Source organism: Paenibacillus sp. PastF-3, assembly GCF_029893135.1.
Classification (GTDB): domain Bacteria; phylum Bacillota; class Bacilli; order Paenibacillales; family Paenibacillaceae; genus Paenibacillus_AQ; species Paenibacillus_AQ nitricinens.
On sequence record NZ_JARXWM010000016.1, the window covers coordinates 1 to 115343 of the forward strand.

Genomic DNA, 115343 nt, shown 5'->3' on the forward strand with positions numbered 1-115343 from the left:
CCAGCGTTCGTCCTGAGCCAGGATCAAACTCTCCAATTAGTATTGAAAAGAGCGATATGCTCATTTTGAAACATCTGACGAGAAAATTAATTCTCACGATGAAATTTCAAAAGCGTAAAATACGCTGTGAAACTCATCAGTTTTGGATTTCACTTTCGTGATTTCCTACTCACTCGTTGTTCAGTTTTCAAAGATCAAGTTCTCGTTGGCGCCTTTTAATGTCTCAGCAGCAACTCTTATAATATATCATGTTGTTCTCAGTAATGCAAGCTTTATTTTTCGAAAGCCGTTTATATCACTCTCTCAAACATTGCCTGTACGCTTTCCAACAACGCTTAACTATAATAACCTATCTATTCATAGAAAAGCAACCCCTAATAGAAAAATAAACAACTAGCTTAATAATTAAGCTGGTTGTTTATTTAATAGAGTTATGATTCTAGCGATGCAAATTAATAGTATTTTGCTGCAGTATACTTACTTGAAGCCTTAATAAAATCTGCATTCTTCTTACTCTTCGCTGCCGATGCATCTACCGTAGTATCAATAGTAACCCATTTCCCATCCATCAGTACTTCATTCCATGCATGATATTGGGTAACGTAGCTAGTATTCCCCATCACCAACTTAGCAGGCACATCTACACTACGCAGCATTGCGGCAAAAAGAGAAGCATAGTCATAGCAGATTCCTTTTTTAGTATTCAAAGTGTTGTTAATGTTCGGAATATAATCTGTTGTTACGTTATTAGCAAGAGAATAATCGTATTGTACATTAGCAACTACATAGTTATAGATTGCCTTAACTTTTTCTTCATCTGTTGTTTTGCCTTTTGTAAGCTCTTTTGCCTTAAGGATCGCTTTATCAGAAGAACTCCATTTCACATTCTGTACGGAGCCCAAATATACGGAATTCGAGTCACTCATGGTTACATCTACTACTTCGGAATATAACGATTTGTATTTATTTCCTGTTGTGTTCTCAAGAACAGAAACCTTATAAGTACCATTACCTTGTTGTAAAGGGAAGTCCTCAGCTTGTCCAGAAGCATATAAGTTATATGTATAGCTGCTGTTGTCTTTAGTGATCATGAGTTTGATTCTTTTATCTTTCGGAATATCATAGTTAATCCCAATAACACCTTGAGCCACTTTTGATGTAATCAACCAGCTCGCATCTACACTTGCGGCTTGAGCTGTGCTTACCGGAACCGCAGTAATTAGTACGAACAGCGCCATCATCATAAAATAAACCTTTTTCACGGATAAAACCCCTTTCGGTAGCTGGCTGCCATCCTTTCGGGAAGGCCCTTTAGCTTTGCGTCCCTACCTTTCGATAGGTTTGCCGTTATCGTATAAGCTCTATCTGTTCTAATTTCACTAGACAAATTAACAGAATCAGTCCTAGTAGAAATATGAATCTAAGATTCTTATATATTTTATAAAAACAAAAAAAGCCTCTTCATTCGGTAACTGGCTGCCATCCTTTCGGGAAGGCCCTTTAGCTTTGCGTCCCTACCTTTCGATAGGTTTGCCGTTTATCGTGTTTAGCTTTTATAGTCTTATACTACCATATTTATCCTCGTAAACAAGAACAAAATTGCTAGATTTACTATTATTTTATAGTTATTTCTCTGTATTTGAGTTCTCTTGTTATTTCTCGTCAACGATTAGGAAAGCTTGGCATGAACAATCAAACGATGTGTAGGATCTACTAGTGGGTCACACGTAATTAGGGTAAGAATTTTATCTTTGTTATTCCCGTCTAGAACAGACACATCACTAGGAAGTACAACAGAAATATCATAAACCTCGTAATTATAAGTCTGATCGCTAGTTTTTACCGAAATCGTATCCCCAATCACAACCTCATTCAATCGGTTAAACAATCTGCCCGTAGTTCTAGCTCTATGCGCAGCTATTGCAGCGTTCCCTATTTCTCCTAATGGAGTTGTTTCTTTCATATGGGCCGCAGCATGCTTCATATTCGCTTTAGTAGCCCCTTCTAATACAGGCAGCTTCAGATCGATCTTATCGATCTCAATTAATGCGATGACTTTGCCACCCACTTCAATTTCCGGTTCCGGCTTTTCTGTTTCTTGCGGCTGTGCTTGTGCATCTAGAACGGATTCCTCCGCTAGTAGCTGAGTGACCTCGGCATATCTGCTCTTCAGATCAGGTGGTGGAGTGCTTTCAGTGGTGCTGAGTTCAGCTGATTCTAATAGCTTATCCTGCTGCCAGTCGTTATACCATTCGTTAGCTTTTGGATAGAGCATGATAAGGATCCCAGCCAGTATGAGCACGTACGAGAATTTACGCATGATTGTCACCTCCGTGTATTGATTCTCTTGATTTTAGAATACCCATTTACGACTTCCGAAGAAATTAATGATCACCGTAACAAAGGTTACTAATACCTTGGAGATCAACACTTGAATGCCTAACTTGTCAGTCAACAGATGCATTAATAGCAGCGATATCCCTAAGACCACCAGATTCAGCATGATAAACTTCAACAACTGTACCTTATCAAAACCTTCTTTTTTGCCACGATCGCGATCCCGAAAGGTTACTTTTTTATTCAAAATAAAGCTATTCGCTGTCCCTGCACTATAAGAAATCACCTGTGCCAATGCATATACCATCCCAAGTGAGTTCAGTAATGTGAAGATTACGAAATCAATGAGGGTATTTACCAGACCTATAGCATTAAATTTGAGAAACTGTATGAAAGCAGTCCGCAAGTTCTTATCTGACATCATTGTAATCCTTCCGGCGATCCACTTCTTCTTCGTTACGATATCCTATGGTCTCACTGACAATATACAATGGTCTATCCTTAGACTCGTCATAAATCCGTCCAATATACTCACCGATTACACCTAGCAGCATCAGAACGATACCGTTAAAGAGCAAATTGACGCCTACAATGGAAGCCCAACCCGGAACCGTCCATGAGGTGAAAAAGATTCTTTGAAACAATACGAAGAATAAATAGAGAAAGCTGGAGAAGGAAAGAAAGAATCCGACATACGTAGCAATCTTAAGTGGCTTATGCGAAAAAGAAGTGATCCCATCCAGCGCAAAGCGAATCATTTTCTTAAGAGGATACTTAGTTTCTCCTGCAAATCGTTCTTCCCGCTCATATTCCACCATCGTCTGCTTGAAGCCGACCCAGCTCACTAAACCTCTGACATACCGATTTTTTTCCTTGAGACCCCGCAAGACATCACATACCTTACGATCAATAAGACGGAAATCACCTGTGTCCGTAGGAATGTCTACACTTGTCATGCTGCTGAGCAACCGATAAAAGATCTTAGCCGTTACTTTTTTGAACATCGTTTCTCCACGGCGCTTCAGCCGCTTCGCGTACACAACGTCATAGCCCTCTTTCCACTTCTCGATCATTTGCAAAATGACCTCCGGTGGATCTTGAAGGTCAGCGTCAATAACAACAACCGCTTGACCTTCGGCATAGTCCATGCCAGCTGTAATCGCTACCTGATGTCCGAAATTACGCGAGAAGTCAATTAGCTTGACGCATTCATCCCGATCACTGATCTCCCGAATCATCTGGGCCGAACGATCACGACTTCCGTCATTAACGAAGACTAGCTCATAAGTATCGCCGCATTCGTCCATTACTTTTTTCAAACGTTCATAAGTAACGCTAATTACTTGCTCCTCATTGAACATGGGTACAATTACACTATATCTGGCTTTCACCTTTATTCCTCCTAAAAGCTTTATGGAGCGTTACAACTTTCTATTCCTCATAATAACGCTGTAAGCATAAACTTATTGTTATAGATATTTTGAAAAAATCTTAGAAAACCCAAGATGGGAACCAACGCAGCATATCCTTCACATAATCTCCGCTTACCTGCATCCCTGATAGGACTGGGTAGAAGGCGACAAAGAGCAGCAAAGCAACAGCCACATAGATATAACTAACATAACGAGCCTCAGGATACTTACTATCTAACAACTTCATTATATATACAATACCAAGAATCATAAAAGGCACCATAGCAAAATAATGGTAGATAAAGGTTTCCCTTGGGACAAGCATCCACGGAACATATTGTGAGAAAAATGCGATCCAGATCATATAAAGGTTCTTATCCTTGCGTTTCAGTGTAATCCACAGCGTTGCCAGCATTGCGAATATACCCGTCCACCAGATAAGCGGATTCCCCATAGTCACTATACTGCTGACCTGACCTTGCGGCAATCCTTCACTGCCACTGAAGAACCAGACGGGTCTCTTCATAAACGGCCATTGCCACCAGGAGGACGCAAAAGGATGTGTAGCTACAAGCTGACTGTGATAGTTGTACATGTTCTTTTGAGAATCAATCAAGCCTTTTATAGTAAAGCCCTCTGCGGAAGCAGATAAACCCGGAACAAAAGATAAACTATAAATAATGACCGGTATGATTACGAAGAATGCAATACAGCTAGCTAGTGTAATAATGGTATTCTTCCAGAATGAATTTACGGCTTCGCGACAAGTGCCTAGCAGTTCCTTGTCTTTGATCTTCCCTTCCGCGAGCAACCGTCCCGATGCTTGGTATTCTCTGTAGCGCTCGAAGAGCGAAATCGCTAGCATAATGGCCAGCCCAGCTCCTCCGTACAGTACAATCCATTTGGAGGCTACACCAATTCCGAAAAATAGACCGGACCAGAATAACGGAATTAGCGTTTTTCTTAAGGGCTGCCTGAAGAAATTCATAGTGTAATATCGCTGCATGAAATAAAACATTAACATGATGAAGAATACTCCGTATACATCGATCGTAGAGATTCTTGTTTGTGTGAAATGCATAAAATCCAGTGCGAACAATCCAGCTGCAAGTGCTGCATATTTGCTCTTTTTAAAGAGACGTAGTGCCATTACATAAATGAGAGGCAGCATGGCAATCCCGAACAATGTTCCGATAATACGCCAGCCGAAAGGATTGACTCCGAACAGTTCCATCCCTACTGCGATCAATAGCTTGCCTAGTGGTGGATGAGTGTTCTCATAAGGCACAATCCCATGTGTATATTCATAAGCTGTCCGTGCATGGTAGATCTCGTCAAAATAAGTGCTATTCATAAAGTTAGAATATTCTGGGATGAGTGACTGCTCGTCAAAAAGATTGGCAGGTTCTCCTCTTTTTACGGCTGCATTAGCATCCGGTGTAACACCGGCTATAGGAAGAGGTACTCTTTCGCCTCCCTGCTCATAGAAGGCCATTTCATTTAAAGTGAACCCTGGAGATGTGACTGTAAACTTCACGTATCTTGCTGCAACATTCAAAGGTTGGCTTTTCCAGATGAAGACATTCCCAACATCCTCGCTCACATCCAGCGAATTGCTCCAAACATCAGGAGATTCACTGAACTCAAGCTTAAACTTACCGGTACCTACACCACCGAATATATTCACTCGTTCCAATTGTTTAGTCTGTCCTAGATCTACATAGAAGCTTTCACCGCTGGCAGCTGGCTCCCACAAGGTCTCTGGAGATTTAGTAGAACCTAAATTATATAAAGCAATTGCCGCGTAAACGGCAGTAATGGCAAGAATACATATCCAATCTATACGCTTAAACTTCATCGCTTAAGTCTCCCTCCCTTCTGGTGCGGTCTTATTTGCTCGACGACTTTAAGGTCTTCCTCATATTTTTCTTCAGGTGTTGGTGGTGCTGGAAGAGGTTTTACTCCTCCACGAACATACACGTCGTAACCGATGTAGAGCATGTATAGCAATAATGACAGGTTAGTGATAGAAGTGACCAAAACGATTCCATCTGCACCTGGATTTACACCTGCATTCAGATGGGTCAACGTATAAGCTACATTGATATACTGCGTTAAGCTGAATCCAAGGAATAAGGATAAAAACCTACGATCCCGACTCGCTATATAAGTGAACATGCATAAAATAATAGCAGGGAACATATAGCGCTCATGCATTTTGGTTCCTAGCACAAAGACCACTACAATGAGCACCATACCGATAAAGTAGGATTTGGATAAATCCAAGCGATCTTTTTTGAAGGAATAAAACGCTGCTACGGCTACTGCCACTAAAATAAATATGAAGCCCCATACACGATAAGTAATGCCCAACCAGGTTAAGTCAAGGGATGACCACATGGGGTCAGTCAGTGCATACAAATTAAATGCATTCACAGAAGAATAGGGATAGGAAGATAAGGTACTCTTATACAGATTAATAATCCCAACTAAACCACCGTTATTCCAGAAAAATGGTGCAGCAAGCAATCCGAATATACCTAATCCATACAAAGCTCCTAATCCAAGCTGCTTCCAAGCACGGTGATGATAAAAAGCAAACATCAATACCGGCGTAAATATTAACGCTTGTGGTTTGATTAATGTTGCTAATGCAAACAATATCGCGGATTGAACAAACTTTTTGTTCGCAGCGCCATGAATACTGAGCAACAGGAAAATCAAAAAGAACGAATCCGCTTGTCCCCACGCTGCTGAGTTAACGAGCACCGCCGGATTAAACAGAAACAACAGCATTAAGCCAAAAGCTATCCCTGTACCCAGTTTTTTGCGAGATATTTGATATATGATGTAACCCAGCACTAAATCAGAAATAATCGCCGGTAGTTTAAATAGTAAATTCTCTCCACCCGAATCATGGACAAAGCCAAATACGCCGCGAATAAGACTAAGCAGGTACAAAATGTACAAATAACCTGGTGGATAATCGGCAAAATACCCTTCCTCATAAAACTTGCCTGGACCTAAATCAACCATACGCTGTCCCCAAGCTATAAAGGTATTCATGTCATTCTGATAGCCTTGTGCCGTCAGACCCATCCAAACCCTTAGGATAAAAGCAACTCCGATGGCAATACTTAACCATTTGGAATAGACATTCTCTGGTTGCTTCATTAGCTTCTCACTGCGGAATGCTTTTGTATAAAGCACTGCAAAAAACACACTGAACAGTGCTGAGATCAACAGCATCTTAGTTGGAGATACTTTATGTGGGGTATCCGCTTTTTTGCCACCCGCATCCTGATTAACTGCTGCACTATCCAGTGAGATGACATTAGCCCCTTCGGGAGCTGCATCTAATTGTTCTACAGACAAATCATCAAAATAAGCCTTACCTTGAATCAAGCTAGAATAGCCTCCCAAAGCTGCACCTATGCCGAATTCTTTCTGCTTAGGTCCTGTCTGACCTATGTATTCAAGATACTGCCACTCTCCTGCTGTATCCGTTACGCTGGGATAACCCCCACCTACTCCAACGGCAAGGATATTGGCGCCCATTCCCTCGCCTGCGGTACTTACAACTTTGATCCATCCAGAAATTTTATAATAACTGTCCGGCGTTGCCTTAATCGTCTGCACCCATTTCACATGATTGGGCTCGATATTCTCAATGACTGCCGCTTTACTACCGGAGTGGACCTCGTCCGATTGGATTGAAAGTATGCCAGAGTTGTCTCCAGAAATCCACATATCCTTAGTCCAGTTAGAAGGAGCATCCTCTCCCCCCTCCTCAAATCCAGGGTTCTGCAATAGATTTCCATCTGCATAAATGCTTGTTACAGGAAGCAAAAACAATAACAGCATCAATACAGTCACTACGGCCGTACGTGTACTCTTGATCATCGTTCCAACCTCACCTCGTCTATGTTAATCCAGCCTTTACCGCCTTTAATAAAAATTTCAGTTTGCTCATTCTGACCGATAGATACCATTGGAAGTATAAGCTCTTGATAGATCTCACTAACAGGTATTTCCGCCTCTGCCCGCACTCCCCCATTAACTCGGACGCCAACTTTTCCTTCTTCTCCTCCGGCACTAACCATTATAGCAAGCTTATATTCTCCGGGTTCTGCTATTCTGATAGATTGTGTAATCGTTTTGTCAAATCCCGGATCAAGATAGGCTAAATAACTTCCATTATAGGGATTATTGGTCGCTACACCCGTACCGGATGAGAAGCTCCAACCTGATATCCCCTCTTCAAATCCCCCATTTGTAAATTCCGAGACTTCCTCTATTACCCCAGTCTTAGCGGTCAGAACAGTATAGTTGGCAAAGCGTTTAACTGAATAATTATCGCTTTCAGCAGGAATGGGATCACCATTCCAAAAGATATATGTCGCTGCCTCTCCCGGAGCTATGCTTGAATTTCCAAATTTATATCTTCCAAAGGAAGATACCTGCTGAAATGCACCTCCAGGATTAGAATAATTAACCGTTGCTAAGAAATCATGGGGATTGATCTGCTCATAAAAAAGGACATAAATATAGGGCATGTTAACTTTGTCTGTTACGTAAATGTCCCCGTCACTCTCTTCAGAAGCATATTGAATAGCCTCACCGAAAGATTCAAAGAAAGCTGGTCCAATCTCTTTAGGATAATCACGGAAATAAACTGTCGTGAATAGAACAAAAAATAAGCTAAAGGCTACAGCCGACAGAATTCCTAATACTTTTACTTTCTTGCTTAACCACATAAACCCTGCAACAATCAGCAAAATGATAGGATAGAAAATCACATTCATCCGATTAATATTCACGTTCGTAACAAAGGTCATCAATACCGAAACAAACAACCATAGTAAAACAACGACCCATCCCGTTCTCTCACGACCACGGCTTCGTAATGTTGTGAACATCAATACAAGTCCTATAAGAACAAAAGGTAACGCAATAGGATACGCGTATCCATAAGGTGAAATTGAATTCCAAGGTAAACCATCCGATCCGCTAATCAATATCTTCATAAATTCCCGGAAATTGCTTGATATTGTATGTAAGAGTTGACCTCCAAATATCGATGTTACTTGTTCCACACGCGGCGTCGTCAATCTCGGAATGGAGAACAAGGGAGTCGAAATCCCTTCTAACGACAATCGATTAATCATAATAAATAGGAAGATTGGGAGCGCCATTAATATAAACAGAACACCGTTCCATAGAATAGTCCGAAGCTTTAGTGCTCTTGTATAGAATAGAAGAATTCCAGTACCTAAAGCAAATATCGGGACAAAAAAATAGGAGGTTCCATAAGCATAAAGTGAAAGGGCAAGCATGATTGTAAAGCCATAAGACCATTTTGGAGTTCGAAATGATTTAAGTAACATATAAACGGAGAGCAGAATCAGAGTGGGAAGTAAATTGGATTCCAGTGCCCATCTAGACATCATAATATGCCAAGGATTAATTGCGATAAAAAACATGGCCGCAATACCAGCAGTTCTGGAAGTAAATAGCTCTTTGGAAAGAAGATAGAATACGAGCATACCCAGTAGACCCATGATTAAGCTAACAGCACGTACAGACATTGGAGTGAGTCCGAACAATAATATGAAAGGTAAAGATAAGTAAGCATAAAGTGCATTCTGTCCGCTTCCCCAAGCAATGAGATGAATAGGTAAATGAATACCATTGCGGTCTATTCCATAATGAAGAATAGCGTAAGCATCATAACCTATAGATGCCTCATCCTGATTCAAGCCACCTGGAATAGAACCAAAGTAAAGAATACGAACTACAGCCCCTAACAAAAACAATAAGAGAGGCCAAGGATTGTTCTTAAAATAAGAATACCAATTGCTAAATCTTGTGGACAACATTCATCACCTCTTCAACAATATAATCTAAATATTGGATGATGGAAAGGCAGAACCTACAACAAGTTGAACAGAAGAATACATAATCGAAAATAAAAAAACGGCCCCTTCAGTAATGAAGGAGCCCGAGATGAATTTTAGAAATACTATATATATATTAGCCTTCGCTACCAAGGAATACATAACGGAGAACGATCAGAATCGCAAGTACCCACATCATCCAGTGAATATCGTATTTCTTCTTACCCGCAAGGTTAGCTACAGAAGCAAGAATTACATAAGTTACGATACCGAAGGAAATACCGTTAGCGATATTATAAGTGAACGGCATGATAACAAGCGTAAGGAATGCTGGAATCGCAACAACCATATCTTGAAAATCAATTTGACGAATTGATTGTGCCATCAGCACACCTACGACGATCAATGCTGCGGCTGTAGCAGATCCAGGAATAAGAGCAACCACCGGAGCAAGGAACAATGCAAGCAAGAAACATACGCCAGTTGTTACAGCCGTAAGACCTGTACGTCCACCTTCAGCAACACCTGCCGCGCTTTCTACAAAAGCAGTAGTAGTCGAAGTACCCAGTGCCGCACCACCTGCTACAGCAACTGCATCGACAAACATTGCATTACCTACACGTCTATTACCTTCTTCAGGGTTATCCATAATACCTGCACGTTGAGCTGTACCTACAAGTGTACCAAATGTATCAAACAGCTCTACAAATGTGAAGGTTGCAATCGCCGAAACAATACCTGTGTGCAGGATACCATCCCAGTCAAATTGGAAGAAGTTCAATTGTGTGAAGTCAGGAACCCAAGGCGTTGCCGGACTGGACAATGCGCTGAAATCAACTACGCCCATCAACATACCAGCGACAGTTGTTCCCAAGATACCGAATAAAATTGCACCTTTAACGTTCAATACCATCAGGATAGAGATTAGAAGAAGTCCGATAATTACCAATTGTACATTGGAATTCTCTAGGCTACCCATGTGAATGATAGTTTCAAAGGAAAGGACATCTGTGAAAGTGTTAGCAGGAATGTCTTTACCAGCTTCAACACCAATCGTCATGAGTCCACTGTTCTTAAGACCAAGGATCGTAATGAACATCCCGATACCCACTGTAATCGCATGTTTCAAGCTGTCAGGAATTGCAGTTAGTAAGATCTGTCGCACTCGAGTTACAGTCAGCAAGATAAAGATCAAACCGGAAATAAATACGGCTGTCAGACCCATTTGCCAAGTGAATGGATGCTCTGATGTGGCGGAAGATAGAATTACGGAAGCAAAATATGCGTTAAGTCCCATACCAGGTGCCAATGCCACTGGAAAGTTTATGAACACGCCCATTGCGATGGTGAAAATACCTGCTGCCAGCGCAGTCGCTAGAAATACAGAATACCAGCCCATATCAATACGGCCAAATGCTGTTAAAGTACTCGGATTAACCGACAAGATGTAAGCCATTGCCATGAACGTGGTCAAACCCGCCATGATTTCTGTACGAACTGTGGTGCCGTTCTCTTTCAACTTGAAAAACCGATTCAAATTGTTCTCCCCCTAAGGTATGTTGTGTCTGACAGCAACAAAAAGCCGGTATCTGATAGACACCGGCTCGAAAAAAAGAGTAGTACCCGTGACCATAGCCCTAAATCCAGGACCATGTGGGGTTGCTCTGCTCTTCTTAATCGTAGCCAGGTCATTACGGTGACCTCGTAGAAACTTCCAGGCCAATTCCCGGAAATATACGAAAGAATTATGTTGTTGTGCTCTATCATTTTAGGTGGATACCACATAAGTTGTCAATGATAAAAAGCGAACATTTTCGACTTTATTTTTTCCATTGTTCGTAAATCACACATTTCCAAGCTTTTATCTACTGTAAAACCAGCTCTAGTTATGTAGCTTATTAACTATCCAATCACTATTTGCATGGGTATATTTCCCTATAATTCTAGTTATTGATTCTTGGAGTACATATAACTATGCCAAGAATTAGCTAAATGTCCTATTGCTAAACAAACTACTGCAATACTCAAAAAAATAGATTCCCCCCAAATCGCTGCCAATCCGAATGCACATACTGGGAGAACTGCCATCGGGATCGGAATAAAAACTAAAGGGTCCCATAATAATTTAAATTGCTGCCCCTTAACTATATATCGAACCCATAGACCATAATAAACAACGATAAACAAGACGATGAAGGCAGCTATCACACCGAATTTCACATGTTGAAAGTTATCCTTTGAAATTGCAAGAATGCCGATACAACCCAATTGCCCTACTCTCTCCAAAATTGTAAAGACCGGTCCTGCATCTCGAACACCAGCAGGTGCATTCTCAGGTGGAAACTTAATCATTAGCAAACTAGGTGCAAGGATAATTAAGGCCATTAGTGTGCCGAGAAGAGAAAATCCCATGTCAATTTCCCCCTACGATAGATTTTTTCCATTTTATCACTTTCATATTGAGCAGCTATATAGCGTCTATCACATTTTTTCCATAAGAATCTATCGCAAAAAAATCCTATGGGATCAAATTAGCAATGACCTCTAGAGGGTGGTGATGAATTCTGCTGCATACGGGAATCTTGACTTTTTTATCATGATTATTTTCTTATCCTGAGACCAGACCTGCTGATCTCCAGAAAAGAAGCAAAGAATAAGGATAAAGCAGATAAGTTTCCTATATTTTTCACTATCCTTCTTTTATTATAATGGGGCTATCTGATGTAAGGAGGATTTCCATGATGACAGCAAAAAATTTCGTATGTTCCTCAGCAGAACCCATTGTACAGACTAAAGCCGGAAAAATGAGAGGCTTTCAGGTCAACGGCACTTATACCTTTCACGGGATAAAGTACGCAGATGCCAAACGCTTCCAGATGCCTACAGAAGTAGCGCCTTGGGAGGGAATTAAGGATGCACTCGCTTACGGTTATGTGTCTCCCATGTTAACCCAGGATCAGCCCGTCATGGAAGTGCTGGTTCCTCACCGTTACTGGCCTATGGATGAGCATTGTCAGTATCTGAACATCTGGACCCAGAGCCTTGAACCGCAGGCCAAAAAACCTGTTATGGTATGGCTACACGGGGGCGGGTTCGCTGCTGGCTCTTCTATTGAGCAGGTAGCTTATGAAGGAGACAAGCTTAGCGAGTTCGGCGATGTGGTCGTAGTAACCTTAAATCACCGATTGAATATTCTGGGATACATGAACCTGTCTGCTTTTGGAGATAAATACGTCAATTCCGCTAATGCCGGAAATGCCGATATGGTAGCAGCTTTAAAATGGGTTCAGGAAAACATTACAGCTTTCGGCGGCGACCCGGACAATGTAACCATCTACGGACAGTCTGGTGGCGGTATGAAGGTATGGACACTAATGAATACTCCCGCAGCAGACGGTCTGTTCCATAAGGGCGTTATCCAGAGCGGATTAATTGATGGGTTTTTGGACACCCGGAAGACCGATAGCACTGCCATAGTAAAGGCACTGTTAGCAGAGCTTAATATGGGCGTGGCCGAAGTGGAAAAATTGGAAGCGGTTCCTTATCATCAGTTAGCTGCAGCTTATAATAAAGTTGCACCAGCGCTCGCAATGCAAGGGGAATACATTGGCGGCAATCCTATGCCTAATGAATTTTATGTAGGCGATCCTAGAGAGGTGGGCTTCACCGAACATGCGAAGACCATTCCGGTATTGATTGGTAGCGTATTTGGTGAGTTTGCTTTTGGTCCCGGTGTCCCTAACAAGCAGGACGCGACTGAGGAAGCCACCATGGAGATGCTGACTCAAAAGTATGGCAGTCATACGGAAAATCTTGTCGCACAATTTAGGGAATCGTATCCGGATAAATACTTGTCTGACCTGCTATTCTTAGATACCTTCTTCCGTATTCCAACCAAGGACTTTATTGAGAAGAAATCCGTACACGAGGAAGCGCCTACCTACTCCTACTTGTTTGCTTATGAATTTCCTTTTGAGGGCGGCAAGATAGCATGGCACTGCGCTGAGATCCCTTTCGTATTCCATAATACGAAACGTGTTCCTGTGTGCCTCATTCCGGGAGTTTCCGATCGGATGGAGGAACGTATCTGTGGTGCCTGGGTAAGCTTTGCACGCTATGGCAATCCTAACATCCCTTCCCTCCCCCAGTGGCCGGCATGTAAACCGGGAGATGAGGTAACCATGATTTTTGACCGCAACTGTGCAGTAAAGCATAATTTTGACCATGCGTTGATGGATACTTTATTGAAAACGAACCCGAAGCTGCCTTTCCTCCCAAGCAATGAGGACGAAGAGGAAGGATTTATTTTGCATTAATCAATCCCCCATCGAAAAACTCTTTGATTCGGGTCAAAAGAACTCCCTTCTGTCTGCTAAATATCGCAGATAAAAGGGAGTTTTTCTAATCCATTATTATTATTGGTTAGCCTTTAGACATATTTAACTTTAAATTTGAGAACTGCTGTGGGATATAAAATTTATTATACATTAACGGATAATCTGGCTCCGTTGTGTCGTACAGGGTTTCTAGTAGTAAAAAGCACTCGTTCTGCCCCATTAATTTACCTTTCCGATCAGCTAAGTTAACGGTATGCGTATATTTAATTTCAATATTCCCATGGTTAGCATCTACGTAGGCCTTGTTCTCTAGAAAATCCAGCATTCTCTCTTTATTATCAAGATCCAAAGATAACCTCTCTACTGCTTGCATGGACATAAAAGTAAAAGCGTAAGCATGTAGCTCTCCTCCTGCTCTATACAAACGTTCTAAAGCTACAACTGCAGATGAATCTCTTCTTAATACTTGTTTGGTATGTTCCGTTTGCGGGTCCAGCCGATAATGTAAATCTACTTGGTCAAATATGCTTATATGACATTTATGCATGGGGTTGCTCAGTTTCTCTAATTGAATATCCTCTTGTTTATAAGAAGACTCAAGTACAAAGTTTCCCTTACCGCGTACATTTCTAACTAATCCATCATCTTGCAAAAGAACTAAAGCCTGCCGTAAAGTAGCGCGACTAACCCCGAGTTTTTTGGCTAAATCCGGTTCTGAAGGAAGCTGACTACCTACGAGGTATTCTCCTTTGTTAATCTGAAGAAGAAGCTCATCATATACATTGATATAAAGCGGCCGTTTCAATTTATCTAGTTTATGTGTGTTCATTCATCTGATGTCCTTTTCTCCCCATTATGACACATCGTTTTTCAAGCGACAAGGAATGTCATTCTCTGCTTCAATCACAACGTAAAAACCTCCAAACAGAAACTTTGGAGGTTTTTACGTGATATCAATTATTTAAGAAATGGCAAGAAAGACTCACCGTTGTCTGGCATATCAACATCAAAGTTATCTGCTATAGTCGCACCGATATCAGCAAAGGTATCATGCTCAGGTAATGCGCTATTGTCCTTTAATTGCTTGGAATACACTAGGACAGGAATAAACTCACGAGTATGGTCTGTACCAGGGAAGGTCGGGTCATTTCCATGGTCAGCCGTAATGATTAACAAATCATCTTCTCGGATGGAATCGAATACCTCATCTAATCGTTTATCGAATGCCTCTAATGCTCTTCCGTAGCCTTCCGGATCACGACGATGACCGTATAAAGCATCGAAATCAACTAAATTCAAAAAGCTCATTCCAGTGAAGTCTTTCTTAATTACATCAAGCAGTTTATCCATACCATCCATATTGTCTTTTGTACGAATGGATTCTGTAACGCCTTCACCATCGAAAATATCATTGATTTTACCAATGGCGATGACATCATAACCTCCGTCTTGCAAGCTATTCATAACGGTTTTATGAAATGGCTTTAAGGCATAGTCATGACGATTAGAGGTTCTCGTAAATTTCCCAGGTTCGCCTAGATAAGGTCTAGCGATGATACGACCAATTAAATAGGCAGGGTCTTTAGTAATTTCCCGAACCTTTTCGCAAATATCATATAACTCTTCTAAAGGAATGATTTCTTCATGAGCTGCAATTTGGAGAACCGGGTCAGCAGAAGTATAGACGATCAGATCCCCTGTTTTCATTTGATGTTCGCCATATTCATCAAGAATAGCCGTTCCACTTGCAGGCTTATTCGCTACTACTTTTCGGCCAGCAATGTCCTCAATCTGTTTAATTAATTCGTCCGGAAATCCATTTGGATATACATTAAAGGGTTGATCAATATTTAAACCCATGATTTCCCAATGACCTGTCATTGTATCTTTCCCGACTGATTTTTCCTGTAGTTTAGTATAATAAGCAAGTGGTTTCTCAGCTTTCGGAACTCCCAAAATTTCTTCAATATTAGATAGACCTAATTTGGCTAGGTTCGGCAGATTTAATCCGTTCATATGTTCTGCAATATGTAGTAGGGTATGGGAACCCACATCGTTAAATTGATCCGCATCTTTTCCTTCTCCAATGCCTACTGAATCCATGACGATCAAATGTACACGTTTAAATTTCTTCATTTTTACGCTCATCCTTTATCTAGTAGTATGACCCTCTGATTTCCGACCTAACAAAACCCCAAATAAAATCATTGCTAAAGCTGAAGTGAAGGAGGTCATTTATGCTAATTCTAATGCGATCTCCATCATTTTAGTAAATGCAGTTTGGCGTTCCTCCGGAGTGGTCTTTGCTCCTGTAATAAGATGATCACTCACTGTTAGAATACACAGCGCATTTACACGTGCTTGGATAGCGTTCCAATAGAGGGCTACAGATTCCATTTCAACGGCCAAAATCCCTACATCTTGCCACTTTTTATTAGCTGCCTGATCCGCGTTATAAAATATTTCACTAGATAAAATATTACCGATATGAACCTTTTGTCCTTGATTATCCGCTATTTTCTTCGCTTTCTCCAATAGCTCATAGGAAGCCGTCAACGGATATTGTCCAGGTAAATTAAATTGATGACCGTAATTGGAGTCCGTTGCAGCTCCCATACCGAAAATCACATCGTATAATTCAATGTTTTCTTGCATGGCTCCACAGGTACCAATTCTGATTAAATTCTTAACTCCAAATACATTGATTAATTCCCAAGAATAAATCCCCATGCTCGCTGGACCCATTCCCGTACCCATTACAGAGACTTTCTTGCCTTTATACGTCCCGGTATATCCTAACATGCCTCTTACCTCGTTAAAGCACTGGTAATCTTCTAAAAAGGTTTCCGCTATAAATTTTGCTCTTAAAGGGTCTCCAGGCAACAGAATCGATTCAGCGATCTCTACTCCGTTTGGTTTAATATGAGGTGTTTCTTTGGTAGTAGTCATCATTTTGATTGGCTCCTTTAGTAGAAAATGTATTTATTTATCTTGTCTATTTTTTAGACAAGTACAATTTATCATAACTTTTCGACGGTTGCAAGCCCTTTCAATTAAACGTATTCATGAAGGATTTGTGAAAAACGAACGGTGTCTCCATAACAATTATTAACTTGGAAAATAAAAAAACTCCCTTTATTTGCTAATCTCGCAAATAAAAGAGAGTTTTTTTTGAAATCTATTGTTGCTCCGATCCTATTCCCACTCAATCGTTGCAGGTGGTTTCGAAGTTACATCGTATACGATACGGTTTACGTTCTCTACTTCGTTGACGATACGTACAGAGATTTTCTCAAGCACATCCCACGGAATACGTGCCCAGTCCGCAGTCATACCATCGATGGAAGTTACTGCACGAATGCCCACAGTGTAAGAATACGTACGAGCATCACCCATAACCCCCACACTCTTCATGTTCGGCAATGCAGTGAAGTACTGCCAAATTTCACGGTCTAAACCTGCTTTGGCAATTTCCTCACGTAAAATGAAATCAGAGTCACGCACAATAGTAAGCTTCTCCTCTGTCACTTCACCTAGTACACGGATAGCAAGTCCCGGACCTGGGAAAGGCTGACGCCAAACAATAGCACGCGGCATTCCTAGCTCTTCACCCAATTTACGAACCTCATCCTTGAATAAGGTATTCAATGGCTCGATCAAGCTGAATTTCATATCTTCCGGCAAACCGCCTACATTGTGATGGGATTTAATGGTTTGAGCTGTAGCCGTTCCGCTCTCAACGATATCCGTATATAACGTACCTTGTGCCAGGAATGCGAAATCTCCGAGCTTGGCCGATTCTTCGTCAAAGCAGTAAATGAACTCATTACCAATGATTTTACGCTTTTGTTCTGGATCTTCAACGCCTGCAAGCTTGCTCATGAAGCGCTCGCGTGCATCGATTTTCACAACATGAATATCGAATTTACCGACGAAGGTCTCCATAACACTTTCCGCTTCACCTTTGCGCAGAAGGCCATGATCAATAAACATACAAGTCAATTGGTCACCGATTGCACGGTGAATAAGCATTGCAACTACGGATGAATCTACGCCACCGCTAAGTGCGCAGAGTACTTTTTTATCTCCGACTTGGTTACGGATATCTTGAATGGCTTCATCGATAAATGATTCCATTGTCCATTTTCCGTCGCAACCACAAACTTCGTACAAGAAGTTCGAGATCATCTCATTACCATGTACAGAGTGACGCACTTCTGGGTGGAATTGAACGGCGAACAATTTGCGCTCGTCATTGCTCATTGCCGCGATTGGCGCACTTTCAGTTCCTGCATCCAGCTTGAAGCCTGTTGGAAGTTCAACTACATGGTCTCCGTGGCTCATCCATACCGTCTGACGGCTCTCTAGCCCAGCAACTAATGCAGTACCTTCTTCAAAATCAATATCGGCTTTACCATATTCACGTTTAGCGGAGCGTTCCACTTTACCGTCAAGTTGGTGAGCCATTAGCTGCATACCATAGCAAATACCGAAGATAGGTACTCCTAAATCATAGATCGCTGGATCTACATGTGGAGCATCTTCAGCATATACACTGCTAGGGCCACCAGAGAAGACAATCCCTTTAGGTGCAAGTGCTTTGATCTTGTCTACTGGCGTATTGTACGGCAAAAGTTCGCTGTATACTCCCAGGTCCCGAATTCTGCGCGCGATAAGTTGGTTGTATTGTCCCCCAAAATCGAGAACGACGATAATTTCATTTGGCTTATTCATTACGAGCCTCCCTTGATTATTGGATTCATTATACTCATGGTTAATTCTCATCGTCAAGGAAAGGGGAACACACTTCTCATAATTGGAGAGCGCTGAACTTTATGAAGCACAATCCTTTCCATGGAAGGAATTGTATTGCAGTAACAGCTGTTCTGACCGATTAAGTTAGCCGGAAGGTGATGATCAGGCATTCACGTATAAACGCGGACGCATCATGAGTAGTAAGCTCGCTGATCTCTGCAGGTGATGCTGGCGCCGCAGACATTGCAGGGATTGCAGGGATCGCAGATATCATAGACCTTGCTGACATTTTAGAAGTTGCTGACATTGTAGGCATTTCGTTCGCGGGATCGGCCGCGACGAAGGCTGGAGCCGCGGGCGCGTACGCCAGGGTCTCCCACTGGCGTACGAACTGCCGGACGGCTTCGCTTAGTCCGGCATCGTAAATCTGCAGGGAGTCCACATACTCCCTGCCAGTGACACCGGGCGGCGGCGGTCCATACCGCTCCGCCAGCCCGTGCCAAGCTAGAGAGGCAGCTCGCAGCTGCCTCTCGCGGCTCATGCTGCTAGTGCTGCGCGCGGCCAGCAGCAGAGCCAGGCTACGCCGCCAGCGCCAAGCGGCGGCGGGAAGCAGCGCCGCGGCAGCGAGCGGCGCGGCGGAGGTCCCGCCCGCCAGCGGCAGGGCGGGCAGGCCCGCACTTCGCGCAGCTTGCGGCGCGAGTGAGGCTGCCGCAGGCAGCGCCGGCGCGGCGAAGCCTGCGGCAAGAGCGGGGCCAGGCGTTGGGTCGAATGGGACCCAACCGGCGCCGGCGAAATAGACCTCCACCCAAGCATGGGCATCGCCCTGGGTGACTAAATACTTCGCCGGCATAGCATCGTCCTGCAAGGTCCCCGGCCCAAAGCCTTGGACATAGCGAGCTGGAATCCCCGCACTGCGCAGCAGAATGGTCATAGCTGTTGCAAAATGTACACAGTAGCCCTGCTTTGTCTCAAATAAAAAGTGATCCACAAAATCAGATCCGGCTGGCGGAACCGTTGTGTTCAACGTATAGGAATACCCACTCTGTAAGTAATCCTTAATGGACGTTACAGCGTCATAGCGATTACCAGAAGCTGTAAGCTTCTCCGCCAGATCTCTCACTCGAGCAGGTAACAAATCTGGCAATTGCAAATACTTGCCCTTAATTTCCTGTGGATCGTCACTATTTATACCACGAAGTATCACAGGGTCACTCTCAGGAAGTAAAGACTTCACTGTATACTCTGTAATTCGTGCAGATCCTATCGAATCCGGCAGACGAAAACTCTCCCTGTCCATATTAGCCAGAACATATCCCAGTCTACTGCCGTTCGATAGACCCACCGACTCAACATCAATTATTATTCCCGCATTGAATAAAGGAATTCCCCCAGAGGAAGGCGCAACAAATTGAATCTGCTGCTGAAGTACTCGTTTGCTCTTATCATCGCTTAGCGCCGAGGGAGGATTCTTTGCAAGGCCAGACAGATTAAGCGGCATAAACTCTTCGCCCCCCCTAATCCATCGGCGGCCATCATAGTAAGCAATACTCTCACCTCGCCAGTATGTACGCTCGCTAGTAATAGCGGTAAAGACAGGTTCAGTATTGCGGGATAACGGGGCACCGAGTTCACCGTCATTCGAACTATACCCTGTTGTTCCTGAAGCACTAGACGCCTTATCTTCTGGCAAATGCCCTGAAGCCCAAGTCTGCAAATTCTGAAATGCCGATTGCAGCGTAAGCTCGCTCGTTGGTCTTGCCCCCAATAGCTGCCCACCGAACCAAGCTGTTACCATCACGACAATGGCTGCCGCCAAAGTCAGCCCTCCCCAACGCGCATAAGGCAGTGTGGTAACTCCCTCACGTTCTCGAAGACGCAGGAGGCCACTCATCGCATGCATCCAAAAGATAAGACCCATTGATATCACAATATCCATTGTGGTATTGACTTCGAAGCCCATATCCAAGACCAGCAAGTAAATGATTGTAACTGCTGTGAATAGCACTGTACTCCCCCGGAAGAGTGCAAGCTGCTGTACTGAGGATACCAATAGCCCCCAACCAACAATCAATATCAAAAGCCTGCTGATCTCGCTTAACTGAGAGACATGTCCAGAGAGAAGCAGAATGAGATCATTCGGAATTTCGTCCGCATAAATCCTTAGCCACCCTATACCTTCGCCTCCACTGCATAAGTAAAACCACGCTGAAACAGTAATAAGAAATTGAATACTTAGCAGTAGCCACCCCGGAATCTGAAATATCCCCCATAACAGCAACACTGCCGCCAATACCATTAGAACTTGTAGCATCTTGGAGGTATCTTCTAATAAAGCAGACCTATATAAAGGGAGTAACCATTCAATAAATAGCCCCATAATGGCCAAAGAGAACAGCAAACGATAGTACAGAGGCACTTTTCTCTGCTTACCGGCATGTCTGTTCTCTATTTGCCCCAAATTGAACTGAAAGCCATTCATAGCCAGCTCTGTATCACCCGATTTTCCCTTACCGTAGTGTTGGTTTTCCGGATGATTCATGGAACTCTACCTCCCTGAATCTGAATGCTGGCAATGCATCATCCAGACAAAACATTCGTGCTCCAAGACGAGCTAAACTATCTCCGACAGTTCCCCTTACAGGCTGGCGAGCCTCCCCTGGCTTCGGTGCTGATTGGTCCCAAGCATAATAAAGCTCCACCTTCACACCTTGCATCAAGAACTTGGCAATCACCTTGGCAGATTCCTCTTCTAGTCGTCCCGTAATAATGGCTACTGTCATCCCCGGAATCCAGCCTCGGGAAGCATCATCAAGCAGCAGCGACAGGTTTCTAGTGCCGTCCAGGGAAATTTCAGTTAGAATATCCAGTACTCTCCCTGGGATTTTGCCCAGACCTTCATGTCTAGCCATCCCTTCTGGCCAACCGCCGCTAAACAACTGAACATAAGCACCTGAACGCTCAGCGGAGAGCATCAGCCCCATCGCTGTCGACACCGCTTTCTCAAATGCCGGAGGTGAATCGTCACGGCTTCCACGAGGTTTAAGCGCATCTGTAGGAACCTCGTAGCTGGGCGGGTCATTAGCCAATACGATACAGGTCATTCTTGCCTTTTCCCGCTCTGGAACTTTGCTCTGCAGCGCTCCCGTTCTTGCACTATTCTTCCAATGAATTCGGCTAAGTGGATCACCTGGCTCATAATCCCTGGATTCCAAAGCCTCATCACTGATGCTTCTTCCCCGTCGGGAATACAAGGTGTCACCCGTCATAAAACCGCTATCGGGTACAGCTCCCCCAAAATATAAAGGCGCTGGCAGCACCTTGAAACTCTGGCCTATATCCGGTTCAGATCTTCCCGTGAACCAACCCGGAAAATCTCCCCAAGTTACTCTACAGCCCAGCAGATGATGATTGCCGCGAGATAAATTTTCAATCGTGTATGTGTATGAAAAAGAACGTTTGAATCCAGGAAATAGCAGCTTCTGATGATGGCTATCACCCCAATAATCGGCAATGGCCATCCAAGGGAGAGGCAACCGAGAAGAGAAGCTCAGCTGTACCTTCACATGAAGTGTATTTCCAGCCATAGGTCTCGCTGGAGTAATCGTGCGAACTAGCTTAATCTTCCGTGGACACGAGAGCTGAAGCATAAGTCCACCGAGCATAATAACTCCAACAACGATCAGGAGAAACAGCAAAGACGGGCCTCCTCGCCAAACATATAAAGCACCTATAATTCCGGCCACAGTTAGCATCCTCAACCATTCCATCAGAGCACTTCGGCTACGCGGATAAGAGAAGCTTTTGACACTTCCGGCATCTTTCTTCAGTTGATCAATTAGTGTTGAAGAGGACAATGGGACACCCATCCTTTGGTCATAGACTTGTTCCCAGCTCAGGAACTTATTACTATCTATTCTTCCCATGAAAAAGGGTGCCCAGACATTTGTTTTTTCTTTTTACTAGACAGCCTCAACTCTTCCTTCAGAATGTTTTTACTCGGCGTTCTACTTCAGTAACGCTTATATTAGTCGGAGGATGGCCTGTTGTCTCCAGCAGTTCTCGTAGCGATACCCAGATCGATCCACCAATCATTTCTACCCTCGCATCGATTGTCTTTTGGCCGTTATCAGGATGGTTTAGAATCAATTGTTTGTTCATTACATCGGCAATAACCGCTTTCCCGTTCCAATCTATTTCTCCGCTTCGGCTATTCACATCCCAGCTAACTTGCCCTCCAAGCCGTTCAATTACAGCACGAAGTGGAACCATATACTGTCCATTTCGCACGGAATATTCCCCGGGATTCAGCTTCGTCTCCAGCTTTCCGACCTCAAGAACCAATGGCTTTCCAGGTGCAAAGAGCTCTGCATTCGGTGTGATATTTGAGGCGACCCAAGCTTCTGAGGGCTTTTTCCGCCCCAAACTAGCAGCTTTGGAAGAGACTCTAAATTGTACCGGTTCTACCGTTTCATCCAATAGGCCAAAGTCGTATCCAGCCGCCTTATAGCGTGCAATAATGTCCGGCAGCGCTTTGACGCTCTCTTGATGACCGCCCCCGTCATGTAACAGCAAAATAACCTGGGAAGACTTCATATCCATTGTGGATTCCTTCAAAATTTCTGAAGCTGGGACGCCTTTCCGTTTAGAATCGCCGCTATCCACCGTCCAATCCATCACCTTATAACCTGCTTGCTTCAATAAATTGAAGTAGGTATTATCAAAATGATCATAGGTTCCGCCTGGGGCGCGGATAAGCTGTGGACGAACCCCTGTAATCCCCTGAACAATCTCTTCAGTCTGTTTAATTTGATTCCAAAATTTCGTGAATCCACTATATAAATCATGGTAATTATGATTATAGGTATGATTGCCAATGGCATGGCCCTGTTCCCATATGGAATCGATGAGCTCAGGATGGCTTTTCGCTTGATTACCAAGGACAAAAAAGGTTGCCTTCACACCTTCCTGATGTAAAATTTCAAGTACATTGAAGGTGTTATCGCTAGGTCCGTCGTCAAATGTAATATAGACTGTTTTTTTAGATTTTTTGGCTGCTGTGATTACAGAACTCGTTGCCGAAACCTTGGATATTTTATCTACCCCATTAGCTTGAGGGAGTTGAGTCACAGTAAGGGCCGCACTTGAAGAGGAGTGCACTTCCGGAGATGCAGAAGCGAGGGGTTCTACTGCAGATGGCAAATCTTGCATCGCCGCTGCGGTAAGCTTATTCTTAACAGATACAGACTCCGCGCTAGCGGGCTGCAAGGATCGGAGCTCCCATGAATTCAAGTTTTTCCCTATACTCCATCCGAGCATAACGATGAATATCACAACCATAACGAGCAATCCGCTTATCAACTTTCGGCGGCTGTGTGCGCTTTTATTACCCTTCATCTTCTCTACCTCCAGCATTCTATTGGCTTAAAAGCCATTTGGTAGATTGTATGAAGACAAGCTGTAAAATAGAATAAGGCAACTGCCTCTTGGAGAGTGACAATCTTATGGAAATGCTGAGTTTTATACAAGAATTATTCACCAAATATGGATATAGCGTATTATTCTTTGGATTACTTCTCGAGTTCGTTGCCCTACCCTTTCCCGGTGAGACCACTATGGCGTTTGCCGGTTTCCTTTCCTACACCGGGAGACTTGATTTCTTTACGCTAATTGTAGTTGCTTTTGCAGGCACCACAGCTGGGATGACCCTCACCTATTTTGTCGGATTAAAAGCCGGTATGCCCTTTATCCAGCGATATGGCAAATGGTTTCTATTCTCACCTACTAAGCTAGAAAAAACACAGAAATGGTTTGAGAAATACGGAAGCTTTCTAATTTTTATCGGTTATTTCATTCCAGGGGTACGGCACTTCACTGGTTATTTTGCTGGTATAATCGCGCTTCCCTTCCGTAAATTCGCCCTATATGCTTATAGTGGAGCCGTATTCTGGGTAGTACTGTTTCTTAGCATCGGAAAGGTGTTTGGTCCACAGTGGATGGGCATCTTCCATTTGTTTGAGTCATATGCGCTTTGGATTATTTCTGGTGGTGCAGGAATAGCAGCTCTTGTGATCATTTACCGCTACCGCAAAAGCATCCACGCCCGTCTTTTCCCTCGCAAAGCTGCCACACAGATTCAGGCGCAGATTAAGAAACCTTCCAAGGGGCGGTGATTTACCGCTCTTTTTAAGCGCGCTGAGTCTCCTTCTTCTTGCTGCGTACAAACGTATACCCTGCCAGCAATATAGCAATCCCAGAAAACCCTGCTCCCTCTGCAAAACCCAGTGTACGAGGATCCACCCATTCTAATAACCAGCCCGCGAGCAGCATAGATAATCCTAGCAGCGTATTTCCCACTGCTGACAGCAGTCCAAAAATAACAGGTTGCATAGTGGACGGCGTCTCTCGCATAACCAGTGTATCCAGACAGGCATTCCCCGTCCCTCCGGCAAAAGATAACAGAATATATAGCAGAAAAGCGATCACAAAATGATTGCTAATACTGATGCTCATCAGCAGTAATCCTTCAATCATGAGCCCAACAATCGCAACAATCAGCAGCCCTTTTGTTACATATCGCCCAGCAAAAAAACTGAGACTAAGCCCGATTCCGAGCGCTGCGTAAAAAGCCCCTACTCCTATATCTCCCGCTTGAAACTCCTGTACTGCATACACACTAATCAGCACATTATCCAGACCATTCAGCATCGGAACAAGCAGCTCATACCCAAAAATAACCTGTAACGTGATACTCCCGCTGATTATAATCCACAGCGCATGCATTTTATTTGTCTTTTGCTGACGGTCCACTTTAGTTTTGATTTTTTCAGGAGAGTCTATCTTTCTCTTATCTTCATTCACCCTATTAGTATTTTGTGGAAGATCAATACCGTAGATTAAGCGCGCTGCGACCAGAAAGGATATTGCATTCATTACGAAGGCTGCCTTTGGGCCGAACCACATCGAAACGATCCCCCCACTCAATGCACCCAATATAAGTACACAGCCACTCATAAGCTGCTCTAGTCCATTAACCGTCAACAAAGAGTTTTTGGTCACCAACAAAGGAATGGAGGATTTACGAACAGGACTGTAGATCGCTTCCCCCGCCGCCAGTAAAAAACTCGCCATATATAACAGCCATAGCTTATCTTCTCCATCTACCCACAAAAAGGTTAGCGCAACCGGAACCCTAAGTACATCCGTAGCGATCATAATGTATTTACGAGGGAATTTGCTGCCAAGTACACCTCCAAGCGGTGCCAGAAACAAATAAGGAAGCAGCCGTACACCTAGCGATATCCCCACAGCCATCCCTGACCCCGTTAATTGCAGCACCAATGCCAGCACGGCAACACTAGTAAAACGATCACCGATGCCATTGATTAGCCCGGCTGTGAACAGACGTGAATATCCCTTTTGAGCTTTAAAAATTGCAATAGCTGTTTGGTGACCCATTATCGTAAACCTCGCTTCATCTATTTATATAAATATCTAATTAGATATTAATCGAATTAATACATTATGACAATGCTTTATCTTCAAGAATTTGCTAAGATGTAGTACATCATTACATAACGAAATTATCCGAAAAGGAGGGCTCCACCTTTTGAAAATTGATCGATTGCTCTCTATCGTCATTCTACTAATGAACCGGCGCCTCATTCAGGCGAAGGAGCTCGCCGACATGTTCGAAGTGTCCGTGCGCACCATTTATCGTGATATTGAAAGCATTAATGGGGCGGGAATTCCTATCGTCACCTATCAGGGATCGGGTGGTGGTATCGGACTTATGGAAGGCTACCGGTTAGACCGCAATGTATTGACCGACCGCGAGCTGGCTGATATTTTCTCCGCTCTGCAAAGCGTCTCCTCTTATGGCGGAACTGAACACACTCTGCTCATGGAGAAGATCAGTAGCGTAATCCCGCCCTCACAGACCGCAGCTTTCCGAAGCAAAACGACCCAGCTTATCATCGATTTCTCTCCTTGGGGGCTTCAGCCTATCCTAGAAGAGAAGATCGCAACTTTAAAAGAGGCGCTGGAAGAAAACAGAACTGTGGCCTTTGATTATGTCAATGCCGAGGGACAATCCAGTCAGCGTTCTGTCGAGCCCTATACTTTAGTCTTAAAAGGACAAGCATGGTACTTGTATGGTTACTGTCTGCAACGCCAGGATTTCAGATTATTCAAGCTGCATCGTATGAAAGGACTCATTAAAGAAAAGCGGGAATTCATAAGAGAAGATAGGGACATGCATGAGCTGCCTTGGAGCACTGATTATCAGCGGGTGACTTCAGCCTCAGTAGTGTCTCCAATCCTTCTGCACTTCTCAGCTGAAGGGAGACATCTTGCGGAAGATCGCTTTGACTCCACTGAGCTTCAGCCGGACGGACATGGTGGGTATAACGTGTGCATCCATTATCCCGAGGACGGATGGCTCTATGGTTTCTTGCTCAGCTTCGGAACGGCTTTAGAAGTGCTAGAGCCGGAACATATTCGTCAGAAGCTTGGTGAGTTGGCTCTTGGGGTTGCCAAAAAATATGCAACCTCGCTTTAAACCTGACGGTATGTCGTCAGATTCATAGTTCTATAATGTACTTAAAGCGATTGCTCATAAGCTTCGCGTACTTTTAAAAGGAGTGCTGTATATGGAACAAGAGCATGTAAGACAAGTTCAAGATGAGCCGAAATTTTGTCAAAGCTGTGGGATGCCTATGCCTACGGAAGATTTACTTGGAACGAACAAGGAAGGCCAAAAAATCGAGGATTATTGTGTATATTGCTACGAAGATGGAGCATTTAAACAGCCTGACATTACGCTGCAAGAAATGTCTGACATTTGTACAGGCTACTTGGTTCAAGAAGGAATGGACGAGGATGTCGCCCGCAAATTACTCGCCGAACAGCTGCCTCATCTGAAACGGTGGAGAGGTGTAGCCAGCTCTCCTTCAACGAACTAATAATCAGCACAAAAAAGCGGACCAGGTGAATTCTTGGTCCGCTTTTTATAGGCAGTTCGCCTATATGTTACCTTATTAAGCTCAGGTCAAACTATAGGAGCCTTCAAGTAGGGTCTGCTGCAGCGGTTTAACGGATTGTTCTAAATCAGATACCTTATTTCCTTCCAGACTGCTGGCAATGGACATCATCAGTTTGATCCGATTCGCTTGGTTAACTACACTAACTCCAGCATCATAATCAATGGCGACGATATTTGCGCCGGGATATAACTCCTTAAGACCCTTAATCATCCCACGCCCGGTAATATGATTGGGCAAGCAGGCGAACGGCTGAATACAAGTAATATTATTCACACCGTTATCCAGCAGATCCATCATTTCTGCAGTCAGGAACCATCCCTCACCCATCTGATTTCCTACGGATACCAGTCGGCTGGCTTTCTCAGCAAGACCATAAATATTTTCCCGTCCTTTAGCCAGTCCGGCATCCTCAAGAGCTACCTTTATCGGCTTACGATAAATCTCCAGATAGGAGATCAACATTGGATTAATATATCCTAGTCGTTTACTTTTGCCGAATTGCTCGGCTTTGTAAATCGGATTATACACGCAGTAAAAGATGAAGTCTAAGAAGTCTGGCATTACCGCTTCTCCGCCCTCCGCCTCAATCATCTCGATGATGCGGTTGTTGGCGTCCGGGTGAAATTTAATCAGGATCTCTCCAACAATGCCTACTCTAGGTTTAGTAACACCTGTAACGGGCAGCTTACAGAAATCGGCGACAATTTCACGAATCAGACGTTTGTATTCTCGGAACGAGAAGTTGACTAGACTGACCTTACAGCGCTCCATCCCCTTACGGAATAAACGTTCAGCACTCCCTTGAACGACCTCATACGGTCTAAAATGATTTAGTAACCGCATCATAAGATCACCATAGCAAGCCGCAGCGATCAGCCGGTTTGCCAGCTTAAGACTGATTCGGAAGCCTGGCTGGTTCTCCATTCCAGAAGCATTCAGTGAAATCACAGGAATCTGTTCGAGGTCTGAATCCTTTAAGGCTTTGCGGAGCAAAGAAATATAATTCGTCGCCCGGCAGCCACCGCCCGTCTGTGACATGATTACAGCGGTACGATTCGGATCATAGTCCCCACTCTTCAGTGCCGACAGAATCTGCCCTATCGTTACAATAGCGGGATAACATGCATCATTGTTAACGTATCTAAGGCCCTCTTCCGTCTCTTCGGGTCCAGTGGTTTCAAGGATCTTGAGACGGTATCCCGCATCGCGGAAGACCTGCTCAAACAATTCAAAATGAATGGGCGACATCTGCGGCGCAAGGATCGTGTACGTTTCTTTCATTTCCTTCGTGAAAGCTACATTAGCCTGTATTTTAGGCGGCTTCTGTGGCAGCACCTTTCCCTTTTCCCGTTCGCGCATCGCTGCCATCAGTGAACGCAGCCGAATACGCGCAGCGCCAAGGTTGCTAATCTCATCGATTTTGATCAGCGTATATACTTTGTTATGCCTTTCCATAATGTCTTGCACGGCATCACATGTAATCGCATCAATCCCACAACCGAAGGATGTCAATTGAACAAGCTCCAGGTCGGTTCGTACTGCGGCAAGGCGGGCTGCGCGGTACATTCGGGCATGATAGGTCCACTGATTAACTACCGCCACATCCCCTTCACTTCGGTCCAGATGGCAGACAGAATCTTCTGTTAGCACGGCGAGGCCCATACCGGTAATCATATCTGCTATGCCATGATTAATTTCAGGATCTGCATGGTAAGGGTGACCACAGAGAAGTATTCCCTTGTTCCCAGTGCTGGCAAGATACGCAAGCGTCTCTTCACCTTTGGTTCGCACATCACTTTTGGCACGATCAGCTTCTGCAAGTCCTGCCTGCACAGCCAACGTTATCTCTTCTCTCGGAATCCCCGTAAATGTCTTCACGAGTCCCTTGGTTAACGCAGATCTATCGTCGAAGGTCAGAAACGGGCTGACCAGCGTGATTCCATTTTCCCTAAGCCCATCCATATTGTTGCGAATGACCTCAGGATAAGAGGCGACCACCGGACAATTGAAATGATTATCCGCTGCTTCATCTTCCTTCTTCTCATACACCACCGCAGGATAAAAAATAAAATCGACGCCTTTACCAATCAAGCTCTGCACATGTCCGTGCGCCATCTTTGCTGGATAGCAGATCGATTCTGAAGGAATCGTATCCATCCCGCTTTCGTAGAGCTTCTTGCTTGATTTAGGAGAGAGAATCACCCGGTAGCCCAATTTAGTGAAAAAAGTGTACCAGAACGGGTAATTCTCGAACATATTCATCGTACGTGGAATACCAACGGTGCCCCGTGCTGCACCTGCCTCTGGTAATGCTTCATAATCAAAGAAACGTTCGTACTTATACTGCATCAAATTTGGCAATACGTTCTTCTCTTTCCTGCCTCCTGCACCACGCTCGCAGCGGTTGCCTGTAACGTAGAAGCTCTTGTCCGGGAACCGACTGATCGTTAACGCACAGTTATTTCCACAGCGGCCACAGCGACCTGAAGATACCTCGTACTTAAAGCCTGCTATTTCCTCCGGTCCAAGCAGCGTGCTTTTTCCGTCAGCCCCTGCTTGCTCACGGGCAATCAGTGCACAACCGTACGCTCCCATAACGCCAGCAATATCCGGTCTGACTACCGTTCTCCCCGTTAGGCGCTCAAAAGCCCGCAATACAGCTTCGTTATAGAAGGTGCCGCCCTGAACAATAATATTTCGCCCTAAATCCTCAGGGTTGCGAATTTTAATTACTTTTTGCAGGGCATTCTTAATCACAGAATACGCAAGACCTGCCGAAAGATCGGCCAGCGACGCACCTTCCTTCTGAACCTGCTTCACTTTAGAATTCATGAATACCGTACAGCGGGAACCCAAGTTAACCGGTTTGACCGCTTCCAGAGCTGATTTGGCAAACTCCTCAATACCTAATCCAAGCGCAGAAGCAAAGCTCTCCAGAAAAGAGCCACAGCCTGCCGAACAGGCTTCATTGAGCATTAGACTGTCGATAGCACCGCCGCGGATCTTGATACATTTCATGTCCTGTCCGCCGATATCCAAAATAAAATCTACCTCCGGCATGAACTTAGATGCGGCCTTGTAATGAGCAACCGTCTCCACTTCACCGCCGTCCGTCCATAAAGCGGCTTTGATTAATCCCTCTCCATAACCTGTTACATAAGAACCTGCAATATAACAGCCTTCCGGTAGAACCCGATACATTTCCTTCAGTGCCTCACTGACAGAATACAAGGGATTCCCCTTGTTGCTGCCATAAAAGGTATGTAGAATTTCGTCAGCAGAGCCGGTCAATACGAGTTTGGTTGTTGTCGAACCCGCATCGATCCCCAGATAGCAAGGGCCACGATACACAGCCAGGTCTGATCTGGCAGCAGAAGCTTTACCATGGCGATTCCGGAACTCAGCAAGCTCATTAGGGTTCTCAAACAGCGGTGGTAATTCAGCATCTGCTGCCCGATCTGCTGAAAAATCCACGGCTGCTATTCGCGCGAGCCAACCTGAGAGAGGCAAGATCGTCGGATTTACTTCGGATAGAGCAGATCCAATCGCTACGAAATACTGTGACCGCTCGGGGAAAAGAATATCTGACTCCGCAAGTTCAAGCGTCTCCGCAAAACGCTGACGCAGAGCTGGCAGGAAGGTTAATGGGCCACCAAGGAAAGCCACCCGTCCACGAATTGGACGTCCGCAAGCGAGACCGCTGATCGTCTGATTAACAATACTCTGAAAGATTGAAGCCGCCACATCCTCCCGGCGAGCCCCCTCGTTTAGTAGCGGCTGCACATCGCTTTTGGCGAATACACCGCAGCGTGAAGCGATAGGATAGATTCGCTCATGCTTCTCTGCCAATGCATTTAATCCCCCTGGGTCGGTCTGTAGCAGCGAAGCCATCTGATCGATGAATGCTCCCGTTCCGCCCGCGCAAGCCGTATTCATACGCTGTTCAATGCCGCCCCGGAGATAGATGATCTTGGCGTCCTCACCACCCAGTTCAATCGCCGTATCACATTCTGGAATCAGCTCGCCAATCGCCTTCGTACAGGCGATCACCTCCTGAACAAACGGTACGCCTCCCAGTTTGGATAAAGATAAGCCTGAGGAACCGCTTACAGTAAGGACTGCTCCTCTCTCTGGAAATCTGACTTGTACGTCAGCTAGTAGAGAGAGGGCAGCTTTTTTTATATCGCTATAATGTCTTACATAGTCCTGATAAACAATAGTGTTACGCTCTATGACAACCAATTTCGCAGTCGTTGATCCGATATCAAGGCCAATACGCAGCATGATCACTACACCACCTCGTCTTGCTCCAAATTTGAAGCAATTATGAGGAAACTATATCATGACAACACCTAATGAAAGCTGTTAAAAATGTAACAGACTTTTACAAAAAGTTATTAACAAACTTTATGATTTGGAAATCCCTGCTATGGTGGATGCTACATGACCTTTCACTCGTACTTTCCGCCATTCTTGAAGTAAGATCCCCTGCTCATCAATCAAAAAAGTAGAACGTACAATGCCCATGAATTCTCTACCATAAAGCTTCTTAAGCTGCCATACTCCAAACATTTCACTAACCTTATGATCTTCATCAGACAACAGTGGAAATGGCAGACTATTCTTCTCCGTAAATCGGATATGCGACGCCAAGGGATCTGGGCTGATGCCTAGAACAACCGCACCAAGCGTAGAAATTTGATCATAGGCGTCACGGAATTCGCAGGCCTCCTGCGTACAGGCTGGTGTCATATTTTTAGGATAAAAGTATACAATGACCTTTCGGCCCAAGTAATCACTTAAACTAACCTCTTGTCCAGTAGAGGACGGAAGGGTGAAATTCGGTACTTTTTGTCCAATAGCTACTACGTTCAAGTTATATCCACTCCTTCTTGATATTGGAGGATCGAGCATGAATTGCGCGTATCCCCAAAAGAAATTATAATGTAGAGAATGTGAATGCGAAAGGAAGAACGAGAAATGCCACCTAGAAAGAAAAGGCACGCAAAGACTGGTAAGTCAAAAAAGAAACCTCTGCTTTGGACACTGGCCATTATACTCTTACTTATTATCGGTGGAGCCATTTATTACTTTACTTCCATTGTCAATGAGCTTGGCAGCATGTCGAACACCGAGGATTCACCATTTAAAAATGCCGAGACTGTTGATGTTGACACGCCAGAACCTCCAAAGTGGGAAGGTACAGAGCCTGTTAATATACTACTAATGGGCGTGGATGCCCGCGGTGTCAAGAAGGGGGAAATTCCTCGTTCCGATACAATGCTCGTCGCCTCACTTGATCCCGTGAAGAAGAAAATCACCGTATTCTCAATTCTTAGAGATACTTACGTTCCGATTCCAGATCACGGAGAAAAACGTATTAATTCAGCTATTATTTATGGGCCTAACACGGCGATGCAGACTGTAAGCGACCTGCTCGGCATCCCGATTCAATATTATGTCTACACGGACTTCCAAGGATTCATCAAGCTAGTAGATGCCGTTGGTGGTGTAGATTATGAAGTCGAGAAAGACATGGTGTACAAGACCATTGCAGATGGTCCCGAATATGACATTGATCTTAAAAAAGGATATCAGCATCTCGACGGTAATAAAGCTCTGCAATATGTACGTTTTCGGCATGACGCTACCTCCGACTTCACTCGGACCGAGCGCCAGCGTGCATTTCTCAAGGTTGTGGCTGACAAACTGATCCAGACCACATCCATAATCAAGCTGCCGAGTATCCTGTCTCAAGTTACGCCTTATATCGAAACCAATCTGTCAGTAAATGATATGTGGAAGCTGGCAACCGTCGGGTACGACAGTACTATGGGCGGTAGTGAGCAAATTCCGCCGATGGATCTGCTCAAAGAGGAAACTACAAGTGACGGATCACAGGTTATCGGCATTCGCAGTGAAAATAAGTTAAGGGAATTTGTGCAGGATACCTTAAATGGTCCTGAGCCAACGCCTACACCATCACCTTCATCAGAAACTACTTCAAATAGTAGTACTAGCGGAACTCAATAAAGATCTGACAAGCAACGTTCACAAGTAGACACTACAGGCAATGGTATAATACGGGCGGACAGCGGAAACACCGTTGTTCGCCCGTTGCCATGAGCACCAACAATCGAAAGGATGATCACATTATGAATCGTTCCACATCTGAGCAACTTTATCACGAAGCCCTTCAACATATTGTTGGAGGTGTAAATAGCCCTTCCCGTTCTTTCAAAGCCGTTGGGGGCGGAGCACCTGTATTTATGAAACGTGCCAGTGGATCTCACTTCTGGGATGTAGATGGCAATGAATATATCGATTATCTCCAAGCGTATGGACCGATCATTACCGGCCATGCTCACCCGCATATAACGAAGGCAATTACTACAGCAGCAGAAAATGGTGTTCTTTACGGAACTCCAACTGAGCTCGAAATCAAACTTGCGAAAATGCTAAAAGAAGCCATTCCTTCGATGGATAAGGTGCGGTTCGTCAATTCCGGTACCGAAGCGGTTATGACTACCATTCGTGTAGCTCGTGCTTATACAAAGCGCAGCAAAATCGTAAAATTTGCTGGCTGTTACCATGGTCATTCTGATCTGGTGCTTGTAGCAGCAGGGTCCGGGCCTTCTACGCTTGGTATTCCAGATAGTGCCGGCGTTCCTAGCAGTATTGCACAGGAAGTAATCACTGTTCCTTTTAATGATCTGGAAAGCCTGCAAGAGGCACTGGAGAAATGGGGCGAAGATGTCGCCGCTGTAATGGTTGAACCGATCGTCGGTAATTTCGGTATGGTGATGCCGAAGCCGGGATTCCTCGAAGGGCTCTGCAAGCTGGCTCATGCTAACGGCTCCCTCGTTATCTATGACGAAGTCATTACGGCCTTCCGCTTCCACTATGGTTCCACACAGACATATGCAGGACTGGATAACCATGAAGACATTACCCCTGACCTTACAGCACTCGGCAAAATCATCGGCGGCGGCCTACCGATCGGCGCATACGGCGGACGTAAGCATGTGATGGAACAAGTAGCCCCACTAGGACCGGCATACCAAGCGGGAACAATGGCGGGAAATCCTGCTTCCATTTCCGCAGGGATTGCCTGTCTGGAAGTGCTGAGCACAGAAGGCGTATACGATGAGATGGAACGTCTTGCGATTCGCCTCGTCGATGGACTCCAGGAATCTGCTGACCGTCATGGCATTCCACTGACGATTAACCGCATCCGTGGTTCATTCTCTACTCATTTCTGTAAGCATCCAGTTACGAATTACGATGAGGCACAGGATACAGATGGCGAATTGTTCGGTAGCTTCTTCCGTCACATGTTGAACCGAGGGATTAACCTCGCCCCTTCGAAATATGAAGCTTGGTTCCTAACGACAGCACATACAGATGCGGATATCGACGCTACGCTGATTGCAGCAGAAGAATCATTCCACACTATGGCGGCTGAGAAATAAAAAGTTATTTACAGCCACTAAACATACTAAAACCTACCACCAAGCTTCTGGTGGTAGGTTTTTTTGCATAGGCACTATTCGAAGTCAATTTGCTTGTCCAATATAATCTCTGTCATGGCAGGTCCAAACATTCTATCTTCGCCAGGGATTAAGGAAAATTGAACCGTATCCAGATCCGCTGGCAGCGGTGGCGAGACCAAGAACTGCATTTGTGTATGAGCGCCCCCTCCGTGACCTCCATGCGGCTGGATTTCATAGGAAACCTCACTCATAATTTCCAATGTTAGAGCGGCTCTAAGATGAACATGCTCCACCGTCTCTTTTAAATACTTGATTTCCACAGTAACGATGCTGAGGTTTTCATACTGCATAGCATGTGTAAGTGTATACTCGCAATCTTCGAGAACTGTCCGCTTCACAATTGGAAGAACGCCGAGCAGTAAACCGGGCTCTTCCCAATATTTCCGTCTGGGCACAGCCTCATTCAGACTGTGTATATACTGTACAATCTGAGCAGTGTCCATCTCGAATCTAGTTGACCACTCCTCAAGGAGCTCACTTTCGGGGGAGAACCGTTTTTTGCCTGTTATAGCTTTACGTTCCTGAATCAGAGTCAAAATCTGCTCATCAATCTTCTTAACCTCATCATTATATTCGTTGACCACGCCTCTTATTGGCATTCTACCCCACCCCATTTCATAACCTCCTTCTGATAATAAAATTAATTTCTACCCATTATCTACATGGTACCTCCTTTGGATTAATTTGTAAAATATTTGAAATCATTCAATCTTGCAGATAGAAAAAAAGCATGTGCCCCTCAGCTTAATGCTGCAAGACCACACGCTTTATGATTCGGAGATTTCCTTTTACTCGTACAAGTTACGGATTTCCACTCCCTGAGGAAGCTTGAATGGATTTTCCTTGTTGATTCGGTCGTAGAACATGATCCCATCGAGATGATCAATCTCATGCTGGATGATGATGGCTTGGTAGCCCTTAAATTTAAGGACCACTTCCTTACCTTCAAGATCATATCCCTTTACCTTCACAGATTCATAACGAGGTACAAATCCATGCACCGGCCGATCAACCGACAGACATCCCTCGCTCTCCGGTAAGTATACCATGGTTAGTGAGTGACTGATGATTTTAGGATTAACCCAAGCATGCTCTACAATCCGCCCTCTTTCATCCGTAGAGTACATTACAAACATACGCTTCAACAGTCCGATTTGATTCGCTGACAGACCTACGCCCGAACGTAAATTGTATTCTTCGGAGATCTCCGGATCCTGGCTGTTCTTCAGAAACTGAAGCATACATTGCAGAGTCTCACGATCCTCCTTCTGTAAAGGAAGCTCCACCGGCTGTGCCACGGTACGAAGCACGGGATGACCTTCCCGTACAATATCATCCATTGTGATGATATATTCAGCACTAAATTTTGAACTAGACAATATTCCATCCACCTTTGCCTTACGGGCTTAATTTAAAGTACTTATGGTATAGTATGCAGATTTATGGATTTATGAAAGCCGTTCGCAGTTTGCTACTATAATTAACATCAAATCCAAGTCCGGTCGCCAATGCGGCAAGGGGAAGATAAGTTTTATCTTCTTTGCCTACCTTTTGCAGAAAAGCAGGGGTATCAATGGCTACATTCTGTCCATTCACCTTAATAAATTTGCTGCCGATCGTGATTACAACAGTCCGTCCACCGTATTCAATAGTCGCACTGGAGGTCTTATTATCCCACTTTCCATTAGCGCCTACGGCATTTAGAATATCTTTAAGCGCCAAGAAGTTCTGACCATTCTTAAGGATGGGCTTATTCGGCGTATTTAACTCTACACCCTTTACAACAATCGACATCGGTACAGTATCTGCAGCCATCGCCATTACAGTGGGAATGCGGTATTCCCCCCATTGTAATTCAGCAAATACTTTTGCAATGGTCTCGTATCCGAGCTGCGTAGGGTGAAAATCCGCTTGTCCGGCCCCGATAATATGCGTGAGTGATCCCTCTGAGCCGGCAAACTTTGCCGCTACATGAGCTACTACTACATTTGCTCCTTCTTGATTCATACTTGCAGCCACACGATCTGCCGAATCCGTAAATTTCGCTGCTGCGGTCATCAATTTAGTGTACATCGCACCAAGAGCGATCTTAGGAGCAGGCTGATATTGATCAGCCAGTATAATTGTTGCTTGTGGATTTATCGCACGAATATTCTCAAGACTTGCCTTCACATTCGTATTGTAATCCGCCAGCTTCTGCTCCAGCTGAGATTCGAAATCTGTATCTGTCAGCTCCTTAACCTGTAAGAAAAGACGGCTTACATCATTCCCCCCAATTGTAATCGTAATCAGATCGGCTTCCTTCAGCTCTGATGCGATCTGTGGGGTTAATTTTACGAATTGGTCTATCCGCGGATCTGGAAGACCTGACTGAATACCTTCAGCCGTAATCACTGAGCCATCCTTGATTGCCCCTGTGTAATTACGTAATCCAGCAGTAGTCAGTCCTAAAATACCATAATTGGTAAGCTCGCTCCTGCCATGATACCAACCCTGCTCCAGTAGTCGCTCCGCATAGCCGTAAGGCTTGGTATTCACATCCGTCATTCCCGGCTCATATCCGGCAGTAATCGAATCGCCAAGAGCTACGATGCGAAAGACATCCTGACTTGCATCTTGTGTTGCAGACGTGTCAGCTGCATTTGCCGATCCGGCACCTACGCCAATCAGCACAGATAACAAAAGCATACTGCTTATGCTGGCTGCTAAAATTCTTCTCCACTTGCTTAGCATCGTATCCCTCCCGAAATGTTCTAATTCTCATTCTACCATCCCTGATAGCAACGCAAAAGAGCGGCCACCCATATTCGGGAAACCGCTCTGAAAATCACAATTATTATCACAGCTAGCAACGAATGTCTTATTCTTTATTGGAATCCTCTTGTGAATTCAAATTTTTCCCGGCACGTTCCAGATATTTATCATAACGCTCGTCTAGTTCACGTCCAATCTTACGGTACCGCAGCGTCTCCTCCACAATAGGATCCATTGTGGTCTGGATACGAATCTCATACTTCGGAGAGATCTCACGGATTTCTTTAGCTATACGGTCACCCTGTTCCATCTCACCATCAACCAGCATTTCGCTTAGCTTACGTTCAAGATCATCCTTCTCGCTCATGATGCATCGTCCTCCCTAAAGCTTATATCCTGTTGCTTCAGCATTCTTCAGTGACGAAACCAAATATTCGTGAATATGACCATTACTTGCAACTATATGACGAGTGCCAATATCATATGGACGCCCAAGCGTATCCGTAATTCTGCCCCCTGATTCCAGTACTAGAAGTACTCCTGCTGCACAATCCCAGGGGCTTAAGCCTACTTCCCAGTATCCATCTACCCGACCTGCTGCCACATAAGCCAAGTGTAGAGCAGCTGAACCTCCTGCGCGAATACCACGAATCTGCGGAAGAATGCTCTGTAGTCCTGCCATATTGACAGGCTGCGCAAATTCACGGTCCGGCGGAAAGCCCATAGCAATCAAGCTATCTCCAAAAACGTTCTCTGTAGATACTGAGGTAGGAACACCATGCATGTAGGCTCCCTTACCTTTTTCAGCAACGAACATTTCATCACGAATCGGATCGTAAATTACACCAACCGATAATTCTCCACGAATCACCAAAGCAATGGACACACAATAAAACGGAAATCCGTGTACAAAATTAGTCGTACCATCTACAGGATCTACAATCCACAGATATTCATGCTCACGAGCTTCTTCCAATGCAGCCGTCGCTGCTGCTGCTCCCGGGGATACGCCTTCCTCACCAAGGATCGCATGATCTGGATAATGTGTCAGAATCAATCGGCGGATCATCTGTTCAACGCCTTTATCTACTTCCGTAACCAGATCCTGAGCCGATGTTTTCGTACTAAGTTCATTCACCAGACCCTGTCTGCTCTTTATCCACTCTCCTGCTTTGGCAGCAGCATTAATGGCTACCGCCGTATGTCCCTTGCTCGTTACTACATAGGGTTCACGTTCGGTCTTACCCTCTGGTTTTATAGGACTCATATCTTCACTCCGCTTCCTTGAACATAATCGCCATTGGCATGAAATTTTTAGCAATCCTATTCACAATACCGTTCAATACGCCAAAACGTTCTCAAAGTTCCGCCATAGGGATACCCATTTCTATGATCCCTTGAATGTTAATCTAATCGTAATAAAGTTTCATTCAACGTACCCTATTTCAAGTTACATATCAAGTCATGATAGGGCCCGTATTCGGGACCTATCGCCTTATTTTCATTGTTTAAGGTTCAATATTCACACTTGCCCCATTTAATACGGAAATTCCGTTACCGGCATCAGCCAGTTCCTTCATTGCTTCCATCAATCCAAATAACGCACCATCTTTTAGTTTTGCCTCAATCATAACATCGACAGCAGGGGTATCTGCAGCTATTCGCTTTAAAAAAGCTACCAATGGTGCAGGCTCCACACCATCTGCATGGCTGCGTGGATCAGACGGACTGCGCGGACTAGATACATGAATCTTAGGCGGCAAAAGCTCTCCCGATGGAACATCCTTCTGCGCAAGCTCGCTCCGCCATGTCTGCTGAATGTCAGGCCACAGCTCCCAAGGGAGCTCTCCTTCATTATTCACCCATTGATGGTGAATATCCAGCACCATCGGCAGACCTACATTCTGGCAGACTGCCAGTGTCTCCGGGGCTGTGAAGGTCTTATCATCATTCTCCAGCGTAATTCGCGCCTGCAGCGCTGCTGGTAGCTCGCGGAAATGCTCCTCGAACCGCTTGGCTGCCACCGGCTTGTCCCCGTAGGCTCCGCCGATATGAATATTGTTCTTCGCCATGGCAGGAAGACCCATGGCATTCAGCATGTCCGTATGGTGCTGCAAATCCCGGATGGAACTTACTAGCACATCAGGACGGGGTGTACTAAGCACTGTAAAGTGATCTGGATGAAAAGACACCCGCATCCCATGCTTTTTCACATATTGCCCCACTTCCGCGAATTCCTCAGCGAGCGCAGCAAACGGATTCCAATCCTGTAAATCAGGATGCGTCGCTAGAGGAATCAGCTTAGAAGTGAGACGATACACGAAGATGTCCGAACCCACATTATGCTTCATTAGTCGCAGTGTATTATGCAGATTCATCCGAGCCAGGTTCTCCAGACGACGAAGTGCCGCTTCACGGTCATCCAGCTTCTTGAAGGAGGCCATCGTCATGGTTTTGGATGGAGAGCAGTCTTTAATAACGGTGGACATCGCTACATATCCAAATCGGACTATCATCCCTGCGATCCAAAAAACATTTCATCTGCTAGTGCAGTCTGTACTTTGGATTCTTCTTCATTCAGTTTACGCACGAGTTCCATTTCGACCGCTGTAACCTCATGCCCCTGAAAATTAATCTCTGCAATCGAAGCAGAGATTTTGACAATCGCTACAGCTACATTCTCAGGCGTGTAGGCAATCACCTTCTGACCTGTCGGATATACGCGGAAGCCCTGCTTCACCATTTTGGTACGCCCGTACTCCAGCAGCTCGTACAGCTCTTGTTCATTTTTGAACTTACAGACGGAATTGAATTCAGTTTGAAAACCCATATTTTTTCGCCCCTTTCTAGTCGGTATAAACCCGCTGGTAGCTTCAATTACTCATTGTCATACTTAAGACCTTGTTTGAAATTATAGCGCTCTAAAGCTAACTCAATCATACGGTCTAGCAGAGCTCTATAGGACACACCTGTCTCACGCCACAATAATGGATACATGCTGTAAGGCGTGAAGCCGGGCATCGTATTCACTTCGTTTATTAAAATTTTTCCATCCGATCTCCGCAGGAAGAAGTCCGCCCGGGTAATCCCGCTACCCTCAATCGCTCGAAAAGCGGTTATCGCGGACTCCCGCAAATGATCGGCAACTTCAGAATCTACTGGCGCAGGAATCATCATTTGCGATTTGCCGTCCGTATATTTAGCTGCGTAGTCATAATATTCTCCAGAAGAAACGATTTCACCCGGAACAGAGGCCTCTGGCTCATCATTTCCGAGCACACCGACCTCTACCTCACGAGCATCCACGAATTCCTCAATAATGACTTTGGTGTCATAACGGAAGGCGAAGTCTATAGCTTTTACAAGACTTTCCTTATCAGAAGCCTTAGAAATACCTACACTTGAGCCCAGATTAGCAGGCTTTACGAATACTGGATATCCCAGTTTATCCTCTACACCCACAATCAACTCATGACTTTTTCTTTTCCAAGCGCTGATGTTAAAATAACAATATTCACACTGATCCAGACCTGCATCAGCGAATAGCTTCTTCATAACAACCTTATCCATCCCTGCCGAAGAGGCAAGAACACCAGCCCCAATGTAAGGAATATTCGCCATTTCGAACAACCCTTGAATTGTACCGTCCTCGCCATACGTGCCGTGCAATAGTGGGAACATGACGTCCACCGCTTTATCCGCACCGGATAGTCCACTAAATACTACATTCAGAGCTGTGCCCATATCTTCCGTTGCATCTGAAAGCTTAAGCTGCTCTACCTTACTGTAAGGTGCCGATAACGTCTCTCCGACTTTCCACAAGCCCTGTTTTGAAATATAAAAAGGGATAATCTCATATTTATCGTAATCAAATGAGTTCATCACGGCAAAAGCCGTCTGTAGTGATACCTCATGTTCTCCGGATTTGCCCCCGTACGCCAGCCCTACGGTTAGTTTTGCGTTCCCCATACCTTTATAACCTCTTTCTGTCTTATAAATAGTCGTTAATATGAAAAAAACGGTATTTCGTTTGATCCGTCCATGCGTAGGAATCACGATAGTCCCAGAAACGATGACGACTGCTAACGGTACGTGCATTCACAAGCGGCATGCCACCAGCATCAAAGGCTGTGACGATCGTGCTGTGCTGATATTGCCCGTTACCATCCCAGTCATATTGAATGATATCGCCCAGCATTAATTGCTCCGGCCGCTCCATAACTTCCGCACGCAAGCCACTGCTCCGGCTAACGCTCAAATAGCGCTGCAGACTGTCTGATACAGCCCAGCTATAACTCCACCATTCTTGTTTTCCTTGGTAGCCTTTGTACCACCAGCCCGTTTCTCTTTTACCAGTATAGTTGATAGGCGCGCCCCCTGCAAAGAGGCATTGAGAGACATAATTCGTACAATCCACCTCAAATGTTTCGAACTCCGGATTCCCGTCTTTCCACCAACGATCGGCATAAGCCACCGCTTCTTCACGATTGTAGCGAACCTCTCTTGAGCCCGAGATCTCACCAAGAATATTCCGGTTTAGAAGGGGCTGTGATGGCAGCGGAGCAGGTAAAGCTTCCCCCCATTTGGACAACCTGCCTGATAACTCCACCTCAGCTCTATGAACTATATTCCTTTCAGGAATGGTTCGTTCTATAGCAGCGATTTCCCAGCCCCCTCCGTCCCGCACAAAGGTCAACCGCTCCAGCTCAACCCTATCCTCGCGGTGGTTAACGCCTCCTTTTTCATAATAGAGTGCACTATGCAGCGTAACCTCTGCTACCACCTCAGTCGGAGTCTGCCGGACGGTCCGTAATGTCTTTACACCTGTTTCCCCACGCAGCGGAGTGATCCCACGAGCGGTATACCATTCAGCGATACGGCGTGAACGCTCCCCTTGCTCCACCAGAAAACGCGGATCTTTAACGGATACGGAAACTGTTTGCGATGAGGACTTAGGTTCCACCCTGGCCTTATTCACTTGATCTACATATACATATAGACTCTGCTTCCACTGTTGTTCCATTATACTCGCACCCCTTCATTCCCTTTTAACTACTGCTCTATGTATATGAAAGGAAACAGGCCGCTATACAGATCGCTTCAATTTACATGGTAGGGCATATGCTTTGCTTATAGCTTACGTTTTAGAGGTAACTCTAAATGGTTTCTGAGATGCGATATTCGGGCTTTATATATAGGAAAAAAAACTTTACTCCCCTCTTTGTAACCGTTATAATTAAATAACATGCAATGTGAAATTGAGTTTCAATAGATGAAACAAGGAGGCGCATATATGCCAAGCAAGGATCATTTCTCGTTGGCCCGCACCCTGGAATCAGGTGGCAAATCTTATCGCTATTATGATCTTAACTCCCTTGAGGAACAAGGATTGGGCTCTATCTCTTCCCTTCCTTTCTCGATCAAAGTATTACTTGAGGCGGCTGTTCGTCAATTTGATGGACGGGCGATTACAGAAGAACATGTGAAACAATTGGCTGATTGGTCAGGCGACATTGATCGCAATAAAGAAATTCCGTTTATCCCTGCTCGTATCGTACTTCAGGACTTTACCGGTGTTCCGGTAGTCGTAGATCTGGCTGCTATGCGTGATACTGTAAAGAAAGCCGGCGGAGATCCTAAACAGATCAACCCGCTCGTTCCCGTTGACCTTGTCATTGACCACTCTGTTATGGTTGATGCTTTCGGTACGGCAGACGCTTTGGAATATAATATGAACGTGGAGTTTGAGCGTAACGAGGAACGTTACCGTTTCCTTCGCTGGGCACAGACCGCTTTCAATAACTTCCGCGCAGTTCCTCCAGCTACCGGTATCGTGCATCAGGTGAACTTGGAGTATTTGGCTTCCGTAGCCACTACTAAAACTATCGATGGTGAAACTGTCGTTTATCCAGATTCCCTTGTTGGAACGGACTCCCACACTACTATGATCAATGGACTTGGTGTTGTAGGCTGGGGTGTAGGTGGTATTGAGGCTGAAGCAGGTATGCTCGGACAACCGCTCTATTTTGTTACACCAGATGTAGTGGGCTTCAAGCTTACAGGCAGCCTTATCGAAGGGGCTACAGCAACAGACTTGGCACTGACAGTTACTGAAATGTTGCGTAAAAAAGGCGTAGTCGGCAAATTCGTCGAATTCTACGGTCCTGGTCTTGCTAACATCAGTCTTGCTGACCGGGCAACGGTTGCTAACATGGCGCCGGAATACGGAGCAACGATCGGTTTCTTCCCTGTAGATGAAGAGACACTTGCTTATCTTCGCAGCACAGGTCGTCCAGATGATCTGGTCGAGCTCGTTGAATCTTATTACAAAGCACAAGGCATGTTCCGTACTTCGAATACGCCAGACCCTCAGTTCAGCGATTTCATTGAACTTGACCTAGCTTCTGTCGTCCCAAGCTTAGCTGGACCAAAACGTCCGCAAGACCGGATCGAGCTTACGCATATGAAAGAGAATTTCGAAGGAATTATCCGTACACCTGTAGACAAAGGCGGTTACGGTCTCAGCGATGAGAAAATCGCCCAAGTTGTAGAAATAGAACATAAAAATGGCACCAAAAGCAAGCTAAGCACAGGCGCGGTCGTGATCGCAGCGATTACAAGCTGTACGAATACTTCCAACCCTAGCGTTATGCTTGGTGCAGGTCTTTTGGCGAAAAAAGCTGTGGAACGTGGTCTGACCAAACCAGCATACGTGAAGAGCAGCTTGACTCCAGGATCATTGGTAGTTACTGAGTATTTGGAAAAAGCAGACCTGCTGAAGCCACTTGAAGCACTGGGCTTCTACTTGGCGGGATATGGCTGTGCTACTTGTATCGGTAACTCCGGTCCATTGCCTGAAGAGGTTAGCCAAGCCATCACTGATAACGATATGACTGTAGCTGCTGTAATCTCCGGTAACCGTAACTTTGAAGGCCGCGTACACGCTCAGGTCAAAGCCAACTACTTGGCTTCACCGCCGCTCGTAGTTGCTTACGCACTGGCTGGCACTGTAAATATCGATTTACAGACTGAACCGCTCGGATTTGATCCACAAGGTGAACCAGTATTCCTGAAGGATATTTGGCCAACTACTGCTGAAATTCGTGAAGCCATTGGTCTCTCCCTTAGTCCGGAGATGTTCCGTCGTAAATATGAGAATGTATTCACTGCTAATGAACGTTGGAATTCTATCCCTGTTCCACAAGGCGAGCTGTATGAGTGGGACGATAACTCCACGTATATTCAGAATCCGCCATTCTTTGAGCATCTGGCAGACGGTCTGGGAGACATCAAGGATATCAAGGATGCACGTGTTCTGGCGTTGCTTGCTGATTCCGTAACAACCGACCATATCTCACCTGCAGGTAATATCTCTACCTCTGGTCCTGCCGGCGAATATTTACGCGATCATGGTGTAGAACGTGCAGACTTCAACTCCTACGGCTCACGCCGCGGAAATCATGAAGTCATGATGCGTGGTACATTCGCTAATATCCGGATTCGTAACGCAGTAGCTCCAGGTACAGAAGGCGGAGTTACAACCTTCCTGCCAAGTGACGAAGTCATGTCCATCTATGACGCTTCCATGCTGTATCAGGACGCTGGACAGAATCTCATCGTTATCGCCGGTAAAGAATACGGCACAGGAAGCTCACGTGACTGGGCTGCCAAGGGCACACTTCTGTTAGGTGTTAAAGCTGTTATTGCTGAGAGCTTTGAGCGGATTCACCGCAGCAATCTGGTTGGTATGGGTGTGCTTCCACTGCAATTCCAGGAAGGCCACGGCTGGAGCAGCTTGGGACTGACCGGACGCGAGACCTTCAACATTACCGGTCTCGATAACGAGGTGACGCCAAGCCAAGATCTAACTGTTACCGCTACCCGTGAAGACGGTACTCAATTTGACTTCCCTGTTACTGCACGACTCGACAGCACGGTTGATATTGATTATTATCGCAATGGTGGTATTCTACAAACTGTACTTCGTCAAATGCTGGCAGATGCCACAGATTCTTCGGCTGTATCGGTAGAATAGGTTTAATAAGGAATGTCTCGCGGCCATGAGTGGCTGTGAGGCAGTTCCTTGTCGCTGGAGCGCCCCAGTAGCCGATTGTTGGCTGCTGGGGCTTCTTTGTTTGCTTGGACCCTCGGCCTGAGTCTAGGGGTTTAGGGGTTGATTAGTGTCTTCTGAGTCCGGATGGCTCGGGAGATATCAGAAGAACAACCTAGATTACTGGTAAACGAGAACGGGTTACGGCGTTTTTGCTCTAGTGTTCCAGCTCTGGTATTACGACGTTACGCGCTTCCGAGCATCTCAGCATAGTAAGCAGTGGATTGCCAAAGGCAACACTGAGCTCGGTTAGTCGTCAGGTACCCATTATTCGACAAAATCAAGCCCCCCTTACTCAAAAAACAAACAGCGATCCTCCAATAACGGAGAGATCGCTGTTCTGCTTCTTAACGGTCTGTCTCATTCAGCGAAAAACACACTTTATGAGACCACCCTGTTTTTCCTATGGAATCATCATACCCATTTCACTTGCTGCTTCCTTCAAGATGGCGGCATACTCCACTAACGTATCCCTAGACAAGCGGCTGACCGGCCCTGACAGCGATAATGCTGCAATCACATTTCCACTACGGCCTGTGACAGGTACAGCCACAGCGGCCGCACCAGACTCACGTTCTTCGAAACTAGTAGCATACCCTAACCGGATGATCTCATTAAGCTGATCTTTGTATACACTCTTCTCAACGTAATCCGGCCACTCCGAACTCTCCAGCAGCGCTCTCAACACCTCAGGCGGTGCATACGCCGCTAACACCTTACTCGACGCACCTACGGATAATGGCAGCCTCGCACCGATCTGTGCGACTCTACGAATCGCCTGCTGGCTCTGTACCGCCTGAATACGTACGCGTTCAATACCATCCCGTAAGTAAAGACTTACCGTCTCTCCGAGTCGATCTCTCAGCCGTTCCATAGATGGCAGCAATACCGCTGCCGACTCGTCAAAAGCAGGCAGATGCGTAGACAACTCCCAGATGCGTATACCCAGCCTATATTTTTCTGTCGCCGGATTGCGAATAAGAAAGCCCTTTTCCTCGAGTGTTGCCAGCAATCTGTGGACTGTACTCTTATGTAAGTCAATCTTTGATGCGATCTCTGTTAACCCTAAATCACTGTCCTGCGTAAAACAAAGTAATATGTCGAGCGCACGTTCTACCGCGCGTACCGTTAGCTTTCGGTCCTCCACAGTAATCCCCCCTCGTGTTTCATCAAATGAAACGCGGTTACATTATAATTAACTCTATCTTAGTGCAAAACTCTACGGAAAGTCCAGTATATTCACTGAGCCGAAAAAGACTGGTCCGCACTTTACAGTTACATTACAAAACGGTCCAATTCATTGACTTTGTAAGTGCTTCAACTTACGATAAACATATTAAATATACTAATGCTTTAGTATCATTTTCGACAAATTATCCTAGGCACTAGTACTCACATCATACTTAGGAGGGGACCTTATGGATCTGACAACCAGCCGAGCAGGCACGTCAGTCTCCCGTCGTCCTAAACTACCTAAACAGGGCAGTTCATCACGACTATCGCTGCGGATGATCCGTGTTAAGCATATTATCGTTGCATTGCTATTATCTATATTCTTCTTTTTAGCATTTTGTTTTGTCTCGCTTCATGGCTACATCGCTTGGGTGCTGTCCAATCCAACCGTTGCGCCACTGTATTCCAATCCTATGATGGCCAAAGGCCTCGCCTACGAGGATGTAACCTTCCCAGCTAAGGATGGCAGTCGCATGATGAACGGCTGGTATATTCCAGCCAAGGATGCCACTAAGACTATCGTGTTCAGTCATGGCTATGGTGCCAACCGCGAAGAGTCTTGGGTACCTATGTACGATCTCGCGCACTATGCACACAGTCTGAATTTCAATGTCGTAATGTTTGATTACGGATTTGCTGCCCAAGGTAATAAGGATATTGCAACCGGCGGCAAAAAAGAATCCCAGCAGCTTCTAGGCGCCATTGATTTCGCAAAGGAACGCGGGGCGAAAGAGCTAGTTGTTTGGGGCTTCTCCATGGGTGCTGGCACAGCACTGCAGGCAGGATTAGTATCTGAGGACATCGACGCGATGATTCTGGACAGCACCTTTTTGTTAGAACCAGACACGCTGTATCATAATATCAAGCAGAATATCGATCTGCCGCGCCAACCTTCCCTGGCGATCATGGAAATGCTGTTCCCGGTACTGAACGGTACGGGACTAGATCAAATTCCTTATGCCAAGGTTAAGTCCAAAGATTATCCTTTCCCTATCCTATTCATGCATGGAACCAAAGACGATAAAGCCCCTTATCCTATTGCCGAAGAACTAGCAGCAAATCAGAACAATCCGTTCTCTGATTCCTGGATCATCGAGGGTAGTCATCATGAGCTGTTGTTCCGCGAGCATCCCCGTGAGTATTTGCGGCGGGTCTCCGCTTTCTTAGGGAATGTCCATTTGGCCAAAAATAATAATGGCGATCAGCCAGCGATGGCAAGTAATTAACTAAGTGCTAATAACCATACGAACAGCCTCTTCCAGGGACAGAAAGAAATATATCCTAGGAAGAGGCTGTTTTAATCCCCAGGAAAAAAAGAAGCCCAAGAGTCACTCTAAGTTTATGTTCTTCATAACCTTCCAAGACCGTTCATATAATGGACTGATAAAGACATATCACGGGAGGTTTTCTTGGCATGCTATATGTATACGGGCCGATGCTGCCAGTACGTATTCTGGAAGAAATCGTATTTTGGAAAACACAAGAGAAAGAGCATACTGAGGTCATCAAAGCGATCGTACCTAAATTAGAGGATCCTTATGTGAAACTCCTCGATGAATGGGCCGTTGTTTTTGGTGCAACAGAGCAGGCGGCACAGCAGCTATTGAATGCTGCCCTTTCCGCTTCTCCTCCACCACAGGCAGAACTCACTGCGGAAACGGAAAAACTGCTACATATCTCCTGCAATCAATCCCAAGAGTTCGTCCGGCAGCTCTTTGCCATCATGGAGAGTAGCGCAGCGGTCAAAGCCGTCCCCCTTGCAACCACTGTGATTCTGCATATTATTCGCGAATCAGAATACTTCCTAGCCGTACTGCAGACACTCAGCTCGCCCGGGAAGCTTTCACAAGTCATGCGCGATTACACAGAGGATTATGTCGTAAACATCGATACAGACGATACCATGCGGAATGGTGGATTCTCTACTTTTACTGACACTGTTCCTGATATCCGCGATAAAAACGACGCGGTACCCATTGGCGGCCATACGCTACCTCCCTTGCCTTACGCCTATAATGCACTAGAACCTTATATTGACGAAAAGACGATGAGAATTCATCACGATAAGCATCATCAAAGTTATGTAGATGGATTAAACAAGGCTGAAGTTAAATTAGCAGATTCCCGTAAGAACGGTGACTTCGATCTCGTTAAACATTGGGAGAGAGAATTAGCCTTTAATGGCGCAGGCCACTATCTTCACACGATCTTTTGGAACGTGATGTCTCCGCAAGGCGGGGGGCGCCCAACAGGTGCTTTATTAGAAGCTATAGAACAAAGCTTTGGAAGCTATGACAGCTTCAAGAAACAGTTCACCGAAGCTGCGAATAAAGTAGAAGGTGGCGGATGGGCCATTCTCGTCTGGAGCCCACGTAGCCATAGACTAGAAATTCTCACTGCAGAAAAACATCAAAATTTATCGCAATGGGACGTTGTTCCGCTCTTGGCCTTGGATGTATGGGAACATGCCTACTATCTGAAACATCAGAATAATCGTGCGGATTATATTAACGATTGGTGGAAGGTCGTCAACTGGCCATATGTGTCAGAGCGTTATGCCGCTGCCAGTAAACTGGCATGGAAGCCTTACTGATCACTTTCCACTTCGTAGAAGACATCACTTCTATTCGCTTATATTGACCCAAAAGGACCCATCGTTCACAAAAAGTGAATGATGGGTCCTTCTAATTTCGAGGCATAGACACCTCTATATACTATTCTTTAATCAAGCTCAGAAACTCCGCACGAGCGGCGGCATCCTCCCGGAAGACTCCTCTAGTAGACATGGTTACCGTCTTACTGCCTGGCTTCTTCACTCCACGTGCGCACATACAAAGATGTTCACCTTCCACAACAACCATAACGCCGTGAGGGCTTAGTACCTCCGTCATAATATCCGCAATTTGCGTCGTAATGCGCTCTTGAACCTGCAAACGCCGACTCACTGCTTCAACTAGGCGGGCTAATTTGCTGAGTCCAGCAATCCGTCCGCTCGGAATGTATCCAATATGCACTTTACCGAAGAATGGAGCCATGTGATGCTCACATTGGCTGTAATAGACGATATCCTTCACGATCACTAGTTCTTCATGAGACTCATCAAAAGTAACACCGAGCGCCTCGCGGGGATCTATCGAATAACCGCCGAATATCTCCTCGTACATCCGCGTAACACGTGCTGGTGTTTCGAGCAGTCCCTCGCGGCCGGTATCTTCACCGATTAATTCTAATATTTTCTCAACGTGATACTCGATTTGCTCACGGTTCTCTGATACTTTACCGTTCACGTATTCATTGATGTTCCCCATGATGTCTCCCCCTTCCGTACCCGTATAATTTCTATCCGGACCCGGTTACTTACTTCTACGTTTATTCCCTTTAGCTGCTCCTGGGCGCGCACCTGGCTGTCCCTGAGTTTTCATCATTTGCTGGGCACGCTGCATTTGCTTCCCATTCAGGTTATAACCCATTTGCTTTGCAACCTTTTGCAGCATCTCAGGATCATTCTGCATAGTTGTCATTTGTCTGCGCAGATAATAAACACCGATGAAAAAACCACCGATAAGACCTACGACCAATGTAATAATAGGTAATGCGATATTCATCTAAAGCCCACCCCTACACTCTATTGTCTGCAACGCCCTATGGCGCGCGAATCTATCATAGCATTTCGAGAACTGGACAGCAATTGGGAATATGCAACCTGTCTATGATCTTTTTCCTTCATTAACATCATTGACCTCCCTTGCCTGCTTCGCAGTAAGGAGTACATCCTGTGCCCGACTCAGCATTTGCCTTACCGTGTCATGCTCCTCGCGCTCTAGAGCCGATTCAACAGCAGCTAGAGCCTCCTCACCACCGATGCGTCCCAGCGCCCAAGCAGCCGTGCCTCGCATCTCAGGCCGCGGCTCTTTCAGAACAATTTCTGTTAGCTTAGGCACAGCCTCTACTTCCTTGAAATTACCGAGAGCGATGATCGCATTGCGTTGCATCGGTTTTTTGCCTCTCCAGGCAGCAGAGCTATTTCCGAATTTCTCTTTGAATTCACGATTGCTAAGATCCAGGATCGGCATTAACAATGGCTTCACGATCTCAGGATCAGGCAGCATCTGAGGGCGATGATTCCAGTTCTTCCCTCGATTCTTGGGACATACAATCTGGCAGGTATCACAGCCGTATAGACGATTGCCAATCTTGGTCATGTATTCGTCACTCAGAAATCCTTTGGTCTGCGTCAAAAAAGAAATGCAAGCCTGCGCGTTAAGCTGGCCCGGCCCCACCAGTGCCCCTGTTGGGCATGCATCTATACATTTGGTACAGTCTCCACACCCTTCCTCGACTGGGACAGGTCCATCCGGGGCAAAAGGAATGTTCGTAACCATTTCCCCCAGATAAATCCAAGATCCCCATTTGGGTGAGATGATAGAACAATTTTTCCCGCTGAAGCCTATTCCCGCTCTTTCCGCGACCGCTCTATCTACCAGTACACCGGTATCCACCATACTTTCAAGCACAGCCTCCGGCACACGCTCATGAATAAACTCTTCTAACTTACTTAAGGCCTCTCTCAGCACATGATGATAATCCCTGCCCCATGACGCTCGGGCAAGAATCCCTCTACGTGCACCAGGCTCAGATTTAGGAGGGTTCTCCATCTTGGAAGGGTACGCGACTGCAATCGAAATAATGGATAGCGGCTTGTCCCCGGAAGATAGTGCGGGAATTGTTCTTTTATCCAAATCCGGTTCCTCGAAACCCGATTCATAACCTTTGTCCCGATGATCTTGCAGAATATTTTTTAAATATAAAAAAGGTTCCGCTGTTGTAAACCCGATATCATCAATACCGAGTGACGTCGCAGCCTCCTTAATCTCCGCTTTAAGCTGTGCCCATTTGGAAGTTGGCGGAGCATAAGTTGACTGAAATGTATTGTTCATTTCCGCCTTCTCCTTTTCATATCGTTAATAATCTTCCTTATAATCCTTTCAGTTTAGACAACGGCCACCAGATATAATCCGCTCTGCCTACAATCATGTCCTGAGGGATCGAGCCGAAATAACGGCTATCTTTGCTTGCTGAAGCATGACGGTTATCTCCCATGACAAAATAATTTCCGCTCTCCACCGTTAACGCAGCGAAATCCGGGTCTTCAATCTCGGTATCTATATACGGCTCATTCACTATTTTCCCATTCACATATAACTGGTGATCCTTCACTTCTATAATATCTCCAGGTATGCCAATGACACGTTTCACTAAAAAATCCTTTCGACTAGGCCCCGTACTAGGATCATGAAGAATGACGACATCCCCGTGTTTTGGGTTTACAAACATCAATGAAAGCTTATTAATAAAGAGCCTCTCACCTTCCACAAGCGTTGGCTGCATAGACTGACCTTTGACCGTTGAAATATTGAACACAAAAATATTAAGAACCGACATTACCGCAAAGACAACTACCGCTGTAAGCAACCATTCCTTCAGTTCCGCGGCCAAACGACCTCCAAAGCCTTTCTTTGATCTGGAGGATCTATGTCTTTGCTTCCGATTACGCATGAACTCTACTTGGGACTCCTGACTCAATATGTCACCTCTTATTCTCAATTATTGATGTCTATACTTGCAGATATTATAACAATAAAAAAGCATATCTCCCAGCCATTAGTAATGGACTTCTGGAAAATACGCTTGAGTATGAATGAAACAGACTATATCATCAACTATAGTTCTTTATTTAGTAAATGTTTCCGCTTACGCATCTGAGTGACCGAAATTACCCAACAATGCTCAGCTTCCGGACAGATTTGAAAATTTGATTCTCGCTATATCCCATAGCTTCATACAATGGCAAGGCAAAAGAATTATGCTCATCGACAGCTACGTAGATACCACTAACCTTACGAGCTTGAAACCTGGATTCCATAGCCGATACCAGACTTCTACCGACTCCTCTGTGGCGATAATCAGGATGTACAGCAATCCGGAAATAACAACCGTGGTTTTTCTCAATCGTACCAATCAGTGCTCCAACAATTTCTTCTTCATCTTCCGCAACTACAATGAGATCTGAATCCCATGAAAGCTGCCTGGAGAAAGGCTCGATAGTGTTCTCGAAACATTCTTCCGATAATGCTGTTTGCAGCAAATCAGTCACAGGGCTAACGTCGCTTAATTGAAAGGAACGAACGTGCATTCTTTAAAATCTCCCTTGTCTATGGCTTATGAATTTAACAAAAAGAAGGGGTTCCCTTAACATTGAGAAAATAAAAAAAAGCATCAAATACCGAGGAATACCTGCTTTTAAATCTATTAAAGCACACTTTTCTCGTGATATCATCATTTTTCTTTTGAAAGCGCTTAATATCAAGCGTTTACATTTTGACTAGGATTCATTGTTTCATTATAAGGGTAATTATATTGATATATGTCTATAGGGTGAAGGCTCTTTCTTTTAACATTCTAAATACAATTGATATTCCTGTTTACATTCCAATTATACTTTATAAACATTTATGTTTGTTTAGTGTTGCATTATTGATCCAGATACTGTTTAATTAAAGTATCCTATTGGGAGATACCCTATAGTACATATCAACAATAAAGAATTTTGACGATAAACCGCCGAAGTTCTTTATCTATACAAATTCTAATATACTCAGGAGGGATTTTTCCATGGCATTTCAATTACCAGCACTTCCTTATGCAAACAACGCACTCGAACCACACATCGACGCTTTGACGATGGAAATTCACCATGATAGACACCATAACACATATGTGACTAATCTGAACGCAGCTTTGGAAAAGGCACCTGAATTGCAAAGCAAAAGCATCGAAGAACTTCTTACAGACCTGAACGCTGTACCAGAAGCTATCCGCACTGCTGTTCGTAACAATGGTGGCGGACACGCTAACCATACCTTGTTCTGGGAAGTTATCGGACCAAACGGCGGCGGCGCACCAACTGGCGCACTTGCAGCAGCTATCGACAGCGAGCTGGGCGGATTCGAAAAATTCAAAGAAGATTTTGCAGCAGCAGCAACTACTCGTTTCGGCAGTGGCTGGGCTTGGCTAGTTGTTAAAGATGGCAAACTGGCAGTAACAAGCACACCTAACCAAGACAACCCAATCAGCGAAGGCGCTACTCCGATCCTCGGACTGGATGTATGGGAGCACGCTTACTACCTGAACTACCAAAACAAACGCCCTGATTACATCAAAGCGTTCTGGAACGTAGTAAACTGGGAAGAAGTTGGCAAACGTTACGAAAGCGCGAAATAAGGAATTAAATTACGGATAAAGTCATAGCCTTCAAGGCTGTGGATTTACCGTTTAACTAAGTATAAACAAAGAAGGTATCTCCGAGCTGTTATGGCTCAGGGATACCTTCTTTGTGTTTGGGTCGTTTATTTGGGTGGGGTGTGTAGAGAGTTTGTTTGAGACTAATTTCGTTTAGAAGCAGATTTGTTAAAAACAAGGTTCGTTAGTAACAGGGTTTGTTAGAAACAAATAGGGTAGATCTTTATCCTCGGACATCACTTTTTTACTCCGCTTGAATGCAGATCAATGAGTGTGGAACGAGACTGCCCTTTATCGTACCGCTGTTGAAAAGACGCCTAAATGAGGCATTCTGCTTCTAATTAGGGAATAACTCCCTCAAATTCTGCTCATAAACACTTAAATACGAGTAATTAGGGAAATCCTCCCTCTAAATCATCCATATTGGAGCATAATTCAGGTATTCACCCAAATTAAAGGGAGTTTTTCCCTAAAAAGATCAAATACAGATCCCCGTGGTCAGTTTATAGGGAGGAATTCCCTTTAAACTGACCACAGGGATGAGGTAAGTGATCATGTTTAGATGCGTACGCCACTCTCTTTTCACGCACAACATATATATACAACACATTTAACTGTATCGATGCATTTAACACATCAAACTGCATCAACTCACACAGCACAATCGACGCATTCATCACATCTTAAATATCTACACATTCAACTCGCTCAGCACATTCGACGCATTTAACACATCTAAAACATCTACATATTCATCTCGCTCAGCACAATCGACGCATTTAACACATTTCCTACTCCAGAGACTTTGGATGCATTTCTTACTTCATCCACTTCAGCGTAATTTACTTACTTCAGACACTTCTCATATATCTGCTGTTTCTCTTACAACTCATTCTTTTGCCACATCGGATAATCTCTACTTCCCCGACTTCGCCAGCTCTTCCTGCTCGTCGAAATAAAGGTTCAGCAGCTTCAAGAAGACATTAGGAAACGCATAATTAGCCATGTCCTCACGGCTGATCCAGCGAACAGCTCCGCCATCCTCTGGACTAGCATTGCCATCCTCAAATTTCTCGATGGGCACTTTACTGTCCATCTCTGGGAACAGGCCTGCTTCCGCGGTGTAGGCTGCCCGTCCTTCTGCCGCTATTGGCAGCGGAAGAGCGTCCTCCTCCCTGCAGCGATACACCTGCAGGGTCCACACGATATGGCTGAAGATATGCTCAGCAGCCATCCAGTGCTCCTCAGGCCGGGCGGAGATCCCGGCCTGCCGCAGTGACCGGCGCAGCCGGTCCCGCGCCGCGGCCTCCGGCAGCCGCGCGCTCTTAGCGCCGCCTTCGGCTGGCGGCGCCTGCCAGTGCGGCAGCTCCCACATACGGGCTAACAGCCCGCTTTGTGGCCGCTGCCGGATGAGCACTTGGCCCGCGTGGGCACCGCGGCCCTCGATCAAGGCTGCCAGCCGCTCCTCTGGGCGCGGCGGCTTGGCCTTGGTCTTGACGGGCAGCGAAGTCTCGCAGCCCGCCAGGCGCGCAGCGCAATGCTCCATCACCGGGCAGGTTAAGCAGCTCGGTGATTTCGGGGTGCATACGAGCGCCCCGAGCTCCATAAGCGCCTGATTAAAGGAGGCAGCTTCCCCCTCTGGGATCAGCTCAGCCGCCAGGCGCTCCATTTTCACGCGGGTGGGTCCCTTAGCGATATCATCCTCGATGAGGAAGTATCGGGACAACACCCGCATTACATTACCATCTACCGCTGGCTCCGGCCGATTAAACGCAATACTGAGAATAGCCCCTGCTGTGTAAGGACCCACTCCCTTTAAGCTGAACACCGCCTCACGATCATTCGGCACCTGTCCCCCATAAAGCTCCTTTACCTGCTTGGCTGCATGCTGTATATTACGTGCGCGGGAATAATACCCTAAACCTTCCCAACACTTAAGCACGTCTTCTTCAGGGGCATCAGCGAGTGACTCCACCGTCGGAAAACGTTCAATAAAACGATTAAAATAAGGGATTACCGTGTCTACCCTTGTCTGCTGCAGCATAATTTCAGAAATCCAAATATAATAAGGATTGCGATGCCTGCGCCAAGGCAAATCCCGCTTCTGCCCTTGATACCACTCCAGCAAATGATAACTGAAATATTGCTTGGCCTCCCGCAGCTCCTGATCTTGTTTATCTTGTCCTTCTTTTAAATCCACCTGTTTTTGTCGTTCATCTCGCTCTAACAAATCTTGTCCTTCTCGTGCTTCTTCTCGTTCCTGCAAAACCTGTCGTTCTTGTTGTTTCATTGTAACTCTCCTTGCCCTTCTATAATCACGGTTCAATTCATGAACCTAGCTCCTCCACCACCGCAAAAGCTGAAGCCAAATCACGGCCATGTGTTATCGTAAGATGAATGATATACTTCTGTCTTTCAGGTAGATCTAGTCTGCTCCAGGCTTCGCATGATAAGGTTACTTCCGGCTTACCTTTATGGTCAGGTAATATCTCAATATCCTGAAAACCAACCACATTACCAATGCCACAGCCTAAAGCCTTCACAACGGCTTCCTTGGCAGCAAAACGCCCGGCTACGAACTCAGCCAACCTTCCACCTCGTTGCTCAGCAAGCTGGTACTCTTGCTCCGTTAGGATGCGCTGGTTAAATTTTTTCCCCTGTCCCCTAAGCATTACCTCAGAGATTCGCTCAATTTCTAACACATCATGTCCGATTCCGTAAATCAAAATTTCACGCTCCTTATGGACGTGTATCCTATACTACTTCAATAATGGTATGATCATTATACAGGTCTTTCATTTCAATTTTTAATTATAGTCCTATAAGATTCTTTCTGCTATCTTAAAAGAAAATGCTTTGGAAGTCTATCCAGATGCCTTCGTGATCGACTTGCTGATTTACTTCATTTATATATAGAGAGAGGGGATTACCCTATGCAGCATCGTAATTTCGAAATACCCGCTGGTGAAGACGCTGTTCTCCGCTGCTCACACTTTCCTGCCCAAGAAGCACCTAAGAGCCTTATCGTTATTGCACACGGCTACAAGGGCTTCAAAGATTGGGGGATGTTTCCTTACATAGCCACTACTCTCAGCCAAGATCATGAAGTGATCACCTTCAACTTCTCACATGCCGGAATCGGAGAGGATCTGCTGCATTTTACCGAGCTTGAGAAATTCGCCCGCAACACCTTTCGTCGCGAGCTGAAGGATATGGAAATACTGTTGTCCTACCTTAGCCAGCACCCGAAATTTGGCAGCTTGCCCTTATTCCTTCTCGGGCATAGTCTTGGAGGGGGAATTTGTCTGGTCTACACGCTTGACCATCCCAATGAAGTTAGCGGGGTCATTTCCTGGAACGGGGTTACGAAGCTCGATTTGTTGACGGAAGAACAAAAGCAGGAGATGAAGCAAACAGGACGAACCCACGTCCTTAATGCACGCACGGGCCAACAAATGCCGCTGGATGCTGTTATTTTAGAAGATATGGAGAACCAACAAGAACGTTATAACATCCTTGAACGCATGAAGACAGCGTCCTTCCCAGTTGTTCTTATTCAAGGCAGTCTGGATGGAGTGCACCTCCGGCAAGGATCTGAGCAGCTCACTGAACTCCGACCCGATATTAACTGGGTTCATATTCCTGAGGGTAATCATACCTTCGGTACTGTGCATCCTTTTGCCGGCACTACCCCACAATTGGAGCTTGCGATTGCTTCGACCACTGATTTTATCGATCAAACGCTGGCTAACTAAAATTCTTGTAGCTTATCCATCTCATAAAATATCCCCACAAAGTGAGGCTTTGCTTTGATGAATACTCAGATACTTTTTTTGGGACCCCAAATATATACTTTCTGATATGATAAAAACCGCCACGAGAGCTGCTACAACGCAGATCCGTGGCGGTTTCTACTGCTACCTATTCTAAATTCCAGGAATGACATTGCGCTTATGCGCCGTTCTCCGGTAATAATTCTCGAGTTTCTCAGCTACCTCAGGCTTAACCTGCTTGCCTTCCAAATAATCACTATTATCGTCATAAGTAATGCCCAGCTCGGTTTCATCCGTCTGACCCGGCCATAAGCCTGCCGTAGGTGCTTTAGTAACAATATCCGCAGGCACACCAATATGAGCAGCTAATTGACGAACCTGACGTTTATTAAGTGTGGATAGAGGTGTAATATCTACAGCGCCATCCCCCCACTTGGTGTAGAAACCCGTAATGGCTTCTGAAGCATGATCCGTTCCTACTACAATCAGATTGTTCTCAAAAGAGAGCGCATATTGCATAACCATACGTGTTCTCGCTTTAACATTACCCTTGCCTTGATGGGTCATATGACGATGTTGCCCCAAGGACTTCAGGCTATGCTCTACTTCAAGCGCAATCTCATTTACAGCTTCCTCAATGTTTGTCTCCACGGTATGGGTCAGATTAAAGGCTTTAGCGACATCATAACTGTGCTGGATATCCTCTTGAACACCATATGGCTGGTAGACGCCAAGCGTAATATACTCTGTGCCTTCTTGAGCCGACAGCTCGTCTGTAGCCAGCTTACATAGACCCGCAGCTACCGCGCTGTCCACCCCGCCGCTAATGGCGATCAATAATCCTTTGGCCCCTGCCTTCAGCACGTACGACTTTAAGAAATCAACCCGTTTGCGTACCTCATCTTCTACATCAATCGTTGGCTTCACACCAAGATCAGCAATAATTTCTTCCTGTAAACTCACAAACCACACCCCGTTCCATCAGAAATGGTTCCATATCCATCAAAATATCCATACCAAGTGAAGCTCTGTGCTTCTAAGTATATTCTATCCCATTATCGCTCTTATATTTTGAAAAATCCCGCAACAGCCGAATTACCGACTATTGCGAGATTATATGGAATAACTTTTTTACTTGCAAAAACGATCAAAAACTTCTTTCAACTCAGCAGCAATTTCAGCAGCTGAACGATTCTCAACACTATGGCGTTCAATAAAATGAACGAGCTCTCCATCCTTCATCAATGCGATGGAAGGGGAAGATGGCGGATAAGGAGCAAAATATTCACGCGCTTTAGCAGTAGCTTCTTTCTCTTGACCCGCAAACACTGTGAACAAGTGATCCGGAGCGATCTCATTTTGCAATGCCTGAGCTACACCAGGACGGCATTGTCCAGCAGCACAACCACAGACCGAATTCACGACTACAAGCGCCGTACCTTTTGCGGTAGGAAGAGTGGCTTCCACCTCTTCTGGAGTCATAAGCTCCTGAAACCCAATGCTTGTAAGGTCATCACGCATAGGCTGAATCGAATCTCTCATATATTGATTAAAAGACATGGACATTTCTCTGCACTCTCCTTCACTAATTACTGTTTTGTCAGATAACATTACAGCAGTACTTACTAACTTTATTATACATTCATACTCTGTGAAAGCAAGAGATGCTGCAGTAACCTGATTCAATCCGCAAGCATGGCTTCGCTATATTCTTCCTTTGCTAAAGGGAAGGAGATGGTAAATACTGTACCCTCCCCTTCTACAGAATCTACAGTTATTTTGCCGTTATGCCGTTCCACAATACTGAGACACAAGGATAACCCTAGACCCGTTCCCTCCCTTTTTGTTGTGAAAAAAGGGGAAAACAACTTCTCTCGTTGACTTTCCGACATACCTATTCCTCTATCCCTTACAATCAGCTCCACCTGATCCTGATTACTGTGTGTTTCCAGTGTCAGAATCCCCTTGGATCCCATAGCCTCCATACCGTTGCGGCCTAAATTAAGGATAAGCTGCTTTATTTCCCGAACGTTTAACTCCAATTCATGGATGGATGCGTTCAGCTTTAACTCAACACTTTGACCACGAAGATTAGCATCCGCCCATAGCAGCGGACTGACTTCTTCTATAACTCGGTGTAAAAGCACCTTCTCCTTATCGGATATCCGGCTCTGCGCCAGCGATAGGAAATCGTTAATAATGCTATTCGCCCGATCCAGTTCCTCGAGCACGATCTGATAATAAGAATCCAAATCATCCGAACTCTTTTCTCTCATCAGCTGCAAGAATCCACGAACTACCGCCATAGGATTACGAATCTCATGGGTAATTCCGGCAGCCATCTGCCCTACTAAGCTCAAACGTTCCACATGGTCAAGCTCAGAACGGAGTTTCACTTCATCCGTAATATCCTGTGCAATGAGTACCACTCCACTCGTTAATCCTGAGTTCTTATGCATTAGTGGTGCTGAATAAATTTGATAGATCCGCGTTCCATGAATCATTCGCTCATGAGAACGCCGTTTATGCTGAATGTTATCCCGTACCCGCATATATGCATCAGCATCCGCTGAACCATTAAAAAACTCCCTAACCGGCTTGCCAATAATATCTTCCCTTCTCAAATTGGGATAATGAATTCGTGCCATTCCCAACATACAATCATTAAGGTCGGTCACAACTCCGTGATCATCCAGAGACATAATACTGAGAGGTACTACATTTGTAATCTGCTGCAGCTTCTCAGACTCCCACTGGAAATTATCACTTATACTTTCCATATGTACTTTAGCCCGCCAACTACTCCAGACCATTTCAACAAAATAAACAAAAATACCACCTAGCGCGATCGTGAAAAAAAGATACACAGTAATCAAAAACGACTCGCCAGAATGGGCTTCATATATATTTTCCCCACCTATAATAGGTACAAGTGCAATGAACAACATGTTCGGACAAAGAACCATCCATAACATTCCTATCTTCTCTACCACTGTGCCTTTCTTAAAAGGCTTAGCCAGCCCAAATAGCAACGGATATAATAATATTCCTGAATTTAATATCATATTACTTATTCCGGTTGGCTCTGCAATGATTATATTGCAGACAAGCAAACAGATGGACAACAGAATCCCTGAACGTACAGTTCCATATAAAATACCGATATAAGCAGGGATCATTCCTAAATTCAAATAAGCAATACCGAATAAAGTCGTCGAAAGAAGTGAGCATAGAATAAGGCTTAACGTACACGCCAAAACCAAAAAAGTTTGATTATCCGGGAAACTACCCTTTTTTCGAGCCACAAGCCCCCGGTCCACCCACCACTGAATCAGAAAAAGAAAGGAGCATGCTGCCGATATTTGCAATAATATATCCTTAATTGCGCCAATAATTACAATCACACCCCAAAATGGACAAATTGCCCTACATGTCTAGATTAAAGCACAGGATCACTCTTCTGACAACGAATTATCACTAAGTGGATGGACAAGACTGGTTACATGAGAGTCAGAATGGTATGATTCCGTTAGGAAAACACGAAGTAACACCCGTGTCTTAACATGTAAAGGAGTAAAATTTCATGAGCAACTTCGATGTGATCGTCATAGGTGGCGGCCCTTCGGGATTAATGGCAAGTGTAGCCGCAGCAGAACACGGGGCATCCGTGCTACTGATCGATAAGGGAGCTAAGCTAGGGCGAAAGCTCGGGATATCTGGTGGCGGACGCTGCAATGTAACGAACGTCAAGGAGAGAGATGAGTTAATCTCCTATATCCCGGGAAACGGGCGGTTTTTGTATAGCGCCTTCGACCATTTTAATAATCAAGATATCATTGCCTTTTTTGAAGGCTTAGGTATTGCATTAAAAGAAGAAGACAACGGACGGATGTTTCCCGTCTCCGATAAAGCCTCCAGCGTTGTCTCCGCCTTAATCAACAAAGTACGGAGTCTAGGTGTGCAGATTATGACAGATAGTCCTGTCTCACATGTAATATATGAAGAAGGGGCTGTTAAGGGTGTTCAGCTGGGCTCCGGCAAAACGATTTCCAGTGCTGCCGTAATCATCGCCACCGGAGGAAAGTCCGTTCCTCAGACTGGCTCTACAGGAGATGGGTACCCATGGGCTGAAGCCGCAGGCCACACCATTACTGAGCTATTTCCGACAGAGGTACCGATTATTTCACGGGAAGAGTGGATTAAATCCGGTGAGCTGCAAGGATTGTCGCTACGCGATGTGGCACTAACTGTCTGGAATCAAAAAGGAAAGAAGGTCATTTCTCATCGCGGAGATATGATATTCACCCATTTTGGATTATCCGGGCCAATTGCACTGCGCTGCAGCCAATTTCTGAGACAGGTCCAGCGTAAATCAGGGACTGACACTGTTGAGATGTCCATCGATCTCTTCCCTGATCTGAACTTGCAAGAAGTGGAATCATTGCTGCAAGACAAGCTGGACCAGGAGCCGAAGAAAGCGATCCGCAATTCACTAAAGGGGCTGCTGCCAGAACGTCTCATTCCCCTCTTGTTAGCTAAAGCTGACCTGGATGGAGATATTACGGGGCATCATGTATCCAAGAATGGATTGCTTGCGCTAGCAGGCATCTTGAAAAGGATGCCCGTTAATGTTCATGGTACCCGTTCCCTATCCGAAGCCTTTGTTACAGGCGGCGGCGTAAATCTGAAAGAGATCGATCCCAAAAGAATGGAATCGAAGCTTATGCAAGGGTTATTCTTCTGTGGAGAGGTACTCGATATCCATGGCTACACTGGTGGCTACAATATAACAGCCGCATTCTCTACTGGGTATACAGCAGGCAAACATGCTGCTGACCTTCGCCTTAGCTAATGCGGTGCAACTAAAAACAGCGTGAATTGAGAAGCTTCTCAATTCACGCTGTTTTTAGTTCTATCTATCAATCTTTGCCCAGCCGGAACGTACCAAATATTCTGCTGATAAAGAGTCCAACCATGTATCCAACCGGAATGAACAAGATGAGCCCCCACCATCCATATAAAGAGAGACAGATCAGTGCGGAGGAAATCATGGTAAAGGGAAGCAATAAGATAGGGACCGCATGCATACCTGCTTCAGCTTTTTGTTCTTTCGTAAACGGAAGGATCCCAATGTAATCATCACCAACAAACAACGACCAGAAAGAGAACAGCCAAAACGTCATAAGCGATGTTAAGACTACAAATCCCAGCCATTTGAACCCCGATGGAATGATAAGGATCGCTACAGCGGACACGGCTGTAAAAGCAAAGTAAAGCTTCAAATGGGCCGGATTCCGCACTAGTGCCTTAATCGCTGCCGCAGAGAACCGGCTCTCGGCAGTCTTTGATTTAAGCAAAGGCTGTGACTTCCGGAAAATCCACGGCTTATGGCGAGTCGGACGAGGTTTATCCAGAACATTGCGAAGCAGTATGGCTGCTATCTTCATTCGCTGCTTGTAGTCTTCGCGCACGTCGTTCATAAATGTCCCACGCATCACTAAGCGACAACGGAAGGCGATTATTGCAACGACTGTAAATACAACCGCACTGAGACAAATGAAGAGCGGATGATCACTCCAAAGGCTAGCTACTCTGAAATAGATAGCGTTCGGGACGGAGATCGCCAGAAACAGCCACAACCAGCGCCGCCAACCATGCTTTTGTACTTTTACAAGATGTCCAAGTAACTTAACACACCAGCTGCACGCCAAGGTCAGAGCGAACAGCGCCCACACCTCCGATGACGTCATCTCAAATCCCCGAATCAGAAAAGGCAATAACAGTGCAAAAGCCACAACGAACTTCAGCGATGTTACAATCAGGCTGTAAAGTAATCCTCGAAATACGATCGTATTTATCCAGCGCTGCCTTTGTCTAAGAAATAATAGATCGCCTTCCTGCAACAATAGCACCAAGCCCCCATTGCAGATCAGAAGTACTAATAATGAAAGAATGAGCATAAACGGCAAATTTTCGCTCCAAGCCGGTAGCCCCTCATTCCAGAATCCATAATACAACCGCCCGCCCAGAAAACCTCCGGGAATAAGAATATATAAGAGCACGGTCCAATCAGCCGCCGTACGGATAATAGCGGATTGCTCACGCCAATGAGAGAATAGCCGCCGTCTGAATAATTGTTTGGCATTAGAAAAAGCAAATGCCCGCTTGCCCTGCTTACTCATGTCAGTTCGTCGAAGCAATCAAACAACGACGCCTCCGGCAGCCCAGCATAATCGCGTATATCTTCGAGTGTTCCCGAGGCGGCAACCTTTCCCCCGGAGATCAGTACGAAATCATCGCATATTTTCTCTGCAGTATCCAGTACATGTGTGGACATTAATACACCAGCTCCACGCTTCCGCTCCGCTTCCAGCAGCCGCAGGAAATCTTTCGTAGCCCGAGGATCTAAACCAATAAACGGCTCGTCCACAATATACACATCCGGCTGTACCAAAAAGCCAAGCATTAGCATCATTTTTTGTTTCATGCCCTTAGAGAATCCAGCTGGAAGATCATTGCGCACATGGCCCATACCAAACTGCTTCAACAGTCTTTCTGCAGTTTCTTCGAACTGTTCGTACTTCAGTCCATAGGCAGCGGCCGCTAAATCCAAGTGCTCCCACAATGTCAAATCCTCATAAAACACAGGTTGCTCCGGTACATAAGCGTAAGATTTATTAACTCCACTAAAAGACACCTTAGCCTTGGTATTCTTCAACAAACCAAGCAGGGTCTTAATGGTTGTACTTTTCCCAGCACCATTAGGTCCGATCAATCCGAGCAGTTGCCCTCGCTTCACTTGAAAAGAAATATCGAATATGCAAGGATCTCCCGCTTCATAGCCAGCTTCATCGATCTCAACATCGAGCACAATGTCGTCGTAGCTATCGGTATCCATCATTGTATCTACCTTCTCCATACTCTCCATCTCCTAAAACTTCTAATAGGTACTATTATAAATTGCATTCTCTATTACGTATATGAATGATATTCAAATGATCAACAGAGGCAATCGCAACTTATCTAATCGTACTATATATTTTCCCTGAAAATAATCAAGCTGCTTTTTTCACAATAATAACTTAAGCCCTGTGCAATAGCGAATAAAAGAAACCTCCCATCAAAGGGAGGTCTGTCCTACAAATTCCATGTTATTCGTCGCAGCTATTCCTTCCTGCTTCTTGATCGCCGCCTCATCCCTGCGTTCGATTTTACCACGCAGCATTAACAACCCTAGTCCTAACAATCCTGTAAGCAAACCAGATAGAATAAAGGCAGATACCGGCCCCGATGCTGTCACTAAGGCTCCACCGGCTACAGGTCCTAGAATAACAGCTGCGCTTGTAAGACTGCCAATGGTTCCAAATACACGACCTGTGTATTCCGCAGGTGTCCGTTGCTGGAGCATTGAATTGAAGGGGATAAACGCTAGTCCTGCACCCACACCAGCAAACATGAAGGACCCAAACAAAGCAATGTTCATCCAGATTCCCGCTTGGCCATGAGCAGTTACGATTCCTGCACCCGAGAAGACAACGCCCATGATAACAGCCCCTAATCCCATAAAAATAAGCGGATGCTTACCACTGCCTAATCGGCTTACAAGCAGCGCAGATAGCAAGGTTCCAAAGCCACTGGCTGCTACACACCACCCCAGCAGATCTCCGTTCACACCTGGAATCTCCCGGAATAACGTTACAATCTGAGAGTCTCCGATCTGTAGCATTAGCAGCACCAGTACCAACATAACAATGCCACACAGCACTACAGGCATTCCTGCAATCACTTGCAGACCTGCCGACATTTCTTGGCGGAAGGATTTACGTACCTCCGTATCCCCCCCGCTTGTTTCCGTATCTTTCTTCTTAATTGCAGCTGTACGCGGTAATCCAAGCAAAATGATCGCCGATAAAACGAATGTAGCAGAATCGATCATATAACAAACAGATATGCCGAAGGCTGCAACTAGCAATCCACCAAGCGCTGGACCCACAATTTTAGTTATCTGCTCTATAGATGAGCTAAGCGCCATTGCTTTATCCATCTGAGCCACAAGCACAAGTTCCTTAATCTTTCCGCTTTTGGCCGGAGAGAACAGCACATCCATACATCCCTTAGCCAGCAGCAGCACATAAACCTGCCACAGCGAGCCTGCAAATACCAAGCAAATAACCACCGCTGCACGGGCTATATCTGAACCAATCATTAGTGCCTTGCGGTTGAAACGGTCACTTAAATAGCCGGCAAACGGACCTCCTAACAGCAGAGGCACAGCCATACATAAAGATAGGGCCGTAATCTCCCATGGCGTAGCATTCCATTTGAATCCTACCATCGTCAATAGTGCCAATATATGCAACCAGTCTCCTATGTTCGATACAAGCTGTGCAGCGATAAGCAACATAAATGGCTTATTCGCGGTTAACTTACTTTCTTTTAAAGCATGAATATGATGTTCCTCCATCCTTCCTTCACTCCCCATTACTATTTCTCGATAAAATAATAGTAAAATATTGGAGAATGAGATTCATCCGTCTCGGGGCGTAAATGGCACTTGAACCGTGGAATGAAATTAATATCCTTTCAGAGACTGAGGTGAAAAACATTCAATTTCAACATATTCAAAAAATTGTTTGATTTTTAATAATTAAAAGTTGCTCATTGTGACAAATCACATGTTCTTCATCCGATCTTTCACGTATTCTATTGTTATCTCAAAGTTCGTTGCACAGGTAAACCGTGCACTAATAGATATGATTACAGAACGTGCGACGAGTTCACATGATTAACGATAAAGGGTGGAGAAGCATGATACAATCTTATGAACGTGATACACAATTAACACTACATTTGTACCGGGTATTTGCCAAATCCTTTAAAAGCATTAATGAGCATGCTGTTACTGGTAGCAAAATTGAAGGTTTTAATCCTACTGCCTTTGCCGTCATGGAAGTGTTGTACTATAAGGGACCACAGCCCATTCAACAAATTGGCGCCAAACTGCTGCTACAAAGCGGCAACGTGACTTACGTAATCGACAAGCTTGAAGAACGCGGCTATTTGCAGCGCAAGCCTTGTCCAAGTGATCGTCGTGTGATTTTCGCGGAGTTGACCGCGGAAGGCGAACGTCTCATGAATGAGATGTATCCGAAATACTCAGAGCGTCTTCATCTTGCTTTCAGCGGACTAAATGATGAAGAGAAGGAACAAATGATCACTCTGCTCAAGAAGATGGGCCTGCAAGCTGAGAAGCTTTCCCCTCTTCCCCGTAAGTAGAGCTAGAGGCTAGGCTGCTTTTTACTTCATATGTGTTAGACAAGCTGTTATCGCACGAAGAAGCCCGACCGGTAAATACCCGGTCGGGCTTCTTTATATGATTTAGAGAATGAGTTATGCCTTTTTCAAAGAAGATGTAGCATCCTCTACCGAAGGTACACCCTTGCGTAAACCCCAAGATATAATTAGTGATAAGACAGCGAATACTGCCATCACGATGAATAGTGAATGAAGTCCTCCTTCAAGTGCACCACGCAAACTGTTGGATACTTCACCAGACAGGTTAGTTCCTGTATGCGAGCCGAGCAGCTTATTAATATCTTCACCTGTTACGTTTGAATCCGGTTGTTTTCGCAACAGTTGATCAATATTCAAGTTAAGCCAAGAACCAAATATAGCTACCCCAATGGTCTGACCCAGTGAACGGGTAAATGCATTAAGCGCTGTGGACGCACCACGTTGATCGTACGCAACCGAAGATTGAGCGATAATCGTGAAGACCGTAGAAGAGTATCCGAAGCCCACTCCACAGACCAGCATTAAGCCTAAGAGTATTAGCTGCGAAGATTCTCCAGTCAAGAAAACCAGTCCAATTGCTCCGGCAGCAATCATCATCAACCCAAGCATTGCCGTCCGGCGAGAACCCGCGCGCAGAATCATCCGTCCACCTGCTATTGACCCAAGCATCCAACCTACAGACATTGGTGCAAGCAGTAAACCTGAGATTGCAGCGCTTTTTCCAGATACGCCTTGCACCCATAAGGGGATATACGTAGAAAGTCCAATAATTAAGGTACTTACCAGCAGGTTAGCACCCGTTGATACAGCGATGTTACGGTTTGAGAATAAGTTCAGTGGAAGCATAGGCTCTGGTGCACGGCGCTCCACAAACAGAAATAGAATTAACAGGATAACCGCTGCACCTAGTGTTGCCAGTAGTAATGGAGAAGTCCATGCCAGATTCTGTCCTCCAGTGGACAGTCCAAAGAGTAAAGCCCCCATGCCTGCTGCGAACAGAAGAACGCCTGCCACATCGATCTGTGTCTTCCGACGCACCTTCTCTTCCTTCAGGTAGCGCGCAATAAATACCATTGCCAACACACCAAATGGAAGATTGAATACAAATACCCAGCGCCAGCTTAAGTAATCTACCACATAGCCACCAAGCAGTGGCCCTACCAAAGAGGAAATCCCCCATACAGAGCTTAGCAGCCCTTGTGTCTTTGCTCTTTCTTCAATGCTGTAAATATCACCGATAATAGTAAAGGTCATTGGAATAAGTGCACCCGCACCGATCCCCTGTATCGCGCGAAACAGGATCAGCTGTTCCATACTTTGAGATATGCCGCATAATAATGAGCCTAGTAAAAAAACAGCCGCTCCCCCCATGAATACAGGTTTGCGTCCGAACAGATCACTGATTTTTCCAAAAATAGGTGTAGTAATAGCCATTGCCAGTAAATATGAAGTAAATATCCAGCTCAGCCACTGCATTCCCTGAAAGTCGCCTACAATCGCCGGCCCGGCTGGTCCTGTTACAGTCCCCTCAATGGCCGCCAGAAACGTGGCCAGCAGTACCCCTGTTAATATTAGTTTGCGTTCTAAATCCCCTGTTGACTTCAATGTTCCAAACCCTCTCTTTATGTATTAAGTGGATTGCCACTCCTCGCGCAGTAAAGCATAGAGAGCAGTATCCTGAAAGCCGGAAGCGATCTGCCTGTATTGACGCAGTAAGCCTTCCTTCTGAAATCCAAGCGTATGAACCAGCCTCTCCGCACGGATATTATCTGGATGACAGAACGCTTCAATCCGATTCAAGCCCATAATATTGAAACCAAAATCGAGTACAAGACCAAGTGCTTCTTTCATATATCCAAGCCCCCAAAAGGCAGGCGACAGATCACAGCCTATTTCACCACGGTAAGCCCCCTGAAGCTGCCAATGGTTATACCCACAGCTACCTATGACTTCCTCCCCAGGTCCAATAATACTCCAACGTAAGCTCTCCTCTTCCTGAGCCATCTGTGATAGAAGGTCTATAAGCTGCTTCGTCTCTTCTATAGAGGATAATGCCGGTGCACCCAGCCAGAGAGTAACTTCCGGATCAGACCAAACCTGAAATAACGCTGACGCATGCTCTGTAGTCATAGCACATAATTTTAATCTTCTACCGGTCAGTGTAGGTGTCACTCCATTGCATAGATACAATTCTCCGCTCCCCCTTCAACCTATCAATTATACATCATTCAAAAGTATTTCCTTAAGCTAAAAATTCTAATTTCTTTAACATTTTATATGTGAAAAACGTCTGGATCAGGTGGCACACTCACCACTTGATCCAGACGCTTTTGAATTACCATACCTAATTAACGATTCTATTCTCTCCATTCGCGACTTCACTACACAATACCTGAAGTTTGGCTCGAATATCCTTGAACTCTTCAATACCCGTGCCAGTAATACTGTACCCTTCACTATGTGCAGTCAGAAAGTTGTCCAGCGTCAGCTTTTCCAATTCCTGTTTCACTTCGCGTTCTCCTACACGATACCCCATGTCTTCCAGTCCGAGCAGCATCTCCGAGATCGTCACATCTTTATCATGTGCACAATAAAGCATGTGAATTCCTATGAACAAGTTCTGTACATCAGCGCGCATATTCCACTCCTTCTGGCTACAAAGCCTTCAGTATTTACTTTGCATTACCCTATGACAGTTCATTGGAAACATCAGCCTAAGGGTTCAGCGCTACTGAGGGATCATAGACCCACCAAAATATTACAAAATAATGTTGTGTCTTGACGTACCCCGCATAGCTGTACTATGTTGTTAGTTACAGTTCTGGTTTCATATTGACTTTAAAGTAAGGAAGGTGATGCTTCATGTTTCAAGCTATGCCCTATGATGGAACGCGCAGCGAGCAGTTTGAAGCGGTTCTAAGTCAACTCGAAGCATTGATGAAGGACGAACCCAGTGCAATAGCCAATCTAGCTAATGCTTCGGCACTGCTTAAACACGCCCTGCCAGATACAAATTGGGCCGGTTTTTATTTATTTGACGGTAAGGAGCTAGTACTCGGACCTTTTCAAGGCCTCCCTGCATGCATTCGAATCCCACTCTCTCGCGGGGTGTGCGGAACGGCAGCCGCAGAGCGACGCACACTTGTAGTAGGAGATGTGCATGCATTCCCAGGTCATATTGCCTGTGATGCAGCTTCTAACAGCGAGATTGTTATTCCTCTACTAAAGGATGACCGCCTGCTTGGCGTGCTTGATATCGACAGTCCGCTTAAGGATCGCTTTGATGATGAGGAACGCCGGTTTCTGGAGCGGTTCGCAGCTTTAGTATCGGAAGCTATCTAACAATCTCTTCTTTTTATATCCCATCAGAAAAAGGCTGGCTTATTTGTAGGGGTTACCTACTTATAAGACAGCCTTTCGTTGATCCTACAGTCGAACTGGACTAATGTTCCAAATCTCAGCTGCATAGCGACTAATTGTGTTATCGCTGGAGAATTTACCGGAATGACCAATATTAATAATGGACTTCTTCAGCCATTCCTGCCGATTGCGGTATGCCCGATCAATTTCGACGTGCGTCTCAACGTAACTGGCGAAATCCTTCAGGACAAAAAACTCATCGTTATTATCCAGAAGAGAGTGGAAGATACTCTCAAACTCCGTAGCGTGACAACATATAGGTCCTGGTTTGATTAACTGATCCAGCACTTCTTTCACACGACTATCCCCGTTGTAAATATCACGCGCATGATAACCGCCATGCTGGTAGTAATCCATGACCTGCTCCGCGCGAAGTCCGAACAGGAACATATTGTTGTCTCCCACCATTTCATGCATTTCCACATTTGCGCCATCCATCGTCCCTACCGTCAATGCACCGTTCATCATAAACTTCATATTCCCGGTACCGGATGCTTCTTTGCTGGCTGTAGAAATCTGCTCACTGATGTCCGCTGCAGGAATGATCTTTTCTGCTAGAGATACCGAATAATTTTCAAGGAAAAAGATACGAATCTTCCCTTTAACATCCGGATCTTTATTGACTACCTCCGCAACTGTATTAATCAGTTTGATAATCCGCTTCGCCAGATGATAACTTGGCGCTGCCTTTGCTCCGAATATAAACGTGCGTGGAACCATATCCATCGAAGGATTATCTTTGATTTGATTGTACAAATGCAGAATATGCAAAATATTAAGCAACTGGCGCTTGTAAGCATGCAGACGCTTCACCTGTACATCAAAGATAGAGTCAGGATCGACATGTACGGAATGCTTGCTGTAGATGTACTCTGCAAGACGAAGCTTATTCTGGCGCTTTATATTGGCTACTTGTTCCTGGAAGGAACCATCCTCACAATATTTAATCAAGCCAATCATTTCTTGAGGATGGCTGACCCAACGGGTCCCTATCGATTGATTGATCAAATTAGCCAGATCTGGATTGGCATGCAGTAACCATCGCCGATGGGTAATTCCGTTCGTCTTATTATTGAAACGGTGTGGATACATTTCATTAAAAAGCCGCATCTCGCGCTTCATTAATATTTCTGTATGCAACGCCGCTACTCCATTGACACTATGGCTCGCTACAATCGCCAGATGAGCCATCCGAACCTGATCATCATGAATAATCGCCATCTGCGCAATTCGATCCTGATCCCCCGGATAACGACTCATAAGCTCGCCACAGAAGCGCGCATTGATCTCTTCAATGATAAGAAAAATACGTGGCAGTAGCTCCCTAACCATTTGAATAGGCCATTTCTCAAGCGCTTCGCTCAGAATAGTGTGATTGGTATAAGAGACCATACGCGTCGTGATACTCCATGCCTCATCCCATCCTAAACCATGTACATCCATCAAAATCCTCATCAATTCAGGAATCACCAACGTTGGATGTGTATCATTAATATGAAGAGCAACCTTGTCTGGCAGCGATTCTATAGGAATCCCAAGCTTAGCATAGGTACGCAAAATACTTTGCAGCCCCGCACTACAGAGGAAATACTGCTGCTTCAGGCGAAGCAGCTTGCCTTCGTATTGAGAGTCATCTGGGTACAGAAACTCCGAAATGGATTCTACAGAACGCTTATACTCCAGAAACTTATGATAATCCGTCCCGCCAAAAGAACCAAAGGTTCTAGAGGGATGGGTAATGGATTCTGCACTCCAGTTACGCAATGTATTCACATGCCGGCGATCTGCACCAATGATAGGGACATCATAAGGCACTGCACGAACAGCCTCATATTGCGTATGCTCGAATACGAGCCGTCCGTTCTCTTCGCGGGTCTCAATAGTCCCCCAGAACCTAACTTCAACCTGCTTGTCTTCGCGGCGCACTTCCCAAACATTATCATTCTGCAGCCAGTAATCAGGAAGTTCCACTTGATACCCATCAACGATCTTCTGCTCGAACAGGCCATATTTATACCGTATACCACAGCCATGTCCCGCATATTGCAGGGAAGCGAGTGAGTCCAGGAAGCAGGCAGCCAAACGACCGAGACCTCCATTCCCTAACCCAGCGTCCGACTCCTCCTCCTCTATATCCTGCAAGCAAAAGCCAAGGTCCGCTAAACCTTCACGTACTACTTCCAGTACACCCATATTCAGCAGATTGTTCCCTAAAAGCCTACCGATCAAGAACTCCATTGAAAAATAATAAACCTGCTTATCTTTATCGAGCTTATATTTCTGGTTCGTTTCCGCCCAATTTTTTCCGGCGTTCTCACGAATCATGTTGCCCAGTATTTTATAGACATCGGCATTCGAGGCTTCCTCAAGCGGTTTACCTAATTTACCAATGAGGGTCTCACGGAATACCTGTTTGAAAGATTCTTTATCGTTAAACAACAGTAGGTCCTCCTGACAAATGCTTTTATTAGAAGTGCAGCAGACTGTGCCATCAGATCAGACAGGTTAATACTGCTTTGTGCATCTAATCCAGTCGTTAGATCTTGCTGCTCTTGGCGATGACGAATGGACGTTTGCTATCTCCAACAAGAATTCGATTCTTACTCAAATGTACGTCTTTATCCATAATTACATTCTCAATGACCGCATTTTCTTCGATGACGCACTTTTGCATAATTACTGAGTTGATGATCTTCGCTCCCTTACGCACCTGGACCCCACGAAAGATCACGCTATTCTCTACCGTTCCAGCTATAATGCAGCCATTCGCCACCAACGAATTACTGACATTAGCACTTTCCAAGTACCTTGTTGGAGCCTCATATTTAATCTTCGTCTGTACCGGGCTTTCTTTGAACAAACTGAAGTAATTCTCCTGCTGGAGCAGTTCCAAACTGTTCTTATAATAACTCTCTAATGAATTAATTACGGCATGATAGCCATGATATTCGTATGCGGCGATATTAAATTTATGTCGGTTCTTCTGAATCACATCACGGAAAAAATAACTCTCTCCATGCGCAATGCAATGCTCCACCTGCTCCAAGAACAGTTTTTTCTCCATAATGAAGATATCCAGATATAAATTAGGATGGTCTTTCTCATGATGGATATTAGTTACCTTATTCTCTTCGTCTACTTCAATACGCTGGCATAGATCATGTTCTGGCTGCAGTTCTTCAATCTTTTTATACACTACTGTAACGTCGGCACCCTTCTCCAGATGGTAACTGTACAAATCCTGAAGATCAATTGTATTGATATGCTGGCTGCCGGAAAACACGATATATTTAGCAGATCCCCGTTTAAAAAGATCCAGATTGTTATGATAATGCTGTAAGTCCCCGAGAGAAGTATCCGTAGGATCGTTCCAGTCTGGAGGCAAAATGAATAATCCTCCATGCTTGCGGTTCATATCCCAAGATTTTCCGTCACCCAAATGGTCCATTAGAGAACGGTATTTACGGCGGACGAACAGGCCAACGCTCTCCAGGTCTGCACGCATCATATTAGAAAGCACGAAATCAATCAACCGATAACGACTGGCAAAAGGTACGGCTGCACCACAGCGGAAATAAGTGAGTTCATTTAGTTTGTCAAGTTCATGATCCAGATTAATTACACCCATGAGTTGCTTCATCGGAATCCACCGTCCTCTTATAATTTATAAGAAAGTATAAGTTTCACGATATACTTTATCCTTATAAATCTCGCATAAACGCTTACCGTCCCTAGAAGGACGCCAAAGGCGTTTTAGCTTGATTATATGGTTTTGGCTACAGCTGATTTACGTTTTTTGCTTTTGTTGTCGATCAGCAGAATTTCATTCTCATTCTCCCGTTCGATGCCTATTTCCATATAATCGTCGATTACCGTATTCTCACTAATAATCGCTTTATGAATACGTACATTTTTGCCAATCTTGACCTTAGGCATAATCACGGAGTCCGTAATTACACTTCCCTCACCCACTTCTACACCATAAAAGAGAACCGAGTGATTCACTTCTCCATGCACAATGCAGCCCTCATTAATAATGCAGCCTGACACTTTCGCCCCAGGGGCGACATATTGGGCAGGTTGATTCGGATTACGTGTAAAAATGCGCCAGCTGGGATCATTTAGATTAAGTGGCGGGGTATCGCTCAGCAAATCCATATTCGCTTCCCATAAGCTAGTTACTGTACCTACATCTCTCCAGTATCCTTCAAAAGGGTAAGCAAATAAGGAGTTTCCGTCCTCCAGCATTAAAGGAATGATATCCTTGCCGAAATCGTGGGAGGATCCTACATTCTCTCCATCCTCCAGTAGATGCTTGCGGAGAACCTCCCATTTGAAGATATACACCCCCATAGAAGCTAATGTACTTTTTGGCTGAGCGGGCTTTTCCTCAAATTCGTAAATTTTTAGATCTTCCTCGGTATTCAAAATTCCAAATCGGCTTGCTTCCTCCAGCGGAACGTCAATGACAGAAATTGTGCAATCAGCGTTTCTTTCCTTGTGGTATTGAAGCATAGCGTGATAATCCATTTTATAAATGTGATCTCCGGATAGAATAAGAACATGCTCTGGATCAAACTGATCCACAAACTTAAGATTCCGATAAATCGCATCTGCTGTTCCCCGGTACCAACTGCTTCCATTCTCACGTTCATGCGGTGGCAGCACGAATACCCCGCCGTTCTTACGGTTCAAATCCCAATCGCTGCCTACTCCGATGTAAGAATGCAGTATGAGTGGCTCATATTGAGTCAGCACACCCACTGTATCAATACCTGAATTGGAGCAGTTACTTAAAGGGAAATCGATGATCCGATAGGTCCCTCCAAAATAAACAGCGGGCTTGGCAAGCGATTTGGTTAAACCTTTCAATCTTTTGCCTTGGCCTCCAGCCAATAGCATGGCTACCATTTCCTTTTTCTTCATGGAAAAGCCTCCCTTGACTTATGGGTAATATGAAGTTCAGCAAGCACAGGTTGAATGAACAGAAGTTCCAAAAAGAAGTGAATGAACAAGAAATACACTTGAAAGAAATGAGCCTTGATAGGAAGATGGACAAAGATGAGAAAAACGTGGAAGGAAATATAACACGGTCGAATAATCTTCCCTAAAATGGGTAACTTTCACCAAAATCAGGAGATTATCCTTATTGTAAAGTGTTCTATATCCGCCGTCAAAACCCTTTATCACATTTTCGAAAATCCGGATTTTTTAACCTTGTTTGTTATTAAACACATTAATATTACTTATAACTAAATTAACCCCTTTGAAACATCATGAAATAAGAAAAGACTCCTTTACACGTAAAGCAAAGGGACGGATCTTCAGCAAACTTTCAACCGGATATGTCATAATGTAGCTATCTATCACTGATTTGGAGGTACCTATGATGAAAGCAGCTCAAGGCGTTCGACTACTGCTAGTAGATGATGAGCCTCATATACTACAATTTCTGGAGCTGGGTCTCCTTAACGAAGGATTTGAAGTCAGAACCGCACCCGATGGGATCACAGCCATCTCGGTAGCTGCTGAGTTCAAGCCACATGTAGCCATCCTAGATGTCATGATGCCTGGCATGGATGGATTCGAGTTATGTCATTACCTTCGCTCAGAAGAGACGGAACTAGCCGTTATTATGCTAACTGCAAAGGATGAAGTGGACGATCGAGTCAAGGGTCTCACTATTGGCGCTGACGATTATATGGTCAAGCCCTTCAGCTTCGACGAATTGCTTGCCCGAATTCAAGCGCGGCTACGCAATCAGTTTCCAGGTCTGCTCGGCGAGGTGCGCTGCGGTCCATTCCGAATTGATAGCCGTAGAAAAGAAATTCGCCTCAAGGAAGAAGTCCTTGAACTCTCCCCCACGGAATACGAGTTATTACAGTATCTCGTTATTAATCACGGCCTTGTACTAAGTAAACCCATGATTCTTGATAAAGTGTGGGGCTATGACTTTGGTGGTGAGGAAAATATCGTTGAGGTCTATATCCGTTCACTTCGCGAGAAGCTCGGAGATAAGGAGCACCGTATTATCCGTACCCTGCGGGGAGCAGGCTACCGGGTAGATCTATGAGTAAGCGCATCTTTAAATGGTTTCGTAAGCTGCCTGCACCACGTTCTCTGCGCAAGCAGTTGCTAGCCATTTCGCTGCTCATTCTATCAGGATTGCTGCTGCTAATCGGAGTATTACAATATATACTCATGCGGGATTTCATATATAGCAATAGAGCAGAGTCTATGGAAGCGCAAATACGTTCTGTTCCCCGTGAAATGTTTTTCAACTTTTTCAATTCCTATGACGAGGACACCACAACTCCAAATGAGGGAAACACCGAGTTTAATGGCAATTTGCCGGGGGAAAGAAACGGCGAGAATAAAATTCCAAATGGTCAAAGAACCGGTGAAAATAGGCGTCCACTCCTGCTGGATGCCCATACAACACTCGCTATTTATAGCGCGGAAGGCACCTTCCGAGACTTACAGCAAATGACTTTATCTGATTCAGCCGCGCCTAGATTAACGAATGAGCAATACAATAATCTGCTCACTCATATCACGGATAGAGCAACAGGAAACTATAAGCTCGTAGAGGCCGATGACGGCACTGAACATCTGGCTATATTCGTGAATCTCTATAGACCTGGAAATACTCGATTGCTACTCCAAATGAGTGTGAATACCGGACCTCTTACGGATGTAATCTTACAGCAATTGATGATCTACGCAGGCTTGTCAGTGATTGCTTTATTGGCTGGCTTCTTCCTATACTTGCCTGCCCTTCGAAAGACGCTGGTCCCTCTGTCAAATATGGGAGAGTCCGCCGAGATCATTGATGCCGGTAATCTGGATATCCGATTTCCAATGAACCAAGGCCAGACTGAGATCGACAAGCTGGCTCATTCATTCAATGGTATGCTCGAGCGTCTCGAAATATCCTTTCATAATGAACGGGAAGCCAAGGAACAAATGCGCCGCTTTGCTGCTGATGCTTCTCATGAGCTGCGAACGCCACTGACCTCAATCCACGGTTTTCTGGAGGTCTTACTACGAGGTGCTGCGGATAACAAAGAACAGTTATACAATTCATTGCGAAGCATGCATGGCGAATCGAAACGGATCAACAAGCTGGTGGAGGATTTACTGCTGCTCGCTCGGATGGACGGCGCCCCCCAACTGAAGATGACGGATCTACTGCTCGGTGAGGTCATTTCCGAAATGAAGCCACATCTGCTCTTATTAGCGGATCAGCGCAAGGTTACTTTTGATATTTCGTATGGCATCCATGGTAAATATGAGCCCAATAAAATCAAACAGGTGATTCTGAATCTGTTCCACAATGCAGTTCAGCATACGGATGCAGAATCTGGCACCATTCATCTCTCTTCACATGCTAGAGAAAATGAGGCCATTCTAACGGTGCAAGACAACGGCTGCGGGATTTCTCCAGAACATATCCCACATATCTTCGATCGCTTCTACCGCAGCGATTCCTCTCGCACACGAAAATATGGTGGATCTGGACTCGGCCTTTCTATTACCAAGTCTATCGTGGAGGCACATCACGGCAAGATTAGTGTAAGCAGCACCCTCGGTGAGGGAACAACGTTCAGGGTTACCCTTCCTTGCGAGGAAGGATTAGCCAAGAGAGAGTAACAACCGTTATAATAGATGATAGACTTAAGCCCATGATGCTTACGAAGTAGTTTTGCTATGTTGTCCATTCTAAGGAGCATCGCTCCACAAAACTTAAGCCTATGCTTTCGAAGCGAGTTTTGCTCCACAAAACTTTTAGGAGGTCAAAAAAATGTACGAAATCGCCGTAATTGGAGCCGGTCCTGCCGGTGCAAGCGCAGCCCTGTTCGCCGCCAAGGCGGGCAAAAAAACGCTGCTGATCGACAATGATAAAGGCATGACCCGTAGAGGATGGTTTGAAAATTTTTATGGAATTTCCGAAGTAGGCGGTCCTGATCTCGTAGAAACCGGACATAAGCAAGCCGTCAAATTTGGCGCTGAGCTGGTAGCAGAACAAGCGATTAACCTCACTTCCAGCGGCAATGGATTCGTCATTGAAACTGAAGACGGAATCATTTATGAAGCCAAACATGTTATTCTAGCAACAGGTGCCCTTACCGATCTAGCCGCCAAAGCAGGTGTGGAAACTAAGGATGGTACAGAACCAAGAATCAAAACAGTAGTCGCTGTTAATCCAGAAGGCAAAACAAATATTGAAGGCATTTGGGCTGCAGGTACCGTTGCCGGAGTAAGTGTACATGCCATTATTACGGCAGGCGATGGCGCGAAGGTAGCCATTAATGTGATTAGCGAGCTAAATGGCGCGCGTTATGTTGATCATGATGTGCTAAAGGCTTAATCAATGACTGAAAATATAGATCCGGAGACGATTCTTAGGAATCTGTCCTCCGGATTTTTTATATCGCAAAATATAACTGCACTTGGTGCAGATATTTCATACTTTAGCACCCCTATGACTTTTTTAAGTGTAGTATGTGCAACTAAAGACAGTCGAAAAGTGTATTTCCGTTGGATTACGAAGAAATAAGTGTATCAAGTGCAACTAAGTCGATACGTAGTTGAATGATACACTTTTTAATTGTATAAAGTACACTTATCTGCTCACTCTCTTTACGCGACACGCAAAAAAACTGCCCCAAATCAACCTAATCTCACCGCCGAATGACGATGTTATGGTCGTTTGAAACAGTCTCCTTCAATCACTAGCGTGTACCCCAAGGTAACGCCCCCACTTCTTCACTTTCCTTCAGACTAGCAGCCAGCTTTTGCAAATACGGAACCAGTAATGGACGCAACTCCTCCCGCATCAATCCGACCTCCAGCGTAGCCTGAATGTAGCCGAATTTATCACCAATATCATAACGTCTGCCGATCAAATCCAGCGCTAGCAGACCTTCAGTACGGCATACCTCATGCAATGCATCAGTCAGTTGATATTCACCACCTGCTCCCCGTTCAAGGTTAGCCAGCACTGAAAATATCGAAGACTCCAAAATGTAACGTCCCATAATCGCATGCTCTGAAGGTGCCGTATCGGGTGAGGGCTTCTCCACCAAACCTTTAACTTCATGGACACCTTGTAGTGAACCGCTAGATGAAATAATTCCGTATTTATGAACCTCCTGCCGTGGTACCTGCTGAACACCGACGATGGTCTTCTCTTCTTGTTCATACAATTGCATCATTTGCAGTAGCGCCGGGTCCTCCGAGACCATGATATCGTCACCGAGCAGAACAGCGAACGGCTCATCGCCAACGAACTGTTCCGCACAAAGGATGGCGTGACCTAGTCCTAGCGGCTCTTTTTGCCGAATGTAATGAATGCTGGCCAGTTCGCTAATCGCTTGGACTTCACGAAGCAGCTCCTCTTTTCCTTTTTCCAAAAGCATCTGTTCCAATTCCACTGATTTATCGAAATGATCTTCAATCGATTTCTTGTTACGCCCCGTCACGATAATGATACTTTCAATGCCGGATCGAACAGCTTCTTCTACGATATATTGAATCGCCGGCTTATCCACAATGGGCAGCATTTCCTTGGGCTGAGCCTTAGTTGCAGGCAGGAAACGAGTGCCTAAACCCGCGGCGGGAATAACCGCTTTTCTAATCTTCACAACGAATCCCTCCCTTGTATTTATCGATTGTGTAGAGCTTGCTGCTCACGAGCATCCTGCTGCTTCTTGCCTTCATAGAACTCCTGAACAATATAGAGCGGACGTCCCTTGGTCTCATCATAAATCCGACCGACATACTCACCCAGAATCCCTAACATAATGAGCACAAAACCATTAAAGGTCAGTGTGATTCCGATCATCGATGCCCAGCCCTTAACGACTGAATCCGTAAAAATCACCAGATATAGCACATACATCAGATATAGAAAACCAGAGGCCGACAGCAACGCGCCAAGGTATCCTGCCAGCTTCAGCGGCTTATAAGAGAAGGAAGTAATTCCATCCAGAGAGAGCTTAATCATCCGTTTCAGCGGATATTTCGTTTCTCCCGCCAGACGTTCATCGCGTTCATATTCAATGGCTTTTTGCCGAAAACCGACCCAGCTGACCAGACCGCGTACGAATCGATTTTTCTCCGGCAGGCGCTTGAGCTCCTCACAGACTTTACGATCGATGAGGCGAAAATCCCCCGTATCGACAGGTATTGAAATATCGGTTGAATAACGTAGCACTCTATAAAAGAGGCTGGCCGTCCACTTTTTGAATAAGGATTCTCCGTTGCGCTTTATCCTTTTGGCATATACAACTTCATACCCCTGCTTCCATTCCGTAATCATGTCCAGAATCAGTTCCGGCGGATCTTGTAAATCGGCATCAATAATGACAACTGCATCCCCTAGGGCGTAATCCATTCCGGCAGTAATAGCGATCTGATGTCCAAAGTTACGAGACAAGTCGATCAGCTTCACACTCTCATCCCAGTAGCTATATTCCTCAATCATCTGGGCGCAATTATCTGTGCTGCCGTCATTCACAAAGATCAGCTCATACACTTCATTAGTTAAGCCCATTACTTTTTTGATACGTCGATACGTCTCTTGAATGACCGCCTGTTCGTTAAACATCGGTATAATAATGGAATAGCGCACGTGGGTACTCATGAGCAGCTCCTCCTTAAATTTGAATAATGAAGCGTGCCTGATCTATCTCATAACACGCTTCATATGCTTAACATTCGCCTAGTTTACAGTGACCTTGTATAATGTCCCGCTGTTTCCTCCATCGCTTCCTGCCCAATCGGCTGCTGGAACTTCTGTACCATTCTCTGTGATCCAAGTCGTCAACTCGGAGCTTCCCCCGCGTCCACCACCCATACCACCGCTATTGATCAGGAAGTACTTCACCTTTCCGCTCTCTACGAACGCCTTTAGGGTATCTGGGGTATACACGGTGTCCGAGTTAGAAAATCCGTTCAAAATAACAACCGAGGCACCCTTATCAACGATATATGGAGCTGCTGTGCCATAATCCAATGTAGCAAAAAGATAAGGCTCCCCAGTATTGTTCTCCTCCAGATAGGACAACAGACTCTCATTCGCACTTGCGGCGCTATTACGTCCAAAATTGCCTGGACTGCCGCCCATTCCCCCTCTACCCTCACTACTGCTCGGGCCTGCCTCAGGGGTTTGACTGTTTAAACCATAAGTTATGGGAGTAGCTGCCCAGTAAAGCGGCCCAACTAACAATACTAATACGGCTGCAATACCTGTCGCTGTCGTATAAATAAAGGATTTTTTAAAGCCTTTAAGAACTACCAGGACCAGCGAAACCACTATGGCTGCAGCTAAAATCCCAATGGACCAGCCACTGCCAATCGTATCGTTATAAGGATGAACAATGTACCACTGGAACCCTGCAGTAACCAGCGTTGCGGCAGGCAATAGCCAAGACAGCCAACCAGAGTGCTCCCGATATAGCGTCCACAGCTTCGACCATCCTGCACCGACTAACGCTGCAACTGGTGGAGCCATCATCACCAGATAATATTGATGGAAGAATCCTGCGATACTGAAGAATCCCATAACGGGCACCAGCCACGCTAACCAGAAGAGAGCCTCTTTATGAGCTTGGGTAAAGTTCTTTCTCCGCAGATTGGCGAATAATCCAATGATGCCTAGCAATACGAAAGGCAGCATCCAGCTAGCTTGACCTGACAGCTCCGATTGGAACAGGCGCAGTGGACCTGCTGTTCCTGTATTGAACATTCCGCCTCCGCTTCCACCGCCGTTCATGCCGCCGCGATTTCCTCGCCCGCCGTCCTCGCCACCAAATTGCCGACCTTGACTGTCTGTTCCACTAGGAGGCTGACCTGGTGCACCTCCATCATCGTCACCAGTCTGGCTATTCGAGGTCGAATTTGTGCCTTGCCGGCCCGAAAATGCTGCACGTCCGCCATCAGCGTCACTATTACTGCCTGACCCGTTCATGTTGGGCATCTCGCCATTCATAGCTGGCATTTCACCATTCATGTTCGGCATCTCGCCGCCATTCATTCCTGGCATTCCACCGCCACCACCACCTGCCCCGCGATCCCCCGTTAATCGGGCCACGCCATTATACCCAAAAGCAAGATTCAGCACTGAATTGGTACCACTGCTGCCGATATAAGGCCGTTTGCTGGCGGGAATCGAATCCACGATCACTGCCCAGGATAAGGAGACTACAAGCAAAATTGCTGTGGAGGCGGCCAATACTCCCGTCTTCCGCTTCCAGTTCACTTTGGCAGCTAAGACATAAAAGAAATAAAAAGCCGGTAGAACCATGTATGCCTGTAGCATCTTCTCGTTAAAACCAACACCGATTAACGCAAATGCGGTAAGAAGGCTACCCATCTTGTTGCTCTTCGTCCCTTTAAATAGAAACCATGCCGCGAGCAGAAGGGTGAATACAAGCAGTGCATCAATATTGTTCGTCCGGCTGACTGCCGCTGCTACCGGAGTAGTCGCCATGACTAGAGCTGCTATACGTGCTGCCGCTCTGCCAAAGGTAGGCTTCACCAGCAGGTATACAAGTAACACGGAGCCCACGCCGCCAAGTGCCTGTGGCAAAATCACACTCCAACCGTGCAGCCCGAAGATAAGCGCGCTAAGTGTCTGAATCCAAAAGGTAACTGGTGGTTTATCTACCGTTACTGAACCCGCGGAGTCCAGTGAAGCGAAGAAGAAATTATGAAAGCTCTGCAGCATACTTCCCACCGCGGTGGTGTAGTATGTATTCACATAGTGGTCATTCCAAACTCCATACCCGTACAAAAAAGCGGCAATTAATAAAATGAGCCACAATATAAGATCCGAGCTTATTTTTTTGACCCTGCTCATCTCCATCCACTCCTATCCTTTGATCATCTGTATTCCGGCAGTTCTGTGCCCCCGGTTCAATCTTTCTGTAGGTGTATTATTTCACCCTTACCTTAACTCTCAATGAGTCCAAGCTGAATGTTTGCTGAATATACAAGGCCCCCAGAACGCAAAAAAGACCCCACAATGTGGAGCCTTTCTGTTTTTAAAATTGACTATTCCATCCTGCCCATAGCAACGAGCTTATTCACTGTATTCCAGTTACGTGCTGTAACAGACATACCTAATATTTTGTCAAAAGAAACCTTAAAAAGCGGCGATTGGCTCACGCTGATCTCATATAATACGTACATCTCTCTGCCGGCAAAACGCAGTTTATCCGGTCCTTCCTCATAAATACGCAGCTTATCTAGTGCTTCAGCTGAAGGCACTGCTGGCAGAAAAGAAACATACCATCTTTTGAACGCCTCTGGGTCGGTCAGCTGAAAGGGATTATTAGTGATTACTTCCTCCATCTCAGCCAGTGTACGAATCATAACAGAGACCTCAAAACCAAAAACCTCATGAATCTGGCGTTCAATGACTCCGCTAAGGAGACTCTCCGATTCCTCATCACTTTCAAACACTACATTGCCGCTCTGAATATACGTTCGTACATTGTGAAAACCAAGGGACTGCAACATTGTCTTCAGATCCTGCATCTTAATGATTTTGTGGCCGCCGACGTTAATGCCACGCAGCAGCGCAATATAGATGGTCATGGAGCACACTCCGTTTCTAGTCAGGATCAAGGTAGTCCCACGGTTAAGGTCTGCAGACGTTTACGCACTTCTTTTACCAGAAGCTCCTTCTCCGGTGGCGGAAGTCCTTCCACCAGACGCGCGGCAGCGATTGGCAAAATCCAGCGGTCTATGTCCTCATAGGCGAGACCTGATAAACGGAGATACTCCCGAATGTATCCCTTGGTTAATTTCTTTCTAATAAAACCTATCATCATTCTCGATAAGGCAGAGGCTCCAGGGGGCATGGCTCCCATACTGAACATCACTACAGATCGAGCAGCATCGGCCGCTGGTTCTCCCGCCACACCTGTCATCCAGTCGATTACCCAGAGCTGGTCATCCATAAGCACATTGTCAGGATGGAAATCTCCATGACATAAATGGGTTCCTTGTGGTAACTTCTCCACATAGCTCAGGATGGCTGACTTCTCATCTTCACTAAGCATTGGAGCCCCCATAATATTCCACTTCAACATATCCTTCTGCTGTCCAATTTCTTCTGTAGGTTCAAGCTTATGCAAATCACAGTGAAGTCCCGCCATCATTCTGGCATAATGGGTAACTTTCCAAGGCTTCTCACCCATCACTTTTAGCAGGGAGGGACCTTGAATTTGTTGAAAAACGATTCCTTGTCGACTCTGTTCAGAAATTAGTTCAAAGGGCTGCGGTGTCCGGACGCCCTGCGAGTGCACAAACTGGCTGATCTTATATTCTCGGCTAATATTCTGCTCTGAAACATCCGCCAGGTACAATTTAAGAATCCTCTGATCATCATGCTGCCAGATCTCCGCTGTTCTGCCTTTCCCAACAAGCTTCGCCTTCATTCAGCAGCCTCCATTTAGTCCAGATTAATGCGTGTAAAATGCTCAACAACCGGAAATGGATCGTAGTAATGGTGAAGCAGCGCCTTCCATTCCTGATACTGGCTGGATTCTCTGAATCCTATGGTGTGATCTTCAAGCGTTCTCCACTTCACAAGCAGAAGATATTTATGATCATCCTCCAAGCAATGCTGCAATTCATGCCCTATGTAGCCTTCGATCGAAGAAATTAAGCTTGAGGCCTCCTTGAAGCTTTTTTCAAATTCAGTAGTAAAACCAGACTTCACTTGCAGCATCGCAGCTTCCAAAATCATAATCAGCATCCTCCAACGGTTATGTATTTAAAGCATCACGGAAAAATTCATGATAAAAATTAATAATAACAAGCAGAATGGCTAGTGACTCGTTGACCTGCTCTACCTCAAGGCTATGATTAGCATCATCGATTCTATACACTTTTAAATGATGAAGCCCACTAATTTCACCAGATAGCTGTTCGCTAAATAAAGGGTCGCTTCCACCATAAATTACAGTCCCACGACTCTGCTGTATCAAAGGGATCGCCTCAGGTAATGGTGTTATATATAGATGAGACGTCTTTTTCTGTATTTCCAGCTCTTCTGCAATTCTCCCTGCTATGACCGAACCCACGCTTTTGCTAATGAATAGAATCTTTTTGTAATCAGGAAGAGATGCAATGGCCGCCTTACATTCCTGAATGAGAATAATCATTTCATCACGCTTAAAACCTACTCTAGCACTCTGGTAGCCATATTCAAGCAGTAGGACATCGCAATTATGTTCCCGAGCAGCTTTGGCCGCATAATCTAGCAGAGGGCGTTCAGCCGAGTAATTTTTACCTGGAAAAATAACAGCCAGTGTCTTAGATCCTTGAGTAATATATTTATGTCTAACCTCTCTACCCCAATAAGAGGACATAATGATGTTGCTGACGTTCATACCTGTTTCCCTCTTTTCTAAAACAACCATTCTATATATCTATCATTATAGCTAACTTATGTTTAGTTTTAAAATCAAAGAATTCCTAATCTTTACTAGAGATCAGGAATGTTCGAAAGTAGGTCTATTGCTGTGATGCCACCTGCTTATGTTTACTTTTACTAACCTTAATTTCAGCACAAATCCACAATATCAACGGAATAATCACCTGAAAAGGAAGCGCATATATTGGATAAATAGTATAGGCAAAATGCTGCATCTCCATAATATCCTTGAAGATAAACCGAGAGAAATAAACCATAATCAATCCCATCTGAAGCACAACGGATCGGTAGCTCTTCAGTTTGAATAATTTAGCGACTCCAACGCTAGCCACATATAAACATAAGCTGGCCTTTATGAATATGGTGATTACAAATCCAAGTGCGGATGATGCCTCCATTCGGGTCAAAAAATCCCCGATATTAATCCGACTAACTGCTACATAAGAGGGAAAGTATAAGCTTTGAACAATATCAGGATTGAGAATCAGCAAATTCCGCAGTGAAACAAGCAAGATCACTCCGCCAGAAATCAGTAATCCGCTTAGCAGTATCTTTTTGGCTGAGTCTTTTGCCGGTAAATGACTAAATACTCCCATAAAAAGAACAATTTCAGCAAAAGGAAAAGCAAATGATCCCAATGTATCTGCAAATACCGGTGACCATCCACTGTCAAGAAAAGGCTTCAAATAGTGGTACTTGAGCTTGGGAATGGCTAGGATTTCAATTAAAAAAATCTCAGCTAAAAGCAGCAGTAGAAATAGTTTAGCACATCTTCCAATCACCTCAATTCCTGCCTTAACCACCCAGATACATAACAGTCCAATACATAACATGGGTGCAATCATAGGGGTCTCAGTCAAAGCTACTGTTTTACTAAATTCTCCAAAATTCCTTAGAACCAGGGCCCCCATATGCAGCGCGTACCATATATACATACAAGAAACTACTCTTCCAAGGATAGATCCAAATACGGTGATCAAGATATCAAATAGATCCTTCGCCGGAAAAAGCACATGAAATCTCGCGTAGATAAAAAGCAGGGGAACCGTTAACGATATGGCAAAAAGTAAAGCAATCCAGCTACTGTTGCCCGATTTCCCCGGCAGTCCCATGAATAGTGAAGTCCCAATAATAAATAGAACAACAATACTTATAGAATGCCCTGTGGGTATAATCTCTCTTTTCATGCTTAAATCTCCTCTTGGACTTGTAACTAAAATAACTTGCTGATCCAGCTGACTATGAAAGGTGAAGGACTAGGAAGCTGCCATTTCATGGCCAATGCAAAAGCAATACAGAAAGAAAACAGACATAGTGTACAACACACATAAAAATCCCGTTTCATCCCTTGCTTTAATAGTCCGTAAGGATCCATCAATACAACAAAAAAGTAGATTAACACAACGATAACAGCCAATTTAATCACCTATTCTTGATGGATCTGGATAGATCTTGAGTTTTGAGCACTGCTTTCAATAATTACTGTTGAATTTACAACCACATCTAGATCAGAGAATTCCCGCTCCCAATCTTTATCTAGCTCGGTCCAGGTCTTAGGCATATTCTCAAAGATAATTTCTCCGAATCCAAAAATATCGGAATGATATTCCCGCTGCACCTTTTTAATTACAGAGAGAATATTCTTCTGTAATTCCTTAGCGGCACGCTTTTCTATAACATTCTTACTATTTAGACTAGTGAATCCTTCAGTAGTCATTACCTCATCAAGCCCGGTATGTGTGAACGTATTTATCTGTAATTGGAGCTTGCCGTTTACCCAAACAGGCTTTACTTTTGTTGTATTAGAGAAAATTTCAAGTGTAAAGTCGGGGGTTCCCTCTTCGTTATTCACGGTTAACACCCCTCCCTTAATATTATCTTTAACAAACAACATATACTTGGTCTCTTCGCCACTCAGCTTACCAATCATTTTGTCCATTTTGAATATAGCTGTTCCACTAACACGCGGATTCTTCTGACCATTCTTTTCGTGAATATAAATAAGAGGAGCTATCGCACAATCCCCCGGCGTTTCAAGCTTTTCAATGAAGTCCCAAATTTCAACAACCGGAGCCGTGCTTACATTTTTTTCAACCATCATCTGCTGGGCAAGACCATAAGACATAATCGTTTCTGTTGAGCTGTTCAAATTAATTACTTCCTGAGCCGTCTTCTCTTTAGAAACAAATACATAAACATCCGACCGAGTTTCTGTATCTCTGTTGTACCAATCAATCACTTTTACAACCCCTTCCTTCGCTACCTCCTCACTGATAATGATCGCCTTGGAATGGCTCCAGAATAATTTTTTTCCCGTGATTGAAATCATGCCTCGCACAATTTCAAACAGCGTTTTACCTGAAAGACTAACCATCTTATATCCCGCTTGACTAGACTTCATCCCCTCTTTCGTATCCACGATTTCGACCGTTGCTAATAGCTTCCCGTCAGAATCTTTATCGATGCCAATGCCTGCTACAACCGCCCTGTCTTCAATTTCAGCGTAATCCCAACAGCCCAAGATACTGACCAGAAGTAATAGCGATATACAAGCTAGCAAACCTTTTTTGATTTTTTTCATGACCGATTCCTTACTTTATTTGTCGCTTTTCTCTTTCGGTTACGAGCACCAATCATCGCTGGACGCAGATACATATGCCACCACGGCGCCCTTATAGCTGTATCCTTAATATCCTGCGGGCGAATAGAACCTACTCCAAGCATGTATTGAACGCCAAAGGAACGTAAACTCATCAAATGAATAACTAAACCGATCACACCCAAAAAATATCCATATAATCCTAGAAAAAAGGTAGCAAACAGCAGCAGCGACCTTACTACGATTAAAGGACCCGTCAGCCTAGGGTTAAGCAAAGCCATAATTCCGGTTAAACCCACAACAATAATCATAGGTGCGCTAACTATCCTCGCTTCCACAGCCGCCTGACCCAATACAAGCGCACCTACGATACTAATCGCCTGACCAATGTAGGTCGGTATTCGTTCTCCTGCCTCGCGCAGAATTTCAAATATCGTTAGCATGAACAAGACCTCCACTACAGTCGGAAAAGGAACGGCAACTCTCGACGTTGAAATACTAAGCAACAACATGGTAGGCAGCATCTCCTGACTATAGGTAACCAATGCTACGTACAAAGCAGGGATACTAATAGACAAGAAAGCTCCTAGCACCCTTATCATTCGATTAAATGAACCAAAGTAATAGTTAATATAATAATCAGAACTAGCCTGGAAATTCTCCACAAACAAGTAGGGCACTGTCATTGCATAAGGACTGCCTTCCATTAATAAGGCAACTCTGCCCTCCATAATTTTGCTTACTACAGAATCTGGACGTTCTGTGCTCCCCGTCATCTCAAAGGGTGAGAAGGGTTCATCCCGAATAAGCTCTGAAAGAACAGACGTATCCAATACAACATCTATATCCACCTGTTGAATTCGCTCTTGCAACTCTTTAACAACTTCCGGTGAGGCCAACCCTTCGATATAACAAATACAAGTTTGTGTTTTGGAGCGGACCCCGACCTGGCCAAAAATCAACTTTAAGTCCGGACTTTGCACTCTTCGGCGAATGAGCGTCAAGTTTACAAGCAGTGACTCTGTAAAACCTTCTCGCGGACCATTGACACTTTTTTCCGTCACAGGCTCCGCGATGGCCTTCGTTTCCCACCCCTGCGCACTAATGTTAAGCGCACCAGCAAAGCCATCCAGCAGAAATAATGTTTTTCCAGCTACGACCGCGCTAACCATCTCATCCAAACTCGTAGAGCAGACCACATCGCTAATGTTAATAACCAGCGTCCGAATTTTCTCCATCATTTCAGCTGTATTTCTGCTATCCATTGCCGTAAAATCAAAATCCATTAGAGGCTTTATCACCCCGTACTGGATCATTTCCCTGTCTACCATTCCGTCTACATAGACTAATCCGCAGCGGATGCCGTCACTATGGATATTATTTAGCACCCTTATCCTAAGAGTTCCATCATCCTTGAATATTTGCCGAAACAGATTCATCATTTCATCTAGTGACGTACTCGGAGTCTGCTCAGAGGTCGTATTTTGTTGAGAATCTTTGCGGTTACCATCTGCTGCCTTTTTCTCCACAGTAGTCACTCCTGTCACAATAGTTTCCTAGAAATTATCCCCCATCTCACTAAATACTATCCGCCAAAATTATACTGAAAAGGGATCAACTTCTTTGCAAAGGAGAGTAAGCTCCATCCGTTAAAATAAAAAAAAGCCGCTTTATCAGCAGCATGTTGAATGTTTATGATTGTAGGGGTCATCTGGTATAATTTGATGAAAATAAGAGATAGGAGCTCCCTATGACACCATTTACAGAACAAGTGATTCGTATCATACAATCTATACCTGAAGGAAAAGTGATGACTTACGGAGGCGTTGCTCGTGCGGCAGGAAGCCCAAGAGGAGCAAGGCAGGTGGTTCGTATCCTCCACTCCATGAGTAGAAAATATAAACTTCCCTGGCATCGGGTTATCAACGCCAAAGGAATGATCGCCTTGACTGAAGATGAATCCAACTCCCTCCAGAAGCTTTATTTGCAGGAGGAAGGGATTATTTTTAATGAAAAAGGTGTGGTAGATCTGAAGCAATACCAATTTGATCCGGAATTTATGGGTTAACCACGTATACGCTTGGCGTCCCTTCCTTTTTCACGGGTTCCAAGACCATTTAACAAACAGTACATCGTAGCGTAGATGACCAGCAATACAAACGCAATGAACAAGCTAAAAAATACCGACTGTCGATTCAAGCTGTCCATAACCAGCTGGTACAACTGATGCCGGTCCGTCAGTACGTCCCAGCTATTCAGCCTGTAGACTCTGCCAAGCAGGACCCCATACCCCCCAAGTACACATGCTGCGAGTACGAATATCCAAGAGAAGAGCAGGCTGCTTTTGCGGTAAACAACCGTCTGGAACTGGTATAAAGAGAAGAATCCAGTCAACCAGCCGCTCCAAGTGAACAATAAGAGGGTAGCCAGATCATACCAATACCGATTCTGAATGGTGCCATCCACGATATATCTGCTTTTTCTTATCGTTAGATGCACCAGATCCGTCATGAGATAAGGCGCGTTCGGAAAGAACAGCAGCCAAGCGACGCCTAGCGGAACAAGCAGCAAGCCACCTATCTTCCTTTTATCCAGTTCATAAGCAGCCATAGAGAACAGGAACGGTATCCAAGCCAGGAATAAATTCCAGAGTAAAAATGCATAAAATGAATCCGTCTGTAGTGACACTACACGATATACGGCCAATGTCGCCACAGACAGACCTGCCAAGAGCATAAACACCTTCGGATAATTCAATTCCTTCATGAGCTTATATTCTCCTTATCGAGATAGTTTACATTTAACTTATACCCAATTGTACAAATTTGGCATTCTCAAGTCCAATCTGCGGGAAATATAAGGATAATGTATAGTGTGAAACTTATACTTTCTTATATTTAAATAGAAAAAACCGGACGCAGAAACGTCCGGGCTGACTCTTATCTATTTAACTCAAAGACCACTATTTAGTTCAGGTGCAATTACAGGGTTCTTACGCCCTTTCAGACCGCGCATACTTCCCGCCTCTTCCAGGCTGGAGAACGCTGTACACTCCCTAAAAGCGGCATGGCTACATCCAATACACTTGCTGTAATCGATGCTGTTAAGTGCGTCATTAATTGCTTCCCCGGTGCGCGGATAAAACTGAGCCTCTCCTATGGTACTATACAGTCCAGTTCTCTTGAGTAGCTCAAGCGGCTGTGGCTGAATACCTGAGATCATAAGCTTCCCTCCAACGGCTTGTAAATGCCGCACCAGCTCTGCTAAATTGGATTCTCCGGTAGTATCCATGAAGGGTACTTTTCCCATCCGCATTAATATAATTCTAGGCTGATCTGAACCATAGCTTGGCATAGTGTCATCGAATCGATAAGCAGCGCCAAAAAAGAGCGGACCTTCTACCGTGTAAATTCCAATTTGCGGACAATCATGACTCTCCGTAACCATATGTGCCTCTACCTTAACGGACTTCGGATCAGGCAGTACTTTGGCTACCAAATGAACCTCTCCCATTCGTTTCACAAACAGAATAACCGCAAGAATTAACCCCACCTCTACAGCCAGCGTTAAATCTGCAAATATCGTTAACAAGAAGGTGATGAATAACACCAAGGAATCGCCGGTCTTGATCTTAAGCAGATGAAGGAACTCTTTGCGCTCACTCATATTCCAAGCTACTACCATTAAGATAGGTGCCATCGCAGCTAAAGGAATACTGGAAGCATAGGGTGCGAGCAACAGGAGAATTAGAAACACCACCACACCGTGAACGATCCCCGAGATCGGAGAAACAGCGCCACTCTTGATGTTCGTCGCTGTTCTAGCAATTGCTCCTGTCGCTGGTATGCCTCCGAACAAGGGAGCAGCAATATTGGCGATTCCCTGACCGATCAACTCTCGGTTACTATTATGGCGGCTACCTGTCATTCCATCCGCTACAACAGCGGATAACAATGACTCAATAGCACCTAGCATTGCAATGATAAATGCCGGACGAATGAGCAGGGTAATTCGTTCCCAAGTAATGTCCGGAAATCGAAAGCTTGGTAAGGTATTAGGGATATCTCCGTAAGCAGAGCCAATCGTAGTCACTTTACCGCTAAAGAATAACGCAGCAATCACAGTCGCGCACAGAAGACCTACCAATGATCCAGGCACCTTCGGCGCGAATCGAATCGCTAGGATAACGACGGCAAGACAAATCACGGCGGTCAGGATACTGTATCCATTCATCGTCGATAGATGAATCCCTATTTCTTTCATGTTATTTACAAAGCTCTCATGCCGTTCTATATTCCTTAATCCAAGGAAATTTGCAATCTGCCCGGTGAAGATAATGACCGCTATCCCTGCTGTGAAACCAATCGTTACTGGCCTCGGAATAAACTTAATCAATACACCCAGCTTTAATAATCCCATGAGAACTAGAATAACCCCTGCCATCATCCCAGCAATAAGCAAGTTCTCATAGCCATACTCCATCGCAATGGCAAACAAGATAGGAATAAAAGCACCTGTCGGTCCACCAATCTGAAATTTTGATCCTCCGAACAATGAAATACATATTCCGGCAACGATTGTCGTGTAAATGCCATACTCGGGTTTCACTCCGGATGCAATAGCAAATGCCATCCCCAAAGGAATGGCAATCACACCAACGATTGTTCCCGAAATCAAATCCTTACGAAATGCATTCATGTTGTAGCCTTTATATCGGCCCCACCCTGTCATAATCAAACCTTCTTTTCTTTAAATATCTGATTATTTGAATATAAGAAGAACATTACTCTAGGACGCAACTGTTGTCAACGCCAAAATAATGTTATTCCTTTATTCTCCGCGCATACCTTCGAGCAATGAAATGGTACTCACCAGATGGTTATCAAATATTTGTTTAGCTACGACCAGAAGATCTTTAATCAGAGGATCACGTAACGAATAGATCACAGTGGTACCTTCTTTTACACTGGCTACTACATTCTTAGCGCGTAAAACAGCTAACTGCTGGGATACTGCAGAACCTTCCGATCCTAGAATGGCTTGTAGCTCATTCACATTCTTCTCACCTTCGCTGAGCAGTTCCAGTATACGAATTCGCATCGGATGAGCCAGCGCCTTGAAGAATTCGGTCTTAAATTGCTGAATTTCGGTGTTCATAGACTTCTACTCCTCATAGCTTACTTCTGAATCTAATGTTATCTTTGTATGTTATCTTAGTCCCTGATAAGCGTCAAATACTCAAGGGGTAGATGCTCACATTACGAACTTGCACTTCTACAAACACACCAAGCGCCATAGGCTCACCGAGACACTCGAACATTAGTAAACTTTCACCTATTCGCAAAAATCCTGTCCCGTCTTCTTCAATATTCTCCAGCACACCGGTAAAAACAACCTTATCTCCCTCTAACCTAATATTGAACTCACTAGCAGGTACAGGTAGAATATCCACCCATCTCATCAGCAGCTCCGAAAGCTCGAATTCCACATCTGTTTCCGTATCTGGCTCCACAGGAGCACCGCACCAGATCCCCTTACCCTCGCCAAACTCCGTGCGAAAGAATACCTCGTCCTTTTTCAAGCCAAGCTTTGTAATTTTAATTTTCATAGCTATTATTCCACCTTGATCATTTATAACGATCATTATACATGACAATGAACGGATATTATCAAGTGTAATTCTGGGTAACCTTGTTCAGATAAGTACTAGGATGCAGCCAAGGATGCTTAAAGAACTCATTTTTCTTCGTGATTCTCCGTGAGACACCCAGATCATAATCGATCATAGACTTTATCCGCTCTGCGAAGGCCTCCCCTTTCACCAGCATTCCCAGCTCAAAATCGTGGCAGGCGCTTCTCTCGTTGATGTTGTAGGAGCCATGAAATACCGCCTTTGATCTATGGTCATAGGCTATTTTCCAATGTGAAAACCGGCCTGTGAAGCTATAATCATAAAAGGAAACCCCATTGATAAACGGCTTATACATATTGCCTCGTACCGCCGCAGAATTGGTAGGATGATCATTAACCTTCAGCGGATTGCAGATGCTCAGATGACAGGAACAGTCTGGCCCCAGCTCCCCCAGCCGATCCCAGAACTCTTGATCAATCAAATAAGGATTTACAATTATTGTCTCCTCCGTCGCATAGGTAATTAAATTCAAGTAATATTGCTGAATGAAGTTCACTGGATTGCCCGGAAAGCTTGCAAACAGCGTACATTCTTCCTCTCCAAAATGATAATCTACATTCGGCTGGTAGAAGGCATCCTCCACGTCAAAAAAATCACCTCCCAGAAGCAACCAACGGGAATGAAACTTAGCATTTAAAGACTGCGCCGCCGCGCCACGAATCCGGAAGCAGCCATCATGCCACTCCTCTTTTTTACTAGGAATCCCCTGCAGTTGTCCTTCTATACTGACCGCAGATGATGCCTGAACAGGCGTCATGTATGTGTACTGATCCCCAATGTTCAGACTGCCAATAATAGAGGTTACCCCATCAATGACCATAAACTTCCGATGATCAATGACATTCAGTCCAGTGATCTCTACGTCCTCTTGTACTTTATCCTGTAAGAACAGGATGCTTTCCGGTACACCTTGCTGCTCCAGCACCTTCCGCTTCACACGCCATTCTACGGCTGTATAATACGAATTGAAGGTATCCAGCAGTTTAGCTCCTGCATTCTCAAGCCTTTCAGAAATCTTGGAGAATTGGCCAAACGCCAGATTATTCTCATACCCTAATGCTGTCAGCGTGTAATTGACCATGATCCGTACCTTCACCCCCCGTTTAAGAGCGTGAAATAATTCATCTGCAACCAGATTGCCTGAACGGTCATTAAAGAAGAGCATCACGGACAGGTGAATATAATGCTGTGCCTTCTTTATTTCTTCTATGATCATCCCAAGGCACGCAGGTCCATTCACGTAAGGATCTACTTGGTTATTCCATGTGGTTTGTGGGGCTAGAACTGTTAGTTTGTCTGAATCTAGTCTGCCTAATGCTTCAGTAAGATGCCCCAGCAATCTTGGGCTAAAGCCAGGAACCTGGAATAGCTGTTGACCCTCGGTAATAACTCCGCCAATGGACTGACGATATGCTTTGGCCGCCTCTAAGTCGATCTCCTTTAGCGTACATTCCGCCTCTTCTCCAGCTTCGCCCAAAATCCGGACAAGTGAACCGCCTGATAAGTAATAGTTCAAGATGTCGATCATATTTTTCTGTATTTCCATATGTAAGATCCCCTATCTTTATTGTGAGTACACATGTATCAAGGTAAGGTTAGATACCCTTGAACTCCTCTTTATAAACGGGGAATATAAAAAACAGGAATGCCCGTAGCCATTATGGCTATGGAACATCCCTGTTTAAGATCAACCAGGATTTACTAAGAATCGAGATAACTTATTTCACTTGCTCTGCGCTAAACACTTTTACGTCTAGTGGTGCAGCCAAGAATTCACCAGCTTTAGCTGAGAACGCGGTAAAATGAGGGCTCGTGTTGTGGCTGGATACGGCCTCAGCGTCGCGCCAAGTCTCCACCATAATAAATGAGTTTGCTTCTCCAGCATTCTCATACAGCTCGTAAGAGAGATTTCCTTCTTCAGTATGAGTAGCCGTGAGAAGTGTTTTAGACTCCGCCAAAAACTGCTCGCGACGTTCCGGATTTACTTTAAGCACAGCATGAATAATGATCATTGTATTTTCCTCCTAAGGTGTAATTTATTATTTCCACTCAGCAATCTTATCAATAGGCAAACGGACAGATGGATAGCCTGCATCAACAGCCTTACCGATGGAAAGCAGCATTACAGGAACATAGCGGTCTTTCTCCATGCCAAACGCTTCTGCGATTTGATCTTTTTCATAACCGCCAATTGGGTTTGTATCGTAACCATGTGCACGGGCAACCAGCATCAACTGCATCGCAACAAGAGCACCATCGATGAGCACAGTGTCTTTGTTAACTTCATGTGGCAGGGTAGCAAAGTGAGCAGCTAATCTAGTCAATTGGTTTTCTTTTACTTCAGCAGGCATTAGTCCACGTTCAACAGCTGTGCCATAAATCTCCTCTGCATAGTCGAAATTGTTCAAATCACCGAAGATGGCAATCATAGCGGCAGAGGTTTCAACTTGTACACCATTAAAGCGAGCAAGAGGCGCTAGTGTAGCTTTAGCTTCATCACTTTCGATGACAAGAAAACGCCAAGGCTGCATGTTCACTGAGGAAGGTGCAAGCGTAGCTTCGGTAAGAATCTGTGTCATCTCTTCTTTGCTGATCTTAACGGATGGATCATATTTGCGGATAGAGCGGCGACCCGTAATAATTTCTTTAAAATCATTGGTTTGTGTTTGTGTAGCGTTCATATGTGTATTTCTCCTTTGAATGTGTAATTTGGGTAGTTACAGTTACAACAGATTGATATTAGATTGCAGGCGATTAAGCATATCTATGAGCACTTTTCGCTCCTGATCGTTAAATCCAGTTAGCAGAGTAGCGACAAATCGCCTCTTCTCTTCGCTATATTGAATCATTCTTTCCCGCCCTTGATCCGTCAGTGAGACCAATGTAACCCTGTTATCTGCGGGGTTGTTGCGGCGAGTGATCGTACCACTCTCTTCCATTCCTTTCAAGTGCCGGGTAACGGCGGCCGCATCTATATCCATGCCCTTTTGCAGCGTAATTTGGCTGACTTCATCTACTTGGAATAATTCATGCAGGAGGCGAAGCCGTGTGGGACTAATCCCAGCACATCGTTCGAATTTCGGACAGATTCCCTTGTTTAATGCCTGCAGCAGTTCAAATATGCGGTCTTCCTCAGGATAGTGCTCCGTCAAAATATACCTCCTTCTTTAATTTGATTGCATACAATTGTTTTGTATAAAATTATACTAACTGATAATCATTGACCCGTCAACTAATATATCAAATCATTTTTTACAAATCAACATTGCTTATCCTCTTATGGTGCTATAGTCTTGAACAAAAAGGAGGCATCCTATGAGAATCTCCCTGATTCAGCTGGATATAGCATTTGGCAATCCCGATGTGAATTATGCTGCTGCAGCAAATAAAATTAGTGAAGCTGCCGCCACAGCCCCCGACTGTCTTATTCTCCCTGAGCTTTGGACCACTGGCTATGATCTGGCCCGACTAGAAGATATTGGCGATCCAGAAGGAGAAATCACCAAGGAATTCATCTCCGGCTTATCCAGACAATACAACGTCAATATCGTCGCTGGTTCAGTCGCTAGCAGGAACGCCTCCGGTGTAACTAATCGTATGTTTGTATTTAACCGATCTGGAGAACTCGTTGGCGAATACAGTAAGCTGCATTTATTTCAGCTAATGGATGAACATCTATATTTGCAGCCGGGAGAAGACAAGGGTCTCTTCACATTGGAGGGCACATTATGTGCCGGATTAATCTGTTATGATATCCGATTTCCAGAATGGGTTCGCGCTCATACCGCACAAGGTGCAGAAATCTTGTTTGTTAGTGCAGAATGGCCATTATCCAGGCTATCACATTGGCGTGCACTACTGATCAGCCGAGCAATCGAGAACCAATGTTATGTAGTAGCCTGCAACCGTGCAGGAAGCGACCCTTACAACACCTTTGCTGGGCATTCTATGATCATTGATCCTTGGGGAGATATTTTATGTGAAGCTGCTGAAGGGGAAAAAATCCTAACGGGGGATATCGATTTACATATGGTGCGTGAAATTCGAGCACAAATCCCTATTTTTGCAGACAGACGTCCCGACTTATATGATTAAAAAGGACGTAACAGATGCTGGCCTCTCGCCAGCTTTCTGTTACGTCCTTTTTAACGATGCTCAATATCCATTTATCTTTGGGCATAACGTTCATGCAGGACTCGCGCAGCATCCAGAACACGCCGATCTTCATAGTCCAAGAAATATCCGGTCTCCTGCTGTAGCCTGTCAGAGGATTTAAGCACCACTCCACGGTGGGCTAATGCTTGTCTAATGCCTTCGGCAAATACTTCAGTAGCATTCGGTCCACCTAGTTCACCAAGCCCAGCGATCGTCTCTGGACGAACCCGTGGATAAGATAATGCTGAGTCTCCTCCTGAGGCTTGCTCATAGAATTTATGAATGAGCTCACCACGTTCCTGTCCCGAACCCGAAACCACTACAAATGCATGCACGAAATAGGCATTATTTTGTCTGCGCTGAGCAATGCCGCAAAATTTTCGCCCACCGATCGCCAAATCGAAGTCCCCCGGGCAGTAAGAACCAACAATTTCACCAGCCTGAATTTGAGCAGCAGCCTGTGGATGACTCATAGCAACTGCCTCAGTGATCAGAGAAGCCAGAAGCCTAAAGTCATCATGAAAGTCCAGCTTTCCGCGTCCTTTGGGGAGAACTAGCGAAACATTAACAATTCCATCATCCAGAGGCACCGCAGCACCACCGGAATGTCTTACCGCTGTACGAATTCCTTGCTGCTCTAACTTAGCCATCGCTTGAGCCGCGTACGGAAGCTTGCTGTCCCGTAGGCCGAGCACCACACCCCCGGAATGACTCCATAGGTGCAGACTAGGAGGAACAAGTCCCGATCCGACATCCCTGCAAAGGGTCTCTTCAAAGGCGAACGGGATCAGCATCTCCCCGATGTCCCCTGCTTCCTCATCTATACTGTCATTCTTTAAGATTAGATGCTGGAAAAGTCCCATTTCTGCAGGAAGTCCGATGACTTCTTTACTTCTATCAACAGATCCATTGATCATTCCATCGTACTCCCGAGTATCCACCAATTCCCCTCTTTCCCGTATTATCTGTGATATTGTAATCGATCTGCCTCGCTAGTGCGAAATCAGAATTGAAATGAGGTTATGATAACGCTATCCTTATAGTATACGAACATGCCCCAGCTCGAATAGGGGTTAGCCTTAGGTTCATGCTATACACAACGTTAAGGAGTGATGCCGCATGACAGTGGAAGTGATGAAGGAACGACAGTTAACCAAGACAAGACAATGGGAACAGGCACTTAACCTGCTGTATATTGATTTCTGGGATTACTGCCATGATGCACTTAGCAAATTCGATGACGAGGATATTCATCAAGCAAGAGTGAACTGCCGCAAGCTGTTAACACTGCTATCCATTCTCGACCCTGGCCATACTCTAGGGCTATACCCCTTATTTGAAAAAGCCCAAAAGCGATTAGGCAAGGTCAGAGATGCAGACGTTCTGATCGAATCGTTCAAGACTAAACGCAAACACGCCAAGGAAAACGGCGATACAAAGACCGCAGAATTGTTGAAGGCAGTGATCTACCACCAAAAGGACAAGCGCAAAACTTATCGTAAGAAGCTGGCCGATGAGCTGCCTAAGCTAATCAATGAAGATCTGGATGAGAAGTGGAAAGTCTTCCTAAGTGAACAGCTTGAGGCCCTGGTAGCGAAAAAAGATGCCAATGTTGTCATGCGCGAACTTGAGGTAGCTTACGAGCAGAAGAAAAAAGCTTGCAAGGTTATATTTCGTGGACAAGATGCCGAATCTGAAGCAGCCTTCGACGCACTGCATGAGCTGAGGATGGCTGCTAAGGAACTGCGATATACGGCTAGTGCAGCCTCTTTTGCGTTAAATCAAAAATTTCATGCCCATGAGGAAATATATAAGCAGATCCAAGACCAGCTCGGGCTAATTAACGATAAACGCCTCTGGTTAGAAACACTAAACACTATTGGACGTGAAGAACTCGATATCGGCAAAAAAACATGGAATACCTTTACTGAACAATTAAAAACCGAAGTACTTGATGCGCTGCATCAAAATGATGTAATACCTGTCACCCATCACATGAAATAGCTCTGAATTGTCTGCAACCTTTCTATTCAGCTGTTGTATCTGACGCACCGTATTCTTCAATATTCAGGTTTACTTCATAGGTAATCGGAATTTTGCTGAAGGTTTCGTCCCAGTTAGCCTTGACGCTCCGCCATACGGCTGGATGCTGATTATGTAGGCTGGTGCCGAAACCGGCAGCTTCGGTATGCAGTTCCTTCTGCATTTTTGTTACAGTAGCTTGCACCATTTCCAGGACACGCTTCTGCAACAAGGCTTTATCCTTCTTTACAATTCCGTCATGTAATTTCTTTGGCTTTTCGGCAAAGACCTCAGCATATCTACCTGTAGATTTTATTTTCACATTAAAAGAAATCTGACCATTGTTCACATTCGCTTTGATTTTGCTATGCATGGATTTCACCTCATAGGTTAAGAGATTATTGTTATCCGGATCATACGTTTTAAGCACTCCTCCCAGCCCCTTTCCGGTCAGCCAGGCCATCCCCTCCAGCTCCGACTCATCCAAAAAGCCAACAAGTTTTCCCGTTCCGCCGTTGAATACACCCGCTCCTGATAGCTTTGTCTCCTGATCAATAGGGATAACATTTTGCAATAAGAAACTTTTCTTTGCTTGCAAAGGCCCAACTACTTTTGCCAGAGATACCGGCTCCCAAATCCCCATATTCCGGTCTCTGTTATTGAATATGCCTTCAAGTACAAAAGCAGGCGTCTGACCCGGCAGTGCATTTTCCAATACATCTTTGGCCATTCCTTTGCTGACAAATAACATAACACTCGGACGGATATCATTATCCCGAGTAAAGAAATCTATGATTTTAGTAAGGTTATTGGAACGAGCAAGCTTTTCACTGATTATAATGACCTTCAGATGATGGCCAATCGGAGTGCGTCTAGTACGCAGCGAAAGCTGCCGCATCGCTTCAAAGATAGAATCGCTGGTTTCACTCATATTATAGTAATTCTTAAAGGAGGATGAACTGGCAGAAGACTTCATGATCGCCCCTCCTGATCCTTGTGGAATCGTAAATTGATAGGTACTTATTATTTTTTCAGGCTTCTTATGATTTCCACCCTCCGGCTTCGCTGCCTCCTCGCCTCCTGGTTCCTCAGCACTGTCCAGTGCAACACCAATCTGCATGTTTAATTCCTCGATCGGTGTGCTGCTCCAGCAGCCTGATAACAGCGAACATGCGATTGAGAGTACAACCCACAACCTCCATTTTTTCATGAAGCAGCCCTCCGGAAGTATGTGATAATTAACAATGGCAACGGAAGCAATCCGAATAGAATAAGCATACAATCACCGATACCTGTTCCTAAAGCAAACAGAGCATTCACATTTGGTGGAATTCTAGAAATTACATAGACAACCGGAAGTATCGCCAACAAACAACCTTTAAAGTTTTTATGAATGACTTGAGACAACCCTAAAGACGCTGCATAAATGGCAATACAAAAGGTACAGAAGATCTGCATAATCCAGATCACCAACAACAACGACTCAAATCTTTCAAAAATGAGATAATTCACCTCAAAACTTCTTACAAGATCGAGAAACGGCCAGGTTCTTGTGATCACTCCATCTATTGAAAAAGCCCCTATGGTCGCTACAACAGCTAGGGTATAAAATATCGTCGAGATACAGGTCCCAGCAATGATTACCTTTACTGCTTTTTGAGGTTTGTCCATAAAAGCAACAATGAACAGCATTGCTTCTCCAGCTGTAAAGGTTAGGATGGTTGGTCTGATCCCTTTCCACACAGGCTCCAATCCATCTCCAAGTATTGGTAGAAGGTTGTTGAGGTCAAAAACTTCAAAACTAAGCAGACAAACCCCAATAAATACTGTCCAGGTGATTGGAACAATGAGTCTGCACATACTAGTGATCGCATTAATTCCTCCTCTGCATAAATAGAAGGCAATCCACATAAAAGCAGCCACAATCGCCCAAGGAGGTGTACCTTCCAGTAGAAAAAAAGAGGTTACCTCCTGCACCGAACGTATCTCAAAGCCGGCGATACTGATAAAATAACCCACGACTCCTATAGTAAGAACTATTCCGAGTGGTTTGCCGATAATCTTCCCAATATATTGAAAAAAAGTTTGACCTGGAAACCGTTGGCTAAGCTTCACAATAATCAATCCTGACAAAAAAGAGATTACTCCCCCTAACAAAATACTTATCCATACATCTGGACTGCCACTGGCCTCTACAATGGTCCGAGGAAGCGTAAGTACCCCTGCCGCAATCGTATAATTGGCTAGAATGATCGTCGCTTGAATAGCAGTTATTCGGTCCTTTACCTCGGCGCTCATGTACTCTTCCTCCTTTACCTAAACTTCTTACCCTTTACGCAAAGGGTCCTTTGGTTTCAACAATGTAGGCCGCCCGGTTAAAAATTGCAAAGGCATACGGAATATAAAATCTTTCCAATTGACTGTCTTATTCGGGACTGCCAGACCAAGATAGGGAACACCAAAACTCTTCAGCTTAATTAAATGACTACTAAGCAAAAGAAAAAAAAGTACAACACCGTATAATCCAAAGATCGCTGCAAAAAACATGGCTGCAAACCGGAGCATTCGAAGCGTCATCCCTGCACTATACATTGGCATAGAGAAGGACGAAACAGCCGTAACTGAAACTACAATGACTAAGATAGGACTCACAATTCCAGCTTCTACTGCGGCTTGTCCGATGATCAGACCGCCAACAATCCCCATTGCCGGACCGATAGGTTTAGGCAAACGAAGTCCAGCCTCCCGTAAGATTTCAATCGATATTTCCATAATCAATGCTTCGATCAATACAGTGAAGGGAACGCCTTGCCTGGAGGCAATAATGGAAATGGCCAGCTTTGTTGGAATCAATCCAGGTTGGAACGAGAGAAAAGAGATATATAGTGCCGGCGCAAACAATGATATCATTGCCGCAAAAAAACGTAACAGACGTAGCAGCGACCCTACCATCCAGCGATCGTTATAATCCTCTGGCGATTGCAGTAACATCCCGAAGGTAACCGGCATAATCAAGGCGAAGGGCGTACCATCAATTAAGATAGCTACTCTTCCTTCCAGGAGTGCTGCCATTACGCGGTCTGGTCTTTCTGTATTCTGAATCTGCTGGAAAGGACTGAAGCTATTGTCTTCGATTAATTGCTCCACATAACCAGATTCTTGAACATCGTCTATATCTATCGTTTTAATTCTTCGTTTGACCTCTTCTACAAGCTCATCATTTGCAATATCTTTGATATACGTTAGGATCAATTCCTTCTGCATTCTCTTGCCTACAGTAAAAGAAATCATCGCTAGCTCCGTACTCTGCCCGTGTCTACGCAGCATTGCCGTGTTGTCGCTTAATGTCTCATTAAATCCGCTTCGCGATCCCCGCAAGACTGCTTCAGATTCTGGCTCTTGAATCCCTCTAGTAGCCCCCTTTGGACTACTAAGCACAAAAACCTCTGATATCCCCTCTACGAGCAGTATGGCAGATCCAAATAACACTTTTTGAAGGGAGAGGTATACATTATCCGTGAGCTCAACTTCCGAAATGAGCAATATTTCATGGATGAGAATATCTTGTAGATCTTTCGCTTCCGGTATGGTATTCATATCCTTAAAAGGCTGATACGCATTCATTAACGGCTTTAATATATTCTGATCCATTTTGTCTTTGTCCGTTAGCCCGTCTACGTACAACAACGCTGCCCTTGTCTGTATGCTTCCGATTCGCAATTCCCTTATATTCACATCATGCATATCCGCACTGATCTCTTTGAATGTCTGCAAATCCTCGTTTAAATGACCACTGTAAGTTAATCTTTCACCCTTATCCTTAGTTACTTTATCTGTGCTTTGCTGCTCCTTAGACCCTTCTGAGATGCTTTTCCCTCTGGATGCTTCTCCATATGGAACTCCCCCACCTTTGCTGCCTATGGCTTTTTTAGCCCTGGTCGTTATTCGATCTTCTTTAGCTTTAGCCCAACTTATTGAGCGAAGTATGATAAACGGGACGCAGAAGATCATAATCCCTTGGAAAACCACTTCCCAACTTGGAATTAATTCTATTACCTCATTCCACACCGCTAACACCTCCTTCGTAGCTGTGACCGTATTTTTTACCGAAGATGGATAATTCATGCATACAAAAAAGACCCCACAGTATGGGGTCTCCCTAAGTTAAACTTCATATGATCTTTAGAGCGTCATGAGATCATCTTCAGATCCCATAATTAACAAATTTCAGAGATGGTAAGGTGCTAGCCTTCGGCGTTCGGCTGGCGTGATTAAAGTTTATTGCGGCAACATGCGAGTGGTGATCGCGATGCGATTCCATGCATTGATTGTAACAATTGCCATGATGATCTCGCCAAGTCGCTTAGTATCGAAATGGCGCTCCGCTTCCGAATAGACATCGTCCGGTACATGTCCTTGCGTCACGAGCGTAACCGATTCGGTCAGGGCAAGTACTGCGCGCTCCTCGTCGCTGTAGAACGGCGCTTCACGCCATGCGTTCAGCATGTAGATGCGCTGTTCCGACACGCCTGCCTTGCGGGCATCCTTCGTGTGCATATCTATACAGAAGGCGCAGCCGTTAATTTGTGACGCTCTGATTTTGATTAACTCCAATAACGACTTCTCCATGCCTGTCGATTGTACGAACGCTTCAAGACCCATCATTGCTTTGTATGCGGCTGGAATTTCACCGGCCAGATCCATTCTTTGTTCCATGGGATAGCTCCTCTCCGGCTATAGACCGGTTATCTTTTGATTGTTTCACTAATAAGACAATGCAGAAGCTCCGTTTGTGACAGGTTACCCCATTCGTTGTAATTTATCGGGATTGAGTACGATATAAATATGCTCGATCCGCTCCCCGGCCGTATCAAGCTGGAAGCTTATCGCCTTAAGCGGCCGGCCATCCCGATAGATGACGATGCCCAGCTGGCCGTTAAGTAGCACCATCCTTTGCGAATCTCCGAGGAAGCCCTTCGTAATGACGCCTTCAATGAAAGCTTGAACACGATCTCTGCCCGTGATGGTGAAGATCGCTGCGCGAACTTTACCACCGCCGTCCGACGTAAGCAGCGCGTCCTCGGCCAGCAGACTAACAAGCGCATCGACGTTGCCGCCTCGCGCAGCTGCAAGGAATGCTGTCGCTAGAGGTGTTGCCTGAGCCGTATTATCTGGTAGAACGGGCGATTGTTGATGCAGCTTATCATTAGCGCGGCTAAATATTTTTCGACAGTTGGCTTCTGATTTTCCTAATACATCGGCAATTTCGCTATATTCGAAAGCGAAGGATTGGCGCAAGATGAAGACGGCTCTCTCGACAGCCGATAAATGTTCCAGCATGACGAGCAGGGCGTAGGATACATTTTCATCGTGATCGAAGAGATCAGCAGGATTATCGCCGCTTCCATTCGTAAAGCTGACGAGCGGCTCCGGCAGCCATGTGCCGACATATTGCTCTCTCCTTATACGGGCGGATTGCATATAGTTGATGCAACGATTTGTAATCATACGGATTAAGTAAGCTTTCGGATGGGTGATATCTATGGTTTGTAGCTTGCTGTACTCGATGAATACGTCTTGAACGAGGTCCTCTGCATCTGCTATAGAGCCGGTCATACGGTAAGCGATTGCTTGCAGCAGAGAGTGATAGTTGGTATATGCGACCTGAAAATCCATACGGGCTACTCCTTCCAAAGCTGTGCCTTTCATACCGTCACGGCTCACCGCGGCGTCTACATCGTTCAGCGGATGATCAACAATATAGACGCTCTCCTAGGGCTTTACGTCTAGCCTATCGAGCGTACGCAGGAAAATATCCGGATGTGGCTTATTAATGCCTTCTCAGCTTGAGATCAATATAGCATCAAAATACAACGAAATTCCAATGCCCTATGCTTGAATAACCTTGTTCAATATCCCTTGGTAGGCTGCTATCGGACGTAAGCCAACCAACTTTTCCATGGGTTGCCCATCTTTATATACAATGACTGTAGGCATCCCCATAACACCAGCTTCCCCAGCCAGATCCGGCAGTTCGTCACAATTCACCTTTACGATAGAAACATCGTCTCCATATTCTTGATGAAGGTCCTCCAAAAGGGGCAGCAGTACCTTGCAAGGGGGACACCATGGCGCACCGTAATCTACCAACACCGTTCCACCACCGCGTATTTCTGCTCGCACCCAATCAGCGCTATCTGCATTTGAAATAGCCATTTGTCTTTCCTCCTCATAGTTTTCATCTCCAGCAGTACCTACTCCAAACTCTCCAGTGTACATGCCTCTAAACTACACTCGTTCTGCTCTCGCAAGATAGATGCCATTCTTTCTTCCAAATTGTGCTTAATCTGATTCAGTTCTACAAGCTGACGTTCAATCTCTTCAAGTTTACTGTGGTATAGTGGCATCACTTCTGCGCAGAAGGCTTCTTTGTTCTTCAAGACACAATGTAGAAAGCCCGCAATCTGTTCTGTGGACAGACCCAGGTTCAAATATAATTTAATCGTTTCTACCGTCTCCACAGCGAGTGGAGAGTACTCCCGATATCCATTGGCCTGACGGATCGACGAGATTAATCCTTGACTCTCATAATAACGAATTGACCGGACGCTTACGCCCGTTAATTTAGCAAGCTCACCTATTTTCATATCATTCTCCCCGGGGTTCATGAGAATTGTTCTACCCCAGTATAAACCCTGACACCAATGTCAGAGTCAACAAAAAAAATCCAACCGTAGTTATCCCACAGTTGGATTCATTATGATGTTACAACATCCTACAATAATCCTGCCGCCCAAAGCCCGCCTCTACGAATCATTTCGCGGAATGGCTCTACCGAAAATGAAGGTAAATGGTGCCCCGGCATTAAATAAACTACCCGCCCCAGGCCAAATTCATGACACCAAGCCGCTTGTCGCATCGCTCCCTCATGAGGATATTCAGCGAGCACCGTCGTTTCAAAATGAGGATGCATCTCAAAATAATATGGCTCATCTTCAATCACAAATTCTTCAATTCCCTGCATAATGGGATGCTCACGTGCGGGAATGGACATCTGCAGAGAAGTAAACTCTGGATGATGGGTGAAATGTGCGCCCAGCATAACACCAAGCTCCTGATTCCGTTGTAAGGAAATTCCGTTATGTACCACTAGCAGTCCGCCCCCGCCAGCCACATAGGATAGCAAAGCAGCGCTTTGTTCCACCGGGATTTTGTCATCCGAAAATTCGGTGTAGGAGATTACCAGCTTGTGGTCAGACAACGTTTTATTATTAAGAAGCCCGTAATCCTCTGAAGAGAACACCTGAAGATCATTGGCCAGTATTTGCTCAATCTCCCGGTCCACGCCTGCAAAGGGGTGATATTTAACCTCCCCGTAGCTTCCAAGTGCAAGTGCTTTTAGTGTAGACATATGATCAGCGCCTTTCTTCTTATCTTATTTGAGATATCGTACTACCACGGCCAAGAGCTTCCATCCATATCCAGATAGGCCGGTTCCTCGCCCATATATTTTGAATGATTCAATACAAGACCGATAATCTGCTCTGCCGACTTTTCCGGTGTCGTGTCCGCTTGCTCATCCTTCTTACCCTGCATAAAGGTCTGCAGCCAGCCGGGATGGAACACCATTACTTGACCGCCAAGTGTTCTCAGATGATTATGCATCAAGGAGGACTGCATATTTAGTGCTGCCTTCGACATACAATAGCCATACATATTGATACGCTTATTTCGGGCAATACTACCCGCTTCCGAGGAAATATTGACGATTAACTTATCCTCACTTTGTAGCAGCAGTCCCATAAGTGCATTGCTGACTCTTAACGCGCCAAGCGTATTTACATTATATATTTCTGCCATGCCTTCATCATCCAGCTCTACCAGCACAGTAGCATTATCAGCAGAACGAATAATCCCTGCATTATTAATAATAATATCGATATATCCGGTTTTACTTGCTATTACTCTTGCAGCCTGTTTCACACTGTCTTTAATACTGATATCTAGGGGGATAAGCTCCAGTTGATCAGGATATCGCTCTTTAAGCGCTTTCAAATCTTCTGATTCTTTCAAAAACTGTCCTGCAAATACGGAGAACTGTTTGGCCAGCAACGAGCGTACGAGCGACAGTCCGAGCCCCCGGTCTGCTCCAGTTACACATGCAACTCTCTTCATTCTTCTGAACACTCCTATCTCCTAGCGATATGGTTAGGCATGTTGCTTCTGTCCACCTTAGCATGCTGAACTCTTTTTTTCAACGCAATTGGTTTCAGGTATAGCGCCTCTTGTGCAAGCCTTTAAGAATCCTTTTTGTTTTAATTTTGATATATGTTACAATCATGATTACAGGTTGTTAACAACACAATTGTTAGCAAGCAATAACGCCTTCAGCGTCCTTTAGGACGGTAAGCGTTTATGCGAGAAATATAAGGATAGTGTATAACGTGAAGCTTATACTCTCTTATATTTCAAAATAACGATCCCAGGAGGGTGATACCTATGTCTATTCAACAACTCCATACGCTGGAGGATCTTGAGCAATATGTAGCTAAGCCTGGCAAGAAGCTGCTGTTCAAACACAGCACGACCTGCCCGATTAGTGCTAAAGCTAATGAAGAGTTTCAGGCTTATCTGAAGGATGCGGATACTGCCGCTGCAGTGGTCTTAGTCATCGAGGATCGTCCCGTTTCCAATCAAATTGCTGAGGATTTTGGCATCAAACATGAATCTCCACAACTCTTCCTGCTTGAGGACAATGAGGTTCGCTGGAACACTTCCCACTGGAAAATCACAAGAGATGCAATCAAAGAGGCTGTGAACCAATGAGTGAGCCAGTGATTGTCTATTCAACCGCAGGGTGCAGTGACTGTAATTTGGTTAAAACCTATCTTACAGAGCAGGGTATCCCTTTTGAAGTAAGAGATGTTATGACCAGCACAGTCTATCAAGAGGAAGTTGAGAAGCTTGGATTCATGGGCGTTCCTGTCACTGTAGCAGGGGATCAAGCGATCAAGGGATTTAATCTTCCTGCGCTCAAAGCACTCATCGGAGCTGCCCAATAATTCAGCCATTAAACTATTCAGTACATGATGTAATTCATAGCTGTAAAAAAAGGGTATCCTCATAGCCAATCGGCTTGAAGGTACCCTTTTTCAAAATATAAGAATCTATAATTTTCACGCTATACATTATCCTTGTATTTCTCGCATAAACGCTTACCGTCCTTTAGGGACGGCGAAGGCGTTTTTATTTGTTAGTCTTAGTCTATGCTTCCACACGTATGAGATCTGCCACGACCAGCACATCCACGTTTCTGGCAGAACGCAGAATCTGCTTGGTAACATCGCCGTGAATACTTTTTCGCAGCCAGGAGCGTTGTGATTGACCGATAATAATCTGAGTGCTCTGCAAAGCTTGAGATCTTTCAAGCAGCAAGGACGCCACTCGGGCAGGAAGCGCGCTCTCAATCATCTTAAACGTCCCACCCAGTCGTTCCGTCAATTCCTTTAAATCAGTTATTCGTTTATCATAAACGGGTCCATGCTGTTTAAATTCCTGCACATACGTAACATACCAGCAAGCTTTTAGACGATATGCGATCCGAAAACCACGCCGAATTAAGCGCTCCGCATGATCCCCCAAGGTGATACACACATAAATGACTTCCTCACGCCGCCAAGGCCCCCGTAACGAACCGACACGTTCCCAGGATTCCAGCCGCTCATCCACATCGTCAGCAATTTCCCGCAACGCCAGCTCCCGAAGGGCGATCAAATTCCCGATTTTGAAAAAAGCCCCCAGCGCCTGATCCACCTTGGCCATGGCATATATTTTCCCATCCTTCATTCGTTCTTGAAGCGTCTTGGGTGATACATCAATAAGTTCTACCTCGTTAGCCCGCTGTAGAATGCTGTCCGGAAAGGTCTCTCTTACTCTAACTCCTGTAATTTGCTCTACGGCATCATTCAGGCTTTCTAAATGCTGCACATTCACAGTAGAGATCACAGATATTCCCGCATCGAGCAGCTCCATAACATCCATATACCGTTTCTTATGTTTGCTGCCTGGCATATTGGTATGGGCGAGTTCATCCACTAGGACGACTTCTGGATTACGCTGTATGATAGCTGCCGTATCCATCTCCTCAAGGACAGTCCCTCGGTACTCTATACGTAGACGTGGTAGGATCTCCAGATCACCGATTTGTTCAAGGGTTTCTTGGCGGCCATGCGTTTCAAGAAGTCCGATCACAACATCAATCCCTCTCTTCAAGAGATCGTTCCCTTCACGCAGCATCTTGTAAGTCTTGCCCACACCGGGAGCAGCCCCAATGTATACCTTAAAGGTTCCTCCGTGAATCGCATCGATTTTATCCTTTACTTCCTGGCTGCTTAATCTGTGATAGGCATCCGCTTTCCGTTCATTACGACGCTGCCGGGTTGGAAGTACACGTTCTCCCTCTCGGTCTGCGCGATCCGCCACGAAGAACACATCCACACCTCTGATTTGCTTCAGTAACGAATTGGCGATCGAACCTTTCCATAACTCCTGCCAAGCGGTCTGGTTGGAGTGTCCCATAACGATCCGGGTAATGTTGTGCCGGGTTGCGTATTTTACCAACAGATGAGGGATCTCCCTTTTCGAGCGAAAAGTTATCTCTTCCATAGAGGCACCAATCTTCTCGGTCAGCTTCCAGAGGGAGCGCTTAAAGGTTGCTGCTTCTTTAGAAAGGGTGAGACCCTGCTTCGAGAATGACACCACTGAAAGATCCCCATTTAACCGCTTGGCAATCTGCTGTCCACGGCGGATATGGATCGAGCCATTCCAATAATACTGTGCCGATACCAACACCTTTTCTGCGATCCCTGAAGCTCCCAGCAGCCCCTGTTCTTCTCTGTGTTTCTCCAGTGAATCATTAACATCTTCAGCAACCATTCTAAGTGCCAGTTCCCGCAGCTTGCTTATATTCCCCTTGTTAAAAAGCGATCTTTGCTGATGTTTACTTAAATGGCCGTCGGACAAGCGCTGAAGTATCTTCTCCGGCGTCACATCAATTAGAACGATATCATCAGCAAGGGTAAGCACCTCAACAGGAAGGGAATGCTCTACCTCAATTCCGGTCCATTTCCGCACTAAATCCGCAGCACCCTCCAGTTCGTATACGTTTACAGTTGTGATAACACTTATCCCATTGCTCATTAAGTATTTGATATCGTCCAGTCTTCCAGATCTTTCCGCACCCTCGCGATTCTGGTGGGCCAGGCCATCGGTCAGCACAACCTCAGGATTACGAGCCACAATAGCTTCCACATCAAGATCCTTCTTCTCGAACTCCTTCTGGAACCAATGAATACTTGGAATCCGTTCCAAATCGCCCAGCTGATCCTTAGTTTCTGGGCTTTGATTCGTTGAAACTGCACAGATCACGACATCAATTCCCTGCGCTTTAAGTGCCTGGCCCTCACGCAGCATCTGATACGTCTTGCCCGAACCACTAACTGCTCCTATATAGATCTTAAGACGTCCCCGATGCAGCTCATAGATAGAGAGCAGCAGTTCCTCCGGCGTCTTCCTCCGGTATGTTCCCATCCAGACCACTCCTTAATAACCCCGATCATGCATGTACTCTTCTGTTCCAAGAAGAAACGACGTTGTCGTCCTTCAAAGATGACAGCCGTTTCTCGTAGAAATATAAGGATGATGAATATGTGAAACTTATACTTTCTTATATTTTAGAAAGCAAGATATCCCTGCCCGATTCTAATGATCTGGCAGGGACATTTACTATATTTATTGGTTCGATAATTTCAGAAGCTCCATGTTCAGCTTCAACACATTTACCCGTTCTTCACCGAACAGCCCCAAGTCCCGACCCTCAGTATGCTTATTCACGAGCTCTTCCAGCTGTGAGGCAGGAACACCGGTTAAGTTGCTAATTCGAGGAATCTGCACAATAGCCGAAGCAGGTGTAATATGCGGATCCAGCCCCGAACCCGAGTTGGTTACCAGTGCCACTGGTAATTTATTCACAGGCACATCCGGGTTATCGAGCTGCCACTGCGTAATGAAATCCTTGGTCCGCTGCAGCATATCCGGATTGGATGGAGCGTAGTTATTGGAGCCTGAAGCTTCTGCTTTATACTCAATACTAGATACACGACCATGAAATAAAGCCGGGTTCGTAAAGTTCTGCCCGATGAGCTCCGAGCCAACGACTACTCCAGCATCATCCTTAAGCAAGCTACCGTTCGCTTGCGACGGCATCAGAACCTGGGCAAGCGCTGTAGTCGTCAGAGGATAGATCACTCCGCAGAGAACAATAAATATTAGACTTAGTCGTACAATAATAAAGAAATAAGCACCTTTCGATGATGATAACTGCTCTTCAGTGTCCACCATAGCGTTTACTTTATTCACGATGCTCTCACCCTTTCAATGATTAGTCAACACGTCATTAAATCCATACACTTACGATCATATCAATGAGCTTGATGCCCGCAAAAGGAACAACAACTCCGCCTAGCCCATAGATAAAAATATTACGTCCGAGCAGCTTCGTAGAGCTCATAGCTTTATACGAGACACCCTTCATAGCCAGTGGGATGAGCAGCGGAATAATAATCGCATTAAATATTAATGCCGATATAATAGCCGAGCTTGGTGAGCCTAGCCCCATTACATTCAGAGCTTCCATTTCCGGAATGGCTAGCATGAACATCGCCGGAATAATAGCGAAATACTTCGCAATATCATTCGCAATACTGAAAGTTGTCAACGCGCCCCGCGTCATCAATAGCTGTTTACCAATCGCAACGACCTCAATAATCTTCGAAGGGTCAGAATCCAAATCAACCATATTTGCCGCTTCCTTAGCGGCTGTCGTACCGCTGTTCATGGCTAAGCCCACATCAGCTTGTGCAAGGGCAGGGGCATCATTGGTACCATCCCCTGTCATCGCAACCAGCTTGCCTTCGTTCTGTTCGCGGCGAATGACTGCTATTTTATCCTCAGGAGTACTTTCAGCGATAAAATCATCTACACCCGCTTCGCGGGCAATTGTAGCTGCGGTCAGCGGATTGTCGCCCGTACACATGATGGTCTTGATCCCCATTTTCCGCAGCTCATCAAACCGCTCTTTCATGCCTGGCTTAACGGTATCCTTCAAATAAATAAGTCCATAGATCCGGTTGTCTACTGCAACCGCTAACGGGGTTCCCCCCATTCGGGCGATGGCATCAGAATTACTGTCCAGATTCGCGGGAATGACCCCGCCTTTCGACTGCACCCATTTCTTCACGGAGTCTACCGCACCCTTACGTACGCAGCGTCCATCTTGGAGATCAATACCACTCATCCGAGTTTCCGCTTTAAACTCTACGAATTCCCCGCCTTCAGCAAGCTTGTTGTCATAGCTGCGTTCCAGCTTCTTAGCCAGTTCAATCACAGAGCGTCCCTCAGGCGTCTCATCCTTTAAAGAACTGATGGCCGCCCATGCCGTAAGCTCCGCTTCCAATTCATTTCCAACAGTTACAAATTCACTCGCCATCCGGTTCCCAAAGGTAATCGTACCAGTCTTATCTAGGATCATCGTATTAATATCGCCAGCAGCCTCGACTGCCTTACCCGACATCGCAAGTACATTAAACTGTGTCACCCGGTCCATACCCGCTATTCCGATTGCCGAGAGTAGTCCCCCGATGGTAGTCGGAATCAGACAGACCAACAAAGCGATCATCACGGGAATATCAAGATCAACACCTAGATAAGTTGCAATTGGCCGCAAGGTCACTACTACAATCAGGAAAATCAGCGTCAAACTGATCAAAAGCGTATTTAGTGCGATTTCATTCGGTGTCTTCTGACGTTTCGCCCCTTCAACAAGGGAGATCATTCGATCTAGAAACGACTCACCAGGATCACTTGTAATTCTGACTGTAATCTCATCACTGACGACCCGTGTACCACCTGTAACGGATCCAAAGTCCCCACCAGCCTCCTTGATTACAGGTGCAGATTCACCTGTAATCGCTGATTCATCTACGGAAGCTAGCCCTTCAATCACTTCACCGTCACCAGGGATGAGTTCTCCCTGACTGACGATGACAATATCTCCTTTACGCAGCTCGGAGGAAGAGACTGTCTTCACCGCTCCTCCAACCAGTTTGTTAGCTGTGATATCTTGTTTTGTTTTTTTGAGCGAATCGGCTTG

General features: G+C 45.1%; 100 protein-coding genes, 1 pseudogene and 3 riboswitches (1 of these 104 running past the window's edge). Of the genes and pseudogenes, 22 read left to right on the forward strand and 79 right to left on the reverse strand.

The genetic code is table 11. The annotated features are described in order from the left end of the window. Window positions 1-452 precede the first annotated feature (452 nt). The 9 genes from M2444_RS25295 to M2444_RS25335 form a co-directional block, all read right to left on the reverse strand. The gene (locus M2444_RS25295) at window positions 453-1262 is read right to left on the reverse strand and encodes a transglutaminase-like domain-containing protein (RefSeq protein ID WP_094874830.1); all 810 of its coding nucleotides are present in this window, start codon (window positions 1260-1262) and stop codon (window positions 453-455) included. 13 nt (window positions 1263-1275) lie between these two features. Then, window positions 1276-1356, reverse strand: a riboswitch (cyclic di-GMP riboswitch). A gap of 108 nt (window positions 1357-1464) precedes the next feature. Then, window positions 1465-1545: riboswitch (cyclic di-GMP riboswitch) on the reverse strand. A 124-nt stretch (window positions 1546-1669) separates the two neighbouring features. Beyond that, window positions 1670-2320, reverse strand: a complete 651-nt coding sequence (locus tag M2444_RS25300; protein WP_280788321.1) for a class D sortase — start codon at window positions 2318-2320, stop codon at window positions 1670-1672. 33 nt (window positions 2321-2353) lie between these two features. Further along, entirely contained in the window at window positions 2354-2761 is a 408-nt protein-coding gene (locus tag M2444_RS25305) for a GtrA family protein (RefSeq protein WP_280788322.1), read from the reverse strand. Then, window positions 2748-3728 (reverse strand): glycosyltransferase family 2 protein, encoded by a 981-nt coding sequence (locus M2444_RS25310; RefSeq protein WP_094870685.1) that lies wholly within the window; start codon window positions 3726-3728, stop codon window positions 2748-2750. Before M2444_RS25310 ends, M2444_RS25305 begins: the two co-directional genes overlap by 14 nt. Before the next feature lie 100 nt (window positions 3729-3828). Next, window positions 3829-5607, reverse strand: coding sequence for a phospholipid carrier-dependent glycosyltransferase (locus tag M2444_RS25315; protein WP_280788323.1), 1779 nt, complete (start codon window positions 5605-5607; stop codon window positions 3829-3831). Then, on the reverse strand, window positions 5604-7652 hold the full coding sequence (locus M2444_RS25320; protein ID WP_280788324.1) for a glycosyltransferase 87 family protein: 2049 nt from the start codon (window positions 7650-7652) through the stop codon (window positions 5604-5606). Before M2444_RS25320 ends, M2444_RS25315 begins: the two co-directional genes overlap by 4 nt. Continuing rightward, on the reverse strand, window positions 7649-9628 hold the full coding sequence (locus M2444_RS25325; RefSeq protein ID WP_280788325.1) for a glycosyltransferase family 39 protein: 1980 nt from the start codon (window positions 9626-9628) through the stop codon (window positions 7649-7651). Before M2444_RS25325 ends, M2444_RS25320 begins: the two co-directional genes overlap by 4 nt. A 154-nt stretch (window positions 9629-9782) precedes the next feature. After that, window positions 9783-11183, reverse strand: coding sequence for an NCS2 family permease (locus M2444_RS25330; protein WP_042184716.1), 1401 nt, complete (start codon window positions 11181-11183; stop codon window positions 9783-9785). A 123-nt stretch (window positions 11184-11306) separates the two neighbouring features. Next, a riboswitch (purine riboswitch) is annotated at window positions 11307-11406 on the reverse strand. A 187-nt stretch (window positions 11407-11593) separates the two neighbouring features. After that, window positions 11594-12058, reverse strand: a complete 465-nt coding sequence (locus M2444_RS25335) for a hypothetical protein (RefSeq protein ID WP_280788326.1) — start codon at window positions 12056-12058, stop codon at window positions 11594-11596. 326 nt (window positions 12059-12384) lie between these two features. Between M2444_RS25335 and M2444_RS25340 the strand changes: the two genes are divergently transcribed. Continuing rightward, window positions 12385-13962, forward strand: a complete 1578-nt coding sequence (locus tag M2444_RS25340) for a carboxylesterase/lipase family protein (protein ID WP_280788327.1) — start codon at window positions 12385-12387, stop codon at window positions 13960-13962. 106 nt (window positions 13963-14068) lie between these two features. Here M2444_RS25340 and M2444_RS25345 read toward each other — a convergent pair whose 3' ends face one another. The 7 genes from M2444_RS25345 to M2444_RS25375 all read right to left on the reverse strand — a co-directional run bounded on the left by M2444_RS25345 (window position 14069) and on the right by M2444_RS25375 (window position 24132). After that, the gene (locus M2444_RS25345; protein ID WP_280788328.1) at window positions 14069-14812 is read right to left on the reverse strand and encodes a GntR family transcriptional regulator; all 744 of its coding nucleotides are present in this window, start codon (window positions 14810-14812) and stop codon (window positions 14069-14071) included. Between the two features lie 128 nt (window positions 14813-14940). Beyond that, the gene (gene deoB, locus M2444_RS25350; RefSeq protein ID WP_280788329.1) at window positions 14941-16119 is read right to left on the reverse strand and encodes a phosphopentomutase; all 1179 of its coding nucleotides are present in this window, start codon (window positions 16117-16119) and stop codon (window positions 14941-14943) included. 99 nt (window positions 16120-16218) lie between these two features. Then, the gene (gene deoD / locus M2444_RS25355) at window positions 16219-16935 is read right to left on the reverse strand and encodes a purine-nucleoside phosphorylase (protein ID WP_280788330.1); all 717 of its coding nucleotides are present in this window, start codon (window positions 16933-16935) and stop codon (window positions 16219-16221) included. Between the two features lie 243 nt (window positions 16936-17178). Further along, window positions 17179-18717 carry a glutamine-hydrolyzing GMP synthase gene (guaA, locus tag M2444_RS25360; protein ID WP_094877175.1) on the reverse strand — a complete coding sequence of 513 codons (1539 nt, stop codon included), beginning with the start codon at window positions 18715-18717 and terminating at the stop codon, window positions 17179-17181. Window positions 18718-18877: 160 nt separating this feature from the next. Next, window positions 18878-21277 carry a transglutaminase TgpA family protein gene (locus M2444_RS25365; protein ID WP_280788331.1) on the reverse strand — a complete coding sequence of 800 codons (2400 nt, stop codon included), beginning with the start codon at window positions 21275-21277 and terminating at the stop codon, window positions 18878-18880. Further along, window positions 21246-22592, reverse strand: a complete 1347-nt coding sequence (locus tag M2444_RS25370; RefSeq protein WP_280788332.1) for a DUF58 domain-containing protein — start codon at window positions 22590-22592, stop codon at window positions 21246-21248. Before M2444_RS25370 ends, M2444_RS25365 begins: the two co-directional genes overlap by 32 nt. Before the next feature lie 127 nt (window positions 22593-22719). Further along, window positions 22720-24132 carry a polysaccharide deacetylase family protein gene (locus tag M2444_RS25375; RefSeq protein WP_280788333.1) on the reverse strand — a complete coding sequence of 471 codons (1413 nt, stop codon included), beginning with the start codon at window positions 24130-24132 and terminating at the stop codon, window positions 22720-22722. Window positions 24133-24239: 107 nt separating this feature from the next. Here M2444_RS25375 and M2444_RS25380 point away from each other — a divergent pair, with 107 nt between their 5' ends. Then, complete coding sequence (locus M2444_RS25380) at window positions 24240-24908, forward strand: DedA family protein (protein WP_280788334.1); 669 nt, start codon at window positions 24240-24242, stop codon at window positions 24906-24908. A gap of 13 nt (window positions 24909-24921) precedes the next feature. On the opposite strand, the gene M2444_RS25385 is transcribed toward M2444_RS25380, so the two are convergent. Continuing rightward, window positions 24922-26193, reverse strand: a complete 1272-nt coding sequence (locus M2444_RS25385) for an MFS transporter (protein WP_280788335.1) — start codon at window positions 26191-26193, stop codon at window positions 24922-24924. Between the two features lie 151 nt (window positions 26194-26344). Between M2444_RS25385 and M2444_RS25390 the strand changes: the two genes are divergently transcribed. Both M2444_RS25390 and M2444_RS25395 read left to right on the forward strand, forming a co-directional pair. Then, window positions 26345-27295: a helix-turn-helix transcriptional regulator gene (locus tag M2444_RS25390; protein ID WP_280788336.1), complete on the forward strand. Its 951-nt coding sequence runs from the start codon at window positions 26345-26347 to the stop codon at window positions 27293-27295. A 91-nt stretch (window positions 27296-27386) separates the two neighbouring features. After that, entirely contained in the window at window positions 27387-27698 is a 312-nt protein-coding gene (locus M2444_RS25395; protein WP_094870706.1) for a zinc ribbon domain-containing protein, read from the forward strand. Window positions 27699-27779: 81 nt separating this feature from the next. Here M2444_RS25395 and M2444_RS25400 read toward each other — a convergent pair whose 3' ends face one another. Both M2444_RS25400 and bcp read right to left on the reverse strand, forming a co-directional pair. Beyond that, window positions 27780-32063, reverse strand: a complete 4284-nt coding sequence (locus tag M2444_RS25400) for a 2-hydroxyacyl-CoA dehydratase (RefSeq protein ID WP_280788337.1) — start codon at window positions 32061-32063, stop codon at window positions 27780-27782. A 123-nt stretch (window positions 32064-32186) separates the two neighbouring features. After that, a complete protein-coding gene (bcp, locus tag M2444_RS25405; RefSeq protein WP_256989846.1) occupies window positions 32187-32654 on the reverse strand; it encodes a thioredoxin-dependent thiol peroxidase in 468 nt (155 codons plus the stop codon). A gap of 105 nt (window positions 32655-32759) precedes the next feature. Between bcp and M2444_RS25410 the strand changes: the two genes are divergently transcribed. Together M2444_RS25410 and M2444_RS25415 are read left to right on the forward strand one after the other, a co-directional pair. Continuing rightward, the gene (locus M2444_RS25410; RefSeq protein ID WP_094870709.1) at window positions 32760-33812 is read left to right on the forward strand and encodes an LCP family protein; all 1053 of its coding nucleotides are present in this window, start codon (window positions 32760-32762) and stop codon (window positions 33810-33812) included. 122 nt (window positions 33813-33934) lie between these two features. Next, on the forward strand, window positions 33935-35251 hold the full coding sequence (locus tag M2444_RS25415) for a glutamate-1-semialdehyde 2,1-aminomutase (RefSeq protein WP_280788338.1): 1317 nt from the start codon (window positions 33935-33937) through the stop codon (window positions 35249-35251). 74 nt (window positions 35252-35325) lie between these two features. Here M2444_RS25415 and M2444_RS25420 read toward each other — a convergent pair whose 3' ends face one another. The 9 genes from M2444_RS25420 to M2444_RS25460 form a co-directional block, all read right to left on the reverse strand. Beyond that, entirely contained in the window at window positions 35326-35946 is a 621-nt protein-coding gene (locus tag M2444_RS25420; protein ID WP_280788339.1) for a hypothetical protein, read from the reverse strand. A gap of 174 nt (window positions 35947-36120) precedes the next feature. Continuing rightward, window positions 36121-36672 (reverse strand): peptide deformylase, encoded by a 552-nt coding sequence (gene def / locus M2444_RS25425; RefSeq protein ID WP_094870731.1) that lies wholly within the window; start codon window positions 36670-36672, stop codon window positions 36121-36123. Window positions 36673-36772: 100 nt separating this feature from the next. Continuing rightward, window positions 36773-38065, reverse strand: a complete 1293-nt coding sequence (locus M2444_RS25430) for a stalk domain-containing protein (protein WP_280788340.1) — start codon at window positions 38063-38065, stop codon at window positions 36773-36775. Window positions 38066-38192: 127 nt separating this feature from the next. Next, window positions 38193-38453 (reverse strand): hypothetical protein, encoded by a 261-nt coding sequence (locus M2444_RS25435; protein WP_094870713.1) that lies wholly within the window; start codon window positions 38451-38453, stop codon window positions 38193-38195. Between the two features lie 15 nt (window positions 38454-38468). Continuing rightward, complete coding sequence (locus M2444_RS25440) at window positions 38469-39353, reverse strand: inositol monophosphatase family protein (RefSeq protein WP_094870714.1); 885 nt, start codon at window positions 39351-39353, stop codon at window positions 38469-38471. A gap of 241 nt (window positions 39354-39594) precedes the next feature. After that, window positions 39595-40602, reverse strand: a complete 1008-nt coding sequence (uvsE, locus tag M2444_RS25445) for a UV DNA damage repair endonuclease UvsE (protein WP_280788341.1) — start codon at window positions 40600-40602, stop codon at window positions 39595-39597. Next, on the reverse strand, window positions 40599-40916 hold the full coding sequence (locus M2444_RS25450) for a hypothetical protein (RefSeq protein ID WP_094870716.1): 318 nt from the start codon (window positions 40914-40916) through the stop codon (window positions 40599-40601). The genes uvsE and M2444_RS25450 overlap by 4 nt, the downstream gene beginning before the upstream one ends. A 47-nt stretch (window positions 40917-40963) precedes the next feature. Next, on the reverse strand, window positions 40964-42055 hold the full coding sequence (locus M2444_RS25455) for a D-alanine--D-alanine ligase (protein WP_280788342.1): 1092 nt from the start codon (window positions 42053-42055) through the stop codon (window positions 40964-40966). A 22-nt stretch (window positions 42056-42077) separates the two neighbouring features. After that, on the reverse strand, window positions 42078-43109 hold the full coding sequence (locus M2444_RS25460) for an amidase domain-containing protein (RefSeq protein WP_094877188.1): 1032 nt from the start codon (window positions 43107-43109) through the stop codon (window positions 42078-42080). Window positions 43110-43379: 270 nt separating this feature from the next. Here M2444_RS25460 and acnA point away from each other — a divergent pair, with 270 nt between their 5' ends. Beyond that, window positions 43380-46121 (forward strand): aconitate hydratase AcnA, encoded by a 2742-nt coding sequence (acnA, locus tag M2444_RS25465; RefSeq protein WP_094870719.1) that lies wholly within the window; start codon window positions 43380-43382, stop codon window positions 46119-46121. A gap of 478 nt (window positions 46122-46599) precedes the next feature. Here acnA and M2444_RS25470 read toward each other — a convergent pair whose 3' ends face one another. Further along, window positions 46600-47343, reverse strand: coding sequence for an IclR family transcriptional regulator (locus M2444_RS25470; protein WP_094870720.1), 744 nt, complete (start codon window positions 47341-47343; stop codon window positions 46600-46602). A gap of 271 nt (window positions 47344-47614) precedes the next feature. Between M2444_RS25470 and M2444_RS25475 the strand changes: the two genes are divergently transcribed. Continuing rightward, window positions 47615-48655 carry an alpha/beta hydrolase gene (locus M2444_RS25475; protein WP_076285877.1) on the forward strand — a complete coding sequence of 347 codons (1041 nt, stop codon included), beginning with the start codon at window positions 47615-47617 and terminating at the stop codon, window positions 48653-48655. A 188-nt stretch (window positions 48656-48843) separates the two neighbouring features. Next, the gene (locus M2444_RS25480; protein ID WP_280788343.1) at window positions 48844-50022 is read left to right on the forward strand and encodes a Fe-Mn family superoxide dismutase; all 1179 of its coding nucleotides are present in this window, start codon (window positions 48844-48846) and stop codon (window positions 50020-50022) included. A 121-nt stretch (window positions 50023-50143) separates the two neighbouring features. Here the strand turns inward: M2444_RS25480 and folE are convergent, their stop codons facing one another. From folE to M2444_RS25505, 5 genes and pseudogenes are all read right to left on the reverse strand, one after another. Further along, entirely contained in the window at window positions 50144-50737 is a 594-nt protein-coding gene (folE, locus tag M2444_RS25485; protein WP_042123940.1) for a GTP cyclohydrolase I FolE, read from the reverse strand. A gap of 45 nt (window positions 50738-50782) precedes the next feature. Further along, complete coding sequence (locus M2444_RS25490) at window positions 50783-51034, reverse strand: YneF family protein (protein ID WP_094877191.1); 252 nt, start codon at window positions 51032-51034, stop codon at window positions 50783-50785. Window positions 51035-51169: 135 nt separating this feature from the next. Next, window positions 51170-52366 (reverse strand): annotated as a pseudogene (gene queG, locus M2444_RS25495) (tRNA epoxyqueuosine(34) reductase QueG); the annotation flags it as partial. Window positions 52367-52403: 37 nt separating this feature from the next. Continuing rightward, on the reverse strand, window positions 52404-53012 hold the full coding sequence (lepB, locus tag M2444_RS25500; RefSeq protein WP_256990523.1) for a signal peptidase I: 609 nt from the start codon (window positions 53010-53012) through the stop codon (window positions 52404-52406). 190 nt (window positions 53013-53202) lie between these two features. After that, window positions 53203-53622, reverse strand: coding sequence for a GNAT family N-acetyltransferase (locus tag M2444_RS25505; protein ID WP_280788344.1), 420 nt, complete (start codon window positions 53620-53622; stop codon window positions 53203-53205). Window positions 53623-54101: 479 nt separating this feature from the next. Between M2444_RS25505 and M2444_RS25510 the strand changes: the two genes are divergently transcribed. Beyond that, the gene (locus tag M2444_RS25510; protein WP_042184652.1) at window positions 54102-54710 is read left to right on the forward strand and encodes a superoxide dismutase; all 609 of its coding nucleotides are present in this window, start codon (window positions 54102-54104) and stop codon (window positions 54708-54710) included. A gap of 934 nt (window positions 54711-55644) precedes the next feature. Here the strand turns inward: M2444_RS25510 and mutY are convergent. Beyond that, on the reverse strand, window positions 55645-57018 hold the full coding sequence (mutY, locus tag M2444_RS25515; RefSeq protein ID WP_280788345.1) for an A/G-specific adenine glycosylase: 1374 nt from the start codon (window positions 57016-57018) through the stop codon (window positions 55645-55647). 37 nt (window positions 57019-57055) lie between these two features. Next, a complete protein-coding gene (gene acpS, locus M2444_RS25520; protein ID WP_094877194.1) occupies window positions 57056-57454 on the reverse strand; it encodes a holo-ACP synthase in 399 nt (132 codons plus the stop codon). Window positions 57455-57661: 207 nt separating this feature from the next. Here acpS and M2444_RS25525 point away from each other — a divergent pair, with 207 nt between their 5' ends. Beyond that, window positions 57662-58483 (forward strand): alpha/beta hydrolase, encoded by an 822-nt coding sequence (locus M2444_RS25525; RefSeq protein ID WP_094870725.1) that lies wholly within the window; start codon window positions 57662-57664, stop codon window positions 58481-58483. A gap of 171 nt (window positions 58484-58654) precedes the next feature. On the opposite strand, the gene nadE is transcribed toward M2444_RS25525, so the two are convergent. From nadE to M2444_RS25540, 3 genes are all read right to left on the reverse strand, one after another. Then, on the reverse strand, window positions 58655-59464 hold the full coding sequence (gene nadE, locus M2444_RS25530; RefSeq protein WP_094870726.1) for an ammonia-dependent NAD(+) synthetase: 810 nt from the start codon (window positions 59462-59464) through the stop codon (window positions 58655-58657). Between the two features lie 168 nt (window positions 59465-59632). Further along, window positions 59633-60067 (reverse strand): BrxA/BrxB family bacilliredoxin, encoded by a 435-nt coding sequence (locus M2444_RS25535; protein WP_042184644.1) that lies wholly within the window; start codon window positions 60065-60067, stop codon window positions 59633-59635. Between the two features lie 116 nt (window positions 60068-60183). Then, on the reverse strand, window positions 60184-61806 hold the full coding sequence (locus tag M2444_RS25540; RefSeq protein WP_143812417.1) for a two-component system sensor histidine kinase NtrB: 1623 nt from the start codon (window positions 61804-61806) through the stop codon (window positions 60184-60186). Window positions 61807-62084: 278 nt separating this feature from the next. On the opposite strand from M2444_RS25540, the gene M2444_RS25545 reads away from it, so the two are divergent. Continuing rightward, window positions 62085-63353: a BaiN/RdsA family NAD(P)/FAD-dependent oxidoreductase gene (locus M2444_RS25545; protein WP_094877195.1), complete on the forward strand. Its 1269-nt coding sequence runs from the start codon at window positions 62085-62087 to the stop codon at window positions 63351-63353. Between the two features lie 67 nt (window positions 63354-63420). On the opposite strand, the gene M2444_RS25550 is transcribed toward M2444_RS25545, so the two are convergent. The 3 genes from M2444_RS25550 to M2444_RS25560 form a co-directional block, all read right to left on the reverse strand. After that, the gene (locus tag M2444_RS25550; RefSeq protein WP_143812452.1) at window positions 63421-64701 is read right to left on the reverse strand and encodes an ABC transporter permease; all 1281 of its coding nucleotides are present in this window, start codon (window positions 64699-64701) and stop codon (window positions 63421-63423) included. Beyond that, window positions 64680-65420: an ABC transporter ATP-binding protein gene (locus M2444_RS25555; protein WP_179281789.1), complete on the reverse strand. Its 741-nt coding sequence runs from the start codon at window positions 65418-65420 to the stop codon at window positions 64680-64682. Before M2444_RS25555 ends, M2444_RS25550 begins: the two co-directional genes overlap by 22 nt. Before the next feature lie 201 nt (window positions 65421-65621). Then, window positions 65622-66965, reverse strand: a complete 1344-nt coding sequence (locus M2444_RS25560; RefSeq protein ID WP_094878275.1) for an MFS transporter — start codon at window positions 66963-66965, stop codon at window positions 65622-65624. A gap of 344 nt (window positions 66966-67309) precedes the next feature. On the opposite strand from M2444_RS25560, the gene M2444_RS25565 reads away from it, so the two are divergent. After that, on the forward strand, window positions 67310-67777 hold the full coding sequence (locus tag M2444_RS25565) for a MarR family winged helix-turn-helix transcriptional regulator (protein WP_042123913.1): 468 nt from the start codon (window positions 67310-67312) through the stop codon (window positions 67775-67777). A 114-nt stretch (window positions 67778-67891) separates the two neighbouring features. Here the strand turns inward: M2444_RS25565 and M2444_RS25570 are convergent, their stop codons facing one another. The 3 genes from M2444_RS25570 to M2444_RS25580 all read right to left on the reverse strand — a co-directional run bounded on the left by M2444_RS25570 (window position 67892) and on the right by M2444_RS25580 (window position 70433). Continuing rightward, a complete protein-coding gene (locus M2444_RS25570) occupies window positions 67892-69400 on the reverse strand; it encodes an MDR family MFS transporter (RefSeq protein ID WP_280788346.1) in 1509 nt (502 codons plus the stop codon). Window positions 69401-69424: 24 nt separating this feature from the next. Continuing rightward, window positions 69425-69985, reverse strand: coding sequence for a GNAT family N-acetyltransferase (locus tag M2444_RS25575; RefSeq protein ID WP_280788347.1), 561 nt, complete (start codon window positions 69983-69985; stop codon window positions 69425-69427). A 154-nt stretch (window positions 69986-70139) separates the two neighbouring features. Next, the gene (locus M2444_RS25580; RefSeq protein WP_280788348.1) at window positions 70140-70433 is read right to left on the reverse strand and encodes a hypothetical protein; all 294 of its coding nucleotides are present in this window, start codon (window positions 70431-70433) and stop codon (window positions 70140-70142) included. A 224-nt stretch (window positions 70434-70657) separates the two neighbouring features. Here M2444_RS25580 and M2444_RS25585 point away from each other — a divergent pair, with 224 nt between their 5' ends. After that, window positions 70658-71137 (forward strand): GAF domain-containing protein, encoded by a 480-nt coding sequence (locus M2444_RS25585; protein ID WP_094878272.1) that lies wholly within the window; start codon window positions 70658-70660, stop codon window positions 71135-71137. 84 nt (window positions 71138-71221) lie between these two features. Here the strand turns inward: M2444_RS25585 and M2444_RS25590 are convergent, their stop codons facing one another. From M2444_RS25590 to M2444_RS25600, 3 genes are all read right to left on the reverse strand, one after another. After that, entirely contained in the window at window positions 71222-73654 is a 2433-nt protein-coding gene (locus M2444_RS25590; protein WP_094878271.1) for a glycogen/starch/alpha-glucan phosphorylase, read from the reverse strand. A gap of 97 nt (window positions 73655-73751) precedes the next feature. Further along, window positions 73752-74855, reverse strand: coding sequence for a glucose-1-phosphate adenylyltransferase subunit GlgD (gene glgD / locus M2444_RS25595; RefSeq protein WP_094873599.1), 1104 nt, complete (start codon window positions 74853-74855; stop codon window positions 73752-73754). Between the two features lie 122 nt (window positions 74856-74977). After that, the gene (locus M2444_RS25600; RefSeq protein ID WP_094873597.1) at window positions 74978-76141 is read right to left on the reverse strand and encodes a glucose-1-phosphate adenylyltransferase; all 1164 of its coding nucleotides are present in this window, start codon (window positions 76139-76141) and stop codon (window positions 74978-74980) included. A 463-nt stretch (window positions 76142-76604) separates the two neighbouring features. On the opposite strand from M2444_RS25600, the gene M2444_RS25605 reads away from it, so the two are divergent. From M2444_RS25605 to M2444_RS25615, 3 genes are all read left to right on the forward strand, one after another. After that, entirely contained in the window at window positions 76605-77288 is a 684-nt protein-coding gene (locus M2444_RS25605; protein ID WP_280788372.1) for a response regulator transcription factor, read from the forward strand. Beyond that, the gene (locus M2444_RS25610) at window positions 77285-78868 is read left to right on the forward strand and encodes a sensor histidine kinase (RefSeq protein WP_280788349.1); all 1584 of its coding nucleotides are present in this window, start codon (window positions 77285-77287) and stop codon (window positions 78866-78868) included. The genes M2444_RS25605 and M2444_RS25610 overlap by 4 nt, the downstream gene beginning before the upstream one ends. Window positions 78869-79019: 151 nt before the next feature. Then, window positions 79020-79586 (forward strand): FAD-dependent oxidoreductase, encoded by a 567-nt coding sequence (locus M2444_RS25615; RefSeq protein ID WP_042184618.1) that lies wholly within the window; start codon window positions 79020-79022, stop codon window positions 79584-79586. Between the two features lie 364 nt (window positions 79587-79950). On the opposite strand, the gene galU is transcribed toward M2444_RS25615, so the two are convergent. From galU to M2444_RS25665, 10 genes are all read right to left on the reverse strand, one after another. Next, window positions 79951-80862 carry a UTP--glucose-1-phosphate uridylyltransferase GalU gene (gene galU, locus M2444_RS25620; RefSeq protein ID WP_094878270.1) on the reverse strand — a complete coding sequence of 304 codons (912 nt, stop codon included), beginning with the start codon at window positions 80860-80862 and terminating at the stop codon, window positions 79951-79953. A gap of 20 nt (window positions 80863-80882) precedes the next feature. Beyond that, complete coding sequence (locus tag M2444_RS25625; RefSeq protein ID WP_280788350.1) at window positions 80883-81863, reverse strand: glycosyltransferase family 2 protein; 981 nt, start codon at window positions 81861-81863, stop codon at window positions 80883-80885. Between the two features lie 78 nt (window positions 81864-81941). After that, a complete protein-coding gene (locus tag M2444_RS25630; protein ID WP_280788351.1) occupies window positions 81942-84080 on the reverse strand; it encodes a glycosyltransferase family 39 protein in 2139 nt (712 codons plus the stop codon). Window positions 84081-84274: 194 nt separating this feature from the next. After that, complete coding sequence (locus M2444_RS25635; RefSeq protein ID WP_094878267.1) at window positions 84275-84820, reverse strand: DUF1697 domain-containing protein; 546 nt, start codon at window positions 84818-84820, stop codon at window positions 84275-84277. Window positions 84821-84846: 26 nt separating this feature from the next. Next, entirely contained in the window at window positions 84847-85665 is an 819-nt protein-coding gene (locus M2444_RS25640; protein WP_280788352.1) for a phosphotransferase family protein, read from the reverse strand. Between the two features lie 14 nt (window positions 85666-85679). Beyond that, window positions 85680-85976 carry an antibiotic biosynthesis monooxygenase family protein gene (locus M2444_RS25645; protein ID WP_094878265.1) on the reverse strand — a complete coding sequence of 99 codons (297 nt, stop codon included), beginning with the start codon at window positions 85974-85976 and terminating at the stop codon, window positions 85680-85682. A 19-nt stretch (window positions 85977-85995) separates the two neighbouring features. After that, window positions 85996-86622, reverse strand: coding sequence for a hypothetical protein (locus M2444_RS25650; RefSeq protein WP_094873581.1), 627 nt, complete (start codon window positions 86620-86622; stop codon window positions 85996-85998). 124 nt (window positions 86623-86746) lie between these two features. Then, on the reverse strand, window positions 86747-87853 hold the full coding sequence (locus M2444_RS25655; RefSeq protein ID WP_280788353.1) for a GerAB/ArcD/ProY family transporter: 1107 nt from the start codon (window positions 87851-87853) through the stop codon (window positions 86747-86749). Window positions 87854-88092: 239 nt separating this feature from the next. Beyond that, a complete protein-coding gene (locus M2444_RS25660; RefSeq protein WP_280788354.1) occupies window positions 88093-89247 on the reverse strand; it encodes a Ger(x)C family spore germination protein in 1155 nt (384 codons plus the stop codon). Beyond that, a complete protein-coding gene (locus tag M2444_RS25665; protein ID WP_280788355.1) occupies window positions 89244-90794 on the reverse strand; it encodes a spore germination protein in 1551 nt (516 codons plus the stop codon). Before M2444_RS25665 ends, M2444_RS25660 begins: the two co-directional genes overlap by 4 nt. Before the next feature lie 221 nt (window positions 90795-91015). Between M2444_RS25665 and M2444_RS25670 the strand changes: the two genes are divergently transcribed. Continuing rightward, window positions 91016-91333, forward strand: coding sequence for an MGMT family protein (locus M2444_RS25670; protein WP_280788356.1), 318 nt, complete (start codon window positions 91016-91018; stop codon window positions 91331-91333). Here the strand turns inward: M2444_RS25670 and M2444_RS25675 are convergent. The 8 genes from M2444_RS25675 to M2444_RS25710 form a co-directional block, all read right to left on the reverse strand. Next, window positions 91330-92031: a DUF1361 domain-containing protein gene (locus tag M2444_RS25675; protein ID WP_094878259.1), complete on the reverse strand. Its 702-nt coding sequence runs from the start codon at window positions 92029-92031 to the stop codon at window positions 91330-91332. The two genes, M2444_RS25670 and M2444_RS25675, sit on opposite strands and share 4 nt — an antisense overlap. A 186-nt stretch (window positions 92032-92217) precedes the next feature. Next, window positions 92218-93996, reverse strand: a complete 1779-nt coding sequence (locus tag M2444_RS25680) for a SulP family inorganic anion transporter (protein ID WP_280788357.1) — start codon at window positions 93994-93996, stop codon at window positions 92218-92220. Between the two features lie 99 nt (window positions 93997-94095). Next, entirely contained in the window at window positions 94096-94422 is a 327-nt protein-coding gene (locus M2444_RS25685) for an ArsR/SmtB family transcription factor (protein WP_094877466.1), read from the reverse strand. Between the two features lie 73 nt (window positions 94423-94495). Beyond that, the gene (locus M2444_RS25690; RefSeq protein WP_094877467.1) at window positions 94496-94873 is read right to left on the reverse strand and encodes a hypothetical protein; all 378 of its coding nucleotides are present in this window, start codon (window positions 94871-94873) and stop codon (window positions 94496-94498) included. A 61-nt stretch (window positions 94874-94934) separates the two neighbouring features. Continuing rightward, window positions 94935-96503, reverse strand: a complete 1569-nt coding sequence (locus M2444_RS25695) for a phospholipase D-like domain-containing protein (protein ID WP_280788358.1) — start codon at window positions 96501-96503, stop codon at window positions 94935-94937. Window positions 96504-96675: 172 nt separating this feature from the next. Further along, a complete protein-coding gene (locus M2444_RS25700) occupies window positions 96676-96969 on the reverse strand; it encodes a putative quinol monooxygenase (protein WP_094873564.1) in 294 nt (97 codons plus the stop codon). Between the two features lie 27 nt (window positions 96970-96996). Continuing rightward, the gene (locus M2444_RS25705; protein WP_094873562.1) at window positions 96997-97638 is read right to left on the reverse strand and encodes a nitroreductase family protein; all 642 of its coding nucleotides are present in this window, start codon (window positions 97636-97638) and stop codon (window positions 96997-96999) included. A gap of 42 nt (window positions 97639-97680) precedes the next feature. Beyond that, window positions 97681-98109: a MarR family winged helix-turn-helix transcriptional regulator gene (locus M2444_RS25710; protein ID WP_094873560.1), complete on the reverse strand. Its 429-nt coding sequence runs from the start codon at window positions 98107-98109 to the stop codon at window positions 97681-97683. A 163-nt stretch (window positions 98110-98272) separates the two neighbouring features. Between M2444_RS25710 and M2444_RS25715 the strand changes: the two genes are divergently transcribed. Then, window positions 98273-99052: a carbon-nitrogen family hydrolase gene (locus M2444_RS25715; protein WP_094873558.1), complete on the forward strand. Its 780-nt coding sequence runs from the start codon at window positions 98273-98275 to the stop codon at window positions 99050-99052. A 71-nt stretch (window positions 99053-99123) separates the two neighbouring features. Here the strand turns inward: M2444_RS25715 and M2444_RS25720 are convergent, their stop codons facing one another. Next, window positions 99124-100053, reverse strand: coding sequence for a lipoate--protein ligase family protein (locus M2444_RS25720; protein WP_280788359.1), 930 nt, complete (start codon window positions 100051-100053; stop codon window positions 99124-99126). 178 nt (window positions 100054-100231) lie between these two features. Between M2444_RS25720 and M2444_RS25725 the strand changes: the two genes are divergently transcribed. Continuing rightward, on the forward strand, window positions 100232-101116 hold the full coding sequence (locus tag M2444_RS25725; RefSeq protein ID WP_280788360.1) for a CHAD domain-containing protein: 885 nt from the start codon (window positions 100232-100234) through the stop codon (window positions 101114-101116). Window positions 101117-101138: 22 nt separating this feature from the next. On the opposite strand, the gene M2444_RS25730 is transcribed toward M2444_RS25725, so the two are convergent. From M2444_RS25730 to M2444_RS25770, 9 genes are all read right to left on the reverse strand, one after another. After that, window positions 101139-102344: a Ger(x)C family spore germination protein gene (locus tag M2444_RS25730; RefSeq protein ID WP_094873552.1), complete on the reverse strand. Its 1206-nt coding sequence runs from the start codon at window positions 102342-102344 to the stop codon at window positions 101139-101141. Beyond that, a complete protein-coding gene (locus M2444_RS25735) occupies window positions 102341-103432 on the reverse strand; it encodes a GerAB/ArcD/ProY family transporter (RefSeq protein WP_094873550.1) in 1092 nt (363 codons plus the stop codon). The genes M2444_RS25730 and M2444_RS25735 overlap by 4 nt, the downstream gene beginning before the upstream one ends. Window positions 103433-103459: 27 nt before the next feature. Continuing rightward, window positions 103460-105202, reverse strand: a complete 1743-nt coding sequence (locus M2444_RS25740) for a spore germination protein (RefSeq protein ID WP_280788361.1) — start codon at window positions 105200-105202, stop codon at window positions 103460-103462. A gap of 210 nt (window positions 105203-105412) precedes the next feature. Then, window positions 105413-105850 carry a carboxymuconolactone decarboxylase family protein gene (locus M2444_RS25745; RefSeq protein WP_094873548.1) on the reverse strand — a complete coding sequence of 146 codons (438 nt, stop codon included), beginning with the start codon at window positions 105848-105850 and terminating at the stop codon, window positions 105413-105415. An 84-nt stretch (window positions 105851-105934) separates the two neighbouring features. Next, window positions 105935-106810 carry an RNA polymerase sigma-70 factor gene (locus tag M2444_RS25750; protein WP_094873546.1) on the reverse strand — a complete coding sequence of 292 codons (876 nt, stop codon included), beginning with the start codon at window positions 106808-106810 and terminating at the stop codon, window positions 105935-105937. A gap of 213 nt (window positions 106811-107023) precedes the next feature. After that, entirely contained in the window at window positions 107024-107350 is a 327-nt protein-coding gene (locus M2444_RS25755; RefSeq protein WP_094877473.1) for a thioredoxin family protein, read from the reverse strand. Between the two features lie 38 nt (window positions 107351-107388). Next, entirely contained in the window at window positions 107389-107781 is a 393-nt protein-coding gene (locus tag M2444_RS25760) for a MerR family transcriptional regulator (protein ID WP_094877474.1), read from the reverse strand. 128 nt (window positions 107782-107909) lie between these two features. Beyond that, complete coding sequence (locus M2444_RS25765; RefSeq protein ID WP_094877475.1) at window positions 107910-108545, reverse strand: ThuA domain-containing protein; 636 nt, start codon at window positions 108543-108545, stop codon at window positions 107910-107912. 41 nt (window positions 108546-108586) lie between these two features. Beyond that, window positions 108587-109309: an SDR family NAD(P)-dependent oxidoreductase gene (locus M2444_RS25770; protein ID WP_094877476.1), complete on the reverse strand. Its 723-nt coding sequence runs from the start codon at window positions 109307-109309 to the stop codon at window positions 108587-108589. 324 nt (window positions 109310-109633) lie between these two features. Between M2444_RS25770 and ytxJ the strand changes: the two genes are divergently transcribed. Next, window positions 109634-109960 carry a bacillithiol system redox-active protein YtxJ gene (gene ytxJ, locus M2444_RS25775; RefSeq protein ID WP_042123836.1) on the forward strand — a complete coding sequence of 109 codons (327 nt, stop codon included), beginning with the start codon at window positions 109634-109636 and terminating at the stop codon, window positions 109958-109960. Beyond that, window positions 109957-110196: a glutaredoxin family protein gene (locus M2444_RS25780; RefSeq protein WP_094877477.1), complete on the forward strand. Its 240-nt coding sequence runs from the start codon at window positions 109957-109959 to the stop codon at window positions 110194-110196. The genes ytxJ and M2444_RS25780 overlap by 4 nt, the downstream gene beginning before the upstream one ends. A 202-nt stretch (window positions 110197-110398) precedes the next feature. On the opposite strand, the gene M2444_RS25785 is transcribed toward M2444_RS25780, so the two are convergent. From M2444_RS25785 to kdpB, 3 genes are all read right to left on the reverse strand, one after another. Further along, the gene (locus tag M2444_RS25785; RefSeq protein ID WP_280788362.1) at window positions 110399-112723 is read right to left on the reverse strand and encodes a histidine kinase; all 2325 of its coding nucleotides are present in this window, start codon (window positions 112721-112723) and stop codon (window positions 110399-110401) included. Window positions 112724-112924: 201 nt separating this feature from the next. After that, complete coding sequence (gene kdpC / locus M2444_RS25790) at window positions 112925-113533, reverse strand: potassium-transporting ATPase subunit KdpC (RefSeq protein ID WP_094877497.1); 609 nt, start codon at window positions 113531-113533, stop codon at window positions 112925-112927. A gap of 55 nt (window positions 113534-113588) precedes the next feature. Then, window positions 113589-115343, reverse strand: the 3' portion of a protein-coding gene (gene kdpB, locus M2444_RS25795) for a potassium-transporting ATPase subunit KdpB (RefSeq protein WP_094877479.1). 279 nt of this gene lie beyond the right edge of the window; the window shows 1755 of its 2034 coding nt (coding positions 280-2034); its start codon lies beyond the right edge, outside the window; the stop codon is at window positions 113589-113591.

Coding starts and splice junctions, on each gene's coding strand:
- M2444_RS25305 (WP_280788322.1), bottom strand. CDS start 2,761: ATGATGTCAGATAAGAACTTGCGGACTGCTTTCATACAGTTTCTCAAA.
- M2444_RS25420 (WP_280788339.1), bottom strand. CDS start 35,946: ATGGGGTGGGGTAGAATGCCAATAAGAGGCGTGGTCAACGAATATAAT.
- uvsE (WP_280788341.1), bottom strand. CDS start 40,602: ATGATAGTCCGATTTGGATATGTAGCGATGTCCACCGTTATTAAAGAC.
- M2444_RS25670 (WP_280788356.1), top strand. CDS start 91,016: ATGACACCATTTACAGAACAAGTGATTCGTATCATACAATCTATACCT.
- M2444_RS25685 (WP_094877466.1), bottom strand. CDS start 94,422: ATGAACACCGAAATTCAGCAATTTAAGACCGAATTCTTCAAGGCGCTG.
- M2444_RS25640 (WP_280788352.1), bottom strand. CDS start 85,665: ATGAAGGCGAAGCTTGTTGGGAAAGGCAGAACAGCGGAGATCTGGCAG.
- M2444_RS25335 (WP_280788326.1), bottom strand. CDS start 12,058: ATGGGATTTTCTCTTCTCGGCACACTAATGGCCTTAATTATCCTTGCA.
- def (WP_094870731.1), bottom strand. CDS start 36,672: ATGGATGATATTGTACGGGAAGGTCATCCCGTGCTTCGTACCGTGGCA.
- M2444_RS25580 (WP_280788348.1), bottom strand. CDS start 70,433: ATGCGCGCTGATGTACAGAACTTGTTCATAGGAATTCACATGCTTTAT.
- M2444_RS25345 (WP_280788328.1), bottom strand. CDS start 14,812: ATGAACACACATAAACTAGATAAATTGAAACGGCCGCTTTATATCAAT.
- M2444_RS25460 (WP_094877188.1), bottom strand. CDS start 43,109: ATGGAACAACAGTGGAAGCAGAGTCTATATGTATATGTAGATCAAGTG.
- M2444_RS25380 (WP_280788334.1), top strand. CDS start 24,240: ATGGAAATGCTGAGTTTTATACAAGAATTATTCACCAAATATGGATAT.
- M2444_RS25505 (WP_280788344.1), bottom strand. CDS start 53,622: ATGCACGTTCGTTCCTTTCAATTAAGCGACGTTAGCCCTGTGACTGAT.
- M2444_RS25675 (WP_094878259.1), bottom strand. CDS start 92,031: ATGAAGGAATTGAATTATCCGAAGGTGTTTATGCTCTTGGCAGGTCTG.
- M2444_RS25655 (WP_280788353.1), bottom strand. CDS start 87,853: ATGAAAAGAGAGATTATACCCACAGGGCATTCTATAAGTATTGTTGTT.
- M2444_RS25395 (WP_094870706.1), top strand. CDS start 27,387: ATGGAACAAGAGCATGTAAGACAAGTTCAAGATGAGCCGAAATTTTGT.
- M2444_RS25765 (WP_094877475.1), bottom strand. CDS start 108,545: ATGTCTACACTAAAAGCACTTGCACTTGGAAGCTACGGGGAGGTTAAA.
- M2444_RS25770 (WP_094877476.1), bottom strand. CDS start 109,309: ATGAAGAGAGTTGCATGTGTAACTGGAGCAGACCGGGGGCTCGGACTG.
- M2444_RS25450 (WP_094870716.1), bottom strand. CDS start 40,916: ATGGGTTTTCAAACTGAATTCAATTCCGTCTGTAAGTTCAAAAATGAA.
- M2444_RS25510 (WP_042184652.1), top strand. CDS start 54,102: ATGGCATTTCAATTACCAGCACTTCCTTATGCAAACAACGCACTCGAA.
- M2444_RS25725 (WP_280788360.1), top strand. CDS start 100,232: ATGACAGTGGAAGTGATGAAGGAACGACAGTTAACCAAGACAAGACAA.
- M2444_RS25750 (WP_094873546.1), bottom strand. CDS start 106,810: ATGGATTTTCAGGTCGCATATACCAACTATCACTCTCTGCTGCAAGCA.
- M2444_RS25690 (WP_094877467.1), bottom strand. CDS start 94,873: ATGAAAATTAAAATTACAAAGCTTGGCTTGAAAAAGGACGAGGTATTC.
- M2444_RS25340 (WP_280788327.1), top strand. CDS start 12,385: ATGATGACAGCAAAAAATTTCGTATGTTCCTCAGCAGAACCCATTGTA.
- M2444_RS25490 (WP_094877191.1), bottom strand. CDS start 51,034: ATGAATATCGCATTACCTATTATTACATTGGTCGTAGGTCTTATCGGT.
- M2444_RS25455 (WP_280788342.1), bottom strand. CDS start 42,055: ATGGGGAACGCAAAACTAACCGTAGGGCTGGCGTACGGGGGCAAATCC.
- M2444_RS25410 (WP_094870709.1), top strand. CDS start 32,760: ATGCCACCTAGAAAGAAAAGGCACGCAAAGACTGGTAAGTCAAAAAAG.
- M2444_RS25715 (WP_094873558.1), top strand. CDS start 98,273: ATGAGAATCTCCCTGATTCAGCTGGATATAGCATTTGGCAATCCCGAT.
- guaA (WP_094877175.1), bottom strand. CDS start 18,717: ATGAATAAGCCAAATGAAATTATCGTCGTTCTCGATTTTGGGGGACAA.
- M2444_RS25645 (WP_094878265.1), bottom strand. CDS start 85,976: ATGATTTTGGAAGCTGCGATGCTGCAAGTGAAGTCTGGTTTTACTACT.
- M2444_RS25630 (WP_280788351.1), bottom strand. CDS start 84,080: ATGAGCAGGGTCAAAAAAATAAGCTCGGATCTTATATTGTGGCTCATT.
- M2444_RS25365 (WP_280788331.1), bottom strand. CDS start 21,277: ATGAATCATCCGGAAAACCAACACTACGGTAAGGGAAAATCGGGTGAT.
- M2444_RS25555 (WP_179281789.1), bottom strand. CDS start 65,420: ATGGAGAAGGTAGATACAATGATGGATACCGATAGCTACGACGACATT.
- M2444_RS25320 (WP_280788324.1), bottom strand. CDS start 7,652: ATGATCAAGAGTACACGTACGGCCGTAGTGACTGTATTGATGCTGTTA.
- M2444_RS25560 (WP_094878275.1), bottom strand. CDS start 66,965: ATGGAGGAACATCATATTCATGCTTTAAAAGAAAGTAAGTTAACCGCG.
- deoD (WP_280788330.1), bottom strand. CDS start 16,935: ATGATGACTACTACCAAAGAAACACCTCATATTAAACCAAACGGAGTA.
- M2444_RS25480 (WP_280788343.1), top strand. CDS start 48,844: ATGCTATATGTATACGGGCCGATGCTGCCAGTACGTATTCTGGAAGAA.
- M2444_RS25525 (WP_094870725.1), top strand. CDS start 57,662: ATGCAGCATCGTAATTTCGAAATACCCGCTGGTGAAGACGCTGTTCTC.
- M2444_RS25435 (WP_094870713.1), bottom strand. CDS start 38,453: ATGAGCGAGAAGGATGATCTTGAACGTAAGCTAAGCGAAATGCTGGTT.
- M2444_RS25440 (WP_094870714.1), bottom strand. CDS start 39,353: ATGAGTCCTATAAAACCAGAGGGTAAGACCGAACGTGAACCCTATGTA.
- M2444_RS25585 (WP_094878272.1), top strand. CDS start 70,658: ATGTTTCAAGCTATGCCCTATGATGGAACGCGCAGCGAGCAGTTTGAA.
- M2444_RS25400 (WP_280788337.1), bottom strand. CDS start 32,063: ATGCTGCGTATTGGCCTTGATATCGGATCAACGACTGCGAAATTGGTT.
- M2444_RS25615 (WP_042184618.1), top strand. CDS start 79,020: ATGTACGAAATCGCCGTAATTGGAGCCGGTCCTGCCGGTGCAAGCGCA.
- M2444_RS25475 (WP_076285877.1), top strand. CDS start 47,615: ATGGATCTGACAACCAGCCGAGCAGGCACGTCAGTCTCCCGTCGTCCT.
- M2444_RS25415 (WP_280788338.1), top strand. CDS start 33,935: ATGAATCGTTCCACATCTGAGCAACTTTATCACGAAGCCCTTCAACAT.
- M2444_RS25565 (WP_042123913.1), top strand. CDS start 67,310: ATGATACAATCTTATGAACGTGATACACAATTAACACTACATTTGTAC.
- M2444_RS25635 (WP_094878267.1), bottom strand. CDS start 84,820: ATGACCATCTATATTGCGCTGCTGCGTGGCATTAACGTCGGCGGCCAC.
- M2444_RS25730 (WP_094873552.1), bottom strand. CDS start 102,344: ATGAAAAAATGGAGGTTGTGGGTTGTACTCTCAATCGCATGTTCGCTG.
- M2444_RS25300 (WP_280788321.1), bottom strand. CDS start 2,320: ATGCGTAAATTCTCGTACGTGCTCATACTGGCTGGGATCCTTATCATG.
- kdpC (WP_094877497.1), bottom strand. CDS start 113,533: ATGGTGGACACTGAAGAGCAGTTATCATCATCGAAAGGTGCTTATTTC.
- M2444_RS25695 (WP_280788358.1), bottom strand. CDS start 96,503: ATGGAAATACAGAAAAATATGATCGACATCTTGAACTATTACTTATCA.
- ytxJ (WP_042123836.1), top strand. CDS start 109,634: ATGTCTATTCAACAACTCCATACGCTGGAGGATCTTGAGCAATATGTA.
- M2444_RS25375 (WP_280788333.1), bottom strand. CDS start 24,132: ATGAAGGGTAATAAAAGCGCACACAGCCGCCGAAAGTTGATAAGCGGA.
- M2444_RS25660 (WP_280788354.1), bottom strand. CDS start 89,247: ATGAAAAAAATCAAAAAAGGTTTGCTAGCTTGTATATCGCTATTACTT.
- M2444_RS25785 (WP_280788362.1), bottom strand. CDS start 112,723: ATGGGAACATACCGGAGGAAGACGCCGGAGGAACTGCTGCTCTCTATC.
- M2444_RS25700 (WP_094873564.1), bottom strand. CDS start 96,969: ATGATCATTATTCATGCTGTGCTTAAAGTAAATCCGGAACGTCGCGAG.
- M2444_RS25680 (WP_280788357.1), bottom strand. CDS start 93,996: ATGACAGGGTGGGGCCGATATAAAGGCTACAACATGAATGCATTTCGT.
- M2444_RS25430 (WP_280788340.1), bottom strand. CDS start 38,065: ATGCTAAGCAAGTGGAGAAGAATTTTAGCAGCCAGCATAAGCAGTATG.
- M2444_RS25600 (WP_094873597.1), bottom strand. CDS start 76,141: ATGAAGAAAAAGGAAATGGTAGCCATGCTATTGGCTGGAGGCCAAGGC.
- acnA (WP_094870719.1), top strand. CDS start 43,380: ATGCCAAGCAAGGATCATTTCTCGTTGGCCCGCACCCTGGAATCAGGT.
- glgD (WP_094873599.1), bottom strand. CDS start 74,855: ATGAAGCAACTCATGGGTGTAATTAATCTGGATCATGAACTTGACAAA.
- M2444_RS25755 (WP_094877473.1), bottom strand. CDS start 107,350: ATGGCTATTTCAAATGCAGATAGCGCTGATTGGGTGCGAGCAGAAATA.
- M2444_RS25315 (WP_280788323.1), bottom strand. CDS start 5,607: ATGAAGTTTAAGCGTATAGATTGGATATGTATTCTTGCCATTACTGCC.
- mutY (WP_280788345.1), bottom strand. CDS start 57,018: ATGAAACAACAAGAACGACAGGTTTTGCAGGAACGAGAAGAAGCACGA.
- M2444_RS25605 (WP_280788372.1), top strand. CDS start 76,605: ATGAAAGCAGCTCAAGGCGTTCGACTACTGCTAGTAGATGATGAGCCT.
- deoB (WP_280788329.1), bottom strand. CDS start 16,119: ATGAAGAAATTTAAACGTGTACATTTGATCGTCATGGATTCAGTAGGC.
- M2444_RS25760 (WP_094877474.1), bottom strand. CDS start 107,781: ATGAAAATAGGTGAGCTTGCTAAATTAACGGGCGTAAGCGTCCGGTCA.
- M2444_RS25610 (WP_280788349.1), top strand. CDS start 77,285: ATGAGTAAGCGCATCTTTAAATGGTTTCGTAAGCTGCCTGCACCACGT.
- M2444_RS25735 (WP_094873550.1), bottom strand. CDS start 103,432: ATGAGCGCCGAGGTAAAGGACCGAATAACTGCTATTCAAGCGACGATC.
- M2444_RS25535 (WP_042184644.1), bottom strand. CDS start 60,067: ATGTCCATGTCTTTTAATCAATATATGAGAGATTCGATTCAGCCTATG.
- M2444_RS25745 (WP_094873548.1), bottom strand. CDS start 105,850: ATGGAACAAAGAATGGATCTGGCCGGTGAAATTCCAGCCGCATACAAA.
- M2444_RS25325 (WP_280788325.1), bottom strand. CDS start 9,628: ATGTTGTCCACAAGATTTAGCAATTGGTATTCTTATTTTAAGAACAAT.
- M2444_RS25650 (WP_094873581.1), bottom strand. CDS start 86,622: ATGAACGTCAGCAACATCATTATGTCCTCTTATTGGGGTAGAGAGGTT.
- M2444_RS25780 (WP_094877477.1), top strand. CDS start 109,957: ATGAGTGAGCCAGTGATTGTCTATTCAACCGCAGGGTGCAGTGACTGT.
- M2444_RS25545 (WP_094877195.1), top strand. CDS start 62,085: ATGAGCAACTTCGATGTGATCGTCATAGGTGGCGGCCCTTCGGGATTA.
- M2444_RS25625 (WP_280788350.1), bottom strand. CDS start 81,863: ATGAGTACCCACGTGCGCTATTCCATTATTATACCGATGTTTAACGAA.
- M2444_RS25705 (WP_094873562.1), bottom strand. CDS start 97,638: ATGAACGCTACACAAACACAAACCAATGATTTTAAAGAAATTATTACG.
- M2444_RS25385 (WP_280788335.1), bottom strand. CDS start 26,193: ATGGGTCACCAAACAGCTATTGCAATTTTTAAAGCTCAAAAGGGATAT.
- folE (WP_042123940.1), bottom strand. CDS start 50,737: ATGGGGAACATCAATGAATACGTGAACGGTAAAGTATCAGAGAACCGT.